This window comes from Streptomyces sp. NPDC101110 (assembly GCF_044759525.1).
Lineage (GTDB): Bacteria > Actinomycetota > Actinomycetes > Streptomycetales > Streptomycetaceae > Streptomyces.
Genome location: NZ_JBIVZM010000012.1, coordinates 1 through 115,343, shown reverse-complemented (window position 1 = coordinate 115,343; position 115,343 = coordinate 1). Strand labels below are relative to the sequence as shown.

Genomic DNA, 115,343 nt, shown 5'->3' with positions numbered 1-115,343 from the left:
CGGCCCTGTCGCTGCAGCGCTCGATCGGCATGCACATCCTGGTCAAGCCGGGCCCGGACGACGGCAACCTGGCCAGCCAGCGCATCGCCCTGTCCTCGTACGCCTACCTCGAGCGCATCGCCGTGCAGGAGTACATCGGCGGTGGCACCGAGCAGGACGCGGCCAAGCTGAAGACGGCCGAGGCCAAGATCAAGGCCGACGGTGCCGCGATGGCCCGGGAGGCCAAGGCCAAGAACCCCGACTACGTCCCGCCGCCGGCCAACCCGACGTCGATGATCTCGGCCGTGGCGACACTGCCGAGCACCGACGCGAGCGCCCGTGCCGCACTCGCGCAGAAGGGCATCACCGCCGAGAACTGGTGGGCGGTCAACACGCTCAAGTTCAACGCGTACGAGAAGATCGAGACGGACATGGCCGACAAGGCCGTGAGCGAAGCGTCGGACATCGCCGACGACGCCCAGCGCGACGCCTACATCACCGGTGCCGCCGTCGTGGTCGCCCTGCTCCTGGCCTTCATCCTGGCCGGTGCGGTCGCCCGCCAGATGAGCCGCTCGATGCGCCAGCTGCGCAACGCCGCCTTCGGCATCGCCGAGCAGCGTCTGCCGATGCTGGTCGACCAGCTCTCCCGCACCGACCCCGGTCGCGTCGACACCCGTGTCGCGCCCATCCCGATCTCCACCACGGACGAGATCGGCGAGGTCGCCCGCGCCTTCGACCAGGTCCACCGCGAAGCCGTCCGGCTCGCCGCCGAGCAGGCCCTGCTGCGGGGCAACATCAACGCGATCTTCACCAACCTGTCGCGCCGCAACCAGTCGCTGATCGAGGGCCAGCTGACCCTGATCACCGACCTGGAGAACAACGAGGCCGACCCGGACCAGCTGGAGAACCTCTTCCGCCTGGACCACCTCGCGACCCGTATGCGCCGCAACGGCGAGAACCTCCTGGTCCTCGCGGGCGAGGAGCCCGGCCGCCGCTGGGACCAGCCGGTGCCCCTGGTCGACGTGCTGCGCGCCGCCTCCTCCGAGGTGGAGCAGTACGAGCGCATCGAGCTCTCCGGCGTCCCGGAGGCCGAGATCCACGGCCGCGCCGTGACCGACCTCGTGCACCTGCTCGCCGAGCTGCTGGAGAACGCCACCACGTTCTCCTCCCCGCAGACCAAGGTCCGCGTCACCGCCACCCGTCTTCCCGACGGCCGTGTGATGATCGAGATCCACGACAAGGGCATCGGCCTGACCGCCGAGGACTTCGCGGACATCAACCACAAGCTGGCCAACCCGCCGACCGTGGACGCCGCGATCTCGCAGCGCATGGGTCTGTTCGTGGTCGGCCGGCTGTCCGACCGGCACGGCATCCGCGTCCAGCTGCGCCCCTCGGGCGAGCAGGCCGGCACCACCTCGCTGGTCATGCTGCCGGACGCGATCACCCATGGTGGTGGCGGCGAGCAGCACGTGGACCGCGACGAGTTCACCGTCTCGCAGATCATCCCGGAGCAGAACTTCGGCGGCGGCGAGAACTTCAACCAGCAGCCCATGCGTACGGCCGCGGAGCTCGGCTTCGACGACAGCCGCTACTCCGACGTCCCCGACGACATACGGGAGCTGGACCCCGTCGGCCGCTCCCTGATGCGCGAGGAGCGCCGGGCGGCCCTGGAGGCCCAGTCGCACGAGCAGCCCGCGCTGCCGCAGAGCAGCCAGGAGCCCTCCCAGGCGACCGGCTACCGCGACGAGTACAACGGGCAGCAGGGCTACGACGCCGGACAGGCCTACGACACCGGCCAGACCGGCTACCCGGAGCAGCAGCCGTCCGCGTACGACCGCCAGGCGCCGTACGAGCAGCAGCAGGGGTCGTACGAGGAGCAGCGGCACGCGGCGTACGAGGAGCCGCAGCAGCCTGCTTACGACGAGCAGTACTACGCGCCGAACGGCGGCCTGCCGCAGAACGACACCTTCTCGCCGAACGGCGGCTATCCGGAGCCCTCCTATGCGGAGCCGGTCCAGGAGGAGTCCTCGGAGCAGGGTGCGGGCACGGCGGGCGGTTTCGCCGCGTTCGAGCAGCGCCGTCACCAGGACGACTGGCCGCAGCAGGACGGTTACCGCAACGGCTACCCGAGCCAGTACCCTTCTCAGGCCCCGGAAACGGAATCTGCGCAGGCCGCTGACGTAAGTGAGCAGGACCGCGTAGGCTTCGACCGTCCGGAATCGGGCCCCGCAGCTCACACGATGACCAACGCCGGGCTTCCCCGCCGTGGATCCACCGCGAGCGGTGCGAACGGCACGGGTGGCGCACGGCAGGTGAGCCAGGAGTCGCCGGCCTCCAGTTCGGAGAACAACGGCGACGACTGGCGCTCGGCCAACGACGAGCGGTGGCAGCAGGCCTCGCAGCTCCGGAAGCCCAAGGCGGGCGGGGTCACCTCCTCCGGTCTGCCGAGGCGGGTACCCAAGGCGAACCTGATCGAGGGTGCCGCCGAAAGCACCCCCCAGGGAGGCCCACAGGTCTCCCGCGCCCCGGAGGACGTCCGGGGCAGGCTGAGCAACCTGCGTCGGGGCGTCCAGCGCGGACGCAGCGCAGGCAGTGAAACGAACGGCCAGGGCTTCGGTCCTGACAGCACCTACAACCAGGAGCGTTAGTGTGAGCCCGATGAGCCAGGCGGCACAGAACCTGAACTGGTTGATCACCAACTTCGTGGACAACACCCCGGGGGTGTCCCACACGGTGGTGGTCTCCGCCGACGGACTCCTTCTGGCGATGTCCGAAGGCTTCCCCCGCGACCGCGCCGACCAGCTCGCGGCCGTCGCCTCCGGTCTGACGTCTCTGACGGCAGGCGCCTCCCGGATCTTCGAGGGCGGCAGCGTGAATCAGACGGTTGTGGAGATGGAGCGGGGATTCCTGTTCATCATGTCCATCTCCGACGGATCGTCGCTCGCGGTCCTTGCACACCCGGAGGCGGACATCGGCCTCATCGGGTACGAGATGGCGCTGTTGGTCGACCGAGCCGGTACGGTCCTGACACCGGACCTTCGTGCAGAGCTCCAGGGGAGCCTGCTCAACTAGTAGACGGACGGTGCGTTTTGGCGTCCCGGGGCCGTAAGGTTTCGGGACGCGGCTCCACAGCGATGGGTGCCAGGCACAGTCGGAGGAGGAGAAAGTGGCAACACCCCCAGGCGGTTCGTCTTCGGGCAACTGGTCGTACGGCCCTGCCCAGGGCCAGGGCGACGGTGGTCAGAACCCGAACCGTTACAACTTCCCCTCCGCACCCAGCCACCGGCAGCCGTACGCGCCGCAGGGCCCCGGCCCGTCGCCGTACGACCAGCCACCGGCCCCGCGCATCCAGCCCGTGCAGCCGCAGCGCCGCACCCCGGAGCCGGCGCCCGCCGGGGCGTCGAACAACCCCCTGGTGCGTCCGTACGCCATGACCGGCGGCCGGACCCGCCCGCGCTACCAGCTCGCCATCGAGGCGCTGGTGCACACCACTGCGCAGCCGCACCAGATGCAGGGCCAGCTGCCCGAGCATCAGCGGATCTGCAACCTCTGCCGGGAAATCAAGTCGGTCGCCGAGATCTCGGCGCTCCTCACGATCCCTCTCGGCGTGGCCAGGATCCTCGTCGCCGACTTGGCGGAGGCGGGACTGGTCGCCATCCATCAGCCCGGCGGCGACGAGAACGCCGGCGGCCAGCCAGACGTGACACTGCTCGAAAGGGTGCTCAGTGGACTTCGCAAGCTCTAGCGGAGGGCCTTCCCGCTCCACCACGTCCGCGAAGATCGTGGTGGCTGGCGGCTTCGGCGTGGGCAAGACCACGTTCGTGGGTGCCGTCTCGGAGATCAACCCGCTGCGCACCGAGGCCGTCATGACGTCCGCTTCGGCCGGCATCGACGACCTCACCCACACCGGGGACAAGACCACCACCACGGTGGCCATGGACTTCGGCCGTATCACCCTGGACCAGGACCTGATCCTGTACCTGTTCGGTACACCCGGTCAGGACCGCTTCTGGTTCATGTGGGACGACCTGGTGCGCGGCGCCATCGGCGCGATCGTGCTGGTCGACACGAGGAGGCTCGCCGACTGCTTCCCGGCCGTCGACTACTTCGAGAACAGCGGCCTGCCGTTCGTCATCGCGCTCAACGGCTTCGACGGCCAGCAGCCGTACACACCGGACGAGGTGCGCGAGGCGCTCCAGATCGGCCCGGACACTCCCATCATCACGACGGACGCCCGGCACCGGGCCGACGCGAAGTCTGCGCTGATCACGCTGGTCGAGCACGCGCTGATGGCTCGGCTCCGTTAGCTCTCTCGCTGTGGGACAGCCCCTGGCGGCCTCTGGGCTGCCGGGGGCTGTTGCGTTGCCGGGTGCAGGTTTGTGGGGGGCTTGTCGCGCCGTTCCCCTCGCCCCAGAAAGACAAGAGGCCCCTCCACGTGGAGGGGCCTCTTGTCGAGCTGTTGGTCAGCGCCAGCTGTGCGGGGCCCGGAAGCCCGGCTCGCGCTCCAGGCGGCGCCAGCCTGCCTTGATGCGGCCTCGGTGGGCCGGGGTCGGGTCCGTGGGGCGGGCGGCGGCGCGGGCCAGGAGGAGGGCCGTGATGGCGGCGACTTCCTCGGGCTCGGCGTGGCCCTTCTCGACGCGGATGTCAGGCGATTCCATGGGTGTCAGTCTCCGTGAGGAAGATGTCCGCAGGGTTACTGCGGCGGGTTGCCGTGCTTGCGGGACGGCAGGTCCGCGTGCTTGGTCTGGAGCATCGCGAGGGACTTGATGAGCACCTCGCGGGTCTCGGCGGGGTCGATGACGTCGTCGACCAGGCCGCGCTCGGCCGCGTAGTAGGGGTGCATCAGCTCGGACTTGTACTCCTTGACCATGCGGGCCCGCATGGCCTCGGGGTCCTCGGCGTCGGCGATCTGGCGGCGGAAGATGACGTTGGCCGCACCCTCCGCTCCCATGACGGCGATCTCGTTCGTCGGCCAGGCGTAGGTGAGGTCGGCACCGATGGACTGGCTGTCCATGACGATGTACGCACCTCCGTAGGCCTTGCGCAGGATCAGGGAGATCCTCGGCACGGTCGCGTTGCAGTAGGCGTAGAGGAGCTTCGCGCCGTGGCGGATGATGCCACCGTGCTCCTGGTCGACGCCCGGGAGGAAGCCGGGGACGTCCAGAAGAGTGATGATCGGGATGTTGAACGCGTCGCACATCTGTACGAAGCGGGCCGCCTTCTCGGAGGCCTCGATGTCCAGCACACCCGCCAGGGACTGGGGCTGGTTCGCCACGATGCCGACGACCTGGCCGTCCATCCGGCCCAGTGCGCAGATGATGTTGCGCGCCCAGCGCTCGTGGACCTCCAGGTAGTCGCCGTCATCGACGATCTCCTCGATGACCTTGGCCATGTCGTACGGCCGGTTGCCGTCCGCCGGGACCAGGTCCAGCAGGACGTCCGAGCGGCGGTCGGCCGCGTCCGAGGACTCGGTGCGGGGCGGGTTCTCGCGGTTGTTCTGCGGGAGCAGCGAGAGCAGGTAGCGGACCTCGGCGATGCAGGTCTCTTCGTCGTCGTAGGCGAAGTGGCAGACGCCGGACGTCTCGGCGTGGACGTCGGCGCCGCCCAGGCCGTTCTGCGTGATCTCCTCGCCGGTGACGGCCTTGACGACGTCCGGGCCGGTGATGAACATCTGCGAGGTGTCGCGGACCATGAAGACGAAGTCGGTGAGAGCGGGGCTGTAGGCCGCGCCGCCGGCACACGGGCCGAGCATGACCGAGATCTGCGGGATCACACCCGAGGCCTTGGTGTTGCGCTGGAAGATGCCGCCGTAGCCGGCGAGGGCCGAGACACCCTCCTGGATGCGGGCGCCGGCGCCGTCGTTCAGCGACACCAGCGGGGCACCGGCCGCGATGGCCATGTCCATGATCTTGTGGATCTTCGTGGCGTGGGCCTCGCCCAGGGCGCCACCGAAGATGCGGAAGTCGTGCGCGTAGACGAAGACCGTGCGGCCCTCCACCGTGCCCCAGCCGGTGATCACACCGTCGGTGTACGGCTTCTTGGCCTCCAGGCCGAAGCCCGTGGCACGGTGCCGGCGCAGCTGCTCGACCTCCCGGAAGGACTCCGGGTCGAGGAGGAGTTCGATGCGCTCGCGCGCCGTCAGCTTGCCCTTGGCGTGCTGCGCCGCGGTCGCCTTCTCGCTCGGTCCGGCCACCGCCTGCGCACGGATCTCGTGCAGTTCGGCCACGCGTCCACGCGCGTCGGTCGGCTCACCCGGCGCCTCATCCAAAACGGTCATGTAGTGACCTTACGAAGCCGAGCGAGAAATGCGGGCCGTCGACTCCTCACAGTCTCCGGCGTGTTTTCCTGGTACCCCTGAACAGAACCGTGGCGGAGTGCAGCCTTTCCGACTGCTCAGGGGGCGTGTCGCTTGTATGGGTCGCACAAAACCGTCAGGCGAGAGTCACCTCACAGATATGTGTGGCGCATGCCTCCCCCGGAGTGACGCGCACGCGCAGCCGACGGCCAGTGGAGAGCACCTCGACCGTGTCGTCCAGGCGGTCCACCCGCCGGACCGGGCGGTCCCAGGTGATCTCCAGGGCTGCCCCGGTGCGGGGCGGTTCGCTCACGCAGAGGGTAGCGGTGCGGCCCCGGACGACGGTCAGCACGCTCGCGGCGGCGGACGCGGCGAGGGGGCCCGCGGTGCCCGCCGTCCAGAAGTTCGCGGCCGTGCAGCCCAGGGAGGGCACGGTGACCGCCTGGCGGTCCGGGTCGTTGGCGAGCACCGACAGCCAGTGACGGTCGGCGGCGCGCCGCGCGACCGCGGTACGGGACGCCCCGGGCATGAGGACGTAGGCGTACGTGGCGTCCTCGGGGTCGGTGCCGTGGTCGAGCCAGAGGGTCTGCCAGCGGCGGGTGCGCCGCTCCGGGGTGCCGCCGGTGTTGATGTCGGACCAGGCGCCGGTGCGGTCCTCGCGCAGCGCCTTCAGCTCGCCGTCGAGCACCAGCCAGCCGCCGTGGTCCTCCAGGTGGGCCCACCTCCGTCCCCGCACGAAACGCCGGGTGCCGTTCGCGCCCAGGTTGCGGTTGTCGACGACCGTCTCGACCGGGACGCCGTCGGCACAGGTGATCCCGGCGCCCAGGCAGATCACCGCGTCCGCGAGGCAGAACCAGGACTTGCGGGCCTCCAGGGTGGAGCCGAGGCCCTTGAGGTGCTGGCCGAGGGCCGCGCAGGTGCCGTCGGTGGTGCCGCCGACCCAGCGCGCGTCCGGGTGGGCGGTACCCCACTCGCCGCCCTCGCGGTCGGCGAGCCGTTTGGTGGAGACGGTGGTGCCGGGCAGCCGGTACCAGTCGACCGTCGGCCAGAACCAGTCCGTGTACTGGTCGCTCGCCCCGGCCCACCAGCTGACCATGCCCGCGCCGGTGTGCCAGCCGCGGGGGTTCTCCCCGTTGCCGCACTCGTAGTGGGCGATGCGGTCGCTGGCCATGGCGATGTTCACGGTGAAGCCGGGGCCGCGGTGGACGGCACGGTCCATGGCCGCGAACAGGTGGTGCCCGGCGGGTTCGGGCGCGGCCGGGGCGGGTGAGCCGGCGACGGCGTGCAGCCGGGCCAGGTCGGCGACATCGAACTGGCGGGACGTCAGCAGGGGGCTCACGGTGTCCCGTTCGATCCAGCCCTTGATGCGGGCGTGCCAGCGGTCGCGTTCGGCCGGGCTCGCGCCGGTGGCGAGGAGAGCGATGGCCGCGATGAGCCGGTGGCCGTGGTAGTGGTCGCTGCGCAGGATCTTGCGGTCGTCGGTGGTGAGGTAACCGCGGCTGATGGCCCGTCCGTTGACGCTGTCCATGACCAGTCCGTCGTGGAGGAGCGGCGCGTAGGCCCGCTCGACGCTGTCGAGGACGATCTGCCGGCCGGGGTCGGTGACCTCCCAGCCGGATCCGGCGAGCAGGGCGAAGAGGCGGCCGAGCCCGTCGAGCACGACTTGGCCGTAGGTGCCCGAGTAGGCGACCCGGGTGTGCTGGACGAAGGAGCCGTCGGCGTAGAGGCCGTCGCCCCGGGTGACGTACGGGAAGACCGGGGAGAGCGCGTCCCGGGCGAGGGCGATCTTGGCGGGGTCGCGGCCGAGGACGCCGCGCAGGACCACGGAACGGCACAGGTCGACGCGGTTCGCGCCGGTGGAGGTTCCGCTGTAGTCGCCGAGGGCGGCGTCGGGGACGAAGTGGTCGACGGCGGCGCAGGCGGCGTCGACACGGGTCCGGCCGAGTTCTTCGTACAGGGCGGCGGTGATGTCCATCAGCAGTCGGGGGCTGCCGATCTGCCACTCCCACCAGTTGCCGTAGGCGGTGGTGGCGGGGTTGTACACGGTGGCGGCGAGGTGGTCGAGGCCCCGCAGGACGCCGGCGAGGAGGCCGGGGTCGGCGGTCGAGCCGGTGCCCTGCTGGACGTAGGCCTGCGTCATGGTCCACAGGCGCGCGTAACCGAGGGTGATGCCGGCCGGTGGGTCGAAGGGGTGGCCCGGCCAGAGGGAGTTCGCCGTCGGGGCCATGCTCGCGTGCAGTTCGCGGGCGAGTGCGCCGGTCTCCGCCAGCCGGGCGGCATAGGGCTCGGCGGTCGGGTCGTAGCCGGTGCCGAGGCAGATGCGGAGCCAACGGCGGCGGAGGGTGTCGTACGGGTCGCCCGGCGGGTCGGCGGTCGGGCCCGCGGGCGCCGTACCTCCGGTCGCCGCGAGGGCCGCGGCCGCCAGCAGCAGGGCACGGCGGCCGGGCCGGAACAGGGCGGCGGCCCGGGCCGTACCCCGGGGGACGACACGGCGCTGGGGAGTCATGCCCATGCCCTACCACGGGGAGGCGGTCACCTGAACGGTGGAACCGGCCGGAGTAACCGGAACGGCGGAACGGCGACGCGGTGGCCCTACACGCGGGTGGCCCTGCACACCGGCACCGGAGTGGCGCATCGGCAGCACCGGTGGCCCTGCGCGTCCGCCCGGCCGGAACTGCGGAACGCTGGAGCGGGCAGCACCGGTGGCACTGCGCATCCGGCCGGAGCGGCGCAACGGCAGCACCCGTGGCGGTACGAATCCGGCGCGGGCGGTGTGCCCCCGGCACGGTTCAGCTCAGCCGAAGCGGTTGAGCAGGCGGCGGTACAGGCCCGGTGCGAGGCCTCGGACCCGGCCGGGGACGGTCAGCCAGGTGGGGACGTAGACCTCGTCGCGCTCCTGCCGGACGGCCTCCCAGATGGTGGCGGCGACGCAGCCCGGCGAGAGCAGACCGGTGCGGGTGCCGTCGTAGGGCCTGCCGCGGCGGGTGTGGAAGGCCGTGTCGACGGCCCCGGGGACGACGAGGGTGACGCCCACGCCCGTGCCGCGCAGCTCCTGGCGCAGCGCCTCGGCGAAGGCGGCCAGGCCGGCCTTGGCGGCGGAGTACACCGCCTCCTCCCGCAGACCCACGCAGCCCGCGACCGAGCCGAGCAGCACCACCCGCCCGCGCCCTGCCGCGATCATGCACGGCAGCACCTCCCGCACCAGGTGCAGCGTGGCGGTGAGGTCGAGGGTCAGCACCCGGTCGATGTCGGTGTGCGGCATGGCGGTGAAGGGGCCGGTCCAGCCCATGCCGGCCCCGGCGACCAGGACGTCGATGCGGCCGGTGGTGTGCAGCGCGGACTGGGCCAGCAGACGCGGGCCGTCGGGGGCGGCGAGGTCGGCGGGGAGCATGACGGCCGAGGTGCCGGACGCCGTCTGCTCCAGCCGGTTCCGGTCGCGTCCGCTGAGAAGCAGTTGCCAGCCGTCCAGCGCGAACCGCCGGGCCGTGGCCGCCCCGATGCCGGAGGAGGCGCCGGTGACCAGGGCCACGCGCCGGTCGAGACGTCGCGGCGGCCCGTACTGGTGCACCCGGGCGGGGAGGGGGGCCGTGGAGCGCCGCGGGGCGGGGTCCGCCGGTGGGTCGTAGGCCGAGCCGGAGCCGGTGAGTGTCACGAGTCGCTCTCCCCTGCGCTGTGCGTCCGCCGTGGGTCTCGTCTGTCTCCATGCGCTCCCTTGACACGGAACCCCCTCTCGCCGGACACCGCCACCGCACCGGACACCGGCCGCGGCCCGGCACTCCGGGTGCGGTGGGCCCTCGGCCCCTGGGCCGACCGGCGCGGGGTCGCCGTGCGCGGCGCCGGCGGGTGCACCCGCGCGGGCCGTGGGATTGCGCCATGCGGTGGAACGAGGACCGAGACACTCCACCCAAAGATGTTGAACATTGAACGGAATAGGTCTACGGTGGGTCGCGTTGGAGTAGTTAAAGATTCAACATCACGCACAGGAGGCGTACACCATGAGCATCTTCAGCCGCACCGAGACCCGGACCGCTGCCGCGAACACCGCCGTGAACCCCGAGCTGGCCGCCCTGACCGGCGACTACACGATCGATCCCGCGCACTCGACGATCGGCTTCACCGCCCGGCACGCCATGGTCACGAACGTCAAGGGCAGCTTCCAGGACTTCACCGGAACGCTGCACCTCGACGGCACCGATCCGTCCCGCTCGACGGCCTCCCTCGACGTCGTGATGGACAGCATCGAGACCGGCAACGCCGACCGCGACGGCCACCTCAAGAGCGCGGACTTCTTCAGGACGGACGAGTTCCCGGCCATGACCTTCCGCTCCACCAAGGCGGAGGCGCTCGGCGGTGACGACTACCGGATCACCGGCGACCTGACGATCCTCGGCACCACCCGCACGCTCGCCATCGACCTCGAGTTCAACGGTGCCGCGAAGGACCCCTTCGGCAACGAGCGCGTCGGCTTCGAGGGCAAGGCGGAGATCCTGCGCTCCGAGTGGGGTCTGACCTGGAACGCCGCGCTGGAGACCGGTGGCGTCCTGGTCTCGGACAAGATCAAGCTCAACTTCGACATCTCGGCCATCAGGAACGCGTGAGCCCTGTGAGACCGGCCCGGTGAAGCGCCACCGGGCCGGTCTGGCCGGTTCCGGCCCCTTGTGCAAAGAGTGTCGGCGTTCACATAATCCAGCAGCAGTATTTTGACCAGTCCATGCCAGCACATGGACGTTCTTTTTGCCCTTGCTGCTGTCATGCACTCGTCAATCTGATGCTTCGGTTGCACCTCCCCAGTCAACCCCCCACGGAAGGCATCACGTTGAAGAGACTCCTCACGGCCCTCAAGAGATGCGCGGTCCTCGGCGCCGCCGCACTCGCGATCGCCAGTCTCCAGCCCGTCTCCGCCGCCCAGGCCGCTCCGTCGCCCGTCGTCGGCGGGACCCGGGCAGCGCAGGGCGAGTTCCCGTTCATGGTCCGGCTCTCCATGGGCTGCGGCGGCGCCCTCTACACCCAGCAGATCGTGCTCACGGCCGCGCACTGCGTGGGCAGCTCCGGCAACAACACCGGCATCACCGCGACGGCCGGCGTCGTGGACCTCCAGTCCACCAGCGGCCGGGTCCAGGTCCGCTCCACCAAGGTGCTGCGCGCCCCCGGCTACAACGGCACCGGCAAGGACTGGGCGCTCATCAAGCTGGCGCAGCCCATCAATCTGCCGACGCTGAAGATAGCCACCACCGCGCAGTACAACACCGGTGACTTCACCGTCGCCGGCTGGGGCGCGAACCGGGAGGGCGGCTCCCAGCAGCGCTACCTCCTCAAGGCCACCGTGCCGTTCGTCAGCGACGCCGCGTGCAAGGCCTACGGCGGCCTCTACAGCGGCCTGGTCGCGAACGAGGAGATCTGCGCCGGCTTCGACGCGGGCGGTGTCGACACCTGCCAGGGCGACTCCGGCGGCCCGATGTTCCGCAAGGACAACGCGGGCAACTTCATCCAGGTGGGCATCGTGAGCTGGGGCGAGGGCTGTGCCCGGCCCCAGGCTCCCGGCGTCTACACGGAGGTCTCCACCTTCGCCTCCGCCATCGCCTCGGCGGCGTCGACCCTCTGACGCGCGGTTTCGGGGCCCGATGCCGAGGGGTGTCGGGCCCGTTCCACGTGCGGGCCTGCGCGGCCCGGGCTCATCGCCTCCGGGGCTCGTGCGACTCCAGCTTCCTCACCGCCTCCGCCACCTGGACCGCCCGGCTCCGCGCCGTCCTGGCCCGCAGCACGCCGAGCATCGCCAGATACCGGTCCGTCCGCCCGAGCGCCCCGAACGCCGCGGCGGCCCGGGGGTTCCGCTCCAGCGCCGCCGCCAGGTCCCCGGGGACCCCGGCCTCCTTCTGTGACGTGTACGCCGCCTCCCACCGGCCGTCCGCCCGCGCGGCCGCAACCTCCGCGAGCCCGCCGGGCCGCATCCGCCCGGCGGCGGTCAGCTCCCCGACCCGCCGGACGTTGACCACGGACCAGACGCTGCCCGGACGCCGGGGCGTGATCCGCTGGAGGTAGCACACCTCGTCACGTCCCTTGCGCCGGCCGGTGATCCACCCGTGGCACAGCGCCAGGTCGTTGACGTCGGCGGCGCCGACGGAGCGGATGCCCGAGCCCTTCTTCGCGATCCGGACCCAGAGGCCGGAGTGCGGCGCCGGGTGCGCGGCGAGCCAGGAGTCCAGGTCGGCCGGGGTCTCGAAGGTGAGGGGGCCCGCACTGTCGGAGATGGTCATGGCATCACCGTAGAAAGGAAGCAGGACAGAACCTGTCCGCTGGGCGAGCAGTGGACGGCCTGTTCGGGGGCCCCGGGCATTCGGTGGACCCGCTCCCCCGGGCGCCATCGGACTCACCCGCGGACCAGCCGGTCGGCGGTGGGTCAGAACCCGCCCCCGAAGTCCCCTCCGCCGCCGAAGTCCCCTCCGCCGAAACCGCCTCCGAAATCGCCGCCGAAATCGCCGGCGTTGAAGTCCGCGCCGGAGACGTCGCCGCCCTCGTAGCCGCCGAAGTCGCCGTAGCCGGAGCCGTAGTCGGCCGCGTAGGCGGGGCCGGCCATCATGCTGCCGAGCATGGTGCCGACGAGGAGACCGGGCAGGAGTCCGCCGCCGAAGTAGCCGCCGGCCCAGGGGCCGTACGCCGGTCCGGCGTCCCAGTAGGGGCGGCGGCCGTACTCGGTGTCGACCTCGCGGATCACCGGATCGCGGCCCTCGGCCAGACGCCGTTCGTCGGCCGCGCAGACGGGGACCTCGCGGGCGGTGCCGGCAGGGGGCGTCCAGGTGGCGTCGGCGACCGAGGGGCCGTGGCGCGGGTCGAAGAAGCAGGGCGGGCGGCGCTCCGGCAGGGCCCCGCCCGCACGGCGCGCCGCGAGCCGGGCGAGACTGAAGCGGCCGTCCTCCACGGCCTGGGTGACGGCCCGCACGTCCTCCGGTTTCGTCGCGGCCGCCATGAGCGACTTGGCCTGCTCGTAGGAGTCCAGGGCCCGCTCGTAGTCGGTGCGCATCGCGTCGTCGGCGCCGGGCTCCCCGGGATGGAAGTCGAGCCGGTCGAGCTCCTCGCCGAACGCGGTGATGTCCTCGTCGACGACCACCCGCAGCTTCTCCAGAGCGGCCCGCTGCTCCTCCTCGTGGCGGCGCCGGTTGCGGCGGACCATGGCGTAGGCGCCCGCTCCGCCGGCCGCCACCAGGGCGCCGATCGTGATCAGGCCGCCGACCGGCACGTCGGTGTCCGAGCCGCCGCTCCAGCTGCTCGGCGCCGTCCCGCCCACGTTGCGCAGGGCGTCGTCGACGAAGTCGTTCAGCTGGGCCTTGGCGTCGCCCGCACCCTGTACGGCCGTGACCAGGTTGGACACCGCCTGGCGGCTCATCACGGAGCTGTCGGCGCGGGCGTCGAAGCGGTCGCCGAGACGGATGCCGTACAGGCCGGTGATGCCGGTCTCGGTGCGGAGGTTCCGGAACAGGTCCTGCGTGGGGTAGCCGGCCGGGAGGACCGCCACGAGGACGGGCTTGTCAGCGTCCTTGATCTTGTCGGCGAGCGCCTCGGCGTCCGACGCCGCGAGCTGCCCGGAGGCGGCCGGGTCGACGTAGACGGGGTTCTGGCGCAGCTCCCGGGCGACCTCCGAGAGGTCGGTGGCCGCGTGCGCGCCCGGCGCACCGGCCAGCAGCACCGCCAATACGGCGGCGAACGGCACGATCAGCAGACGTACGACGGTACGCACCAGTGCGGCCCTCATATGTTCGAAGCTACCCGAAACACCCCAGAAAGGGTTATCCGTCGAGGAAGGGATCTGGAACGCTGCTGTGCCGGGTCGGGTCCGTCGCGGGGCGGGCGGGACGGTGCGGACACGGCCTAGGATGCCCCTGGCCATCCAGGAGGGGCGGGAGCGGGGGACATGTTCGGACGACGCAGGGCTGCGGACATGACGGTGTCCGAACTGGCCGAGCTGGACCGGTCGCGTACACGCGCCGACCTGCTGTGGGAGCTGTTCCGGCACGCCGAGGCGGAGGTGACCTCGGCCATCGGCTGGTACCTGGCGCGGCGCCGGGGCCCGTCGCTGTGGTCGCGTTCGCTGCGGGCGCTCGCCACACTGCTGGGCATCGTCGGCACGATCACGCCGCTGGTGCACGCCGCCTCGCCCACCACCGTGCAGCCCGAGTGGGGGTTCGTGTTCCTGGCCGGCGGGGCGGGCTGTGTGCTCTTCGACCGGATCTTCGGGTTCTCGGCGTCCTGGACCCGCTACATCCGCGCGGAGATGGCGCTGCAGCAGATCCTCAAGAAGGCGCAGTCCGACTGGGCGCAGGCGTTTCTGAGGACCACCGACTCCCCCAGCGACAAGGAGCAGGCCGCCCTGCTCGGGGTGATCGAGCGGCTGCGGACCGACGCGCAGCGGATCATCGAGGACGAGGGCGCGGCGTGGATCGGCTATCTGGCCGACGGCGTCGAGGAGCTGACCCGCTCCACCAGCACCGCCACCGGTCAGCGCTCCCACACCGCGGGCCTGTTCCGCCTCGACCGGGGCCCCGGGCGCGACCGGGGCGGCGAGGTTCCGGTGCCGCGGTCCCGGGACACCGCGATGTGACACCGGGCCGGGCCCGCGCCCCGGAACACGGCGATGTGACACCGGGCCGGGCCCGCGCCCCGGAACACGGCGATGCGACACGCCCCCAGGGACCGCGGTCCGGGACACGGAGACGTGACACCACGCCGGGGCCGCGGCCCGGGACACGACGGTGTGACACCCCCCAGGGACCGCGGCCCGGCCGGTTCGCGGCTACTCCGCCGGATCGACCCCCGCGCGCAGCAGCCCGTACGTGTACGCGTCCTCCAGGGCCTGCCAGCTCGCGGCGATGACGTTGTCGGCGACACCGACGGTCGACCACTCGCCCGTGCCGTCGGACGTGGAGATCAGCACCCGGGTCGTGGAGTTGGTGCCGTGCTTGCCCTCCAGGATGCGGACCTTGTAGTCCACCAGCTCCAGCTTGGCGAGCTGCGGGTAGATCTTCTCCAGGCCCACGCGCAGCGATCGGTCGAGGGCGTTGACCGGGCCGTTGCCCTCGGCGGTGGCGACGATGCGCTCGCCCTTGGCCCACAGCTTGACCGTGGCCTCGTTGGCGTGGGAGCCGTCGGGCCGGTCCTCGACGATGGCGCGCCAGGACTCGACTTCGAAGTAGCGCAGCGGCTCGCCCTGGACCTCGGCGCGCAGCAGGAGTTCGAAGCTCGCGTCGGCGGCCTCGTAGGTGTAGCCCTTGAGTTCGCGCTCCTTGACCCGCTCGACGACCCGGCCGACCAGCTCGCGGTCGCCGCCGAGGTCGATGCCGAGCTCCTTGCCCTTGAGCTCGATGGAGGCCCGGCCCGCCATGTCGGAGACCAGCATCCGCATGGTGTTGCCGACCAGCTCGGGGTCGATGTGCTGGTACAGGTCCGGGTCGACCTTGATCGCGGAGGCGTGGAGTCCGGCTTTGTGGGCGAAGGCGGAGAGGCCGACGTAGGGCTGGTGCGTGGAGGGGGTGAGGTTGACGACCTCGGCGATGGCGTGCGAGATGCGGGTCATCTCCCGCAGGCGCCCGTCGGGCAGGACCTTCTTGCCGTACTTGAGCTCCAGTGCCGCCACGACCGGGAAGAGGTTGGCGTTGCCGACGCGCTCGCCGTAGCCGTTGGCGGTGCACTGCACGTGGGTGGCGCCGGCGTCGACGGCGGCCAGGGTGTTGGCGACCGCGCAGCCCGTGTCGTCCTGGGCGTGGATGCCGAGCCGGGCACCGGTGTCGGCGAGGACCGTGGAGACGACGGCCTGGACCTGGGCCGGGAGCATGCCGCCATTGGTGTCGCAGAGGATGACGACGTCCGCGCCGGCCTCCGACGCCGTGCGGACGACCGCCTTGGCGTACTCGGGGTTGGCGCGGTAGCCGTCGAAGAAGTGCTCGCAGTCGATGAAGACCCGCCGGCCCTGCTCCTTGAGGAAGGACACGGTGTCGCGGACCATCGCCAGGTTCTCGTCCAGGGTGGTGCGCAGCGCGAGTTCGACATGGCGGTCGTGCGACTTGGCGACCAGCGTGATGACCGGCGCACCCGACTCCAGGAGCGCTCTGACCTGGGGGTCCTGGTCGGCGGTGGTGCCGGCGCGGCGGGTGGAGCCGAACGCGACGAGCTGGGCGTGCCGGAAGTCGATCTCCTGCCGGGCGCGGGCGAAGAACTCGGTGTCCCGGGGGTTGGCGCCCGGCCAGCCGCCCTCGATGAAGCCCACGCCGAAGTCGTCCAGGTGCCGCGCGATGGCCAGCTTGTCCGCGACGGTGAGGTTGATGCCCTCCCGCTGGGCGCCGTCGCGCAGGGTGGTGTCGAAGACGTGGAACGAATCGTCGAGCTCGCTGGTTTCGGTCATGGTCTCAAGGCTCCTGAGGATGGGATCTCGGTCGTACCGGAATGACCGGCTCCACCGCCCTCAATGGTCCCTCGCGCTCTCGCCTCCGGCTGCGGGTGGGCCAGAAATGCGAAAAACCTCTCGCGGGTGCGAGAGGTCTGCGCGCGGGTCGAGGACGACGGTGTCCGCCCGTACCTGGTCGTACGTGCGGTCACTGCGGACCGGCGCGCCTGCTGCCAATAATCATGGCGAACGAGAGCACGGGGGAAGTCTGGCACAACCCCCGTGCTCCGCTCACCGCTGTCTCAGGATGCGGTCGGTCACGTCGGGTGACGGACGCAGACGTGCGGTGCGTCGTACGCGCCGCCGGACACGAGGCCGGGTGTGAGAAGCCGGCCCGGCGCTCGGGGCGAGGACTCTTGCCGCGGCTGCCCTGAAGGCGAGGGGGTGGCCGTCGCGGTCGGCACCGGGCGGACCCGCTCTGCTCGCTCACCACCCGGCAAGCGTTCAGGTGTCCGCGAGGAGGCCGTCGGCGAGGAACTCGCGGACGTGCGCGAGCACCTGTGCCCGGTCGGTGCCGCGCAGGCCGATCGCCACATGGATGGAGAAGCCGTCGAGCAGCGCCCGCAGCCGGGCGGCGAAGCGGTCCGGGTCGACACGGCGGAACTCCCCGCGCGAGATGCCCTCGGCGAGCAGGGCGACCAGGTCGCGGTGCCAGGCGCCCTCGATGGCGGCCTGCCGGTCACGGGCCTCCGCGTCGGCGTTCTGCGAGCGGTTCCAGACCTCCAGCCACAGCGTCCAGTGGGGGTCGCGGTGCCCGTCGGGCACGTACAGGTCGACGTAGGCGTCGAGGCGTTCGCGGGCGTGCGCGGTCCGGGTGAGCAGGCGCCCCCGCTCGGCGCCGAGCCGGCCCTCGCTCCATTCCAGGGTGCGCAGCAGCAGCTCGTCCTTGGAGCCGAAGTAGTAGAGCAGGTGGCCGCTGCTCATCCCGACCTCGCGGCCGAGCGCCGCCATGGTGAGCTTCTCCAGGCCACGCTCGGCGATCATCTCCATGGCCGCGGCGAGGACGTCCTCACGGGGCGGGGCCTGCCGTCGCCCACCGGCCATGTGTGCTCCTAGGACCTGTCGTTCGGATCAGGTCGCAGGATAACGGCGGTTCTTGCCGGCGCCGGTGAGCGGGTCCTGGTGGCGTGCAGACGCAAGGCGGAGGAGGGCAGTGACGCGGAGCGTCGACAACCGCCGACAACGCGGCAGATGCGCGTGCCAGGACCCGTGTCTGCGGGCTGATGCAAACGGCGGGCCCTAGATCTTCGGCTGCTGCTGCGTGATGCAGTGGATGCCGCCACCGCCCGCGAAGATCGTACGGGCGTCGACCAGTGTCACGGTGCGCTCGGGGAACAGGCGGCGGAAGATGCCGGCTGCGATCTCGTCGCGCGGGTCGTCGAAGCCGCACAGGACCACGCCGCCGTTGCAGAGGTAGTGGTTGATGTAGGAGTAGTCGGCCCAGTGGCCGTCGGCCTCCAGGACGGTCGGGGCGGGGACCTCGACGACCTCCAGCCGTCGTCCGCGCGCGTCGGTCCGGGACCTGAGCAGGCCGATGACCTCCCGGGTCACCTCGTGGTCGGGGTGGGCGGGGTCGGGCTGGGAGTGGGCCACGACGACGCCCGGGCGGGCGAAGGCCGCGACGATGTCGACGTGGCCGAGGGTGCCGAAGCCGTGCGGTGGGTAGTCGCCGGTCAGGCCGCGCGGCAGCCAGATCGCCTTGCGGGTGCCGAGCTGTGCGTGGATCTCGGCCTCGACCTGCTCGCGGGACCAGCCCGGGTTGCGCTCCGGACCGAGCTGGACGGTCTCGGTCAGCAGGACCGTGCCCTCGCCGTCGACGTGGATCGCCCCGCCCTCGTTGACGAGCTCCGAGGCGTACGTCCGGGCCCCGGTCAGGTCGGCGACGTGCGCGGCGACCTTCGCGTCGTGCTCCCAGCGGGCCCACTCCTGGGCGCCCCAGCCGTTGAACGTCCAGTCGACGGCGGCCAGTTCGCCCTTCCCGTCGGTCAGGAAGGTGGGGCCGATGTCACGCATCCAGGCGTCGTCGAGGTCCCGCTCGACGGTGTCGACGCCGTCCCCCAGCAGGGCACGCGCCTCGCCGGACTGCCCCGGCCCGCACACCACCGTCACCGGCTCGAAGCGGCGCACGGCCCGGGCGACCGTGGCCCAGGCGACCCGGGCGGCGGCCAGCTCCCCGGGGTCGTCGAAGGTCTGGTTCGGGCCCGGCCAGGCCATCCAGGTGCGCTCGTGCGGAGCCCATTCTGCGGGCATGCGGAAGCCGTCGGCGGCTGCGGACATCGTTGATCCTCAGAGGAAGTAGAGACGGTTGAGGGAGACGGAATCGGCGGGTTCGGAGCGCAGCGGCTCGCCGTCGAGGGTGACGAGGCCGGTGCGCTGGTCCACGTCGACCGCTCCGGTGCGGGAGTTGAGGCGCAGGTCGGCCGGGCCGATGCCGCGCGTGCCGCGCACGGCGACCCTGCGGCGCCGGGTCGGCATGGTGTCGTGCCCCTGGTCGAGCGCGGCCTGTGCGACGAACGCCACCGAGATGTCGGCCGGTGTCGCCCCGTGCGCGCCGAACTGCGGCCCGAGGACGAGGGGTTCGCAGGTGTCGGTCGCCGCGTTGGGGTCGCCGACCACGCCGTACGCGGGGAAGCCGGCCTTCAGCACCAGCTGCGGCTTGGCGCCGAAGTACTCGGGCCGCCACAGCACGATGTCGGCGAGCTTGCCGGTCTCGATGGACCCGACCTCGTGCGAAAGCCCGTGCGCGAGGGCGGGGTTGACGGTCAGCTTGGCCATGTAGCGCAGGACGCGCTCGTTGTCGTGGCCGTCGTCGGGTGCGCCGGACTCGGCCTTCATCTTCCCGGCCATGGCGAAGGTACGACGGACGGTCTCGCCCGCACGTCCCATGCCCTGCGCGTCCGAGGAGGTGATGCCGATCGCCCCCAGGTCGTGCAGGACGTCCTCGGCGCCCATGGTTCCGGCCCGGATGCGGTCCCGGGCCATGGCGGCGTCGCCGGGCAGGTCGGTCTTGAGGTCGTGGACCGAGACGATCATTCCGTAGTGCTCGGCGACGGCGTCCCGGCCGAAGGGCAGGGTCGGGTTGGTGGAGGAGCCGATGACGTTCGGTACCCCGGCCATCTTCAGGACGTTGGGGACGTGCCCGCCACCGCAGCCCTCGATGTGGAAGGCGTGGATGGTGCGCCCCTCCAGCACGCGCAGGGTGTCCTCCACGGACAGGCACTCGTTCAGCCCGTCGCTGTGCAGGGCGACTTGCACGTCGTGTTCCTCGGCAACCCGCAGGGCGGTGTCCAGGGCGCGGGTGTGGGCGCCCATGTCCTCGTGCACCTTGAAGCCGCTCGCCCCGCCCTCGGCGAGTGCCTCGACCAGGGGCTCTTCGTGCGAGGACGAACCCCGGCCCAGGAAGCCGATATTGACGGGCCAGGCGTCGAACGCGTTGAACGCGTGCCGCAGCGCCCAGGGCGAGTTGACGCCGACGCCCCACACCGGGCCGAACTCCTGCCCGATGATCGTGGTCACGCCCGAGGCGAGCGAGGCCTCCATGATCCGCGGCGACAGCAGGTGGACGTGGGTGTCGACGGCCCCGGCGGTGGCGATGAGACCCTCGCCGGAGACGATCGAGGTGCCCGTGCCGACGACGACGTCGACCCCGTCGAGGGTGTCGGGGTTGCCGGCCCGTCCGATCGAGCAGATCCGGCCCTCGCGGATACCGATGGACACCTTCCGGATGCCCTGCACGGCATCGATCACGACGACGTTGCTGACCACGACGTCACAGGTCTCCCGCACCGCGGCGGCCTTCAGGTGCAGCCCGTCCCGGGCGGTCTTGCCGAACCCGGCGAGGAACTCGTCGCCGTGCCGCTGGGAGTCCGACTCGACCCGCACGATGAGCCCCGAATCACCGAGGCGGATGCGGTCACCGGCGCGGGGTCCGTGGGTGGCGGCGTACTCGTACGGGGTGAGGCGGCGCGCCTCGGCGGGGTGGCCTCCTGGGCGGCTCATCGCTCGACCTCCTGATCAGCTGCTGTTTCCGGTACGCCGAGGTAGCCGCAGGCGGCGGCCCGCTTCAGGGCCTCCTCCTCGGCGCCCGGCGCGTCCAGCGGCCCGTCGACGAGCCCGGCGAAACCGATGGCGATCCGCTCGCCCCCGATCGGCACCAGCCCGACCTCGGCGCGCTCCCCCGGCCCGAACCGCACGGAGGACCCGGCGGGCACGGCGAGCCGCATGCCGTAGGCCCGGCCGCGGTCGAAGTCGAGCCGCGGGTTGGCCTCGAAGAAGTGGAAGTGGGAGGTCACCGAGACGGGCACGGTCGCGGTGTTGGTGACCGTGAGCCGCTCGGCCGGCTGGGGCTCGGGATGCTCCGGCCCGGGCAGCAGCGCCCCCGGCGCGTCCGGCCCCGAGCCGCCGCCGATCGGGTCGGAGACGACCGCGAGCCGTGAGCCGTCGTCGAAGACGGCCTCCACGTGCACCTCGGTGACGACGTCGGCGACGCCGGGCAGCACGTCGCCGGGACCGAGGACGGACCGGGCGGCCTCGACGGCCTCCGCGAGCCGCTTCCCGTCCCGGGCGGCCTCGCACACCGTGTCGGCGATGAGCGCGGTCGCCTCGGGGACGTTGAGCCTCAGCCCCCTGGCCCGGCGGGCGCGGGCGAGCTCGGCGGCACCGAAGAGCAGCAGCCGGTCGCGTTCGGTCGGGGTCAGCCGCATGTCACTCCCTCCATTTAGAGCATCACTCTAAACATGAAATTCCCTCGACCGAAAGGTTGACGGTAGAGCAATGCACACATCACATTGAACGTCGCTCTAACCGAGGGAGACCAGCATGCCGATCGAACAGCGCGGAGTCGACACCATCCCCGAGGGGGAACGCACGAGCGGGCCACGAGACCTCGTCTCGATCCTGCTCGGCTCCAACCTCTGCCTGGGCGTGATCGTCTTCGGCTGGCTGCCGCCGTCCTTCGGCCTCGACTGGTGGTCGTCGGTCAGCGCGGTGCTCGCGGGCACGGTGGTGGGCGTGCTGTTCACGGCCCCGCTGGCCCTGGTCTCGCTGCGCACCGGCACCAACCTGTCCACCTCCTCCGGCGCCCAGTTCGGCGTGCGCGGGCGGCTGGTCGGTTCCGTGGTCGGACTGCTCCTGGCCCTCGGCTACACCGCGCTGACCGTGTGGATCGGCGGGGACGTGATGGTGAGCGTCCTGGGCCGGCTGGCCGGACTGCCACAGGGCGGGGTGTCGTACGGCGTCGTCTACGGGCTGCTCGCCGCCGCCACGGTCGCGGGCGCGGTCTACGGCTACCGGGTGTTGCTGGCGATGTCCCGGGTCCTGGCGTTCGGCATGACGGCCCTGCTGGCCGTGGGTGTGATCGCGTACGCCCCCGCCTTCACCACCGCCGCACTGCCGGAGGCCGGCGGCTATCTCCTGGGCGGCTTCTGGCCCACCTGGCTGCTCGCGGCGGTGGCCGCGGGGCTGTCCGGGCCGGTCGCGTTCATCACGCTGCTCGGCGACTACACCCGCTACATCTCACCGGCCCGCCACTCCTCCCGCCGGGTCCTGCACGCGACCTGGCTGGGGCTGATGCTGGGCCTGCTGGTGCCGCAACTGTTCGGCACGTTCACGGCGTACGCGGCCGGGGCTGCCCTCGACTACGCGGGCCCGCTGGTCGACGCGGCCCCCGGCTGGTACCTGGTCCCGCTGCTCCTCGCGGCCTCGGCCGGATCGGTCGGCAACGCGGGGCTGATGCTGTACTCGATGGGCCTCGACCTGGACGCGATCCTGCCACGCGCCTCACGGGCCCGGGCGACGTACGTGGTCGCGGCCGTCGCCACGGCCTGTGTCTTCGCCGGGCACTACTACTCGACCGCGCAGGACGCGATGACGTCCTTCGTGCTGCTCCTGACCGCCATCGGCACGCCCTGGGCGGTCATCACCCTCATCGGCTTCGCCCGCTGCGGCGGCGTCTACGACCCGGACGCCCTCCAGGTCTTCAACCGCCGCTCCCGGGGCGGCATCTACTGGTACCGGGCGGGCTGGAACGTCCCGGCGACCCTCTCCTGGGCCGCCGGGGCGACGGTGGGCGTCCTGGCGGTGTCCCTGCCGTCGTACGAGGGCCCGCTGCTGTCCCTGACGGGCGGGGTGGACTGCAGTTTCCTGCTGTCGGGGGTGGTGGGAGGGGCGGCGTATCTGGTGTCGTCCCCGGGCTCCGTTTCGACGGAACCCGGGGTCGAGGCCCCTGCACCGGCATCTGTGTCCGACTGATGCGGGCGGTGGGTGGGCAGGGCCTGGGGGCGGGTCAGCCCAGGCGGTGCATCCAACCGTGGGCGTCCGAGGCCGTACCCCGCTGGATGTCCAGCAGCGCCTGACGCAGCCGCAGCGTGACCTCGCCCGGCTCTCCCCCGCTCTGCTTCCACTCCGCCCCGGGCCGCTTCACCGTACCGACCGGGGTGATCACCGCCGCCGTACCGCAGGCGAACACCTCGGTCAGCGACCCGTTCTCCGAGTCCCGCTGCCACTGGTCGACCGAAACCCGGCCTTCCTCCGCCTCGTACCCGAGGTCACGGGCCACGGCGAGCAGGGAGTCGCGTGTGACGCCCTCCAGGATCGACCCGGTCAGGGACGGCGTGACGATCTTGTTCCCGTACACGAAGTACAGGTTCATACCGCCCAGCTCCTCGACCCACGTGTGCTCCACGGCGTCGAGGTAGCAGACCTGGTCGCAGCCCTTCGTCGCCGCCTCGGCCTGCGCAAGCAGGGACGCCGCGTAGTTGCCGCCCGTCTTCGCGTCGCCCATGCCGCCGGGGACGGCACGGACGCGGTCCTCGGAGACCCAGATGGACACCGGCTTCACACCGCCGGGGAAGTACGCCCCGGCCGGGGATGCGATCACCAGGAAGAGGTACTCGTTGGCCGGCTTCACGCCCAGCCCGACCTCCGTGGCGATCATGAACGGGCGCAGGTAGAGGGACTCCTCGCCGCCGTGCGCCGGCACCCACGCCTTGTCCTGCTGCACCAGGGCGTCGCACGCCTCGATGAACGTCTCGACCGGCAGTTCGGGCATGGCGAGCCGGCGGGCGGAGCGCTGGAACCGCTCGGCGTTCTTCTCCGGGCGGAAGGTGGCGACGGACCCGTCGGGCTGGCGGTAGGCCTTCAGCCCCTCGAAGATCTCCTGCGCGTAGTGCAGCACCGTGGTGGCGGGGTCGAGGGAGATCGGCGCGTACGGCACGAGCTGGCCGTCGTGCCAGCCTCGGCCCTCCGTCCACTTGATCGTCACCATGTGGTCGGTGAAGTGGCGGCCGAACCCGGGGTTGGCCAGGATCTGCTCGCGCTCGGCGGCGGAGAGCGGGTTGGCGGAGGGCTTGAGCTCGATCGTGGGCGTCGTCATGGGTTGATGTCCTTCACCGGTTGTAGTGACGGGCCGCGCTCGGTACTGCTCTGATGGTGACCAGTGCTAGGACGTCCGAGCATTCCCTCATTGCGAGGCCTCGCGTTCGATTATCGCCCGGAGGTGGCTGCGGAAGGAACGGGGACTGCGGCCCGGTGGTCGATGGTGGCACCCGGCGGGGAACATACGGAAGCCGCCGGGCGCGGATGCGACCCGGCGGCTTGCGGAGAGCAGCGGCGGGTCAGCCGGCTACGCGTACGGCGAGCGCGTCGCCGATCTCGGAGGTGGAGCGGGCGGGCTTGCCGGTGCGCTCGGCGAGATCGGCGGAGACCGCCTCGTCGATGCGGGCGGCCTCGGCCTCGTAGCCGAGGTGGCGCAGCAGCAGGGCGACGGACAGCACGGTGGCGGTCGGGTCGGCCTTGCCCTGTCCGGCGATGTCGGGGGCCGAGCCGTGCACGGGCTCGAACATCGACGGGAACTCGCCGGAGGGGTTGATGTTGCCGCTGGCGGCGACGCCGATGCCGCCGGAGACGGCCGCGGCAAGGTCGGTGATGATGTCGCCGAAGAGGTTGTCGGTGACGATCACGTCGAACCGCTCGGGCTGCGTGACCAGGTAGATCGTCGCCGCGTCCACGTGCATGTACTCAGTGGTGACCTCGGGGAACTCCTCGGCCACCTTGTTGAAGATGTTCGTCCACAGGTGACCGGCGAAGGTCAGCACGTTGTTCTTGTGGATCAACGCGAGCTTCTTGCGGGGGCGGGCCTGGGCCCGGGCGAAGGCGTCACGCACCACGCGCTCGACACCGAAGGCCGTGTTCACCGACACCTCGGTGGCGACCTCGTGGGGGGTGCCCTTGCGGATCGTGCCGCCGTTGCCGGTGTAGGGACCCTCGGTGCCCTCGCGGACCACGACGAAGTCGATCTGCGGCTCACCGGCCAGCGGGGTGGCCACACCCGGCAGCAGCTTGGAGGGGCGCAGGTTGACGTGGTGGTCGAAGGCGAAGCGCAGCTTGAGCAGGAAGCCCCGCTCCAGGACGCCGGACGGCACCGACGGGTCGCCGATCGCGCCGAGCAGGATGGCGTCGTGCCGCTTCAGGGCGTCGAGGTCGGCGTCGGAGAGGGTCTCACCGGTGGCGTGGTAGCGCCGGGCGCCGAAGTCGTACTCCTCGGTCTCCAGCTTCACATCCTGCGGAAGGACGGCGGAGAGGACCTTCAGGCCTTCGGCCACGACCTCCTGGCCGATGCCGTCACCGGGGATCACTGCGAGATTGATGCTGCGAGACATGCGGGCACCCTACTCCTCGTCCCATGGGATGACACACGCTGTCCGTGATGCGGACAGGTGGGACGGACCCGACCGGGGGACGGCACGCGTCCGCCGGATGCCGTTCACCCATATGTGGTGCGGCCGTTGGCCTCTGCTGGGAGATTCTCTGGACATGGAGATCCCCCACTTCGGTATCCCGCCGGAGCTCGCGCGCCGGATGAGCATGGCGGAGCAGCACGAGTTCCTGCGGACGCGGCTGTCGCGGCGCCGCACCCTGGTGACCGCGGCCGCGGTGGCGAGCGGGCTGCTGACCGGCTGCTCCGGCTCCGGTTCCCGTTCCGGGCAGGGCGGCGCCTCGGCGGCCGGCGGCCCGTCGCCGAGCGCGTCGGCGGTGCCCGGCTCCCTCATCACCCCCTTCGGCCGCCATCTCGCCTTCGGTGCCGACCCGAAGACGCAGATGCGGATCTCCTGGCAGGTGCCGCTCGCGGTGCGGAAGCCGTACGTGCGGGTGGGCCTGCGTCCCGACGACCTCGGCCGCAGGATCGAAGCGGAGGTGCGTCACCTGCGCACCCCGGAGCTGAAGGGCGTACGGGCGGCGGTCGAGCAGTACTACCTGCACGCCGCCCTGGACGGCCTGCGCCCGGACACGACGTACCACTACGGCGTCGGCCACGAGGATTTCGACCCGGCCACCCCACGGCACCGGTCGACCGTCACCACCTTCCGCACGGCACCGGCACGTCCGCCCGGTCGTTTCGTGTTCACCGCGTTCGGCGACCAGGGCGTCGGCGCGGAAGCGGCCCTCAACGACCGTGCGCTGCTGCGTCTGAAGCCCGCCTTCCACCTCCACGCGGGCGACATCTGTTACGCCGACCCGACCGGCAAGGGCAAGGAGTCGGACGTCTTCGACGCGACCCGGTGGGACCTGTTCCTCAAGCAGACCGAGCCGGTGGCCAGGTCGGTGCCGTGGATGGTGACGACCGGCAACCACGACATGGAGGCCTGGTACTCGCCGGACGGCTACGGGGGCCAACTCGCCCGGTTCTCCCTGCCCGACAGCGGCTTCGACGCGGGCACGGCACCGGGCGTGTACGCCTTCACGTACGGCAACGTCGGTGTGGTCGCGCTGGACGCGAACGACGTGTCGTACGAGATCCCCGCCAACTTCGGTTACTCGGAGGGGGGGCAGACGAGGTGGCTGGATGCGAAACTCGGTCAGCTGCGGGCCTCGGAGGACGTCGACTTCATCGTCGTCTTCTTCCACCACTGCGCGTACTCGACGTCCACGCACGCCTCCGACGGCGGGGTGCGCGCCGAGTGGCTGCCGCTGTTCGCCCGGCACGAGGTGGACCTGGTGATCAACGGGCACAACCACGTCTATGAGCGGACCGACGCCGTCAAGGGCGGCGAGGTGGGCCGGCCGGTGCCGGTCGGCGGCACGACGGACCCGCTGAGGGACGGGATCGTCTACGTCACCGCGGGCGGCGGCGGCAAGGATCTGTACGGCTTTCCCGACGGCGTGAAGGAGAGCTACGAGGGCAACACCGCCGACCACGAAGCGGTCACCTCGTTCCGGTGGACCAAGTCGCAGGACACCCAGGAGGAGTCGGCGCAGTGGTCACGGGTGCGCTACCGCGGTTTCTCGTTCCTCTCGGTGGAGGCGGTCAGCGGCGCCAGGCCGAGGCTGAAGGTGTCGGCGCTGGCGTCGAGCGGTGAGCGGATCGACCACTTCGAGGTGCGGCGCGGGGCGTGAGGCCCCGCACCGCACCTCGTCGGGCGGCTCCCGGTCCTGTCGCGGGTCTACGGCTCAGTGGCCGCTGGACCCGCCGTTGTCCCTGCGGTCGAGGGCGCGCTGGAGCGCGGCGGCGGCGTTCTTCCGGTCGGACTCGGTCGTACGGGAAACGTGACGGACTCGGCGGCGGACGGTCGTCTCGGCCATGGGAAATCGACTCCTTCGACAGCACGGAGTGCACAGGGAGGGTTACGAGACGCCGGAAGGGGCGGGGAGCACGGTGCCGCAGGGGTTGCCTGCATCGGGGCCCGGCTCACGACCGCCATTCGCTTGGTCGAGCGAGACGTTCGGCTCCTACAAAGCTAAGGGAGGCCGGAGCGTCTGTCTCCACAATTACTCGGACTTCCTACTATCTGAGACGGTGGAGTGGGTCACACCGCCCTGACCTGCGGTGATCTCTAGAGCACATCGCCGTCGCGCCAGTCGAAGACGAGTTCGTGCGCGGTGTCGAGCGGACCGGCGAGGGCGGGCCGCACGAACGTGCTGTCCTCTTCCTCGGGCAGCCGGACGATGCCGTCGAGCGGGCTGAGGGCGTGCACCCGGCCGCCCCAGAGCCGCCAGCCCCGGGAGGTGTAGAGGCGGGCGCCCTCGTCGCTCGCGGAGAGGGCGCCGAGGTCGTAGGCCCGGTCGACGACGCGTTCCAGCTCCGCCATGACCCCTCCGCCGAGGCCGGTGCGCCGGGCGTCGGCGCGGACGGCGACGTTCTCGACGTATCCGGCACGCAGCCACCGCGTGCGGTGACGCACCCGCCGCATCACGACCGCCCCGTGCGCGACGAGCCCCGCGCGGTCGTGGACGAGGGCGTGCATACCGCCGAGTCCGTGGTCCCAGTCCTCGTCACCGAAGTCACCTTCGAACGCGGCGTGCAGCAGGCCGCGTACGGCGCCGAGCTCGTCGGGACTCAGATCGGCGGTGTGGACGGTGCGCACTCGGATGCTCATCGGCCCAGTCTTTCCGCCGGACATGCCGACGGGCCAGGTCTTTTCGACCTGACCCGTCGGTTCACCCCGGGGCGTGTCAGCCCATGTGCGGGTAGGTGTAGTCCGTCGGCGGGACCAGCGTCTCCTTGATGGCGCGGGTCAGGGTCCAGCGCATCAGGTTCTGCGGGGCGCCGGCCTTGTCGTTGGTGCCGGAGGCGCGGCCGCCGCCGAAGGGCTGCTGGCCGACGACGGCGCCGGTGGACTTGTCGTTGATGTAAAAGTTGCCGGCCGCGTAGCGGAGCTTGTCGGCCGTGTAGGCCGCCGCCGCACGGTCGTTCGCGATGACCGAGCCGGTCAGGGCGTAGTCGGAGACCGACTCCATCTGGGTCAGCATCTCGTCGTACCTGTCGTCCTCGTAGACGTACACGGCGATGATCGGGCCGAAGTACTCGGTGCGGAAGACCTCGTTCTCCGGGTCGGTGCACTCGATGACGGTCGGGCGCACGAAGTAGCCCACGGAGTCGTCGTAGGTGCCGCCCGCGACGATCGTGCAGGTGGCGTCCTCCTTGGCGCGGTCGATGGCGGCCTTGTTCTTGGCGAAGGCACGCTCGTCGATGACCGCGCCGATGAAGTTCGACAGGTCGGTGACGTCACCCATCTTGATGCCGTCGACCTCTGCGGCCAGCTCCTCCTTGAAACCGGAGTTCCAGATCGAGGCGGGGATGTACGCCCGGGAAGTGGCGCTGCACTTCTGGCCCTGGAACTCGAAGGCGCCGCGGGTGAACGCCGTCTTCAGGATCGCCGGGTCGGCCGACGGGTGGGCGACGAGGAAGTCCTTGCCGCCGGTCTCGCCCACGAGGCGCGGGTAGGTGCGGTACTTCTCGATGTTGTTGCCGACCGTCTTCCACAGGTACTGGAAGGTGGGGGTCGAGCCGGTGAAGTGGATGCCGGCGAGGTCGCGGTGCTCCAGGGCGACCTTGGAGACCTCGATGCCGTCACCGGTGACGAGGTTGATGACGCCCTTGGGCAGACCGGCCTCCTCCAGCAGCTGCATCAGCAGCACGGCGGCGTGCGTCTGCGTCGGGGACGGCTTCCACACGACGACGTTGCCCATCAGGGCCGGGGCCGTCGGCAGGTTGCCCGCGATGGCGGTGAAGTTGAAGGGCGTGATCGCGTAGACGAAGCCCTCCAGCGGGCGGTGGTCCAGACGGTTCCACACGCCCGGGGAGTTGGCCGGCGGCTGCTCGGCCAGGAGCTTGCGGGCGTAGGAGACGTTGAAGCGCCAGAAGTCGATCAGCTCGCAGGGCGTGTCGATCTCGGCCTGCTGGGCGGTCTTGGACTGGCCGAGCATGGTGGAGGCGGCGAGCGTCTCGCGCCAGGGGCCGGACAGCAGCTCGGCGGCGCGCAGGATGATCGCCGCGCGGTCGTCGAACGCCATGGCACGCCAGGCGGGCGCGGCGGCCAGGGCCGCGTCGATGGCGTCCTGGGCGTCCGCCTGCGTGGCGTTGCGGTACGTGCCGAGCACGGCCTTGTGGTTGTGCGGCTGGACGACCTGGAAGGCCTCGCCGCCGCCCATCCGCTTCTCGCCGCCGATGGTGCAGGGCAGCTCGACCGGGTTGTCGGCGAGCTCCTTCAGCTTGGCCTCCAGCCGGGCCCGCTCGGGCGAGCCGGGGGCGTAGCCGTGCACCGGCTCGTTGACGGGGGTGGGGACCTGGGTCACAGCGTCCATGTTTTCCGTAACTCCTTACTGAGCGGTGTGTCGGTCTCAGCCCTTCAGGGCTGTCAGCCCTTGGTGAGCATGCTGCGTGCGAAGAAGCGCAGGTTGGCCGGCTTCTCCGCGAGACGGCGCATGCTGTGCCTTCCCGGGGGACAACCCCCGGACCCCCGGCAGACGCTCCAGCACAGCCGCGTTCCCTCAGCCACGGGTGATCACGCTCCGGGCGAAGAAGCGCAGGTTGGCCGGCTTCTCCGCGAGACGGCGCATGAAGTAGCCGTACCAGTCGGTGCCGTACGCGGTGTAGACGCGCATCCGGTGGCCTTCGGCGGCCAGCCGCAGGTGCTCGTCGGTGCGGATGCCGTAGAGCATCTGGAACTCGTACTCGTCGGGCTTTCGCCCGGCCTGGTGGGCGAGTTCCTGGCCGATCGCGATCAGGCGCGGGTCGTGGGACCCGATCATCGGGTACCCCTCCCCCTGCATCAACGTCCGCAGAATGCGCACGTATGCCCGATCGATCTCGTGTTTGTCCTGGTACGCGACGGAGGCGGGCTCCTTGTACGCGCCCTTGACCAGGCGGACCCGGCTGCCGCTCTCCGCGAGCCGGCGGGCGTCCGCCTCGGTGCGGAACAGGTAGGCCTGGATGACGCAGCCGGTCTGCGGGAAGTCCTTCCGGAGCTCCTCGTGGATGGCGAACATCGAGTCGAGGGTGGTGTGGTCCTCGGCGTCGAGCGTGACCGTGGTGCCGATCTCGGCGGCGGCCTCGACGACCGGGCGGACGTTCGCCAGGGCCAGCTCGTGGCCGCCCTCCAGCGCCTGCCCGAACATCGACAGCTTGACCGACATCTCGGCGCGGGTGCCGAGTTCCAGCGGCTTGAGGCGGTCGATGAGCTCCAGGTAGGCGTCCCGGGCGGCGGCGGCCTGGGCGGGACTGGTGATGTCCTCGCCGACGACGTCCATCGTCAGCTCCAGCCCCTGCCCGGTCAGGTCGCGGACGACGGGGACGATGTCGTCGACGTTCTCGCCCGGGATGAAGCGGTCGACGACCTGCTTGGTCACCGGGGCCGCCGAGATCAGGCGTCGCATCCGGTCGCTGCGTGACGCGGCGAGAATCACGGGACCCAGCACGGGGCACCTCCAGAGCACAAGCAACGTGAGGCCGGACCCCTCGCGGACGACGCGTCGGGTACGGCACGGAGAACCACCGTGAAACCTAAGGATCCCTCCGATCGTCGGCCATCGACAGCTGTCACGCATCCGTGCCGCAGATCTCAGACAGATGTATGAAGGGGTCCGGGAAGTGCGCGACAATGCCCGGGTGACGTCGGAACACAGGGGCGACTACGAGGAGCTGGTCGACGAGATCTCGGAGCTGCTCGGCGCGCCCGCGACCCTGGAGAACCGGGACTTCGAACTGATCGCCTTCGGGGCCTACGACAGTGAGGGCGACCTCGATCCCTCGGCCCTGGACCCGGTGCGCACCCGCTCGATCCTCACCCGCCGTTCGACGGCCGCGGTCCGGGCCTGGTTCGAGGGCTTCGGCATCACCCGCGCGACGGAACCCGTCCGCATCCCGCCGACACCGGAGGCCGGGGTTCTGCGGGGCCGGATCTGCCTCCCCGTCCGCCACCGGGGTGTGGTGCACGGCTACGTCTGGCTGCTGGACGACGACCCGGGCCCGAGCGAGCGGCAGCTGGCCGCCGCCATGCGGGTCACGGCCCGCATCGGCGCCCTGCTCGCGGACGAGGCGCAGCACGGCGCCGACCTCAGCCGCGAACTCCGGGCCGTCCTGACCGCCGGGCCCGGCTGGCAGGGCGACATGGCCGTCGCCGAGCTCCGCACGGCCCTCGGCCCCCGGGCCGACGGCCTCCACGCCCTGGTGTGCGTCGCCCCGTGGCCCTCGGCCGACCCGGACGACGCTCCGTCGGTCCGCGCCGTCCCGGGTGCGACGGCGCTGTGCACCCTGCCGTGGGGAGCGACGGCCCAGTGTCTTGCCGTGCTGGTCCGCCTGCGTTCCTCGGACGTGCTGACGCCGGCGACCACGGCGGCGGGACGCCTGCTGGAGAAGGCGCGCAGGGGAAGCGGCCCGGACGGCGGCGGGGCGGGGGGCAGCAGCCCTGGCCCGGCACCGGCACCGGCACCGGCACCGGCCGTCGGTATCGCCACCCCGCGCGCCGGGCTCGCCGAAACGGCCACCGCCTGGCGGGAGGCGTCGGCGGCGGCACGGGCGGCACGGGCCGAGGCTCGGTTCGGACCGGTCGCACAGTGGGCGTCGATCGGGCCGTTCCGGTTGCTCACGGCCCTGCCGCCCGAGGTCGCCCACGACCCCGTCGCCCGCGCGCTGCTCGCTCCGGCCCACCATGAACTCGCCCGGACCGCCGAGGTCTTCCTCGACTGCGCCGGTCAGGCCGCCCGCGCCGCCGCCGAACTCGGCATCCACCGCCAGACCCTCTACTACCGCCTGTCCCGGATCGAGAAGCTCACCGGCCTCGACCTGGACGACGGGGAGGACCGTCTGCTGCTGCACATGACCCTCAAGGCACACCGGCTGTGAGGACCGGCCCGCCCATGCCCCTGCTGCCCGGCCTCGGCAACACCCCGGCCGGCCGGGAGGCCGTGTCCGCCGTCGACTCGGTCGTCGGCGCATCCGGCTGAGGCGTCACTTCCCCCCGGCCGCCTCGATCACCCTGCGGAGCCCCGCTGCGAGCTGCTCGGCCTCCGGGGCGTTCTCCGGGTCGAACGTCCACTGCGCCATCAGGCCCATCATCAGAGTCAGATAGAAGTACCCGGCGGTGTCGACCTGCTCGTCCGTCACGTCGGCCTCGTGCCCGCCGAGGAAGAGGGGCAGGATGCCGCGCGCACCCTCGCGCTGGGCCCGTGCGAGATGGGCCCGCACCTCCGGCAGCTGCTCCCCCATGGCCACGATCTCCATGCTGAGCCGCCACATCGAACCGGGCTCCCGCATGGTCCCGATGATGTTCGCCCAGACGTCGGTGAAGCGCTCCAGCGACCCGGGTTCCCCGCGCAGCTCGCCGCCGCCCTCGAAGGCGTCGGACATGCCCTCCACCATCTCCACGTACGCCTGCGCCAGCAGTGCGTCCTTGGAGCCGTAGTGGTAGCCGATCGACGCCAGGTTGGTTCCCGACTCCTTGACGATGTCGCGCGCCGTCGTGCGCAGGAAGCCCTTCGCCAGCAGGCAGCGCTTGGCGCCCTCCAGCAGATCCTCACGGTGTCCCATGGCACGCCACCCTAACCCGGAATCCAGACGCACGTATTAAACAGTCGTACTAGACAATCGTTTAATACGCTCGTACAGTCCTGCCCATGACGACGAACCCGCCTCCCCCCGCCCTCGCCGGCCGCCGTGAATGGACGGCCCTCGGCGTGCTGATGCTCCCGCTACTGCTGGTCTCGATGGACGTGTCGGTCCTCTACTTCGCGATCCCCGCCATCAGCGCCGACCTGGAACCGAGCGCCACCCAGCAGTTGTGGATCTTCGACATCTACGGCTTCGTGCTGGCCGGCCTGCTGATGACGATGGGGTCGCTCGGCGACCGCATAGGCCGCCGCAGGCTCCTGCTGATCGGCGCCGCCGCATTCGGCACGGCCTCGCTGATCGCCGCCTACGCCGGCAGCGCCGAGACCCTCATCGCCGCCCGCGCGGTCCTCGGCATCGGCGGCGCGACGCTGATGCCGTCCACCATGGCCCTGGTGCGCACGATGTTCACCGACCCCGCACAGCGCACCAAGGCGATCGGCGTCTGGTCGGGGGTGATGACGGCCGGCATCGCACTCGGCTCGGTGATGAGCGGTGTGCTGGTCGAACACTTCTGGTGGGGCTCGGTCTTCCTGGTCAATCTGCCCGCGATGCTGCTGCTCCTGGTGCTGGGCCCCGTCCTGCTGCCCGAGTCGCGCACCCTTGCCCCGGGCCGCTTCGACGTGCTGAGCGTGCCCCTGTCGATGGCGGCGGTGCTGCCCGTGATCTACGGCCTGAAGGAACTCGCGGCAGAAGGGTGGAACGTGCGGTACGTGATGTCGGTGACCGTCGGTCTGCTCTTCGCCGCCCTGTTCGTCCACCGCCAGCGCACGACGGCCTCCCCGCTCATCTCGCCGGACCTGTTCCGGACCCGCGGCTTCAGCCCGGCCGTCGTCCTCAACCTGGCCGCCGCCTTCGGCATGATGGGCTCGGCCTACTTCACGACCCAGTACGTCCAGTCGGTCCTGGACAAGGACCCCCTCGAAGCGGCGCTGTGGAGCCTGCTGCCGTCGGTGCCCATCGGACTTGCTGCGCCCGTCTGCGCACAGCTGGTTCAGCGGGGCGTCGCGCGCGCCCACGTCATCGGCGGAGGCTTCGCGGTCGCCGCGTGCGGCTACGTGATGCTGGCCCTGGCCGGAACGGACTCCCTCTGGCTGCTGCTCGCCGCCTGCGCCGTCCTGGCCTGCGGCATCGTCGCGGTCATGTCACAGGTGGCGGACCTCGCCCTGAGCGCCGCCCCGGTCGAGAAGGCGGGCGCGGCGTCGTCCCTGCTGGAGACGGGCACGGAGTTCGGCGGCGCGCTGAGCATGGCGTTCCTCGGCTCCATCGGCACGGCCGTCTTCCGGCACGACATGCCGGACTCCGCACCCGCGGCGGCGCGCGAGACCCTGGGCGGCGCCCTGGCCGTGGCCGACCGGCTCCCGGGGCGCGCGGGGGACGCCCTGGCGACGGTGGCACGGGAGGCCTTCACGGCCGGCATGCACGCGGCGGCGGTCACGGGCGCGGTGCTGCTGACCGGTGCGGCAGCAGCGGCGGTGCTGACCCTGCGGCGGGTCCGGGAAACGAAAGACGCCGGACGGGCTGATCGGCTCAGCCCGTCCGGCGTCTGAGGACGGACCCGTTCAGGACGAACGGGAGTCGGGGGGAGGCCCCCCGGGCAGGTCAGGCCAGGTTCACCGACCGGGCCGAGGTCGCCCCGATCTCCGCGGCCAGCTCGGCCAGCACGGGAGCGGTCACCGTGTCGTCCACGGTGAGCACCGCCAGCGCCTCGCCACCGGCCACCGAACGCGACACCTGCATGCCGGCGATGTTGAGCCCCGCCTCGCCGAGGATGCGGCCCACCGTGCCGACGACGCCGGGACGGTCCTCGTACTTCAGGACCACCATGTGGTCGGCGAGCGCGAGGTCCACGTCGTAGTCGCCGACCGCGACGATCTTCTGGAGGTGCTTGGGGCCGGCCAGCGTGCCGGACACCGAGACCTCCTCACCGTCGGAGAGCGTGCCGCGCACCGTGACGACGTTGCGGTGCTCGGTCGCCTCGGAGCTGGTGGTGAGGCGCACCTCGACACCGCGCTCCTGCGCGAACAGTGGCGCGTTGACGTAGGAGACCGTCTCGTCGACGACGTCCTCGAAGACACCCTTCAGCGCGGACAGCTCCAGCACCTTCACGTCGTGCTGGGTGATCTCGCCGTACACCTCGACGTCGAGACGGACCGCGACCTCGCCGGCGAGCGCCGTGAAGATCCGGCCCAGGCGCTCGGCGAGCGGCAGACCCGGCTTGACGTCCTCGGCGATGACGCCGCCCTGCACGTTCACCGCGTCCGGCACGAGCTCACCGGCGAGGGCGAGACGCACCGAGCGGGCCACGGCGATACCGGCCTTCTCCTGCGCCTCGTCGGTGGAGGCACCGAGGTGCGGGGTGCATACGACCTGGTCGAACTCGAACAGCGGGGAGTCCGTGCACGGCTCCTTCGCGTACACGTCGAGACCGGCACCGGCGACCCGGCCCTCCTTGAGGGCGGAGTACAGCGCCTCCTCGTCGACGATCCCGCCGCGCGCGGCGTTGACGATGCGCACGCTCGGCTTGACCTTGCGCAGCGCCTCGTCGCCGATCAGGCCGAGGGTCTCGGGGGTCTTGGGGAGGTGGACGGTGATGAAGTCGGAGACCTCCAGCAGCTCGTCCAGCGACAGCACCTTGACGCCCATCTGCGCGGCGCGCGCGGGCTGCACGTAGGGGTCGTAGGCGACGACCTTCATACCGAAGGCCGACATGCGCTGCGCGACGAGCGCGCCGATGCGGCCGAGGCCGACGACACCGAGGGTCTTCTCGGCCAGCTCGACGCCGGTGTACTTGCTGCGCTTCCACTCGCCGTTCTTCAGCGCGGCGTTGGCCTGCGGGATGTTGCGGGCGGTGGCGACCAGCAGGCCACAGGCGAGCTCGGCCGCGGTCACGATGTTCGAGGTGGGGGCGTTGACGACCATCACGCCGGCCTTGGTGGCGGCGGCGACGTCCACGTTGTCCAGGCCGACGCCGGCTCGTGCGACGACCTTCAGCTTGTTCGCGGCGGCGATGGCCTCGGCGTCGACCTTGGTGGCCGAGCGGACCAGAATCGCATCGACGTCGGCGATCGCCGGGAGCAGCTCGGCCCGGTCGGCGCCGTTGCAGTGCCGGATCTCGAAGTCCGGGCCCAGCGCGTCGACGGTGGCGGGCGACAGCTCTTCAGCGATGAGTACGACGGGTTTCGAGCTCACGTGAGTCCTCACAAGTCCAGTGCTGCGGACGGCCGTCCCGACGGCCGCAGGCGGTGGAGGGGTGCTTGCCGCGTTGGAGACGCACGACGCTGTGGGCCTGACGCGTATGTATCTGTGCAGCAGTCTAGTGGCGCCCGGGGAGTCGTCCTGTGCCGCTGCGTAAGGATCACCCGGACGAGAAGTGCCGAAGTGGAGGGGGTACGGGGCGAAGCCCCGTGGCGGCGTCCCCCTGCCGGGGGGGCACCGCCACGGGGCCCGGAGGTCACGCGTCCTCGTTCACCCAGGACATCAGCTTGCGCAGCTCCTTGCCGGTGGTCTCCAGCAGGTGCTCGGAGTCCTGCTTCTTGTACTCGTTGTACTTCTTCAGACCGCCGTGGTACTCGTCCATCCACTGCGTCGCGAAGGTGCCGTCCTGGATCTCGGCGAGGACCTTCTTCATCTCGGCCTTGGTGGCGTCGGTGATGATGCGCGGGCCGGTGACGTAGTCGCCCCACTCGGCGGTCTCGGAGATCGACCAGCGCATCTTCTCCAGGCCGCCCTCGTACATGAGGTCCACGATCAGCTTCAGCTCGTGCAGGCACTCGAAGTAGGCGATCTCCGGCTGGTAGCCCGCCTCGGTCAGCGTCTCGAAGCCGGCCTTGACCAGCGCCGCGGTGCCACCGCAGAGGACGGCCTGCTCACCGAACAGGTCGGTCTCGGTCTCCTCGGTGAAGGTCGTCTTGATGACGCCGGCGCGGGTGCCGCCGATGCCCTTGGCGTAGGACAGCGCCAGCGCGAAGCCGTTGCCCGTGGCGTCCTGCTCGACGGCGGCGATGCAGGGAACGCCGCGGCCCTCCTCGTACTGGCGGCGGACCAGGTGGCCCGGGCCCTTCGGGGCGACCATGCAGACGTCCACGCCGGCCGGGGGCTTGATGAAGCCGAAGCGGATGTTCAGGCCGTGGCCGAAGAACAGGGCGTCGCCGTCGTTCAGGTTGGGGGCGATGTGCTCCTCGTAGACCTGGGCCTGGATCGGGTCCGGGACGAGGATCATGATGACGTCGGCCTCGGCGGCGGCCTCCGAGGGGCTCACCACGCGCAGGCCCTGCTCCTCGGCCTTGGCCTTGGACTTGGAGCCCTCGTGCAGACCGACGCGGACGTCGACACCCGAGTCACGGAGCGACAGCGCGTGGGCGTGGCCCTGGCTGCCGTACCCGATGACCGCGACCTTGCGGCCCTGGATGATGGACAGGTCGGCGTCGGCGTCGTAGAACAGCTCGGCCACTTTGGGTTCTCTCCTCGGGAGTGCAGGTGTTGCGTCCCACCGTATGACGGGGGGCGGAAGGGAAGTCTGAGGGTCTCGGAATACGGGCGGCCGTTAGGCGCTCCGGCCGCCCGTTCCGGGGGTCAGGCCGACCGGTCCAGGGCGCGCAGCGACCGGTCCGTGATGGAACGGGCGCCCCGTCCGATCGCGATCGTGCCGGACTGGACGAGCTCCTTGATGCCGTACGGCTCCAGCATCTTGAGCATCGCGGTCAGCTTCTCGCCTGATCCGGTGGCCTCGATGGTGACGGCCTCCGGGGAGACGTCGACCGTCTTGGCGCGGAACAGCTGGACGATCTCGACGATCTGGGAGCGCGTCTCGTTGTCGGCGCGCACCTTCACCAGAACGAGTTCGCGCTGCACGGCCTGTGACGGCTCCAGCTCGACGATCTTCAGCACGTTGACGAGCTTGTTGAGCTGCTTGGTGACCTGCTCCAGCGGCAGGTCCTCCACGCCGACGACGATGGTGATGCGGGAGATGTCGGGGTGCTCGGTGACGCCGACCGCGAGCGAGTCGATGTTGAAGCCACGGCGGGAGAACAGGGCGGCGATCCGGGCGAGGATGCCGGGGGTGTTCTCCACCAGGACGGAGAGCGTGTGCTTGGACATGGTCTTTTACGTCTCTCTCGCTCAGTCGTCTTCGTTGTCGCCGAAGTCGGGGCGGACGTCCCGGGCGGCCATGATCTCGTCGTTGGAGGTGCCGGCGGCGACCATCGGCCAGACCATCGCGTCCTCGTGGACGATGAAGTCGACGACGACGGGGCGGTCGTTGATGGAGTTCGCCTCTTCGATGACCTTGTCGAGGTCGTCCGGGGACTCGCAGCGGATGGCGTAGCAGCCCATGGCCTCCGACAGCTTCACGAAGTCGGGGACGCGGGTGCCGCGGGCCTCGGGGTTGACGTCGTCCGGGCCGGAGTGCAGCACGGTGTTGGAGTACCGCTGGTTGTAGAAGAGGGTCTGCCACTGGCGGACCATCCCGAGGGCGCCGTTGTTGATGACGGCGACCTTGATCGGGATGTTGTTCAGGGCGCAGGTGGTGAGCTCCTGGTTGGTCATCTGGAAGCAGCCGTCGCCGTCGATCGCCCAGACGGCCCGCTCGGGAGCTCCGGCCTTGGCGCCCATGGCGGCCGGGACGGCGTAGCCCATGGTTCCGGCGCCGCCGGAGTTCAGCCAGGTGCCGGGCTTGTCGTACTCGATGAAGTGGGCGGACCACATCTGGTGCTGGCCGACGCCCGCCGCGAAGATCGTTCCCTCGGGGGCGAGCTGCCCGATGCGCTCGATGACCTGCTGCGGGGAGAGCGAGCCGTCGGCGGGCTGGTCGTAGCCGAGCGGGTAGGTGTCGCGCCAGCGGTTCAGGTCGTTCCACCAGGCGCTGTAATCGCCCTGGTGGCCCTCGCCGTGCTCCTTCTGGACGGCCTGGATCAGGTCGGCGATGACCTCGCGGGCGTCACCGACGATCGGCACGTCGGCGGCGCGGTTCTTGCCGATCTCGGCCGGGTCGATGTCCGCGTGCACGATCTTGGCGAGCGGGGCGAAGCTGTCCAGCTTGCCGGTGACGCGGTCGTCGAAGCGGGCGCCGAGGGCGACGATCAGGTCGGCCTTCTGCAGCCCGGTGACGGCGGCGACGGAGCCGTGCATGCCGGGCATGCCCAGGTGCTGCGGGTGCTTGTCGGGGAACGACCCGAGCGCCATCAGGGTGGTGGTGACGGGGGCGCCGGTGAGCTCGGCGAGGACCTTCAGCTCGGCCGTGGCCCTGGCCTTGATGACGCCACCGCCGACGTACAGCACGGGCCGCTTGGCCTGGGTGATCAGCTTGGCGGCCTCGCGGATCTGCTTGGCGTGCGGCTTGGTCACCGGGCGGTAGCCGGGCAGGTCCATGGTGGGCGGCCAGGCGAAGCTGGTCTTCGCCTGGAGGGCGTCCTTGGCGATGTCGACCAGGACCGGGCCGGGGCGGCCGGTGGAGGCGATGTGGAACGCCTGGGCGATGATCCGCGGGATGTCCTCGGCCTTGGTGACGAGGAAGTTGTGCTTGGTGATCGGCATGGTGATGCCGACGATGTCCGCCTCCTGGAAGGCGTCCGTGCCGATCGCCTTGGACGCCACCTGGCCGGTGATCGCGACCAGCGGCACGGAGTCCATGTGGGCGTCGGCGATCGGGGTGACCAGGTTGGTGGCGCCGGGGCCGGAGGTGGCCATGCAGACGCCGACCTTGCCGGTGGCCTGCGCGTAGCCGGTGGCGGCGTGTCCGGCGCCCTGCTCGTGGCGGACCAGGACGTGGCGCACCCTGGTGGAGTCCATCAGCGGGTCGTAGGCCGGGAGGATCGCACCGCCGGGAATGCCGAATACCGTGTCGGCGCCGACCTCCTCGAGAGAGCGGATGAGGGACTGCGCGCCCGTCACCTGCTCGGGGGCGGAGTGTCCTCCGGATCGGGGCCGGGGCTGCGGGTGGTGGGCCCCGGTGGCCTGCTCGGTCATCGGCATTCTCTTCTCAGATGCTGAGGGTTTTTGCGAGATTCGTGCGGTTTTCGGCTGCTGCACGGAAGGTGCCTGTGCAACAAAAAACCCCTCGTGCCATAAGGCAAGCGAGGGGAGCGCGCCGGGTGGGGTCGCTGAGCGGTCGAGGCTCAGCGTCAGCCGACGCGCTTTCCAAGTACGAGAATTCGGGTGCGCATGGCACTGACCCTCCCCCCGGCACGCACTCACTGTCAAGTGGGTGGGACGGGAGTCTCATTATGTGAACGAAGGGTCGTGCCGCCTCCGATGACGGCGGACATGCCCGAGCTGTACACCCGCGGAGCGCCGCCCGCGAATGCCGGTTCGGCCGGTCCGTCCGGCACCGGGTAGTGGCCCGCGGCGAGCGCCCGGCGCAGCCGGTACTCGTCGAGCGGCCCGGAGAAGGCCATGCCCTGCCCGTGCGTGCACCCCATCGCGCGCAGGGCGACGACCTGTTCGGGCAGGTCCACTCCTTCGGCCACTGACTTCAGCCCGAGGTCGCCCGCGATGCGCAGCAGCCCGCTGGTGATCTTGTACAGGCGGGCGGACTCGACGACGCCCTCGACCAGACCGCGGTCGAGCTTCAGCACGTCGACGGGGAGCCGCCTGAGGGCCGTGATCGCCGCGTAGCCGCTGCCGAACCCGTCGAGCGCGATCCGTACGCCGACGCGCCGCAGCGCGCCCAGGCGCCGCTCCAGCTCGTCCATCGAGACCCTCGGGTCGGCGTCCGACAGCTCGATGATCAGCGAGCCGGACGGCAGTCCGTGCCGCGTGAGCAGCGCCTCGATCGAGCCGAGCGGCATCGACCGGTCCAGCAGCCGGCGGGCGCTCATCCGGACGACGACGGGCGCGGCCAGCCCGGCCGCGTGCCGCTCGGCGGCCTGCTCGACGGCCTCCTCGATCATCCATCGGTCCAGCTCGGCGGTCCTGTCGCCGTCCTCGGCGACGCGCAGGAACTCCGCCGGGGTGAAGAGCACCCCCTGGGAGGAGCGCCAGCGCGCCTGTGCGGACACCGACGTGATCCGGCCGTTCTCCAGGGACACCACCGGCTGGTGCAGCAGGGCGAACTCCCCGTCGTGCAGAGCGGCCCGCAGCCGGGTGGCGAGCTCGGCCTTGCGGACGACGTCCTGCTGCATCTGCGGCCGGTACAGCTCGACGCGGCCCTTGCCGCCGGCCTTGGCCCGGTACATGGCCAGGTCGGCGTTGCGCAGCAGTTCACCGGCGCCGAGGCCGGATTCCGCGAAGGCCACGCCGATGGAGGCGTTGACACGGACATCGTTGCCGTCGATGAGGTAGGGCTGGGACAGGGTCGTCCTGAGGCGGTCGGCGAGCTCCAGGATGTGCCGCTCCCGGGCGTCCCGGTCGCGGGTGTTGTCCCCGGCGATCAGGGCCGCGAACTCGTCTCCGCCGAGCCGGGACGCGGTGTCGCCGTGCCGTACGGAGTCCTGGAGTCTGCGGGCGGCCTGGACCAGCAGCTCGTCCCCGGCCTGGTGCCCGATCGTGTCGTTGACGGCCTTGAAGCCGTCGAGGTCGATGAACAGCACGGCCGTGTTCCGCAGGGCCACGCCCCGGTCGGAGGCGCGGCGGCCCGACAGGGCGTGCTGGACGCGCCTGGTGAACAGGGCGCGGTTGGGCAGGTCCGTGAGCGGGTCGTGTTCGGCGTTGTGCTGTAGCTGGGCCTGCAGGCGCACCCTTTCGGTCACGTCACGGCTGTTGAAGATGAGGCCGCCGTGATGACGGTTGATGGTCGACTCGACGTTCAGCCAGCCTCCGCCGCCCGAGCAGAAGCGGCACTCGATGCGCGTGGTGGGTTCCTCGACCGGGTCGGCGGCGAGGAACCGGCGCACCTCGTGCACGACGCAGCCCAGGTCCTCGGGGTGGATGAGGTTGGCCAGTTCCGTACCCACCAGCTCCTCCGCGGGGCGGCCGTACACACCGGCGGCGGCCGGGGAGACGTACCGCAGGACACCGCTGGGCGCCGCGATCATGATGACGTCGCTGGAGCCCTGGACCAGGGAGCGGAAGTGGTTCTCCTTCTGCGCGAGTTCCTGGGTGAGGGTGATGTTGTCGAGCAGCATGATGCCCTGGCGCACGACGAGCGCGAGGACCACCGTGCCCCCGGTGAGCAGGACGACGCGGTCGACGCTGCGGCCGTTGAGGACGTTGTAGAGGATGCCCAGGGTGCATACGGCGGCCGCGAGATACGGCGTGAGCGCGGCGAGGGAGCCGGCGATGGGCCGGGCGGCCGGATACCGGCTGTGCTCGGCGCCGGGCAGGGGCGCCTCATGGTGGGTGCCGGCGCGCTGCCCCGGCACGTGCTCGTGCACCACGCGGGTGTGCCGGGCGGCGCCGTACCGGTCGGTGCCGTACCGGTCGAACTCCGCGCGCGCCCCCGCCCACGGGGCGTAGGCCAGGAGCAGTGAGCCGGCGAACCAGCCCGCGTCGAGGAGCTGCCCGGAGCGGTAGTCGTGGTGCATGAGCGGTGAGGTGAACAGGGCGTCGCACATGACGGTGAGGGCGAGGGCGCCGATGGCGGTGTTCACCGCGGAGCGGTTCACCGCGGACCGCCTGAAGTGCAGCGCGAGCACCATGCTCACCAGCGCGATGTCGAGCAGCGGGTACGCCAGCGACAGCGCGATGTGCGCCACGCCGGGCCCTTCCGACTTCGCGGCCTGGGCGAGGGCGAGGCTCCACGCCAGCGTCAGCAGCGAGCCGCCGATGAGCCAGGCGTCCAGCCCGAGGCACACCCAGCCGGCCTTGGTCACGGGCCGCTTGGCGAGCACGAGGAGCCCGACGATCGCGGGCGGCGCGAAGCAGAGGAAGAACAGGTCGGCGTAGCTGGGACTTGGCACGGGCAGCCCCAGGACCACCTCGTACCACCCCCAGACCAGGTTGCCCAGCGACGCCATGACCGAGGAGAGGCCGAACAGCAGCCAGGCGGGTCGAAAGCGGGTGCGGCGGCCGCGGGCGTAGAGGAAGCACGAGACGGCGGCGGTCCCGGCGGCGGCGCTCAGCCCGAAGTCGCCCATGAACAGTGCCACTTCGTACGATCCCCAGCCGAACGCGGCGCCGATGGCGTACCCCGTGCAGGCCAGGGTGAGGACGACTCGGAGAGCCAGGCCGGGCCGGTGTCCGGTGACCGGCGTACGGGGCAGGAGCGCGCCCGGGGATGGAGGCTGTGCCCGCAGCGCTCCGTCCAGCGTGGGGGTGGGGGGCGCGCTCACCGGGCCCTCCCGGTCCGCGCCCCGCCCGGGTCCCGCGAGCCCCGGTGGACCGGCTGGGCATGCCTTCTGCTCCTGCCGGTCCTGCGGTGGTGATGGCTGTGATCGGTGTGGTGATCGGAGTGGTGTTCGCTGTGGTGGGTGTGGTGGCCGACGTGATCGGCGTGCTCACCGCGTCTGCTCGCGGCTGTCCGCCCGGGTCGCCGCCGGCAGCCTCGCCCCGTCGGATCGATCGTCCATAGGCCGTGCATCGCCTGTCGCCCCCCTCACAGTCTGATGTGTCCCGTCCCCGGCGCCGTTTGGTCCCCGGCGCAGCCCCTGTCGGGACGATACACCAGTCTCGTCACTCAGGGACATAGGTTCTCTACGCTCCGTGACGATCAACAGATATATGAGTACCCGCCGCACCCGGAGGATTGCGGACGGTACTCGCAGTTGTCTCAGACGGTTGAGGCACCCGTCGTAAGGATCACGTTGTGGAGCGGCTCCCGGTTCACATAACGGTGCAACTGGTCCACCAGGAGCCGCTTGGCGCGCGGAAGGAAAGCGGAGGTGGGTCCGCCGGCGTGGGGGCTGATGAGTACCCCCGGCGCACGCCACAGGGGGTGTTCGCGCGCCAGCGGCTCCGGGTCGGTGACGTCGAGGGCGGCGGTGATGCGGCCGGTCTCCAGCTCGGCGAGCAGGGCCTTGGTGTCGACGACCGGGCCGCGGGCGACGTTGACCAGGAGCGCGCCGTCCTTCATCCGGGACAGGAAGTCGGCTCCGGCCAGGCCACGGGTCGTTTCGGTGAGCGGGGTGGACAGGATGACGACGTCCGCCTCCGGCAGCAGCGCCGGGAGTTCGGTGAGCGGATGCACCGGACCGCGCGCTGTGGTGCGCTCAGAGCGCGCGACGCGCGCCACCCGCGCCACCTCGAACGGAACGAGCCGGTCCTCGATGGCCTCGCCGATCGAGCCGTACCCCACGATGAGGACGTTCTTGTCCGCGAGCGCGGGGCGGAATCCGCCGAGCCACTCCCCCCGGTCCTGCGCGCGCACGAAGTCGGGGATCCCGCGCAGCGAGGCGAGGATCAGCGCTAGGGTCAGCTCGCCGGTGCTGGCCTCGTGCACCCCGCGCGCGTTGCACAGCCGGACACCGGCGGCCAGTTGCGCGAGCCCCGGCTCCACGTGGTCGATCCCGGCCGAGAGCGTCTGCACGACACGGACGTTGCTCATCCGCCCCAGGGGACGTACGCACAGCGGGCTGGGCTTCATGTAGGGGACGACGTAGAAGGCACAGTCGGCCGGGTCCGCGGGGAAGTCCTCCTCGCCGTTCCAGAAACGGTAGTCCAGGCCCTCGGGGAGTCCGTCGATCTCGTCCGGCGGGATGGGCAGCCACACGTCAGCAGTCATGCTCTGGAGGCTATGTCAGGTGCGTGTGACGGCAGAGGTTAGGTTGGGGTGGCTCGAACAGGGAGGGTCACGACCAGGTGGAGCGCAGGACGATCGGCGCGGCGGCGCTCGCGGTGGGGGCCGTCGGACTCGGGTGCATGCCGATGAGCTGGGCCTACAGTGCGTCGCGGCGACGCGGCGACGAGTCGCTCAGGGCGGTGCACCGGGCGCTCGACCTGGGCGCGTCCCTGCTGGACACCGCCGACATGTACGGCCCCTTCACCAACGAGCTGCTGGTGGGGCGGGCGTTGAAGGAGCGGCGGTCCGACGCGTTCGTGTCGACGAAGGTCGGCCTGCTCGTGGGCGACCAGCACATCGTCGCCAACGGCCGTCCCGGGTACGTGAAGCGGGCCTGCGACGCCTCGCTGCGGCGGCTGCAGACGGACGTCATCGACCTCTACCAGCTGCACCGGGCCGACCCCGAGGTGCCCGTGGAGGAGACCTGGGGCGCGATGGCGGAGCTCGTGCAGGCCGGGAAGGTGCGGGCATTGGGCCTGTGCGCGGTCGGAGCGCGGGCCGGCCGCCGCCCCGGGGCCCGGCTGCACGACGGAACGATCCGGCAGCTGGAACGGGTGCAACAGGTCTTCCCGGTGAGCGCGGTGCAGGCCGAGCTGTCGGTGTGGTCGCCGGAGGCGCTGGAGACCCTGCTGCCGTGGTGCCGGACGCGGGGTGTGGGTTTCCTCGCCGCGATGCCGCTGGGCAACGGCTTCCTGACCGGCAGGCTGCGCCCCGGCGCGGGCTTCGAGGCGGACGACCCGCGGGCCCGGCACCCCCGCTTCACGGGCGAGATGATGGCCGCGAACCAGCCGGTCGTCGCGGGTCTGCGCCGTGTGGCCCGCCGGCACGGCACGGACGTCACGCCCGCCCAGGTCGCCCTCGCGTGGGTGCTGGCCCAGGGCCCGCACGTGGTCCCCGTCCCCGGCACGAAGCAGGAGCGCTGGGTCACGGAGAACACAGCCGCCGCGGACGTGCGCCTGACGCTCGACGATCTCAGGGAGATAGCCGCGCTGCCGCCGGCCCGGGGGTCGTGGGACTGAGCCCCGGTTTCCGCCGGCCCGGGGGGCGTCGGCACTGAGCCCCGGTTTCCGCCGGCGCGTTCCGGGCAAACCCCCCGTTCCCGGTGCGGCATTCCGTGATCGGGAACCTCGGAGCCACGAGCGGTGTATGACAGGGAGAGGACCCGCCCCGTCGAAGGGACCATGATCGTGCGACGTCGAGCCGTCCCGGCCGTGCTGGCCGCCGCCGCGCTCCTGCTGACGGCCGGTTGCTCCTCCGACGGCACAGGCCCCTCCGGCAAGGACCGGAGCACCTCCCCGAGCCGTACCGCCACGGGATCTTCCGCGCCGCCACGGCAGGCCGGGGAGACACCACCCGCCAAGGGCTCCGTGAAGGTGGTGCGCACGGTCGCCGAAGGCCTGGACTCCCCCTGGGGGCTCGCTCCGCTGCCGGGGGGCGGGCTGCTCGTCTCCTCCCGGGACGACGGGACGATCGTCCGGGTCGACGACAAGACCGGCAAGAAGACCGAGCTGGGCGAGGTGCCGGGCGTCTCGGCGGCCGGCGAGGGCGGCCTCCTCGGACTCGCCCTCTCCCCCGACTACGCCTCGGACCGCATGGTCTACGCCTACTTCACCTCGGCCTCCGACAACCGCATCGTCCGCATGATCTACGACGAGCAGAAGCCGGCCGGCGAGCAGCTCGGCGCTCCCGACACGGTCTTCAAGGGCATCCCCAAGGGCTTCATCCACAACGGCGGCCGCATCGCGTTCGGCCCGGACAAGATGCTGTACGTCGGCACCGGCGAGAGCGGCGACACGGGCCTGTCCCAGGACAAGGAGTCGTTGGGCGGCAAGATCCTGCGGCTGACCCCGGAGGGCGAGCCGGCGCCGGGCAATCCGTTCCCGGACTCGCCGGTGTACTCCTACGGGCACCGCAACGTGCAGGGCCTCGCCTGGGACGGCAGGCAGCGGCTGTTCGCCTCGGAGTTCGGGCAGGACACCTGGGACGAGCTCAACGCGATCAAGCCGGGAGACAACTACGGCTGGCCGGAGGCCGAGGGCCGGTCCGACGACAAAGAGTTCCACAACCCGATCGACCAGTGGACCACGGCCGAGGCCTCGCCCAGCGGCATCGCCCATGCCCAGGGTTCGGTGTGGATGGCGGGCCTGCGCGGCAAGCGGCTGTGGCGCATCCCGCTGGACGGCACGGCGGCCTCGGCGAAACCGCAGGCGTTCCTGGAGGGCGAGTACGGGCGGCTGCGCACGGTCGTATCGGCGGGCGGCGACAGGCTCTGGCTGGTCACCAGCAACACGGACGGCCGGGGCAGCCCGAAGGCCGGCGACGACCGGATCCTGGAACTGCGGGTGACGTAGCGGGGCCAGGCTTGTCGTTCGGATCAGGTCGGCCCAGAGCGAACGCGCCTCTCGGTCGCCCCGCGACTCCGGGGTCGGTCCGGAGTGGATGCGCGCTCGGGCGCCTCCCCCGGCGCCGTCATGATCCAGACGACAGGCCCTAACGGCCGGGGCTGTCCGCCTCCTCGTCGGGCGGCCGTACGACGACCTTCCCGGAGGCGAGATCTATCGGCCCGCGTCCGGGGTCGCCGTCCCCCACGTCCTCACGGGTCAGTTCCAGGCGGTTCTGCTCGTCGCTGGTGTGCTTGCGCCCCGGCGAGAACAGTTCCTCGAACGCGTTGAACAACGGTGCCTCCTGGAGCCGCGGTCTGTGCGACTTCTTATACAGCGTATGCCTCAGCGGGCCGAACCGGGCAGCAGCGTTTCGGCCGGGAACAGCCCCAGCCGGTGCGCCACTGCCGCCGCCTCGCCCCGCCCGGAGACGCCGAGCTTGCCGAGGATGTTGGAGACGTGCACGCTCGCGGTCTTGGGGGAGATGAACAGCTCCTCCGCGATGCGGCGGTTGGTGTGGCCCGCGGCGACCAGGCGCAGGACGTCCCGTTCCCGGGTGGTGAGGCGGAGCGCGTCCGCGGGGTCGGCCGACGCGGGGCCGGGTCCCGTGACGGGGGCGAGCGGGAGGCGGGCGCGCCGGGCGAGCGCGGTGGCGGCGTCGGCGAGCGGCGCGGCACCGAGGTGGCGGGCGACGGAGTGGGCGAGCCGGAGGAGTTCCGTGGCGCGGTCGCGCTCGTCGTCGCCGGAGCCCGTCAGCAGCGACTCGGCCAGGCGGTACCGGACACGGGCGAGGTCGTAGGGCCGGCCCAGGGTCTCGAAGGCGGTGACCACGTCCGACCAGGTGTCCGGGGTGCTCCGGCCCTCGGCGCGGTGGAGTTCGGCGCGGACCCACTGCTCGTGCGCGAGCCAGACGGGGACGTGGGTGGTGAGGCGCTTGACGGCACAAAGGATGCCGCCGAGGACCTGCTCGCGGCCCTCGCGGGCGGCGGGCAGGGCCCGGGCGTCGGCCTCGGCGGTGGCCGCCCGGAGCAGCAGCGGCCAGGCGTAGCGCTGGGTGCCGAGCGGGAAGCCGGATTCCAGGGTACGGGCCAGTTCGGCGCGGGCGTCGGCCAGACGGTCCTCGGCGGCCGCGACGGCGATGGTGAGGCAGGAGATCGGCAGATCGTGCTGCGGCATGGGGTCGTGCGGACCGTAGGAGGCGCGGGCCTCGGCGAGGTGGCGGGCGGCCTCGGACACCTGCCCGCGGGCGAGGGCGAGGAAGGCCAGGCTGCCGGCGCCCGACCCGTACGGTGCGGCGGTCTGCCCCTGCCGCTGTGCGCTGACGGCCGCCTCGGCGGCCTCGTCCCAGCGGCCGAGGGAGATGAGCGACTCGGCGAGGTTGCCCCGGACCCAGCCCTCGGCCTCCGTCAGACCCATCCTGGAGGTGAGCCGCAGGCCCTCGCGCAGGATGGTCACGGCCTCCTCGGAGCGTCCGATGCCCTCCAGCGTGGAGGGCAGGTTCACATGGCTGCGGCCGACGACGGCGGCGAGGCCCCGGGCGACCACCTCGTCCCGGACCTCGTACATGTGGGCCAGCCCGGCTTCGGTCTGCCCGGCCTCGACCATGAGGCCGCCGAGGGTGAGCCGCGCGTTGGACTCGATCTCGTCGGCGCCCACCATGCGCGCGTACTCGACGGCCCGCTCGGCGGCCGTCAGGGCCTCGGCGCCGGGCTCGCGCAGCATGGACCAGTGCGCGACCGTGGCCAGTACCTCGGCGTGCACCTCGGACGGCGGCAGACCGCGGACCAGTTCCTGCGCGGTGGCTATCTCCTGCCAGCCGTCGCCCCGGGCGAGCCGCTGCACCAGCCGGGAGCGCTGGATCCAGAACCAGGCGGTGCGCAGCGGGTCGTCCTCGTCCTCCAGCAGGCGCAGCGCCCGCTTGGTGATCTTCAGCGCGCGTTCGCGTTCCCCGCAGAGCCGTCCCGCCACGGCCGCCTCGGCCAGCAGGTCGAGGTGGCGCAGCGCGGTGGTGGCGGGGTCGCAGCCGCAGGGCGGATAGACCTCGGTGTAGTCCACGGGGCGCAGCGTGCCGCGCACGGCCTCGGGAGCGGAGTCCCACAGTTCCATCGCCCGCTCCAGGAGCCGGAGTTGCTCGGAGTAGGCGTGCCGGCGGCGGGCCTCCACGGAGGCTTCGAGGACGGCGGGCAGTGCCTTGGCGGCGTCGTGGGCGTGGTACCAGTAGCTGGCCAGGCGGGTCGCCCGCTGGTCGGCGGGGACCAGGGCCGGGTCGGTCTCCAGGGCTTCGGCGTAGCGGCGGTTGAGGCGGGAGCGTTCGCCGGGGAGCAGGTCGTCGCTGACGGCCTCGCGGACCAGGGAGTGGCGGAAGCGGTAGCCGTCGCCGCCGGGTGCGGGAGCGAGGATGCCGGCGTTCACGGCGGCCCGCAGCGCCTCGATGAGATCGTCCTCGGTGAGCCGGGCGACGGCGGCCAGCAGCCGGTACTCGACGGTGGAGCCGCCCTCGGCGACGAACCGGGCGACCTGCTGGGCGGGCTCCGGGAGCCCCTCGACGCGCACCAGCAGCAGGTCGCGCAGGGAGTCGGTCAGACCGGTCCGGCAGCCCTCGTGGACGGCCACGGCGAGTTCCTCGACGAAGAAGGCGTTGCCGTCGGAGCGCTGGAAGATCGCGTCGACCCGGTCCGGGTCGGGTTCGTGGGCGAGGATCCCGGCCACCTGGCGGCCGACCTCGTCGCGGTTGAAGCGGGCGAGTTCGAGACGGCGGATCGTGCGGAGCCGGTCGAGTTCGGCGAGGAGGGGCCGGAGCGGGTGGCGGCGGTGGATGTCGTCGGAGCGGTAGGTGGCGAGCACGACGAGGCGGCCGGTGCGCAGGGTGCGGACGAGGTAGGTGAGCAGGTGGCGGGTGGAGGCGTCGGCCCAGTGCAGGTCCTCCAGGGCGAGGACGACGGTGTGCTCGGCGGCGACGCGTTCCAGGAGGCGCGCGGTGAGTTCGAAGAGGCGGGCCATGCCGTCCTCGTCGTGCCGTCCGGCCCGTGACTCGCCCAGCTCGGGCAGCAGCCGGGCCAGTTCCTCCTCCTGCCCGGCGGCCGCGGCGGCCAGTTCACCGGGCAGTTCGCGGCGCAGGGCGCGCAGGGCGGTGGAGAAGGGGGCGAAGGGCAGCCCGTCGGCGCCGATCTCCACGCAGCCGCCGAGGGCGACGACCGCCCCTCGGTGGCGGGCGGCGGTGGCGAACTCCTCGACGAGGCGGGTCTTGCCGACCCCGGCCTCACCGCCGATGAGCAGCGCCTGCGGCTCGCCCGCGCAGGCGCGCGCGAGCGCGTCGTGCAGTGTGCCCAACTCCTCGGCACGGCCGACGAAGACGGGACTGACGGACCTGGTCTCCACAGGCCCGAGCATCGCATGCTGCTCCGGCGGCGCGGCACCGGTTTTCCCTCCAACCGCACGGGCAGCGGCCGCCGTTCCCTTACGAACGACGACCGCTGCTCCCCGGACGACCACGGCGGCGGCCGGAGCCGCCTGGGTGTTCACGCCGTCCGGGCGGACCGGAGCTTGCGGAAGCGGCGGCTATGGCTCTCGTGCTCGGCGGAGTCCTGGTCCGCTTCGTGACGGGCCGCGCGGCGGGCCCGGGCGGCCTCGCGGACCAGACGCTCGTGGTCGGCCCGGCGGATGAGGTCGGAGGTGCGCAGCTGCTGGAGCTCGTACTCGTACATGGTGTGTCCTTCGAGGAGAGGCCGGTCGCGGAGTGTTTCTCCGCGATGACCTCACTCTCGTCTCCCAGGCGGGGCCGCCACATCGGGAGAGTTCCGCATCTTCGGCGATGGGAGGGGCCTTAGATGCGGCTGAGGGGCCTCAGGGGCTCCGTAAGGTGCTCACGGAACCGCCTAAGACCCCTCGGGACCTGCGGGCTCTCAGCTCGCGGACGGCAGTCCGAGCAGGATGCCGGTGTACTTGAGGACGGCCAGGAACAGGCCGATGACGCCGAGCGCGACTCCCGCCCAGGCGACGGACTTGATCCAGGGGGCCTGGATCCTGCCCGGCGTGCCGAACGCGGGCCGGGCGAGCGTCACGACGCCCACGACGAGCGCGATCAGCGCGAACAGGCCGCCCCACAGGGCGGTGGTCTGCCAGGCGTCGCCGTAGACCGCCTGGATCTGCTGGGCCACACCCGCGTTCTGCGCGGTCTCCAGCTGGCCGACCAGGTTCTGGCGCGCGGCGGCGACGGTGCCGATCCAGCTGCCGGTGAGCGAGACGACGCCCAGCGCCGCGGAGACCACGGCCGCGGCGCCCTGGCCCACGCCGGAGGGGCTCTGCTCCTTGGCCGGCACGTCTGCGTCGTCCGCAGCGGCCGGGACGTCGGGCCGGGGCGCCTCGTCGGACTCGGTGGTGTCCACCGCCTTCTCGTCGGTCGTGGCCTTGGTGGCCTCGGTCTCGTCCACTGCGTTCGTTGCCATGTCTCGCACCGTAGGGTCGCTGTCTGAGAAGTCTCTTAATGATCGTTGTGAGCCGCACGCGCGCGTGCGGCCCGCCACTCGGGCGCCAGCACCGACCAGACTTCGAGATCGTGCCGTACGCCACCATAGGGGTGGGCCTCGCGGCGCACACCGTCGCGGGTCATCCCGAGCCGCCGGGCCACGTTCAGGCTCGGCTGGTTGCCCGAGGCTGCGACCCACTCCACACGGTGGATGCCGCGCTCCTCGACAGCCCAGTCGATCAGCAGCCGCATCGCGCGGGTGACCAGCCCCCGGCCCGTTCCCGCGGGCTCCAGCCAGCAGCCGACCTCGCAGTTCCCGCTCGCCGCGTCGAAGTTCAGCAAGAGCACCCCGCCCACCAGGGTCCCCTCCAGCCACAGGCCGTGCAGGGACCCCGTGTCGGCGGCGCGCATGTCGGCGTAGCGCTGGAGCTTCGCCCGGGCCGAGAGCAGGTCCGTCTCGGTCGTCCCGAACGGGATGTAGCGCCCGATGAACTCCCGCCCCCGCTCCAGGTGCGCCAGGAACTCGTCGGCGTGCCAGGGCTCCAGGGGCTTCAGCTCGGCGTCGTCACCCAGGGATATCGCGTACATCCCGCTGCCGCTCCTCCTCCGCCAGGACGTCCGCCACCTCGGCGTCCGTCGCGGCGGCCAGCCTCTCATGGGCGGCGCGGCTCTCGGGCGGCTCGATGCTGATGCGCGGCATGCTCTTGTCCAGCCAGCGGGGCAGCCACCAGTTGGCGCCGCCCAGCAGGTGCATCAGGGCCGGGACGAGGAGCGTGCGCAGGACGAAGGCGTCCAGGGCGACCGCGGCGGCCAGGGCGATGCCGAACATGGCGATCACCCGGTCGCCGCTGAGCACGAAGGCCAGGAAGACGGAGATCATGATGACGGCCGCCGAGTTGATCACCCGGCTGGTCTCGGCGAGGCCGACCCGCACCGCCCGCCGGTTGTCGCCGGTCTCCAGCCACTCCTCGTACATCCGGCTGACCAGGAAGACCTGGTAGTCCATGGAGAGGCCGAAGAGCACGGACACCATGATCACGGGCAGGAAGGGTTCTATGGGCCCCGCGCTGCCGAGGCCGAGCAGTTCGCTGCCCCAGCCCCACTGGAAGATCGCGACCACGACTCCGAAGGCGGAGGCCACGGCGGCGACGTTCATCGCGGCGGCCTTGAGCGGTATGCCGAGGGACCGGAAGGCGAGCAGGAGCAGCAGACAGCCCAGACCGATGACGGCCCCGACGAAGACCGGCAGCTTGGAGACGATGACGTCGGCGAAGTCGTCGTAGCCGGCCGTCATGCCGCCCACCTGCACATCGAGCGCGGTGCCCGACTCGGCGCGCGGCAGCACCTCCTCGCGCAGCCGGTCGACGAGGTCACTGGTCTGCTTCGACTGCGGGGAGGACTCCGGTACGACGGTCAGGTACGCGGTGTGGCCGCCGGAGTCGAACGTCACCGGGGTCACCGAGGCCACGCCGTCGGTGGCGCGGAGGGTGCCGTCGAGATTGTCCAGGGCGAGCTTGTCGTCGGCGCCGTCGACCTTCGTGACGAGGGTGAGCGGGCCGTTCACGCCGGGGCCGAAGCCGTCGGCGAGCAGGTCGTAGGCCTGGCGGGTGGTGGCCGTCTTCGGGCCGTTGCCCTGGTCGGAGGTGCCCAGGTGCAGCGAGAGGGTGGGCAGCGCGAGGACGGCCATGACGACCAGGGCGACCGCGCCGAGCACCTTGGGGTGGCGCTCCACGAAGGCCGACCAGCGCGCCGCGAAGCCGGTGGGGACCTCGGGTTCGGGGCCGTGCTCCGCGAGGCGGCGGCGCTCGCGGCGGCTGAGCGCGTGCATGCCGATGAACGACAGCAGCGCGGGCAGCAGCGTCACGGAGGCGGCGACGGTGAGGATCACGGTGAGGCTGGCCGCGACGGCGACGCCGTTGAGGAAGCTCAACCGCAGGATCAGCATGCCCAGCAGGGCGATGCAAACGGTGGCACCTGCGAAGACGACCGCCCGTCCGGTGGTCGCGACGGCGTTCGTTGCGGCCTCGGCGACGGACAGCCCGCGTTTCAGCCCGCGCCGGTGTCTGGTGACGATGAACAGCGCGTAGTCGATGCCGACACCGAGTCCGACGAGCATGCCCAGCATGGGGGCGAAGTCGGCGACGGTCATGGCGTGCCCGAGCAGCACGATCCCCGCGTAGGCGGTGCCGACGCCGACCAGGGCGGTGGCGATGGGCAGCAGGGACGCGGCGAGCGAGCCGAAGGCGAGGAACAGCACCACCGCGGCGACGATCACGCCGACGATCTCGGCGACATGCCCTCCGGAGGACTCGGTGAGCGCGACGGCGCTGCCGCCCAGCTCCACCTGGAGCCCGCCGGTCTCGGCGCTCTTCGCGGTGTCGACGACGGCCTGAGCCTCGCCCTCGGCGATGTCCTCGGCCTGGTGGTGGAAGGTGACCGAGGCGTACGCGGTCCGGCCGTCCGCGCTGATGCGGCCGGTGCCGGGCCCGTCGTAGGGGCTGGTCACCGAGGCCACACCGGGGAGGTTCTCGATGCGGTCCAGGGTGCGGGTCATCGTCTGCTCGACGTCGGCGGCCCGGACGCTGCCGGACGTGGTGTGCCAGACGACGGTGTCGCTGTCCCCGCCGAGCCGCGGGAAGCCCTCGTGCAGCAGTTCCGTGGCGCGGCCCGACTCGGTGCCGGGGACCTGGTAGTCGTTCGAGTACGTGGTGCCGGCGACGGCGGCGCCGGCGGCGACCCCCGCGAAAGCGAGGAGCCACAGCAGGACGCTGAGCAGACGGCGCTGGACACACCAGCGTGCGAGGGCTGCCACGGAACGTGCTCCCGGAGTTGCCTTGTGTGGATCTTTGGCCGGGAACAGTCGTGCATGAACTGAACTTCCAGCAAAGAACGCATGAGCAATGCGCTGCCACTCTTACAAACGAAAGAGATCAATTGTCGGTTTCGTGGGCTTATTCACAGCGGCCGGGCTCAGTCGAACTGGTCCCCCAGCGCCATCACCATCACGCCCGCGACCAGCAGCCACAGCGCCCGCCGGGTGCGGCCGCGGGCGCCCAGCACGGCGGCGGCAGCGCACACGGCGGCCCCGCCGGCGTAGGCGGCCGGGACGAGCGCCGGCGCGGGGCGGGCGAGGCGGAGCACGGCCGCGGCGAGTCCCGCGAGGGTCAGTGCGGCACCGGTGGCGGCCGCCGTCCAGCGGGCGCGGCGCGCGGCTCCCTCGTCCTGCGCCGGGTCACCGGCCTCGTCCTCCCCGGCGGCCGCCTCCGAGTGCGCTATCTCGGGCTCGCTGTCGGAATCAGGGCGTCCACTCATGGCCGTGACGGTAGCGCGCCCGGCGGGGAAAACCGGGTGCGGGGCCGGGCGGCCTGCTGTTAGCGTCCGCTGGTCCGAGGAATGCCCGCGGCATCCCGCCGCCCGGCCGAAGCAGGTGCATTGTTTGACGGTCCGACCGAGCTCCTACGCATCCCCTTTCTTCCTCAAGGACTCAAGGAGCCCGTCCACCGATGTCGGACATCACTTCCCGGACCTCGAACGCCCCCCTCACTGACCGTGTGAGCCACCCCGGCTGCCCCCGCAGCAACGGCTACGACGCCCGCTGGACCGTCGACAACCAGATGGGCCCGCACGCGCTGTGGCTGCTGGAGTGGCTGGCCCCCGCCCTGGGGCTCGACACCCTGCGCCCCGGCTCCCGCGTGCTCGACCTCGGCTGCGGCCGCGCCATGACGTCGGTCTTCCTCGCCAGGGAGTACGACGCCCAGGTCACGGCCGCCGACCTGTGGATCAAGCCCGACGAGAACGCCGGGCGCATCGCCGATGCGGGCGTCGCCGACCGCGTCCTGCCCGTGCTGGCCGAGGCGCACGACCTGCCGTTCGGCGAGAACAGCTTCGACACGATCGTCTCGATCGACGCCTACCAGTACTTCGGCACGAACGACCTGTACCTGCCCTCTCTGACCCGGCTGCTGAAGCCCGGCGGGCGGATCGGCGTCGTCGTGCCGGCGCTGCGCGAGGAGATCGACGGCGTCGAGCCGCCGGAGCACCTCAAGCCCTACTGGGAGCCCGACTTCTGGTGCTTCCACTCGGCCGCCTGGTGGCGGCGCCACTGGACCCGCAGCGGGGCCGTGGAGGTCGAGACCGCGGACTGGCTGGAGGACGGCTGGCGGGACTGGCTGCGCTGGTGCGAGGTCGTGGCCGACGAGAGCACGGACGAGTGGCACGTCCGGATGGCCGGACAGTGCGCCGAGATGCTGCGCCTCGACCGGGGCCGGACGCTGGGCTTCGTCCGGGTCGTGGGCCGTCGCCTCTGAGTGCATGACGAGGGGGGACGCACCGGGTGCGGTGCGTCCCCCCTCGCCGGGTTCGCGGGAGGTCAGCCCTCGCTGACGCCCAGCTTCTGAAGGATCAGTTCCTTCACACGGGCCGCGTCGGCCTGGCCTCGCGTGGCCTTCATGACCGCGCCGACCAGCGCACCGGCCGCGGCCACCTTGCCGCCGCGGATCTTGTCCGCGACGCCCGGGTTGCCGGCGATGGCCTCCTCGACGGCGGTGGTGAGGGCGCCCTCGTCGGAGACGACCTTCAGACCGCGCTTGTCGACGACCTCGTCCGGGGTGCCCTCGCCCGCGAGGACGCCCTCGATGACCTGCCGGGCCAGCTTGTCGTTCAGGTCGCCCTTCGCGACGAGCTCGGTGACCCGGGCGACCTGCGCCGGAGTGATCGCCAGCTCGTCGAGCGCCTTGCCCGACTCGTTGGCGCTGCGCGCCAGCTCGCCCATCCACCACTTGCGGGCGGACGCGGCGTCGGCCCCGGCGTCGATCGTGGCGACGATCGGCTCCAGCGCACCGGCGTTGAGGATCGCCTGCATGTCGGTGGCCGAGACGCCCCACTCCTCGCGGAGCCGGTTGCGGCGGACCAGCGGCAGCTCGGGCAGCGCGGCCCGGATCTCCTCGACCCACGCACGGGAGGGGGCCACCGGGACGAGGTCGGGCTCCGGGAAGTACCGGTAGTCCTCGGCCTCCTCCTTCACCCGGCCCGAGGTCGTCGACCCCGTGTCCTCGTGGAAGTGCCGGGTCTCCTGGATGATCGTGCCGCCCGAGGAGAGCACCGCCGCGTGCCGCTGGATCTCGAAGCGGGCCGCGCGCTCCACGGACCGCAGCGAGTTGACGTTCTTCGTCTCCGAACGGGTGCCGAACTTCTCGGTGCCGTTGGGGCGCAGCGACAGGTTCACGTCGCAGCGCATCTGGCCCATCTCCATCCGGGCCTCGGAGACGCCGAGCGCCTTGATGACCTCGCGCAGCTCACGGACATAGGCCCGCGCGACCTCGGGGGCACGCTCGCCCGCGCCCTCGATCGGCTTGGTGACGATCTCGATGAGCGGGATGCCGGCGCGGTTGTAGTCCAGCAGCGAGTGGGACGCGCCGTGGATACGGCCGGTGGCGCCGCCGACGTGTGTCGACTTGCCGGTGTCCTCCTCCATGTGGGCGCGCTCGATCTCCACGCGGAAGGTCTCGCCGTCCTCCAGCTGCACGTCGAGGTAGCCGTTGAAGGCGATCGGCTCGTCGTACTGGGAGGTCTGGAAGTTCTTCGGCATGTCCGGATAGAAGTAGTTCTTCCGGGCGAAGCGGCACCACTCGGCGATCTCGCAGTTCAGCGCGAGGCCGATCTTGATGGCGGACTCGACGCCGGTCGCGTTGACGACCGGGAGCGCGCCGGGCATGCCGAGGCAGACCGGGCAGGTCTGTGTGTTGGCGTCCTGACCGAGGGCGGTCGAACAGCCGCAGAACATCTTGGTCTTGGTGCCGAGTTCGACATGGACCTCGAGGCCCATGACGGGGTCGTACGACGCGAGTGCTTCCTCGTACGACACCAGGTCGGTCGTGGTGGTCACGGTGAGTACTTCCCTCTCAGCCCAGCAGGACGTCGTCGTCGCCCAGCCGCTTCAGCTCGCGGTAGAGAATGGCCAGGTTGGTGACGACGGCGGCGCCGGTCACGACGGCGTCGAGCAGCCGCAGCGTGTCGTTGTCTCCGCGGGCCTTCTTGATCTGCTTGTAGACACCGACGGCGCCGAACGCCGACGTGGCCATCGAGACGTACAGACCGGACTTGGACTTCTTGAAGCCCTTGGCCTTGGACAGTGCGCTCACAGCGACGGAGCCTCCTCGATCAGCGGGTGGCCCCACTTTTCCACGAAGGCGGCCTCGACGGCTGCTCCCACCTTGTACAGGCGGTCGTCCTTCATGACGGGGGCGATGATCTGCAGGCCGACCGGGAGGTTGTCCTCCGGGGCGAGACCGCACGGCAGCGACATGGCCGCGTTGCCCGCCAGGTTGGTCGGGATGGTGCACAGGTCGGCGAGGTACATCGCCATCGGGTCGTCGGCGCGCTCGCCGATCGCGAAGGCGGTGGTGGGGGTCGTCGGGGAGACGATCACGTCGACCTGCTCGAACGCCTTGTCGAAGTCCCGCTTGATGAGCGTGCGGACCTTCTGGGCGCTGCCGTAGTAGGCGTCGTAGTAGCCGCTCGACAGGGCGTAGGTGCCGAGCATGATGCGCCGCTTGACCTCGGGTCCGAAGCCCGCCTCACGGGTGAGGGAGGTGACCTCCTCGGCGGAGTGCGTGCCGTCGTCGCCGGTCCGCATGCCGTAGCGCAGGCCGTCGAAGCGGGCGAGGTTGGAGGAGCATTCGGAGGGCGCGATCAGGTAGTACGCCGACAGCGCCAGGTCGAAGGACGGGCAGTCCAGCTCGACGATCTCGGCGCCCAGTTCCTTGAGCAGCGCGACGGACTCGTCGAACCGCTGGATGACGCCGGCCTGGTAGCCCTCGCCGCGGAACTGCTTGACGACGCCGACACGCATGCCCTCGACGCTGCCGTTGCGGGCGGCCTCGACGACCGCCGGGACGGGCTCGTCGATGGAGGTGGAGTCCATCGGGTCGTGCCCGGCGATCACCTCGTGCAGCAGGGCCGCGTCCAGGACCGTGCGGGCGCAGGGGCCGCCCTGGTCGAGGGAGGAGGAGAAGGCGACCATGCCGTACCGGGAGACCGCGCCGTAGGTCGGCTTCACGCCGACCGTGCCGGTGACGGCGGCCGGCTGGCGGATGGAACCGCCGGTGTCGGTGCCGATGGCGAGCGGCGCCTGGAAGGAGGCCAGCGCGGCGGAGGAACCGCCGCCGGAGCCGCCGGGGATCTTGGTGAGGTCCCAGGGGTTGCCGGTCGGGCCGTAGGCGCTGTTCTCGGTGGAGGACCCCATGGCGAACTCGTCCATGTTGGTCTTGCCGAGGATCACGACGTCGGCGGCCTTCAGGCGCTGGGTGACGGTCGCGTCGTACGGCGGGATCCAGCCCTCGAGGATCTTCGAACCGACGGTCGTGGGCACGCCCTCGGTGGTGAAGATGTCCTTCAGCGCCAGGGGCACGCCGGCCAGCGGGCCGAGCTTCTCGCCGCGCTCGCGCTTGGCGTCCACGGCACGGGCCTGGGCGAGGGCGCCCTCGCGGTCGACGTGCAGGAAGGCGTGCACCTTCTCGTCGACGGCCTCGATGCGGGCCAGGTGGGCCTCGGTGACCTGCACGGCCGTGAGTTCCCCGGAGGCGATCTTCGCGGCCGTCTCGGCGGCCGTGAGCTTGATGATGTCCGTCATGGCTGTTAGTCCTCCCCCAGGATCTGCGGCACCTTGAAACGCTGCTGCTCCTGGGCCGGGGCGCCGGAGAGCGCCTGCTCGGGGGTGAGCGACGGACGGACCTCGTCCACGCGCATGACGTTCGTCAGCGGGAGCGGGTGCGAGGTCGGCGGTACGTCTTGGTCGGCGACCTCGCTGACGCGGGCGACCGCGCCGATGATGTCGTCCAGCTGTCCCGCGAAGTGTTCGAGCTCTTCGGGCTTCAGCTCCAGACGCGCCAGCCGGGCGAGGTGGGCGACCTCCTCGCGCGTGATGCCAGGCATGCAGCGATCCTCTGGGGTGAGTGAATGTGGTTTGGCCCAATCCTATGGGGCGCGGGGCCGTGCCCGTGAAACGGTTTCGCCCCGGAGGCGCCCGGGAGGCGCTCAGACCGCGAAGAGCAGGCCGGCGCTGATCAGGACGACGACCGCGGTGGCGAAGTGGATACCGAAGGCCACCGCCTTCGCACCGCCGTGACGCAGCACGATCAGGGTGTCGCCGAGCGGTACGAGTGCCACGGCGAGCATGAACCAGGCCTCCGCCCCGGCTCCCGCGAAGGCGAGCAGAACCAGACCCACCAGCCCGAGGGTGCCGTCCCGCAGACCCTTGATCGTCAGGTAGGCACCGGCGTCGCCGCCGGGGTCGGCCGGCACGCCGTAGCCGGCGGCCGCGGGGGCGGGCTGGAAGAGGAACCGGTAGCCGAGGAACAGGCAGAACAGGTTGAGCACGACGGCCAGGGTGTGTGCGGCGACGGTCATGACCTTCTCCGGTTGCTGATTTTCTAGCGCTGCTAGGGACAGGAGCGAAGCTAGCAGAGCACCGGCAGGAACGCTAGCGGTGCTAGCATTCACCGCATGACGATTCAGACGCGCCGGGAGCGTGAACGAGCGGAACGCGAGCGGCTGATCGTGACGGCCGCGCGGGAGCTGGCGGAGGCGGAAGGCTGGGACGCGGTGACCACGCGCCGGCTCGCCGACGAGATCGAGTACAGCCAGCCGGTGCTCTACAGCCATTTCAAGGGCAAGGGCGCGATCATGGCGGCGGTGGCGGTGCAGGGCTGCGCCGACCTGGCCGAGGAGATGCGGGCGGCGCGCACGGCCGCCGGGAGTGCCCGCGAGGCGCTGGCCGCGGTGGGCCGCGCGTACACCGCCTTCGCCCGGCGGCGGCCCGCGCTCTACGACGTGATCTTCACGCTCGACGTGGACCTGCCCTTCGCCACCCCCGAGGCGCCCGCGGCCCTCCAGGACGCTTTCGGCGAACTGCTGCGGGCCGTCCAGCCGATCGCGGCCGAGGGCGAGGACACGGGAGCACTGACGGAGACGTACTGGGCCGGGCTGCACGGACTGGTGACCCTGATGCGCAGCGGCCGGTTGCCCGAGGAGGCGCACGAGCGACGGCTGGCGCTGTTCATCGACCACTTCGCGCCGCAGGGCGCGGACTGAGCGCTCGCCGCGCGGAATTCGTCCCGGACGAGCGCGACAGCGGGGCGCCTACTCGTCGGCGGTCGCCGCGGGCAGCGCGGCGCGCGGGCGCTGCCATCCCCGGGGGCCCCGGGCCCGCAGCCACGCCGTGGTCTCCTCCGGGGGCATCGCGGCGGCGACCAGCCAGCCCTGGACGGCGTCGCAGCCGAGGTCACGCAGGCGCTCCCAGGTCTCGTCGTCCTCGACGCCCTCGGCGACGACGAGCAGACCGAGGGAGTGGGCGAGGTCGACCGTGCAGCGCACGATCTCCGCGTCCTCGGCGTCGACCGCGAGCCGCGCCACGAACGAACGGTCGATCTTCAGCTCGCTCACCGGCAGCCGGCGCAGGTGCACGAGCGAGGAGTAGCCCGTGCCGAAGTCGTCGAGGGACATCTTCACACCGTGCGCGGTCAGCTGGTTGAGGGTGTCGGCGGCGCGCTGCGGGTCCTCCAGGAGCACATGCTCCGTGATCTCCAGTTGGAGCGCTCCCGCCGGGACGCCGTGCCGGGCCAGCCGGGCGGCGACGGAACCGGCGAAGCCGGGGGTGTGCACATCGCGCGGGGAGACGTTCACGGCGACCGGGACGAACAGGCCCTGCTCCCGCCAGTGCGCGACCTGGCCGAGCGCCGTCTCCAGCACGTACTCGGTGAGATGGGGCATCAGCCCCGAGGACTCCGCGATCGCTATGAACTCGTCCGGCGGCACCTTGCCCCGCTCGGGGTGCACCCAGCGGACCAGCGCCTCCAGGCCCGCGACCTGCCCGTCGAAACGGACCTTGGGCTGGTAGTGCAGCTGCACCTCGCGCGCGTCGAGCGCGCGGCGCAGATCGCCCAGCAGACCGAGCCGGTCCGGGGTGTTGGAGTCGCGCTTGGACTCGTAGACCTCGACGCCGGTGCGGTCCCTTTTCGCCTGGTACATCGCCACGTCCGCGCGCCGCAGCAGCCCTTCGGCGTCCAGCGCGTGGTCGGGAAAGACGGCGACCCCGGCGCTGGCCTCCAGCACGAGGGTGAGGCCGTCGAGGTCGAGGGGAGAGCTGAGGGCGGCCACGAGGTTGCGGGCGACCCGGGTCGCGGAGGTCGTGGAGTCGGCGACCGGGAGTAAGACGGCGAACTCGTCCCCGCCGAGCCGGGCGGCCTCCGCCCCGCGCGGCAGCGCCACCCGCAGCCGGTCGGCGATCTGCAGCAGCAGCCGGTCACCGGCGAGATGACCCAGCGTGTCGTTGACCGACCGGAACCGGTCGAGGTCGATCAGCATCAGGGCCGCGCGGGCATCGATCCGCTCCGCGTCGTCCAGCGCGGTCCAGATGCGCTCCAGCAGCCACTGGCGGTTGGGCAGGCCGGTCAGCGGGTCGCGCAGCTGCTCCTCAGCCCGGGCCCGGGCGATCCACAGGGTGGAGTCCAGGGCGATCAGAGGGATGGAGAACAGCGGCAGCAGGATGGGCTTGGCCACGGCGACCACGCAGACCAGCGGCGCGATCCCCAGCAGCGCGACGGCCACCAGGCCCTGTCGGACCAGGGCGGTGCGGGCGACGGTGGGCAGCCCGGGGCGCGGGGCGTGCAGGTACCAGAGCAGGACGCGGGTGACCATCAGGTACGCGACGGCGACCAGGGCGACCTGGGGCGCCGTGGCGAGGGTCCAGGCGGCGGGATCCGCCGGGGACTCGACGGACGGCACGGTGCCGAAGACGCCCAGCACGAGCGCGCCCGCGCCGATGCCGAGGAGGTCGACCGCGCCGTGCAGCACGCCCTGGCGCCAGCGGTTGCGGCGGGCTATGCCGACCAGTACGACCACCGTGAGGCTGACCATGCCGGCCGGAACCCAGCCGTAGAGCAGCAGCACGGCGAGGGTGAGGGCGGCGCCCGACCCGGTGCCGCCCCACCAGCGGGAGCGGCCCAGCATGACGAGGTGGCCGACGATGATGCCGGTGAGCACCGCCAGCGACCAGCCGCCCGTGCCGGCCGGGAAGAGCGCGTGTCCGCCGGTGAAGGCGCGGTAGAAGCCGCCGCCCAGGACGAACCCGGCGGCCGCGACGACCGCGGCGGGCAGCGCGGGCCAGGACTGGTGCCGATCGCCGTCCGTGTCCGGATCCGCGCCGGACCGTCCGGAGGCGTGGTCGATGACCGGCTGTGTCCCGGCCCCGTCCGCGGCGCGCCCACCGGCGCCGCGCCCGTCCGGGGTGTACTGTCCGACGGCGCGCCCCTCCGCACCCGGACGCCCCGCCGGCCGTACGGCCTCACGGACCGCACGCCAGGCGACCGCCATGCGGCGCAGGTGCAGCCGTGAGCCCGGCACGGCGCTCTCGGTCGGTTCCATTCCCGTCCCTCTCACAGCCGGCGGTGCCCACGCCCCGCGGCCCGGTGCCCGACAACCCTTAGGCGGCCCGCGCCCGAAAACCCTTCCCCGCGCTCCGTGCGAGCACGAAGATGCCCCGACCGCGACTGGGCACGGCAGGCGCACATCTCAACAGTAGGCCGCAGAAGGCTTCCACGGGCAGCGGTCGCCGACGGTTGCCCGAATGCGCCCCGGCCACCCGTATGCATCTGGTATGCGCCGAACGGGTGGCCTTCAACCGCTACTCCTCGGCCGAAAGGGCGACTTCGGCCGCGGCTTCCGGTCCCTGCTCCAGCAGGACGCCGAAACCCTCCTCGTTCAGGACCGGAACCTTCAGCTGCATCGCCTTGTCGTACTTCGACCCGGGACTGTCACCGACCACGACGAACGAGGTCTTCTTCGAGACCGAGCCGGTCACCTTGGCCCCGCGGCTCTGCAACGCCTCCTTGGCACCGTCCCGCGTGAAGTGTTCGAGGGTGCCGGTGACGACGACGGTGAGGCCCTCGAGAGGGCGCGGCCCCTCGTCCTCGCCGGTGCTCTCGGCCTCCATGCGGACGCCCGCGGCCTTCCACTTGCGGATGATGTCGCGGTGCCAGTCCTCGGCGAACCACTGCTTGAGGGAGGCGGCGATGGTCGGTCCGACGCCCTCGGTGACCGCCAGCTCCTCTTCCGTTGCCTGGTCGATCCGCTCGATCGAGCGGAACTCGCGGGCCAGCGCCTCGGCGGCGACGGGCCCGACGTGACGGATCGACAGGCTGGTGAGGATGCGGGCCAGGGGGCGCTCCTTGGCCGCCGCGATGTTCTCCAGCATGGCGAGGGCGTTCTTGCGGGGCTCACCCTGCTGGTTGGCGAAGATCGTCGCGACCTTCTCCTCGCCGGTCTTCGGGTCGCGCTTGGGCAGGCCGCTGTCCGGGTCGAGGACGTACGCCTTGATGGGCAGCAGCTGCTCGACGGTGAGGTCGAAGAGGTCGCCCTCGTCGACCAGCGGCGGGGTCTTCGGCTCCAGCGGGGCGGTGAGGGCGGCCGCAGCGACATAGCCGAAGTGCTCGATGTCCAGGGCCTTGCGGCCGGCGAGGTAGAACAGGCGCTCGCGCAACTGGGCCGGGCAGGTGCGGGCGTTCGGGCAGCGCAGGTCGACGTCGCCCTCCTTCATGGGCCGCAGGGCCGTGCCGCACTCGGGGCATTCGCTCGGCATGACGAACTCGCGCTCGCTCCCGTCGCGCAGGTCGGCGACCGGGCCGAGGATCTCCGGGATGACGTCACCGGCTTTGCGCAGCACCACCGTGTCCCCGATGAGGACGCCCTTGGCCTTGACCACGTCCTGGTTGTGGAGGGTGGCGAACTCGACCTCGGAGCCTGCAACCGTGACGGGTTCGACCTGGGCGTACGGGGTGACGCGGCCGGTGCGGCCCACGCCCACGCGGATGTTGACGAGCTTGGTGTTGACCTCCTCCGGCGCGTACTTGTACGCGATCGCCCAGCGCGGGGCGCGCGAGGTGGAGCCGAGGCGGCCCTGGAGGGGGATCTGGTCGAGCTTGACGACCACGCCGTCGATCTCGTGCTCCACGGAGTGACGGTTCTCGCCGTAGTGGGCGATGAACTCCCGCACGCCCTCCAGGCCGTCGACCACCCGGTTGTGCCGGGAGGTGGGCAGGCCCCAGGTCTTGAGCAGGTCGTAGGCCTGGGACAGGCGGGTCAGGCCGGTGAAGCCCTCCAAAGCGCCGATGCCGTGGACCACCATGTGCAGAGGGCGGGTGGCGGTGACGCGCGGGTCCTTCTGGCGCAGGGAACCGGCCGCCGCGTTGCGCGGGTTGGCGAAGGGCTTGTCGCCGGCCTCCACCAGGCGGGCGTTGAGCTCCTGGAACTTCTCCATCGGGAAGTAGACCTCGCCGCGGATCTCCACGAGGTCGGGGACGGAGTCGCCCTTGAGACGGTCGGGGATCTCGGCGATCGTCCGCACGTTGGGCGTGATGTCCTCGCCGGTGCGGCCGTCGCCGCGGGTGGCCGCCCGGGTGAGGCGGCCGCGCTCGTAGGTGAGGTTCACGGCGAGGCCGTCGACCTTCAGCTCGCACAGGAAGTGGTACTCCTGCTCGCCCAGTTCCCTGGCGATGCGCTCCGTCCAGGCGGCCATCTCCTCGTCGTTGAACGTGTTGTCGAGGGAGAGCATGCGCTCGCGGTGCTGGACCGCGGTGAACTCCGTCGCGTAGGACCCGGAGACCTTCTGGGTCGGCGAATCCGGCGTGCGCAGCTCGGCGTACTCCTCCTCCAGCGCCTCCAGGGAACGCAGCAGCTGGTCGAACTCCGCGTCGCTGACGACGGGAGCGTCCTTCACGTAGTAACGGAAGCGGTGCTCCTCGATCTGCTCCGCGAGGCGCGCGTGCTTCTCCCGTGCCTCGGCGGGCACCGTCGTCGTCTCCGCCTGCTTGTCGCCGGCCACCGTGTCGTCCTCCCGTTACTCTGGGTTGTCCGCGAGGGATCTCGCCGCCCGGGCGCACTGCGCGAGAGCCCTGCGCGCGTACCCCGGGGAGGCCCCCGCGAGTCCGCACGCCGGGGTGACCGTGACCGCCTCCGCGAGAAGCCCCGGAGACAGCCCCAGCCTGCGCCACAGCGTCCTGACACCCATGACGCTACCGGCAGGGTCTGACAATGGGCCCTCCGCGGACGGCACCACACCGGTGAAGAGCCGGGTGCCGGCTTCCACGGCCTCCCCGAGCGCCTCGTCGTCACGCTCGGTGAGCAGGGAGAAGTCGAACGAGACGGCGGCCGCCCCGGCCCGGCGCAGCAGGGCGAACGGCACGTCGGGAGCGCAGGAGTGGACCACGACCGGGCCCCCCTCGTGCACCCCGACGAGGTCGCGCAGCGTCTGCTCGACGACCTGCCGGTCGACGGCCCGGTGGGTGCGGTAGCCGCTGGCGGTCTTCACCCGGCCGCGCAGGACGGCGGTCAGGGACGGCTCGTCGAGCTGGAGGACGAGCTGCGCGCCGGGGATGCGCCGCCGCACTTCGGCGAGGTGCAGTCGCAGCCCCTCGGCGAGGGAGGCGGCGAGGTCGCGGCAGGCTCCGGGGTCGGAGAGAGCGGCCTCCCCGTTGCGCAGCTCCAGGTTGGCCGCGAGGGTCCAGGGACCGACGGCCTGGACCTTCAGCGGGCCCTCGTACTCCTGCGTGAACTCCTCCAGCGCGTCGAGGTCCTCCCCGAGCCAGGAGCGGGCCCGCTTGGTGTCCCGGCCCGGCCGGTCCCCGAGCCGCCAGCCGCTGGGCTCCACGCGCGTGTACAGCTCGACGAGCAGTCCGGCGGTCCGGCCGATCATGTCCGCGCCGGGCCCCCGGGCGGGCAGTTCGGGCAGGAAGGGAAAGTCCTCGAAGGTGCCGGTGACGGTCTTGGCGGCCTCTCGGGCGTCGCCGCCGGGCATGGACCCCACGCCGGTGGCCGCGCCGAACCTGAACTGGCTGTTTTCACTCACCGGAGAAGCCTACGCAGGGGGCTTGCCGGGGTCAGCTTCCCGGGCGCACCGTCAGGTCGTTGACCTCGGCGTCGCGCGGCAGGTCGAGGGCCATGACGATCGTCGTGGCGACCGACTCCGGGTCGATCCACCGCGCGGCGTCGTAGTCCTTGCCCTCCTGCTGGTGGACCTTGGCCTGCATGGGGCTGGCCGTGCGGCCGGGGTAGACCGAGGTGACGCGGACCCCGTTGCCGTGCTCCTCGTGACGCAGGGAGTCGGCGAGGGCCTTCAGACCGTGCTTGGAGGCGGCGTACGCGGACCAGTCGGCGTGGGCGTTGAGGCCGGCGCCTGAGTTGACGAAGAGCACGTGCCCGCGAGCGGCGCGCAGTTGGGGCAGGAAGTGGCGGGTCAGCTCGGCGGGGGCGATCAGATTGACGTTGAGCTGGTGGCGCCAGGTCTTCGGGGTGAGTTCACCGACCGGGCCGAGGTCGACGACGCCGGCGATGTGCAGCAGCGAGTCCACGCGGTCGGGCAGCGACTGGTGGGAGAAGGCCCAGGACAGCCTGTCGGGGTCCGCGAGGTCGCCGACGAGGGTCTGCGACCCGGGGAACTCGGCCGCCAGTTCCTTGGCGCGGCCGGCGTCACGGGCGTGCAGCACGAGTTCGTCCCCGCGCGCGTGCAGGCGGCGGGCCACGGCGGCGCCGATGCCGGAGCCGGCTCCGGTGATCACATGAGTAGCCATGCCCGCCATGCTCGCATCAGGACCGGCTCCCTCGGCCCCCGGCACCCCCGCCGCACAGGCACCACGGCCGGTCGCGCGATGCCGTGGCACTCCCGCCGCACAGGCACCACCGGCCAGTGACTCGATGCCGTGGCACTCCCGCCGCACAGGCACCACCGGCCAGTCACTCGATGCCCTGGCACTCCCACGACGCTCGCGTCACCGCCGGTCACTCGATGCCCAGCCGGCCCCTACCTGCTCGCACCGGCACCACGCCGGTCACTCGATGCCCTGGCTCTCCTCCAGGTACGCCAGTGCCCCCACCGGCTCCTCGGCGAAGAACACCAGGTCGGTGAGAGGCCGGGGCAGGAAGCCCTCGGCGTCCATGCGGCGGAACTGCTCCTTCAGGCCGTCGTAGAACCCCGCGGTGTTGAGCAGGACCACCGGCTTGTCGGTGTGCCCGTGCTTCTTCAACTCCAGGATCTCGGTCGCCTCGTCGAGCGTGCCGGTGCCGCCGACCATGACGACCACGGCGTCGGCCTTCTCCAGGAGCAGCTTCTTGCGCTCGGCGAGGTCCTTGGCGACGACCATCTCGTCGACGCCCGGGCGGGCCTTGGCCGCGAGGAACTGCACGGAGACGCCGGCCAGCCGGCCGCCGGCCTCCTGCACCCCGTCGGCGACCACCTTCATGAGGCCGACGTCGGAGCCGCCCCAGACGAGCGTGTGGCCGCCCTTGCCCAGCAGTTCGGCGAACTCGCGCGCGGGGCGGGTGTAGCGCTCGTCGAGGTCGGCGGCGGACAGGAAGACACAGATGTTCATGCGCCCACCGTACGGGCCCGGTCGCCCGTGACGGTGACCCGCATCTTGGACTGCCGGTGCGGCAGGCGCTCCCAGTCGTCCATGAACCGGGCCGCCAGGCCGTGCTTCGCGGCGAGGTCGCTGAGGGTCCGCGTCCGGTAGTAGAAGTCCTCGTGCAGGACCTGGTGCTCCTCCCCCTCGGTCCGGTCGAAGGTGAAATCGAAGAAGCCGCCCGGCGCGAGGATCCTGCCGACGTGGGCGAAGCACTCCTCGATGACGTGCAGCGGCGAGTGCGAGAAGACGCTGTGCGCGTGCACGACGTCGAAGTGGGCGTCCGGCAGGAAGGCGAAGGTGAGGTCGTCGGCGAGCGCCAGGTAGGGCAGTTTGGGCTGGAGCTTCTCGGCCACGAGGGTGTCCTGCGCGGCGAGCAGGATGTGCGGCGAGATGTCGATGCCGTAGTAGTGCCCGGTGTCGAGGTGGTCGATGAACAGCCGTCCGGCGCGCAGGTTGCCGCAGCCGATCTCCAGCATTCGGTGGTGCGTCCGCAGGCCGTGGCCCACCAGGTAGTCGAACTGCATGCGGCCGATGCGTTCCCACTGTTCACGCGAGGGGTTGTGCCCGACCGCAGCCTCGGTGCTGCGGGCCGCGTCCGAGGCCATCACGGCCCGGTAGTAGGCGATGTGGTCGGGGTGGCGCAGCCGCAGCCAGGCGTCCCGCAGTGTGCGCCGGGCGTGCGCGGGCACCCGGTCCGGGTGCCGCAGGGCGTACCGGACCTGGTGGAGCAGGCGGGAGCGGTTTCCGGCCGGCTTCGTGGCGCGCATGGGGGCCTCCTGCCGCGGGGGAAGAACTCCGCTTCAGCCTGCGCTGTAGCGGAGGAGTCGGCTACCCGAGGAGGGGCGATCGTGACGACAGGGCATCGCATCACCGTCGAGCGGAGCGACAGGCGCGTGCGCGTGGTGCACGGCGGTCAGGTGCTGGCGGACAGCGAGCGGACGCTGGTCCTGCGCGAGACGGGGTGTCCCGAGCGCTTCTACATCCCGCCCGAGGACGTGCGCACGGACCTGCTGACGCCGTCCGGCACGCGGACGTACTGCCCGTTCAAGGGCACCGCCTCCTACTGGTCGCGGCCGGACGCGGCGGACCTCGTCTGGGCGTATCCGGACCCCAAGCCGGACGTCGCCGAGATCAGGGACCACCTGTGCTTCTACGAGGTGGAAGTGATCTGATCGGCGGACGCGCCGCCCGCCTCATCGATGAACACCGCGGTGTGCGGCAGTCTGCATGAGCATGGACAAGAAGACCCTTTCGCGTGACGGCACCCGCATCGCCTACGAGAGCACCGGACGCGGCCCCGCGGTCGTCCTGGTGAGCGGCGCGATGTCGACGGGCGGCACCCTGGCGCCGCTGGCCGTGTCGCTCTCGGAGCGTTTCCAGGCCGTGGTGTACGACCGCCGTGGCCGCGGCGCCAGCGGTGACACCGCGCCGTACGCCGTGGAGCGTGAGGTCGAGGACCTGGCCGCGGTGATCGAGGCGGTGGGCGGCGAGGCGCTGCTGTACGGCATCTCCTCGGGCGGGGCCCTGGCGCTCGAGGCGGCGGCGAGCGGGCTGCCGGTGCGGCGCGTGGCCGTCTACGAGACGCCGTTCGCGATGTCGGAGGAGGGCGCCGAGGAGCGTGCGGAGTACACGGAGCGGCTGACGGAGGCGCTCGGCGAAGGGCGGCGCGGGGACGCGGTGGAGCTGTTCCTGCGGCTGACGGGTCTGGCCGAGGGAGTGATCCAGGGCGCCCGCCAGTCCCCCATGTGGGCCGGCATGGAGGCGATGGCCGCGAGCCTCGCCTACGACGACGCCGTCATGCGCGACGGCCGGGTCCCGCGTGAGCGGCTGGGCTCGGTCGGCGTCCCCGTCCTGGCGGTCGCGGGCGACGCGAGCCCCGCGTGGCTGCGCGAGGCGGCCCGGGCGATCGCGGACTCGGTCCCCGAGGGCGCGTACCGCACGCTCCAGGGACAGACGCACATGGTCGAGCCGAACGTGCTGGCCCCGGTGCTGACGGAGTTCTTCGGCCGGGACTGAGCGGAACGCCGACCCCACCGCCAAGGGAAGCCGTGGGCGTGCCCCGCGCGCGTGCCCCCGTGCGCTCACGGCTCCCGACGGCGAGGCCGCGTGGAGCCGGTTGCCGCTTCCCGCGGTGGGATCAGGCCACGCCCGCCGTCGCCCGGACCGTCGACGCGATCGTCGCCGAGCCCACCACGCGCGTGCCGTCGTACAGCACGATCGCCTGGCCGGGGGCGACGCCACGGACGGGCTCGGTGAAGGTGACCTCCAGGGAGCCGTCGACAACCTCGGCGCTCACCTCGGTCTCGCCGCCGTGGGCGCGCAGCTGGGCCGTGTAGGTGCCGGGGCCCACGGGGGCGGCGCCGCACCAGCGGGGCTTGATCGCGGTGAGGGCGCTGACGTCCAGGGCGGCCGCCGGGCCGACGGTCACCGTGTTGTCCACCGGCGAGATGTCGAGGACGTAGCGCGGCTTGCCGTCGGGGGCCGGGGTGCCGATGCGCAGGCCCTTGCGCTGGCCGATCGTGAAGCCGTACGCCCCCTCGTGCGTGCCGACCTTGGCGCCGGACTCGTCGACGATGTCGCCCTCGGAACGGCCGAGCCGGTTCGCGAGGAAGCCCTGGGTGTCGCCGTCGGCGATGAAGCAGATGTCGTGCGAGTCGGGCTTCTTGGCCACGGCCAGGCCCCTGCGCTCGGCCTCCGCGCGGATCTCGTCCTTGGTGGTGAGGGTGTCGCCGAGCGGGAACATCGCGTGGGCGAGCTGCCGGTCGTCGAGCACACCGAGGACATACGACTGGTCCTTGGCCATGTCGGAGGCGCGGTGCAGCTCGCGGGTGCCGTCCTCGCGCACGATCACCTGGGCGTAGTGGCCCGTGCAGACGGCGTCGAAGCCGAGCGCGAGCGCCTTGTCGAGGAGCGCGGCGAACTTGATCTTCTCGTTGCAGCGCAGGCAGGGGTTGGGAGTGCGGCCGGCCTCGTACTCGGCGACGAAGTCCTCGACGACGTCCTCGCGGAAACGATCGGCGAGGTCCCACACGTAGAACGGGATGCCGATGACGTCCGCGGCGCGGCGGGCGTCACGCGAGTCCTCGATGGTGCAGCAGCCCCGCGCGCCGGTCCGGAAGGACTGGGGGTTGGCGGAGAGCGCGAGGTGGACGCCGGTCACGTCGTGGCCCGCTTCGGCCGCGCGGGCGGCGGCGACGGCGGAGTCGACTCCGCCGGACATGGCGGCCAGGACGCGGAGGGGACGGGGGCGCTGCGGGGTCTCAGTCATAACCCTTCCAGGGTACGGGGCGCGGGAACCGGGGCCGCCGGGTATCCGTTGTCGATCACATGGGACAGCGGAAGGCTTCGAGGGACGGTGACCGCAAGGTCGGCCGGCGTGCGCTGCTGATCGGCGGTACGGCGGCCGCGGCGAGCTCCGCCCTGCTCGCCCGGGACGAGCTGGCTCGGCTGTGGTGGCGCACTCCGGGCGTGGAGAAGCCGCGCAAGGAGGGCGAGGTCGACTACGCGGGTGCGCGCTGGGTTGCGGCGTCGGAGGCGAACTGGCGCCGTGCGGACCGCCCCGACGACTACGGCATCGACATGGTCGTCGTCCATGTCACCCAGGGCAGCTTCGACAGTGCGGTGAAGGCCTTCCAGGACCCGGGCCACCGTGCGGCGGCGCACTACATCGTCGGGCAGGACGGGCATGTGGCCCAGATGATCCGCGAGCTGGACGTGGCGTACCACGCGGGCAACCGCGACTACAACGAACGCAGTGTCGGCATCGAGCACGAGGGCTTCGTGGACCGCCCGCAGGACTTCACGGACGAGATGTACGAGGCGTCGGCCCGGCTCACGGCGCGGATCTGCGCCCGCTACGACATACCCGTCGACCGCGAGCACATCATCGGCCACGTGGAGGTCCCGGGCACGGACCACACGGACCCGGGGCGGCACTGGGACTGGGAGAAGTACCTGCGCCTGATACGCCGGGCGCGCACGGCACCGGCCTGAGCACCGCGGTCGGCCGGGCCGGGGCGGTCGGTGAGACCCGCCGCCACGGCTTGCCCGCCCCGGGGTCCGCGTGCCACGCACCGCGACGCCGGCATGATCCAAACGACACGCCCTAGGTCAAGCCCGCCGCCCTGGCCCGTTCCACCGCCGGGCCGATGGCCTTGGCCAGGGCCTCGACGTCGGCCTCGGTGGAGGTGTGCCCGAGGGAGAAGCGCAGGGTGCCGCGGGCCAGGTCGGGGTCGGTGCCGGTGGCGAGGAGGACGTGGCTGGGCTGGGCGACGCCGGCGGTGCAGGCGGAGCCGGTCGAGCACTCGATGCCCTGCGCGTCGAGCAGGAGCAGCAGGGAGTCGCCCTCGCAGCCGGGGAAGGTGAAGTGTGCGTTGGCCGGGAGACGTCCGGCCGGGTCCGGGTCGCCGCCGAGGATCGCGTCCGGCACGGCCGAGCGGACCGCGGTGACGAGGGCGTCGCGCAGGGCGCCGATCTCCGCGGCGAACCACTCGCGTTGCTGAGCGGCGAGCCGTCCGGCGACGGCGAAGGAGGCGACGGCCGGCACGTCGAGGGTGCCGGAGCGCACGTGCCGCTCCTGGCCGCCGCCGTGCAGAACGGGGACGGGGGCGTACTCGCGGCCCAGGATCAGCGCGCCGATGCCGTAGGGGCCGCCGATCTTGTGGCCCGACACCGTCATCGCGGCGAGGCCGGAGGCGGCGAAGTCGACGGGGATCTGGCCGAAGGCCTGGACGGCGTCCGCGTGCAGCGGAACCCCGAACTCGGCTGCCGCGTCGGCGAGTTCACGGACGGGCAGGATGGTCCCGATCTCGTTGTTCGCCCACATGACGGTGGCGAGGGCCACGTCGCCGGGGTTGCGGGCGATCGCTTCGCGCAGGGCGTCCGGGTGGACGCGGCCGTGGGGGTCGACCGGCAGGTACTCGACGGTGGCGCCCTCGTGCTCACCGAGCCAGTGCACGGCGTCGAGGACCGCGTGGTGCTCGACGGGGCTGGCGAGGACGCGGGTGCGGGCCGGGTCGGCGTCGCGGCGGGACCAGTACAGGCCTTTGACGGCGAGGTTGTCGGCCTCCGTGCCGCCCGAGGTGAAGACGACCTCGCTGGGGCGGGCGCCGAGGGCCTCGGCGAGGGTCTCGCGGGCCTCCTCGACGGTGCGGCGGGCCTGCCTGCCGGATGCGTGGAGGGAGGACGCGTTGCCGGTGGCACCCAGCTGGGCGGTGAGCGCCTCAACCGCCTCCGGGAGCATCGGGGTGGTCGCGGCGTGGTCGAGGTAAGCCATGGTGAGCCCGATTCTACGGCTCCTTTTCGACCGGCCTCAGAGCAAGGCTGGCCGAATGCGGACCGCCTTCCGGCGCGGCGACGGCCCGTCGTCCCCGGGCCCGGCCGCGGCGTACCGGCGGACGGCTGTCCGACGGCGGCTCAGAAGCTCCACGAGATGGTGCTGTCGAACTCCATGAAGGCCGCGAGGACCAGCAGGTCGGCGACGCCCAGTCCGAGACCCAGCAGCGCACGGCCGCGGCGCTCGGTGCCGCGCCACAGGGCGACGCTCGCCAGCGCGATGGCGATCGGGCCGAGGAAGAGGTTGAGCACGAGCAGGCCGAGGAGGCCGAGGATGAAGGACGCGACGGCCATGCCGTCGGTGTCACGGATACCGGTGCGGCGCGAGGCCGGAGCGGTGAGCTGCATGATGATCGACTCCTGAGGTCGGGTCGAGGGAGGGGTGGTCGGGGTCAGTGGGCCTGGGTGTGGCGACGGCGGCCGCGCTCGCGGAGCGCGAAGATGCCGAGCCAGACGGCGATGACGGCGCCGACGGCGACGGAGAAGGTGAGCGGCGCGTGGGCCACGGTGCCCAGGACGACGCCCAGCAGCAGGAGTGCGGCGACGATGAACAGCACGGGAACAACCCCCAGGGTTTCGGTGGACGGTTGTAGTTACAGTTGTTCACTGACTTCCCAGTCTAACGCCTCTCATGGCTTCCCAATTCCAGAGAACAGTTGTTAACTGCATGGTATGAGTCACACCCTCGGCATCCGGCAGGCCCAGAAGCAGAAGACCCGGCAGGCACTCCTCGACGCGGCCCTCGGGCTGCTGGAGGAGCAGAGCCTGAGCAGTCTGGGACTGCGCGAGGTCACCCGCGCCGTCGGTGTCGCCCCGACCGCCTTCTACCGCCACTTCCGCTCCACGGCGGACCTGGGCGTGGCCCTGGTCGAGGAGGCGCTGGGCAGCCTGCACCCGATGATCCGGACGACGGTGTCCACAACGGGCGACCACGAGGAACGCATCACGCGCACCATCGAGTTGATCGCCCGTCACGTCGACGGGTACCCCGCCCATGTCCGTTTCATCGCTCGTGAGCGACATGGCGGAGTTCAGCCGGTTCGGGAGGCGATACGGGAGCAACTGGCCCGGTTCGCACAGGAGGTCAAGGACGAGCTGGCCAAGGACCCGGTGTCCGAAGGCTGGAGCGAGGACGACCTGCTGATGCTCGCCCACCTCTACGTCGACCAGATGCTGAGCACGGCGTCGCTGTTCCTGGAAACCCTGGAGGGGCCGGAGGAGGAGCGCCCGGCCCGGACCCGGCACGTCGCACAGCAGGCGACCCGCCAGATGCGGCTGATCGGGCTCGGGCGCCGTCACTGGCTGGATTGACACCCCGGGCAACGCACAGGGGCGGCAAGCCCGTTCGCCGGACGCGCCGCCCTCGCGGGGTCCCGGCTGAGCCCGGACCGGCCTGCCTGTGCCGCCCTGGAGCGCCTACTGCTCCTTCTGCGCTTCCTGCGCCTTCTGCGAGTGCTGAGGCTGTGCGCCCTGGCCCTGCCCTCCCGCGGCTTGGCCACCGCCCGGCCCGCCGCAGCCGCCACCCTGACGCCCACCGGGACCGCCCTGGCCGCCCTGCCCGCCTCCCGGCGCACCGCTGGGCATCCCCGAAGGAGCACCCGACGGCGCACCAGTGGGCTTCGCACCCGCGGATGCCGCACCCGACGGCGCACCCGAAGGAGCCCCGGAAGGCGCAGCCGAGGGCGCCCCCGACGGGGCCCCGCAGGCCTGCTGCCGCCCCGCCCCGCCCCCGCCGTCCGAGGTCGACGAGGAGTCAGCCGACCCGCAGGCCGCGAGAGCCAGTGGGGACAGCACGAGGAGGACCACGGCGGGAACGAGACGCGCACGCTTCATGAGAGACAGCTCCAGGAAGGAGGAGGGAGTTCCGAGGCGACGAACTCAACCAGCGCCGCCTGGGCCCCCTTTGGGGCTGCCCTGTGATCCGCCTGTCAACGGAACGGAGTTCAGCCCAGCCGGACCCGCGCCAGCTGCCGGGACTGCGCGACCAGCCGGTCCGCGCTGTCCCACACCTCGGCGTCCTCCTCCAGGAAGCCGCCGGCGAGATTGCGCGTGGTGATCGACACCCGCAGCGGGCCCGGGGCCGGGCGGCAGCGGACGTGCACGGTCAGCTCGACGGTCGGCACCCAGCCCTTCAGGCCGAGCTCGAACGCGGTGGGCGGCAGGGCGTCGACCGCGAGCAGCAGGGAGAGCGGGTCGGCGTCACGCCCGTCCTTGAGTCCGAACCAGGCCCGCATCTCGCCCTTGCCGGAGGGCTGCCCGAGGGCCCAGCCGAGGGTGGACGGGTCGAGCTTGAGCATCAGGCGCTCGGTGATCGCCGAGCTGCCGTCGACGGGGGTGGGGCCGTCCTCCGGGCCGAAGCAGTGCTCCATCGGCGGGATCGCGGGCGGCCGGGCCGTCGTGCGGACGTCGTCGGGCAGGGCGTCCAGGTCGCCGTAGGAGGCGAGGACGCGGATGCGTTCCACCTCACGGCCCTCGTCGTCGTACTGGAAGAGGGAGGCCTGGCCCGTGGAGAGGGTGCGGCCGGTGCGCACGACGTCCGTGCGGACGACCGCGGGGCCGGGCTGGGAGGCGGTCAGGTAGTGCGCCGAGACGGTGAAGGGGTCGGCGTGCGGCAGGGCGTCCGCGAGGGCTCGGCCGAGGACGGCCAGCAGATAGCCGCCGTTGACGGCGCTGATGATCGTCCAGCCGGCGGAGAGGTCGATGTCGTAGACGCCGGGCGCGCGGCGGGTGAGCGCGGTGTCGCGGTCGAACTCGCTGTCGCCGATCGTGGCCCGGACGGCCGGGGCGGTGGCTGCTTCTGGCATGGCTGAACAGTACAAGAACTAGCTACTAAGCGGTAGCTTTGCGCTTCCGGTTCCGGCCGCCTTGGTGAGACATGGGCAATTTCTCATTGAGTGCCCGACTGGTCCGTAAACCCTCGCTCTCCCGCATTCCTCTGCAAGGGCATGAGCCTCACCGGAAAACCGTTCCCCTGCACGCTGACCGCCCTGTCCGTCGCCGCCCTCGTCCACACCCGGCTGAGCGTCGACGTGCCGAAGACGGTCACCGACGACTTCCGCGCCCGGTCCGCCCCGCGGGGCTGGGCCGTCGCCGGGTACTCGGCCGGGGCACACTGCGCCGCCCGGCTCGCAGTCGCCCATCCCGACCATTGCCGGGCAGCCGTCAGCCTGTCCGGCTACAACGACCCGATCGGGAGCACGACTCGCTACGAGGACGCCATGGCCCTGGAACAGGCCGCCGAGGCACCGACGACCGTGCACGTCGTCCACATCCCGAAGAGCGCGGGCGGCCACAACATGGCGCTGTGGCGGCCGCAGGTGGTCCCGGTGTTCCGGTGCTGACCCAGGAGATGGGCACCCCGCCCCGTCACGGCAGGACGGGCTGCTCCTCCTCGCTCACCGTCGACCGCCGGTGCCAGGCCCGCGGAGCTCGCCAGTGGTACCGCATCGCGAGCAGGCGCAGAACGAAGGCGGTGATCACGGCGAGGGAGCTGGTGAACGGGTTCAGGACGTCGTAGCGGATGCACAGGGCGACCAGCGCGGAGCCGACGATCGCCGGGACCGCGTACAGGTCGCGGTCCCAGCGCAGCAGCGAGGGCACCTCGTTGGCGAGTACGTCCCGCAGCACACCGCCGCCCACGGCGGTGGTCAGCCCGAGCCCCGCCGAGGCGGTCAGGCCGAGCCCGTACTCGTAGGCCTTGATCGTGCCGGCGACGCAGAACAGGCCGAGGCCGGCCGCGTCGAAGACGTTCACCGCGACCTGGATGCGCTCCACCTGTGGGTGCAGGAAGAAGACGAGCAGGGTGGCGAGCAGCGGGGTGAGGAAGTACCCCAGGTCCGTGAAGGCCGCGGGCGGCACGGCCCCGATGACCAGGTCCCGGAAGAGCCCCCCGCCCAGCGCGGTCACCTCGGCGAGCACCGCCATGCCGAACACGTCGAAGTTCTTGCGCACGGCCAGCAGGGCGCCGGAGATCGCGAAGACGAAGATGCCGATCAGGTCGAGCGTGTGCTGGACGGACGGGCTGAAGAGTTGCTGGAGCACCCGCACATTTTCACCCACGGGTGAGCCCCCGCCCCGATGTACGAGGGCGGGGGCTCGGGGGGAATCACTTCTCGACGGTCGCGGTGTCGCTCCCCGCGGACTTCCCCACACCGTTCTCCGCGGCCACCTCGTGCGCCGAGGACAGCAGCTTGGTGTCCTGGGGCTGCTGGTCCTCGAAGTTCTCCGGGTGGTGGCAGGCGACCTGCTGCCCGGCCCGCAGCTCCTTGAGCGGCGGCTCGGTCGTCTTGCAGATCTCCGTCGCCTTCCAGCACCGGGTGTGGAAGCGGCAGCCGCTCGGCGGGGCGATCGGCGAGGGCACGTCGCCCTTGAGCAGGATGCGCTCGCTCTTGACGCCCCGGCGCTTGGGGTCCGGGATCGGCACGGCCGACAGCAGGGCCTTGGAGTACGGGTGCATCGGCGACTTGTACAGCTGGTCGCGTTCGGCCAGCTCCACGATCTTGCCGAGGTACATCACCGCGATCCGGTCGGAGACGTGCCGGACGACCGACAGGTCGTGCGCGATGATCACATACGTCAGGCCCAGCTCCTTCTGGAGGTCGTCCAGCAGGTTCACCACCTGAGCCTGGATCGACACGTCCAGCGCGGAGACCGGCTCGTCCGCCACGACCAGCTTGGGGTTGAGCGCGAGCGCGCGGGCGATGCCGATGCGCTGGCGCTGGCCGCCGGAGAACTCGTGCGGATAGCGGTTGTAGTGCTCGGGGTTGAGGCCGACCACCGACAGCAGCCGCTGGACCTCCTTCTTCACCCCGCCCTCGGGCTCGACGCCCTGGAGCCGGAAGGGGGCGCTGACGATCGTGCCGATCGTGTGGCGGGGGTTCAGCGAGGAGTACGGGTCCTGGAAGATCATCTGCACGTCGCGGCGCATGGGGCGCAGCGCGCCGGTCTTCAGGTGCGTGATGTCCTTGCCCTCGAACTCGACCGTACCGCCGGTCGGTTCGAGCAGCCGGGTGATCAGCCGGCCCATGGTGGACTTGCCGCAGCCCGACTCGCCGACGACACCGAGCGTCTCGCCCTTGCGCACCTCGAAGTCGATGCCGTCGACGGCACGCACCGCGCCGGTCTGCCGCTGGAGCAGGCCCTTGCGGATCGGGAAGTGCTTCTGAAGGCCGGTGACCTTCAGCAGGATGTCACCGTCGGCGGTGGTGCCCTTGGTGAGGGTGCTCCCGCTGGTGTCCGGTGTGCTCACCGTTTTGTCGTCGCTCACAGCTTCGGCGCAATCTCTTCGGTCCAGATACGCTCCCGCTGCTCCTGCGTCATGTGGCAGGCGGCCCAGTGCGAGCCGCCGACCTCGGTCAGCTCGGGGCGGACCGTGCGGGTGACGTTGTCCTTCGGGATGTCCGCGTACGGGCAGCGCGGGTGGAAGGCGCAGCCGGACGGGAGGTTGATGAGGGAGGGCGGCGCGCCCTTGATCGGGATGAGCCGGTCGGTCTCCTCCCGGTCCAGACGCGGCATCGAGCCGAGCAGGCCCCAGGTGTAGGGGTGCCGGGGCTCGGAGAACACGTCCTCGGCGCGGCCGCGTTCCACGCACCGGCCGCCGTACATGACCAGCAGGTCGTCGGCCATCTCGGCGACCACGCCCAGGTCGTGGGTGATCATGATGACCGCGGAGCCGAACTCCTTCTGCAGGTCCCGGATCAGATCGAGGATCTGCGCCTGCACGGTGACGTCCAGGGCCGTGGTCGGCTCGTCGGCGATGAGCAGCTCCGGGTTGTTCACCAGCGACATGGCGATCATGGCTCGCTGGCGCATACCGCCGGAGAACTCGTGCGGGTAGCCGTCGACGCGCTTGCCGGGCTCGGGGATGCCGACCCGGTCGAGCATCTCGATCGCCCGCTGCCGGGCGGCCTTCTTGCTGACGTCGTGGTGGACCCGGTACGCCTCGACGATCTGGTGCCCCACCGAGTAGTAGGGGTGCATCGCCGACAGCGGGTCCTGGAAGATCATGGCCATCTTCCGGCCCCGCAGCCGCCGTACGTCGTCGGGGTCGGCCGCGATGAGCTCCTGGCCGTCCAGCCAGACCTCGCCGGAGACCTTGGCGCGCGCCGAGCGGTGCAGGCCCATCACGCCGAGCGAGGTGACCGACTTGCCGGAACCGGACTCGCCCACGATGCCCAGGGTCTGGCCCTTGCGCACGTCGAAGCTGACGCCGTCGACGGACTTGACCAGGCCGTCGTCGGTGTCGAAGTGGATGCGCAGATCACGGACGGACAGGAACACGTCGTCCGGTACGGACGCGGCGGTGGTGTCCGGTTCGCCGAGCGCGGCTTTGTCGAGCTTGCTCACGAGTACCTCACCCGGGGGTCGATGGCGGCGTACACCAGGTCGACGATCAGATTGCAGAAGACGATGAAGAACGCGGCGACCAGGGTCACGCCCATCACGATGGGCAGGTCGTTGTCCTTGATGGCCTGGACCGAGTAGGCGCCGATGCCCTGGAGGGAGAACACGGTCTCGGTGAGCACCGCGGTGCCGACCAGGGTGCCGAAGTCCATGCCGAAGATGGTGACGATCGGGGTGAGCGCGGAGCGCAGGCCGTGCTTGGCCACGACCGTGGTCTCCTTGAGACCCTTGGCCCTGGCGGTTCTGATGTAGTCCTCGCTCATCGTCTCCAGCATGCCCGCCCGGGTGAGCCGGGCGTAGAGCGCGGAGAAGAGGAACGCGAGGCTGATCCAGGGCAGCATCAGGTGCCAGGCCCATTCGGCCGGGTTGTCCGTGAACGGGACGTAGTCGATGCTCTCCCAGATCGGGATCTCGTAGACGAAGAGCGCGAGCAGGATCTGGCCGGTGAAGAAGATCGGCAGCGAGACGCCGGCGAGCGCGATGAACATGGAGAAGCGGTCGATCGGCTTGCCCTTGCGCAGCGCCGAGATCACGCCGGTGGTCACGCCGGTGACCAGCCAGATCACCGCCGCACCGATGGCCAGCGAGAAGGAGACGGGGATCCGCTGCTCCAACTGCGGCCACACCTCGATGTGGCTCTTGAAGGAGTACCCGAAGCAGGGTGCGCTGCAGTGCGTCGCGTCGGGACCGAACTTGTAGTCGGCGCCCACCACGAGGCCCTTGATGAACTCCCAGTACTGAACGTAGACCGGCTGGTCCAGCCCAAGGTTTTCCTTGATCGCGGCGACGGAAGCGGGGTTCGCGTCCTTGCCCACGTACTGGGTGGCCAACTGGTCGGCCGTCTGCCCGCCGATGCGGGGGACCAGGAAGAAGATGGCGAAGGTGACTGCGCTGACCACCAGCAGCAACAGCACTGCGCCCATGACGCGTCGGATGATGTACGCAGCCACAGCTGTACGGCCCCGGGTGGCCGCGGCGGGATCGTCCGCCGCGGCCACCCGGTGCCTTCACCTGCCTTTCGAAAGGATCCGGCCTGCTGAATTACTTCGCGGAGCTCATCAGCAGGTAGTCGTACATGCCGAGGTAGGCCTGCGTGACCGTCACGTTCTGGGCGGACGTCGGCCGGAGCAGCAGGTTCTTGCGGTAGACCAGCGGGACGACCGAGGCGTTGTCGAGGACCATCTTGTCGATGTCACCCCAGGCCTTGGTACGGGCGGCGTCGTCGGTGTTGGCGATCGCGTCCGTCAGGGCCTTGTTGATCTTCGGGTCGTCCAGCTCCATCAGGTTGTTGCCGCCCGAGGGCTTGATGGCGGCACCGTTGATGATCTGGTCGAGGAAGCCGTAGCCGGTCGGCCAGTCGGCACCCCACGCCATCGAGAGCATGCCGAGCTTGTTGTCGTGGACGTAGCTCGGGACACCGGCGAAGTTCGAGAAGTACTTGCCGGAGGGGAACTGCTTGATCTCGATGTTGATGCCGATCTTCTTCAGCGACGCCTGGATGGCGGTCGCCGCGGCAACCTCGGCGGGGCGGTCGGAACGGGCCGTCAGGATCGTGTTGAAGCCGTTCGGCTTGCCGCACGCCTTCAGGGCCGCCTTGGCCTTGGCCACGTCACCCTTGTGACCGTCGGTCGCGTAGGTGTCGAACTTGGTGTAGCCGTTCACCGACGGCGGCAGCAGCGTGGTCGCCACGTCGCCCTTCGGGGAGCCGCCCATGGCGTCGAGCACCGACTGCTTGTCGAGGCCCCACTGCACGGCCTTGCGGCAGTCGGCGTTGTCGAACGGCTTCACGTTCACGTTGAGCGCGATGTACTGCGTGGCGCCCGCGTAGGAACTGTCCGTCTGGTTGGCGTACTTGCCGCGCAGCACCTTCGGCTGGGTCTGCGGCTGCACACCGGTGCCGGCCGCGTCAGCCGTGATCTTGTCGGAGAGCAGGTTGTTGTCGACCGTGACCGGGTTGACCTTAAACTTGATCGTGATCTTGTCCGGCAGGGCCTTGCGGATCGGGTCCGTCTTGGCGTCCCACTGCTTGTTGCGCACGAGGGTGGCGCCGCGGCCCTCCTCGTAGGACTGGAACTGGTACGGGCCGGTGGACTGGATGGCCTGCACGTACTTCGCGCCGGTGTCCTTCGCCTGCGGCACGGGGGCCGTCTGCGAGAAGGTCGCCAGGTAGTCGAAGTCGGCGAACGGCTGCTTCAGCTTGAAGACGATCGTCCGGTCGTCCGGCGTCTCGATGGACTTGATGCCCTCGGCGGACTTGTCCTTGTAGGGGCCCTTGTACTTGTCGCCGCCCTCCAGGTACGCCTTGAAGTAGGTCGGGCCGTTGGACAGCGCCTCGGGCGCGAAGTTGGAGCGCTCGATGGCGTACTTCACGTCCTTGGACGTCACCGGGGTGCCGTCCTGGAACTTCACACCGGCACGCAGCTTGTACGTCCAGGTCTTCGCGTCCGGGCTGGACTTGCCGAGCCCCTCGGCGAGGTCCGGCACGACCTCCAGGCCCGCCTTGCCCGCCGCCGGCTTGAACGTGGTGAGCGTCCGGCCGTAGAGGCGGGAGAAGTTCTGGACCCAGCCGTAGTACGTGTTGCCCGGGTCGAGGGAGTCCGGCACGTCCGAGTGCTCGTACGTGACCGTCCCTCCCTTCTTGTCGGACGCGTTGACGATCGAGTTCAGCGCGGCGTCCTTCTTGCCACTGCCTCCCCCGTCGTTGTCGTCGCCTCCGCCGCACGCGGCAGCGCCCAGCGACAGTGCCAGGACCGACGCAACGCCGGCGGTCACCCTTCTCGTCTTCACCTGAGGAAGCCCCCTCATTCGATGGATCACTTGCTGCGAGGGTCGAGGGCGTCACGCAGCCCGTCACCCAGCAGGTTGAAGGCCAGGACGGTGATGAAGATCGCCAGTCCGGGCACGAACATGTACTGCGGATCAGCCGTGTAGAGATCCACAGCGTTGCTGAGCATGCCGCCCCAGGAGGCCTGCGGCGGAGCGATACCGACGCCGAGGAAGCTCAGCGCGGCCTCGAACAGGATGTTCGTCGGGATGATCAGCGTCGCGTAGACGAGGATCGGTGCGACGAGGTTCGGGAGGAGCTCCCGGAACAGGACGTACGGGCCGCGTGCCCCGAGGCTCGTGGAGGCCTCGATGAACTCCCGCTTGCGCAGGGTCATCGTCTGGGCGCGCACGATGCGGCCGATGTACGGCCAGCTGAAGAAGCCGATCACGAAGATCAGCACGCTGATGCGCAGGGACAGGCCTTCGAGGCCGAAGAACCCGTCCTGGACGGAGGCGGAGATCGAGATGGCGAACAGCAGCAGGGGGAAGGCCAGGAACGTGTCCATCAGCCTGCTGATCACACTGTCGATCCAGCCGCCGTAGTACCCGGCGACGACACCGAGCACGGTGCCGATGCACACGGACAGCAGCGTGGCGCCGCCCGCGACCAGGAGGGAGACCCAGGAGCCGTCGATGATGCGGGCGAGCATGTCACGGCCGTACTGGGGGTCCACGCCCAGCGGGTGGTCCCAACTCATACCTCCCCAGCCGCCCTTGGGGGCGAGCAGTGCGGGGTCGATGAGGTCCTGGTTGAACTTGTTGGGATCGAGCCCGAAGATCCACTGGATCGGCTTGGAGAACACCGCCAGCAGCGTGAGCAGGATGACGACGACGCCTCCCGCCATCGCCACCTTGTCCCGCTTGAAGCGCATCCAGGCGATCTGGGTGAGCGAGCGCCCTTCGATCTGGCTCTTCTTGACCCCGGAGAGCACGGCCTCGGGCTGTGCTCCGGCTTCCGCCCCGGTGGTCTCGATCGGTGCGGTCACGGTGCGATTGACCCCTCTCGGGCCGGCGGTCGCCGAGCCCCTGGTGCCGCTGTAGCGGTTTTGTTTGTCTCGTACACGAGACCGACCCGGCCCGTGTCTTGCGGGGAGTCTTCAACGCTTTGGCGATCTGTTGCCAGACTTGGCGATGAAAGGATGCGTAAACGTGATGCTGTCTGCGGGGTTCCGTTATCCGGACAACGGGTAGCAGGGGTCGGACACCCCAGGACAAGGGCATCTTAGGACAGACCCGAACTTTCCACCCCTATCTACGCGCGAAGAGCTGAGCAATCGTCGCGTTCCGGGGAGGGTGCGGAGGAGGCCGCCGGGGACGACTTCCAGCCGGTCAGTACCGGCCTTGGGCCGGAGGGTAGCCGTAGCCGGAGGCCGGTGCCTGGACCGGGGCGGTGGCGTGGGCCTCGCGGTCGTAGAACGGACGTGCCTTCGCGCGCAGCCACATCGCGACCGGGTCGTGCTCGTCGGACATGGCGACGGTCGACACCGGCAGCCCGTCCGGTACGGCGCCCAGCGACTGCTGCATCATCGCGCGCACCGAGTCCACGGCCGGCGGCGAGGTGTCGTACACATCCAGTCCGATGGCGAGGTAGGGCGCTCCCAGCGCGGGCTGCACCCAGGCGCGGCGCAACGAGCGGACGGCCGGGGTGCGGTGGGCGTTCTGCGCGAGCAGGGCGTAGAACTGCGGGATCTCGATGGCCGGTTCGGACAGGCGCAGAGGCCCGGCGGGCTGGCGGTCCAGGCCCGTGGCGATCCGGCGCAGATCGAGCCAGGGGATGCCGACCCCGCCGCCCGGGGCGTGCGGGTTGAGCCAGAGGCCGTAGTGGTCGGGGTAGAGGGCGCGGGCGACGTCGAGCCCGTCGATCACCTCGTACGAGCGGTTCCAGCCGCTGGCGGAGAGCTCCTGGGCTGAGGTCACGCAGGGCGCGTAGCCATGGCCGTCGACGTCCATGTTCCCGTACTGGGCGTCGGGCGAGCCGGCCTGACCGTGCCACAGGAGCATCCAGATCTGGCCGGTGTGCGGGGTCGCGAGCGCGCGCAGGAGTGCCTCGTAGGCGTCGTAACGCCCGGGCGTGACCTGGCGCAGCATGTGCTCGACCTGTCCGGCCGCGGCCGTGCCGCTCGCGCTCACCTTTACCGCCCCTTCGTACAACGCCTCGACGGTGTCCTAGCTTAAGCCCGCAGGGGAGCCCGGAGATTATGCCCGTCGGGCGGGTGCGGGTCGGGTGTGACCGCTCGCGCCCACGCGGTGGAGCCGCACGACGGCAGAGCCCCGAGCCCCTGAGGCGCGGCCCTGCCCCTGGCGGATGGAGCCCCGCGCCCCTGCGGCGCAGCCCTAACGCTGGTAGAAGGGCCGGACCCGGTCCCTCATCCAGGCGCCCACCGGGTCCTCCGTCACGTCCAGCAGCACCAGGTTGACCGGCCAGGGGGCCGGGGCGGCGGTGACGGCACGGGTGAGGGCGTCCAGCGGCAGGACGCGCAGGTCGCCCTCCCACTGGGAGAGTTCGACGCCGACGAACATCACCGGATCGGCGGTCTCGATCGCGGCGAGGCAGCGGCGGGCGGTGACGACGACGCCGGTCGCCTCGAACTCCGCGGAGGCGGCGGCCAGGAAGTCCAGCGGGTCGTCCTGCCAGTCGGGCTCGAAGAGGCGGACCCGGCCGCCGCTCGCGGGCCCGTCCAGCGGGGTCCGGCCGGCCCGGCACAGCTCGGCCACGGCGGGCGGCGGGAGCGGGATGCCGACCACACCGCCCGGGTTGACGGCTATCCCCGCGTGCGGGGGCAGACCGCGGGCGAACTCCACCGCGGGGGCGATGGTGTACGACATGTGCGAGCCGGCGACCTGGCGGAACTGCTCCTCGGAGCTGAACACCGGTACGAACGCCTGGCCGTCGATCTCGATGCCGGGCAGGTCGAGGGGACCGCTCTGCGGGCCGCCGCCGTTGGGCAGCGGGATCCAGACGAAGCTCCGGCCCAGCACCTCGACGATCCGCCCGCCGGCCGCCGGTCCGGCGCCGAGGGAGGCCGAGAGCACCTCCTCCAGCTCGTTGCCGGGCCAACCGCCGTGCGGGTGGGTCTGCGTGTGCGCCGGGAAGTCCGCGGAGAAGTCCGCCGGGATGTCCATCTGCCTACCGCCTGCCTGGAACCACTGCTGTGGGTCAAAAGGCTAACGGCTGCCGGACTCGGGGCGGCATGGGTGATGCCGGACTGCGGACGCGTGTGCGGTCCGGCCCGTGAAACGGGGCGGCATGGGTGATGCCGGACTGCGGACGCGTGTGCCGTTCAGCCCATGAAGCCGATTCTGCGGAGGCCGTCCACCGCGTCCCGGTCGGCCAGGACGGCAGAACCGCAGCCGGCGGGGAGGTCGCCGCGCTCCACCGCGCGCAGCAGGCGGGTGCTCGCCGCGCGGTGGCGCAGGAACGCGTAGCGCGAGACGCCGCGGCCGCGGTCGCGCTGGCCGGCCAGGGCCTGTTCGGGCGTGACGTCGAGGAGGAGCAGGTGCAGGGTGCCGCCGCGGCGGCGGGCCTCGCGGGCGAGCCAGCGGCGGACCCAGGCCTGCGTACCGCAGTCGTGCACGACGATGCCCTCGCCCGTGCGCAGAGCGCGGCGCAGTCCGGCGTAGTGGGCGAGGCGGACGAACGGGCGGTAGAGCGCGTACGGCACGGCTCGCGGCATGCGGCGGGCCCAGCGGTCGCGGGTGTCCTGGGAGTCGACGCGCCGGCCCGGCACGGTGCGCCGCATCAGGGTGGACTTTCCGCTGCCCGGCAGGCCGGTCACCACGACGAGGTCGCGGGGGCCGAACAGCAGCGCGCGCGGACCGCGGCCGGCGCGGTCGCGCAGATCGCGGACGACCGGCGCCGGTGCCGGTGCCGGAGCGGCGGCCGCCCGGGCCCGGGCGGCCGGCTGCTCGGGCAGCGCGATGCCCGTCGTCGCGTACGCGGTGGTCCTGTTCACCGTGATCGTCCTCCCCTGGGGCCAGGTACGGAGTCCCATCCCCGCCGAGTGTAAAGAGAAGGTAATGCGGCAGGCCTCTCATTTACGTTCTCGTCCTGCAACAGGGCTGCTACAGGTCGCCGTGCCCGGCGCGCGGGACTCGTGCACTCCCTGTGAAAGGTCCCCCTGCCGCGCCGGAAGGATGCGTGCAATGATGTGCGCGCCAACTGCATACCGGCCGTTTGAATCCGCGCGGGAGAGTTCCCAGCACCGCAAGAGCTGGGGCGCCGAAGGAGCAAGTCCCTCCCTTGAATCTCTCAGGCCCCGTTACCGCGCGGGCGAGGCACATCTGAAAAGCGGGCCACCTCCTCCGCACGCGAGGCGTGGCCCCACCCAAGGTGCAAGCCGTGTCCCGAGTGGTCATGGCGAACCTCTCAGGTTCCGATGACAGATGGGGAGGAACGTCCTCGCCCTCCCCCACGCTCGGCTTCGCTCGCGTGGGAGGTGCCCCATCGCCCCTTGGAGACGACCGACCGTGAGCAGTACAGGAGAACTCCGTCACACCGCGCTCGATGCCCTGCATCGCTCGCTCGGCGCGACGATGACCGACTTCGCCGGCTGGGACATGCCCCTGCGCTACGGCTCCGAGCGCGACGAGCACCTCGCCGTGCGCACGAAGGCCGGCCTCTTCGACCTCTCCCACATGGGCGAGATCACCGTCACCGGCCCCCAGGCCGCAGCCCTGCTGGACTTCGCCCTGGTGGGCAACATCGGCGGTGTGAAGCCGGGCCGGGCCCGCTACACCATGATCTGCCGGGCCGACGGCGGCATCCTCGACGACCTGATCGTCTACCGGCTGGGCGAGACCGAGTACATGGTGGTCGCCAACGCCTCCAACGCCCAGGTGGTCCTGGACGCGCTGACCGAGCGCGCCGCCGGTTTCGACGCCGAGGTGCGCGACGACCGGGACGCCTACGCGCTGATCGCCGTGCAGGGCCCGCAGTCGCCCGGGATCCTGGCGTCCCTCACCGACGCCGACCTCGACGGCCTGAAGTACTACGCCGGGCTGCCCGGCACGGTCGCGGGTGTCCCGGCCCTGATCGCCCGGACCGGCTACACCGGCGAGGACGGCTTCGAGCTGTTCGTGAAGCCCGAGCACGCCGTCGAACTGTGGCAGGCCCTGACCAAGGCCGGCGAGGGCGTCGGCCTGGTCCCGTGCGGGCTGTCCTGCCGCGACACGCTGCGCCTGGAGGCGGGCATGCCGCTGTACGGGCACGAACTGACCACCTCCCTCACCCCCTTCGACGCCGGGCTCGGCCGGGTGGTGAAGTTCGAGAAGGAGGGCGACTTCGTGGGCCGCGAGGCCCTGCGCGAGGCCGCCGCCCGCGCCGAGCAGAACCCGCCGCGCGTCCTGGTCGGACTCGTCGCCGAGGGCCGCCGGGTCCCGCGCGCCGGGTACGCGGTCGTCGCCGGCGGCGAGGTGATCGGCGAGGTCACCTCCGGCGCTCCCTCCCCCACCCTCGGCGAGCCGATCGCGATGGCGTACGTCGACGCCACGCACGCCGCGCCCGGCACGGCCGGCGTGGGCGTGGACATCCGGGGCAGTCACGAGCCGTACGAGGTCGTGGCGCTGCCGTTCTACAAGCGCCAGAAGTAGACACTGGCCGGAGGGCCGCGGCTGCGGCCCCGTGCCCGTCGTCCCAGCTCACCAGCAGTCCCCCCTTCCACAGCACTCCCGCGCGTACAGGAGAATCCAGGCCATGAGCAACCCCAACGAGCTGCGCTACAGCAAGGAGCACGAGTGGCTGTCGGCCGCCGAGGACGGCGTGTCGACGGTCGGCATCACGGAGCACGCGGCCAACGCGCTCGGCGATGTCGTGTTCGTCCAGCTTCCCGAGGTCGGTGACTCGGTGTCCGCCGGCGAGACCTGCGGCGAGCTGGAGTCGACCAAGTCGGTGTCCGACCTGTACTCCCCCGTGTCCGGTGAGGTCACCGAGGTCAACGAGGACGTCGTGAACGACCCGTCGCTGGTGAACTCGGCCCCCTTCGAGGGCGGCTGGCTGTTCAAGGTGCGGATCACGGACGAGCCGGGCGACCTGCTCTCCGCCGACGAGTACACCGCGTTCTCCGCGGGCTGAGGGAGTCGTATGTCCGTCCTGAACACACCCCTGCACGAGCTCGACCCGGCCGTCGCCGCGGCGGTCGACGCCGAGCTGCACCGCCAGCAGTCCACCCTCGAGATGATCGCCTCGGAGAACTTCGCTCCGGTCGCGGTCATGGAGGCGCAGGGCTCGGTCCTCACCAACAAGTACGCCGAGGGCTACCCGGGCCGCCGCTACTACGGCGGCTGCGAGCACGTCGACGTGGTCGAGCAGATCGCGATCGACCGCATCAAGGAGCTGTTCGGCGCCGAGCACGCCAACGTGCAGCCGCACTCCGGTGCCCAGGCCAACGCGGCCGCGATGTTCGCGCTGCTCAAGCCGGGCGACACCATCATGGGCCTGAACCTCGCCCACGGCGGTCACCTGACCCACGGCATGAAGATCAACTTCTCCGGCAAGCTCTACGACGTCGTCGCCTACCACGTGGGCGACGACGGCCGGGTCGACATGGCCGAGGTGGAGCGGCTGGCGAAGGAGTCCAAGCCGAAGCTGATCGTCGCCGGCTGGTCGGCCTACCCGCGGCAGCTGGACTTCGCCGCGTTCCGCCGGATCGCGGACGAGGTCGGCGCTTACCTGATGGTCGACATGGCGCACTTCGCCGGGCTCGTGGCGGCGGGGCTGCACCCCAACCCGGTGCCGCACGCACACGTGGTCACCACCACGACCCACAAGACCCTCGGCGGCCCGCGCGGCGGTGTGATCCTCTCCACGGCCGAGCTCGCCAAGAAGATCAACTCCGCTGTCTTCCCCGGTCAGCAGGGCGGTCCGCTGGAGCACGTGATCGCCGCCAAGGCGGTCGCCTTCAAGGTCGCCGCCTCGGAGGACTTCAAGGAGCGCCAGCGCCGTACGCTGGAGGGTGCCCGCATCCTGGCCGAGCGTCTGGTCAAGGACGACGTCCGGGCCGTGGGCGTGGACGTCCTGTCCGGCGGCACGGACGTGCACCTGGTCCTGGTCGACCTGCGCCACTCCGAGCTGGACGGCCAGCAGGCCGAGGACCGCCTCCACGAGGTGGGCATCACCGTCAACCGGAACGCGATCCCGAACGACCCGCGTCCGCCGATGGTGACGTCCGGTCTGCGGATCGGCACCCCGGCCCTGGCCACCCGCGGGTTCAAGGCCGAGGACTTCGCGGAGGTCGCGGACGTCATCGCCGAGGCGCTGAAGCCGTCCTACGACGCCGAGGCCCTCAAGGCACGGGTGAAGGCCCTGGCCGACAAGCACCCGCTGTACTCCGGTCTGAACAAGTAAAGAAGAAACCTTTCGGGTGCCGCCGCCCGTCACACGGGCGGCGGCACCCACCCCCTCTGCACCACCCCGTAGTCAGGAGTTCCCCGTGGCCATCTCGGTCTTCGACCTGTTCTCGATCGGCATCGGCCCGTCCAGCTCCCACACCGTGGGCCCGATGCGGGCGGCCCGGATGTTCGCCCGGCGGCTGCGCAACGAGGAGCTGCTGGGGTCCGTCGCCTCGGTCCGCGCGGAGCTGTACGGATCGCTCGGCGCGACCGGCCACGGCCACGGCACGCCCAAGGCGGTGCTGCTCGGCCTGGAGGGCGACTCGCCTCGCACGGTCGACGTGGCGAGCGCCGACGAGCGGGTGGAGGCGATCAAGTCCGGCGGCCGGCTGAACCTGCTCGGCGAGCACGAGATCGCGTTCTCCTTCGACGACGACATGGTCCTGCACCGCCGCAAGGCCCTGCCGTACCACGCGAACGGCATGACGCTGTGGGCGTACGACGCCTCGGGCGCGGAACTGCTGACGAAGACGTACTACTCGGTCGGCGGCGGGTTCGTCGTGGACGAGGAGGCGGTCGGCGCGGACCGCATCAAGCTCGACGACACCGTGCTGAAGTACCCCTTCCGCACGGGTGACGAGCTGCTGCGCCTGACCGAGGAGACCGGTCTGTCCATCTCGGCGCTGATGCTGGAGAACGAGCGGGCCTGGCGCACCGAGGACGAGATCCGCGAGGGCCTGCTGGAGATCTGGCAGGTGATGCGGGACTGCGTGGCGCGCGGACTCTCCCAGGAGGGCATCCTGCCGGGCGGACTCAAGGTGCGCCGCCGGGCCGCGAACACCGCGCGCAAGTTGCGCTCCGAGGGCGACCCGCTGGCCCTGGCCATGGAGTGGATCACCCTCTACGCCATGGCGGTCAACGAGGAGAACGCCGCCGGGGGCCGGGTCGTCACGGCCCCCACGAACGGCGCCGCCGGCATCATCCCGGCGGTCCTGCACTACTACGTCAACTTCGTGCCCGGCGCCGACGAGGAGGGCGTGGTCCGCTTCCTGCTCGCCGCGGGCGCGATCGGCATGCTCTTCAAGGAGAACGCCTCCATCTCCGGCGCCGAGGTCGGCTGCCAGGGCGAGGTCGGCTCCGCCTGCTCCATGGCCGCGGGCGCCCTGGCCGAGGTGCTCGGCGGCTCGCCCGAGCAGGTCGAGAACGCCGCGGAGATCGGCATGGAGCACAACCTCGGCCTGACCTGCGACCCGGTCGGCGGGCTGGTCCAGATCCCGTGCATCGAGCGCAACGGCATGGCCGCGGTCAAGGCCGTCACGGCCGCCCGTATGGCGATGCGCGGCGACGGCTCCCACAAGGTGTCGCTGGACAAGGTCATCAAGACGATGAAGGACACCGGCGCGGACATGTCGGTGAAGTACAAGGAGACGGCCCGGGGCGGGCTGGCGGTGAACATCATCGAGTGCTGAGCCCGTCCCGCCGGGCGCTGTGGCCGGTGCTCGGCTTCACGCTGATGGGCATGCCCCTCGGCCCCATGGGTGCGCTGCTGCCGGAACTCTTCCCGACCAGCGTGCGCTGTACCGGCTCCGGCATCTCGTACAACGTCAGCTCGATCCTGGGGCGGCCGTCGCGCCGTTCATCGCCGTGGCCCTGTGGCAGGCCGGGGACGGCTCGCCCTGGCTGGTGGGCGTCCACCTCTCGGCGATGGCGGTGCTCACGCTGGTCGCGCTCCTGATCGGCAAGGAGACCGAACACCTCTCCCTCGACTCGGGCGAGACCGCATCCGTCACCGACGCGCCCGCTCCCTCCGTCACCTCCCCCGCCTCCTGAATCCGCCCTCTGTGCACGGGCGCCGGGTGCGAGCCGCCTCGCGCCCGGCGTAGGGCCGCCTCAGCGGGGCATCACATCAGCCCAGACCCCGGGGACCTCCGCCCCGCTCGCGACCGAGGCCGGCCTTTCCGTCCCAGCCGGCGCCGGCCCGTGCCACGGTGGTGGAACTCCCCCTCCCCCACGTGCACTTCAGGGAGACCCCCATGCTGCGCGGAATCGACGTGAGCGCCTACCAGAGCTCCTCCTACGACACCGACGGCCTCTCCTTCGTCTTCGTCAAGGCGACCGAGGGCCGCTCCTACGTCAATCCCAAGCTGGCCGCCCAGACCGAGCGCGCCAGAGACGCCGGACTGGTCGTCGGCTTCTACCACTTCCTGTGGCCCGGCAACCTCACCGCCCAGGCCGAGTACTTCGTCGGCAGGGCCCCGGACCGGCCCGGCGACATCCTCGCCGTCGACTGGGAGACGACCGGCGAGGGGACGCACGCGAGCAACGCCGAGAAGGACCGGTTCATCCGGAAGCTGAAGGACCTCCGGCCGGAGAACCGCGTGGTGCTCTACTGCAACCGCCATTTCTGGCTGAACGTCGACACGTCGTCCTATGCGGGCGACGGTCTGTGGATCGCCGACTACGTCTCCGCGGGCAAGCCCCGCATCAAGGCGACATGGCGCTTCCACCAGTACACCGAGGACCCGCTGGACAAGAACGTGGCCGACTTCGAGAGCAGGGCGGCGCTGCGCACGTGGGCAGGCCGGCGCGGCCTGAGCTAGGGCCTGTCGGTGAACCGCGTCCCGTGGAGTCCCGTGACCCGGGTCAACCGGCGCGGCGGGTGGACTGTTCCGGCCTCCGGGTGCGGCCCCTCGCCGTCCCCGGGCACGACGAGGGGCCCGGTCCGCAGCGTGGACCGGGCCCCTTCGCTCGGCAGGGCGAGCCGGGCGCCTACTTGTTCAGGTAGGCCCAGAACTCGTCGAAGCTCAGCCGCTTGTCGCCGTCGAGGTCACGGGTCTTGATGACGACCTCGGCGACCGACTCGGTGACGTTCCAGTCACCCGACTTGGCCAGGGCGGTCTTGAACTCGGCAGCGGTGATGAATCCGTCACCGTCCGTATCGATCCGCTCGAACTGCTTGCGTGCTTCCTCGATGTCCGCCACCGGTCCGCCCCTCATCTCGTGCTGTACGTCCTGCTGGCGCAGGTCTGACGCAGGTCAGATTAACCGGCCGGGTGCGCCTCCAGCGCGGCGACCACCCGGGCGTGCTCCTCGTGCTGCGCCGCCTCGGGCGCGGCACCCTGCACCACGGTGAGCAACTCGCGGCCGCGGCCGGCCCGGTCTCACCGGAACACGCCGGTGTGGCCCAGCGAGTAGCGGCCGGGCTGCGGGTACACGGCGAGGCCGTGCGGGCCGCGGCCGACCGGGATGCGGGCGAGCTGGGTGCCGGTGCGGGTGTCGACGGCGTACACCTCGGCGTCGTAGCGGCCGGACAGCCACAGCACCTTGCCGTCGGCGGAGACGCCGCCCATGTCGGGGCTGCCGCCGTCGGGCAACCGCCACTTCTTGGTCAGCCTGTCCTGGGTGAAGTCGAAGACGGAGATCGTGCCCTCGCCGCGGTTGGTCACGTACATCTCCCGCGAGTCGCGGCTGACGTAGAGGCCGTGGCAGCCCTTGCCGGTGGGCATCAGGGTGGGCTTGCCGAACCGGTCGCCGTCGAGGACCCACATGCCGTGGGCCGTCATGTCGGCGATGTAGAACCTCTCACCGTCGGGCGAGACCTTCACGTCCTGCGGCATGGCGCCCTGGAACGGCAGCCGCTGCTGTCCGACCACCTCCATCTTCTCGGTGTCGACCTTGAGCAGCTCGCCGCTGAACTCGCAGGAGACGATGAAGTAGCGGCCGTCGAGGGAGAAGTCGGCGTGGTTGACGCCGTAGCAGGTGACCGGGACGGTCTTCTTCACCTTCATGGTGTGCGGGTCGCGGAAGACCAGCTCGCGGTCGAGGGAGGCCATGACGACGGCGTATCTGCCGTTGGGTGTGAAGTAGAGGTTGTAGGGGTCGTGGACCTCGACCTCCTTGCCCGCCTTGCCGGTCCTCGGGTCGATCGGGGTGAGGGTGTGGCCGCGGTTGTTGTTGACCCACAGCGTCCTCAGGTCCCAGGACGGGACGACGTGCTGCGGCTGCCGGCCCACCCGGATCGTCTCGGTGACCTCGTACGTCGTGGGGTCGATGACGGTGACCGTGTCGGACTCGGTGTTGGGGACGTAGACCCGGGAGGGGAAGTCCTCGACCACCGGGGACAGCTTGTTCGGGCGGTCGGCCGCGTACACGTCCTCGGGGTCCAGGACGGGTGGCATGCCGGGCAGGCCCTCCACGGGCTTCTTCTCGGACGGGGCGGGCACGGCGGCCTCGGTGCCCCGCGCCTCGGAGGCCCGGTCCCCGCTCCCGGTGCCGCAGGCGGCGAGGGCGGCGAGGGCTGCACCCGCGACCAGGGTGCTCTTGAGGAGATGGAGGCGCATTGCACCATTTAAGGGGCGCCGGGCCGGGAAACCCGTGATTCGTCCGTCCGGCGACCGGGTGAGGCACGGGACGCGCTCAGCGGTCGGCGACCCGCATCTCGAACCAGGTGGTCTTGCCCCTGGGCAGGAGGTCGACCCCCCAGCGGTCGGCCAGTTTGTCGACGAGGAACAGGCCCCGGCCGCTGATGTCCATCTCCTGGACGGGCATCAGGCAGGGCAGGCCGCGGGAGGGGTCGCGGACCTCGACGCGGATCCAGCCGCGGCGCCGGTGCAGACGCAGTCCGAAGATCCGGGCGCCGGTGTGGCGCACGGCGTTGCCGACCAGTTCCGAGACGAGCAGGACCGCGTCCTCGGTGGTCTTCGGGGTGAGGCCCCACTGGCGCAGGACCACGACCTGGGTGAGCCGTCTCGCGGTGGCGGCGGACTCGGGACGGGACGGCAGGGGAACCTCTGCCTCCGTCGGGTTGCCGTACAACTCCAGTGCCTTGAGCGCGTGTTCGTCCTCGACGGTCGGCGACCAGCGCGCCGCGGCCGCATGTGCGTGTCCCCGCGGCTGTTCCATACCCTCCAGCCCCGCCATGCCCCCATCATGGCCGCCCGGGGCGCCCGAAGGGGCCGTTCCCGGGGATTACACCCCCGGGAACGAGGGGTGGACGGACGATCATCTGTCATATGCCAAAGGCATCTTGGAGTCCCTGGCGCCCGCCATGACCTGCCGGAACGTCCTATTCCGGCGTATCCGCCGGACTCTTCCACTCCGGCACGCTTAAGGTTGCCTTAAGGCTGTCATAAACCGCCCCATCGAGGGACCCGGGTCAGACACCGCGTCAATTGCAAGCCCCTGACCGGATGTTCAGAGGAACTTCGCCTTGCCCGGCCCCTCCTCCACGAAACTGCGCATCCCGCGCTCGCGGTCCTCGGTGGCGAACAGACCCGCGAACCAGTTCCGTTCGACCGCGAGGCCCGTGTCGATCTCCGTCTCCAGGCCGGTGTCGATCGACTCCTTCGCGGCGCGCAGCGCGAGCGCCGGGCCCTGGGCCAGCTTCGCGGCCCAGGCGTGCGCCTGGGTGTACACCTCGTCGGCGGGGACGACCCGGTCCACCAGGCCGATCTCACGGGCCTCCGCGGCCTTCACCATGCGGCCCGTGAAGATGAGGTCCTTCGCCTTGGAAGGGCCGACCAGGCGGGCCAGGCGCTGGGTGCCACCGGCGCCGGGGATCAGCCCGAGCAGGATCTCCGGCTGGCCGAGCTTGGCGTTCTCGCCGGCGATGCGGAAGTCCGCGCACAGGGCGAGTTCGCAGCCGCCGCCCAGCGCGTAGCCCGTCACGGCCGCGACGACCGGCTTGGGGATCCTGGCCACCGCTGTGAACGAATCCTGGAGGGCACGGGCGCGCAGGACCATCGCGGTGTGGTCCATCGCCTGCATCTCCTTGATGTCCGCGCCTGCCGCGAACACCTTCTCGCCGCCGTAGATCACCACGGCCCGCACGTCCTCGCGGCGCGTGGCCTCCTCGGCGAGTTCCTTCAGCCGGTCCTGCGTGGCGATGTCCAGCGCGTTCATGGGCGGGCGGTCGAGACGGATCGTGCCGACGCCTTCAGCGACTTCGAGAGAGACGGTCATGGGCAGCAGGTTAACCGGGACTAACAGAAGAGGCCCCGGTGCGGTCGGTCACACCGGGGCCCTCTTATCAGCGGCGGAGAACTACTTCTTCCACTTCTCCCACGACATGTTCCAGCCGTTCAGCCCGTTGTCCGGGTCGACGGTCCGGTCCTTCGAGTTCTTGACGACCACCACGTCGCCGATCATCGAGTGGTTGAAGAACCACGCGGCCGGCACCTTCTTGTCCCAGCCGCCGCGCACGTCGCGCAGGCCGATGCAGCCGTGGCTGGCGTTGTAGTTGCCGAAGGCGCCGCTCGCCCAGTAGTTGCCGTGCAGGAAGGTGCCGGAGGTGGTCAGGCGGACGGCGTGCGGGACGTCCTTGATGTCGTACTCGCCGCCGTAGCCGACCGTCTCGCCGTTCATCCGGGTGACGGTGAGCATCTCGCTGATGACCATCTGGCCGTTCCAGGTCTCCATGCCGGGCTGGCCGGTGGTGACCGGGATGGTCTTGATGGTCTTGCCGTCACGCATGACCTTCATGGTCAGCTTCTTGGCGTCGACCACGGAGACCTGGCTGCGGCCGATGGTGAACTTCACCGTCTTGTCCTGCTCGCCGTAGACGCCGGAGCGCCCCTCGACGCCGTCGAGGTTCAGGTCGACGGTCACCTTGGTGCCGGGCTTCCAGTACTTCTCGGGGCGGAAGTCGAGACGGTCGTTGCCGAACCAGTGGCCCTCGACGTCGACGGCCGGCTCCGTCCTGATGCGGATGGCCTTCCGGACGTCGTCGGGGTTGGTGATGCCCCGGGAGAAGCGGATGGAGAACGGCATTCCGACGCCGACCTTGGAGCCGTCCTCGGGGGTGAAGGTGCCGGTGAAGGTGTTCTCCGGGGTCAGTGTGGTGAAGCCCGCGTCCTCCGCGGCGGTGCGGCCCTCGGAGTCCTTGGCGACCGCGTGGACCGTGTACTTGGTGGCCCCGGCCAGATGGGTGGACGGCGTCCAGCTGGCGCCGTCCCCGGATATCTCGCCGTCGATCTTCCCGCCCTCGGCGTCCTTGACCTCGACCTCGGTCAGCTTGCCCTTCGACGCGGTGACCTTCAGCGCACCGCTCGTGTCGACGGACTTGGCCCCGTCCTTCGGAGTGATGCCGACGACCGCCTCGGACTGCTTGCTCTGCGCGCTGCCCGCGTCCTTGCCGTCGTTGCCGCCCTCGCCGGAACCGGAGCCGCTCCCGCCGCCGCACGCCGTGACGGCGAGCAGCAGCACGCCGATCGCCGACGCGAGCACTCCGTTCCTGCGCCCAACCGACGCCCCCGATATCGGTCGCCCGTTCACGTGGTTCTCCCCTCCCAGGGCCTGGTCAGGCCCGCACCCCGCGCGTCCCCCGCGCGTCGGCGCATATTAACCACAAGGCACCGGCCACGGGCGGCCCGCGATTGTCACCGTTCGGTCCCAACGGATCCCGGGCCAACCCGCCCCTGTGTCCGGCTACTTCACCGCACTGCCCGCCTTCCATGCATTCCAGCCCATATTCCATCCTCCGAGCCCGTTGTCGGGAGCGACCTTTTTGTCATTGCTGTTGACGACCTCCACGACGTCCCCGACGAGGCTGCGGTCGAAGAACCAGCCGGCCGGGGTGTCCGACCCGCCGCCCTTCACGTCACGCAGCCCGATGCAGCCGTGACTGACGTTGGTGCGGCCGAACACGGTGTGGTGCGCCCAGTAGTTGCCGTGCAGGAAGGTGCCGGAGTCGGTCAGGCGCATGGCGTGCGGAACGTCCGGGATGTCGTACTCGCCCTTGCCGTCGCGCTTCTTGAAGCCGACCGTGGCGCCGTTCATCCGGGTGACGTCGAGCATCTCCGTCACCACCATCTTGCCGTTGTACGTGGTGTACCTGGGCGCCCCCGCCGTGACGGGCACGGTGGCGAGGGACTCGCCGTCGCGCCGGACCTCCATGGAGTGCGCGGCGGCGTCGACCACGGAGACCTGGCTGCGGCCGACGGTGAAGGAGAACGTCTTGTGCTGCAAGCCGTAGACGCCGGGTGCGCCCTCGACGTCGCGCAGCCGCAGGGCCACGGTGACCTCGGTGCCGGGCTTCCAGTAGTCCCGGGGGCGGAAATCGAGACGGGCCGCGCCGAACCAGTGCGGGCGGATCTCCACGGGCGGGCGGGCGGTGACCCGGATCGCGCGTTCGACGGCGGCGCGGTCGGTGATCTCGCGGTTGAACTCCAGGGAGACGATCATGCCGGTGCCGACCGTGGCGCGGTTCTCCGGGGCGACGTAGCCGATGAAGCGTTCGTCGGGGACGTGCGTGGTGAAGGTCGTGTGCCGGGCCGAGCGGTGTCCGTCGCCGTCCACCGCCACCGCGTCGACGGTGTACTCGGCGGCCAGCGCGAGCCGCTCCTCGTCGGGTTCCCAGGTCAGGCCGTCCGCGGAGAGGTGCCCGGGCACCCGGGTCTCCTGCGCGTCCTGGGACCTGACGACCTTCACCTTCTCCAGTCGGCCGTCGGGCACGCGCACCCGCAGCTTCCTGCCGGGGCGCACACCCCTGCTGCCGTCGTCGGGTGAGACCTCGATGACGTCCTCGGGCGCCGGGGGCGCGCCGAACACCCCGGCGATCCCGCCCGCGTCGTCCGAGGTACACCCCGTGGCCCCGGCGAGGAGCCCTGCCCATGTCACTACGGCGGCCAGCGCGGCCCTCGCGCGCCGCGCGCGCCCTTGTACGTGCCTCACGCGGTGCCCAACGACCGGCCGTGTCCCCGGGAAACGACCATGCCCGCCCCCGGGGAAACGTGAGTGCGACGCATGCTCTGGGCAGAACAGTGGGGAGGACGACGCGCAGGGGAGCCGCGACCCGGGCCGCAGCACAGGGCCGCACCCCTCTGTCCCCCGTCGTCCCACGAGCCGGTGGGAGGCTGACAGGTGTCCAGCGCAGCCGAGCAGGAGGCGGTGGCCGGTCATCGGGCCACCGGGAACGGGCGCCAGGCCGCCGCCGTGAACGGAGCGCGGCGGACCGCGCCGCCGCCCACCGTGCCCGCGTGGCCGGGCGCTCCGACCCCGCTCGGTGCCCGGTTCCGGGTCGGCCCGGACGGGGTGGCGGGCACCAACTTCGCATTGTGGGCGGGCGGAGCCGAGGGCGTCGAGCTGTGCCTGTTCGACGAGACGGGCAAGGAGTCGCGGGTCCGGCTCGCCGAGCTGACCCACGAGATCTGGCACGGCTTCGTCCCGGGCGTGCTGCCCGGCCAGCGCTACGGCTACCGGGTGCACGGCCGCTGGGACCCGTGGACCGGAGCCCGCTGGAACCCGGCGAAGCTGCTGCTCGACCCGTACGCCCGGGCGGTGGACGGCGACTTCGGCCTGCCGCCGGAGGTCTACGGCCACGTCCGTGACTGGCCGCAGCAGCACGTCGCCGACACCGTGCGCGACGACCGGGACTCGGCACCGCACGTGCCGAAGGGCGTCGTCGTCCACGATGACGACGACTGGGCCGACGACCGCCGGCCGAAGACGCCGTGGGCCGACTCGGTGATCTACGAGCTGCACGTCAAGGGCTTCACGCAGCTCCACCCGGGCATCCCCGAGGAGCTGCGCGGCACCTACGCCGGTCTCGCGCACCCGGCGGCGGTCGCGCACCTGGTGAAGCTGGGGGTGACAGCGGTGGAGCTGCTGCCGGTGCACCAGTTCGCCCACGAGGACCACCTGCTGCGCAGGAGCCTCAGGAACTACTGGGGCTACAACTCCATCGGATACTTCGCGCCGCACGCCGCCTACGCGGCCTCCGGGACGAGAGGGCAGCAGGTCGGCGAGTTCAAGCGGATGGTGCGCGCCCTGCACGCGGCCGGGATCGAGGTCATCCTGGACGTGGTCTACAACCACACCGCGGAGGCGGGCGAGCTGGGTCCGACGCTGTCCCTGAAGGGCGTCGACAACCGCGGCTACTACCGCCTCCAGGACGACGCCCGCCGCTACGCCGACTACACCGGCTGCGGCAACACCCTGCACGTGGTACAGCCGCACGTGCTGCGCCTGATCACGGACTCACTGCGGTACTGGGTGACCGAGATGGGCGTGGACGGATTCCGCTTCGACCTGGCGGCGGCGCTGGCCCGCTCCATGCACGACGTCGACATGCTGTCCCCGTTCCTCGCGGTCATCGCCCAGGACCCTGTGCTGCGCCGGGTAAAACTGATCGCGGAGCCGTGGGACGTGGGGTCGGGCGGCTATCAGGTGGGGGCGTTCCCGCCTCTGTGGACGGAGTGGAACGACCGGTACCGCAACGCCGTACGGGACTTCTGGCGGCACGCGCTGCCGGACGTCCGGGAGATGGGCTACCGGCTGTCGGGCTCCAGCGACCTGTACGCGTGGGGCGGACGCAGGCCGTACGCGTCGGTCAACTTCATCACCGCGCACGACGGTTTCACCCTGCGCGACCTCGTGTCCTACGAGCGCAAGCACAACGAGGCCAACGGCGAGGGCAACCGGGACGGCACGGACGACAACCGGGCCTGGAACTGCGGCGCCGAGGGCGAGACGGACGACGAGGGCGTACGGGCGCTCAGGCGCCGGCAGATCAGGAACCTGCTGACCACGCTGCTGCTGTCGACGGGCGTGCCCATGCTGGTCGCGGGCGACGAACTGGGCCGCACCCAGCGCGGCAACAACAACGCGTACTGCCAGGACAACGAGATCGGCTGGCTGGACTGGGAGCTGCTGGAGGACCCCGCCTGGCAGGCCCTGTTCGCACTGACCTCCCGGCTGATCGCGCTGCGCCACCGGCACCCGGTGCTCAGGCGCCGGGCGTTCTTCTCCGGCCGGGCGCAGACCGCGGACGGACTGCGCGACCTGGCGTGGTTCACCTGCCGGGGCACGGAGATGACCGAGCAGGACTGGTACGCGCCCGCCGCCACACTGGGCATGTACCTGTCCGGCCGGGACATCCCGGGCCGTGACGAGCGCGGAGAGCAGGTCCTCGACGACAGCTTCCTGGCCGTGCTGCACGCGGGTGAGGGGCCGGTGGACTTCGTGCTGCCGGGGCCGCCCTGGGCCGAGCGGTACGAGGTGATCGTGGACACCAGCCTGGAGGAGCAGGGGGAGGCACCGGGCGTGGAGCACCGGGCGGGTTCGGAGATCACGATGCCCGCTCGGGCGGTGCTGCTGCTGCGGGTGACGGGCTGAGGCATCGCGGCGCCGACCGGGCGGGAGGGCGGCGCCTCCCCGGCCGCGGGGCACACCGGCTGCCGGTGCGACCCGGCCGGCGAACGGCGCGTGCGGGCCGATCTCGCGCCGGGGCGGCCGGAGTTGTGGCCCGGGGGCGCCGCCGGGCGAGAGGGGTGCCGAAGACCCGGACGGGCCGGCCGTCCACCGTGCCGAGGGCGGAGACCGCGCTCCGGCGGGCATCGGCCGGTCGGCTGCCGCGGACGTACGACCCGTCGAACGTTCCCGCAGGTCGTAGGAGCGAGGACCGACCCGGGTCCGGCCAAAAGTCGGTGGGCAGTGTCAGTGGCGATCCGTAGGCTCGCTGCTGATGGCCACCACACCCACCCCCGCCCAGGACCGTTCCGCCGTGCGTTCGCTGCTGCGCCTGTGGCCGTACGTACGGCCCGTGCGGACGCGGCTGTTCAGTGCCGCGTTCGTCGCGATACTCGCCTCCTGTGTGGGTTTGGTGATCCCGCTCGTCCTGAAGTGGATGGTCGACGGGCCGATCGCCCGGCGGGACCCGGCCGGAGTGTGGCTCGGCGCGCTGTACCTGCTGCTGCTCGGCTTCACGGAGGCCCTGCTGTTCGGGCTGCGGCGGTGGCTGGTGGCCCGCCCGCTCACCCGCGTCGAGGCGTCCATGCGGGCGGGGCTGTACCGGCACCTGCAGCGGCTGCCGGTGGCCTTCCACGACCGGTGGGCCTCGGGGCAGTTGCTCTCCCGGGCCACCACCGACCTGATGCTGCTGCGCCAGTTCCTCGCCTTCCCCTTGACGTTCCTGCTGGTCAACGGGGTGACGATCGTCGTCGGCGTGGTCATCATGCTGCTCCAGGACTGGACGCTCGGGCTGGTCGTCCTCGGGCCCGCCGTGCCCGTCGTGGTCACCTGCGCGATCTTCGAGAAGCGGTACGCGCAGGTGGCCCGGCGGGCCCAGGACCAGGTCGGCGACCTGACGACGGTCGTCGAGGAGAGCGTGCTCGGCATCCGCATCATCAAGGGTTTCGGCCGCCACCGCAGTCAGGCCCGGGCGTTCCGGGACCTGTCGAGGACGCTGCGCGGCACGGAGCTGCGCAAGGCGCGGCTGCTGGCGACGATCTGGGGCGTCATCGTGACGCTGCCGGAGGTCGCGATCGGGGCGGCACTGGTGGTGGGGGCCGTCCAGGTGGCGGACGGCGCCCTGTCCGCCGGGACGCTGGTGGCGTTCCTGTCGACGGCGCTGGCGCTGCGGTGGCCGGTGGAGTCGATCGGGTTCCTGCTGGCGATGAGCCAGGAGGCGGCGACGGCGACGGAGCGGTTCTTCGAGGTGATGGACGAGGAGGCGGAGCACGCGCCCTCCAGCGACCACGCCACCTCGAGCCCGCACGCCCCCTCCAGCGCGCTCCCCGGCGCGAGGCAGCCGGCAGACAGGGGGCTGCGCTTCCACCACGTCCAGTTCCGCTACCCGGACGCCGAGCCCGCTTCCGCGCCCGTGCTGCGGGACGTCGACCTGCACATCCGCTCCGGCGAGTCCATGGCCCTGGTCGGTGCCACCGGCAGCGGCAAGACCACCCTCACCGCACTCGTCCCCCGCCTCCACGAGGTGACCTCGGGCCGCATCACCCTCGACGGCGTCGACATCACGGAGCTGTCCAGGGAAGCGCTGCGCACCAAGGTCGCCATGGCCTTCGAGGAGCCGACGCTGTTCTCGGCCACGGTCGGCGACAACGTTCTCATGGGCGGCGGGGACACCGCCGGACCGGCCGATCTGGAGCGTGCCCTCGCCGTCGCCCAGGCCGGCTTCGCGCATGCCCTGCCCCAGGGCATCGACACCCAGGTGGGCGAGCAGGGCCTCAGCCTCTCCGGTGGGCAGCGCCAGCGTCTCGCGCTGGCGCGGGCCGTCGTCGGGCAGCCGGAGTTCCTCGTCCTGGACGACCCGCTGTCGGCGCTGGACGTACACACCGAGGCCGCCGTGGAGGCCGCTCTGCGGCAGGTCCTCGCGGACACCACCGCCCTGATCGTCGCGCACCGCCCGTCCACCGTGCTGCTCGCCGACCGTGTCGCCCTGCTGTCGGGCGGCCGGATCGCCGCGGTCGGCACCCACCACGAACTGCTGCGTGAGAACGCCGAGTACGCGCATCTGATGTCAGGGGAAGAGGAGGGCGCACGATGACGACGGCCACCGGCGCACCGCCCGGCAGCAAGCCCGGCGAGCGGCCCGACGACCGGTCCCTGGCCCCTGGCGACCCGTTCGACCGGGACGTCCTGCCCACCCCGCCGGGCGCCACCGGGGCCCTGCTGCGCTCCCTGCTCGCGCCCATGAAGGCCCGGGTCGCGGTCACGACGCTCCTGCTGCTGCTCCAGCAGGCGGTCGTGCAGGCGGGTCCGCTGCTCGTGGCGTACGCCATCGACCGCGGTGTGCCGGCGTTCCGGGCGCAGGACCACGGGCCGCTGATCGCGGTGGGCGTCGCGTATCTGGCGTGCGCGCTGGCCGCCGGCGGGCTGCAGTTCGCCTTCGTCGCCGCCGCGGCCCGGGTCAGCCAGGACGTGCTGCTGGATCTGCGCGGCCGGATCTTCCGCCACGCGTCGGCGCTGAGCGTCGACTTCCACGAGCGCTACACCTCGGGCCGGCTCATCTCCCGTTCCACGACCGACGTGGAGTCGCTGCGCGAACTGCTGGACGAGGGCCTCCAGGAGCTCGTGACGGTGATCCTGTCCTTCGTCTACATCTCGGCGATGCTGCTCTGGCTCGACCTGGGGCTCGGGGGCGTGGCGGTGGCGTCCCTGGTGCCGCTCTACGCGCTCGTGCGGTGGTACCGGCGGCGGGCCGGGCGGGTGTACCGGGCGCGGTCGACCGCCATCGCGGCCGTGATCGTCAAGTTCGTCGAGACGATGAACGGCATCCGGCCGGTACGCGCCTTCCGTCGCGAGTCCGCCAACGACGCGGACTTCGGCGAGCTCAACCGGCGGCACGAGCGGGTCAACGGCGACGCGCTGCTGGAGATGGCCCGCTACGTCACCGGTTCGCGGCTGGTCGCCAACACGGCGGTCGCGGCGATCGTCCTGTGGGGCGCCCACCGGGTCGCGGACGGCACACTGGCCCTCGGTGTGCTGGCGGCTGCCGTGCTGTACCTGCGGCGGCTCTACGACCCCATCGACCGGCTCGGGATGTTCCTGAACTCCTACCAGTCGGCGGCGGCCTCGCTGGAGAAGATCGCCGGCCTGCTCGCCCAGACCCCCTCGGTCCCCGAGCCGGCCGCCCCACGGCGGCTTCCGCCGCTGGAGGGCGAACACCCCGGCCGGGAAGTGGTCTTCGACGGTGTCCGCTTCGGCTACCGCACCGGCGGGGAGGTGCTGCCCGCGTTCGACCTCACCCTGCCGGCGGGGCAGACGGTCGCGGTCGTGGGCTCCACGGGTGCCGGGAAGTCGACGCTGGCCAAACTGCTGGCCCGGTTCTACGACCCGTCCGGCGGCCGGGTGCTGCTGGACGGCGTCGATCTGCGCGACCTCGCCGTACCCGAACTGCGACGCGGGGTGGTCATGGTGACGCAGGAGACGTTCCTGTTCTCCGGCACGGTCGCCGACAACATCGCGATCGGCCGGCCCGACGCCACCCGCGAGGAGATGGAGCAGGCGGCGAAGGCGATCGGCGCGCACGACTTCATCAGCGCCCTGCCCGACGGCTACGACACCGACGTGCGCAAGCGCGGCGGCCGGATCTCGGCCGGGCAGCGGCAACTGGTCGCGTTCGCCCGGGCGTTGCTGGCCGACCCGGCGGTGCTGATCCTCGACGAGGCGACCAGCTCGCTGGACGTCCCCGGGGAGCGTGCGGTGCAGCGGGCCATGACGACGGTGCTGAAGGGCCGTACGGCCGTGGTCATCGCGCACCGGCTGTCGACCGTGGAGATCGCGGACCGGGTCCTGGTGATGGAACGCGGCCGGATCGTGGAGGACGGCGAACCGGCCGAACTCATCGCGGGCACCGGGCGGTTCGCGGATCTGCACCGGGCCTGGCGGGACAGCCTGGCGTAGGGCGCGCGGCGGCGGCGTCCGGGGCCCGCACCCGTCGGGCCCCGTGGTCGTCGCCGTACCGACTGCCCGCGGGCGCAGCGCTCCTCGACCCCGGGACAGCGAAGCGTCCACCCGGGGAAGCGTCCGCATACCGAACATGAACTTCCGGACAACGAACCGTTTCCGGCCATACTTTTGACGCGGTCCTGACAGAAAGCGCCCTCCCCTGCCACGCTTCCCACGACTGCTCCACAGGAACCCCACAGCAACACCTCCACCTCCCCAGGCCGGGCGACCCCCGGTCCCGCAGAAGGAGTCAGTGTTGAGAAGCAGTTCCTCGCGAAGAGGCACCTCCCACAGACGCACTCCCCACACCACCGCGGCCGTGGCCCTCGCCGGCGTCGCCGCGTTGATCGCCGCCGCCGTCCAGAGCGGCACCGCCGTCGCGGCCCCGGAACAGGCACCGACGGCCGCGAGCAAGGCGATCCCCGGCGCGGAGTCGGTCAAGCTCAGCCCCGCCCAGCGGGCCGCGCTGATCCGCAAGGCCGAGGCCCGCAAGGCGCAGACCGCCCGGGACCTGGGTCTCGGCGCCAAGGAGAAGCTGGTCGTCCGTGACGTCGTGAAGGACGCCGACGGCACGGTCCACACCCGCTACGAGCGCACCTACGACGGCCTGCCCGTCCTCGGCGGCGACCTGGTCGTCAAGACCGCCGGGTCCGGTGCGACCAAGGCGGTCGTCAAGGCGACCCGCGCCGCCATCAAGCCGGCCACCACCACCGCCGCCGTCCCCGCCGCCAAGGCGCAGAAGCAGGCGCTGGCCCTCGCCAAGGCGGACGACACCAGGAGCGCCGACGTCGACAAGGCGCCGCGCAAGGTGATCTGGGCGGCGAACGGCAAGCCCACCCTGGCCTACGAGACCGTCGTGGGCGGCCTCCAGAAGGACGGCACGCCGAACGAGCTGCACGTCGTCACCGACGCCGCCACGGGTGCCAAGCTCTACGAGTACCAGGGCATCGAGAACGGCACCGGCAACACCATGTACAGCGGCACGGTGACGCTCGGCACCACGCAGTCCGGGTCGACGTACAACCTCACGGACGGCGCGCGCGGCGGCCACAAGACGTACAACCTCAACCGCGGCACCTCCGGCACCGGCACCCTGTTCTCCGGTCCCGACGACGCGTGGGGCAACGGCAGCCCCTCCAACGCGGAGACCGCGGGCGCGGACGCGCACTACGGCGCCGCGCTGACGTGGGACTACTACAAGAACGTGCACGGGCGTTCGGGCATCAAGGGCGACGGCGTGGGCGCCTACTCCCGCGTCCACTACGGCAACAACTACGTCAACGCCTTCTGGTCCGACAGCTGCTTCTGCATGACCTACGGCGACGGGTCGGGCAACACCCACCCGCTGACGTCGATCGACGTGGCCGGTCACGAGATGACCCACGGCGTCACGTCCAACACCGCGGGTCTCGTCTACAGCGGCGAGTCCGGCGGTCTGAACGAGGCCACCTCCGACATCTTCGGATCGACGGTCGAGTTCTACGCGAACAACTCCTCCGATGTCGGTGACTACCTCATCGGCGAGGAGATCGACATCAACGGCGACGGCAGCCCGCTGCGCTACATGGACAAGCCGAGCAAGGACGGCGCGTCCAAGGACAGCTGGTACTCGGGCATCGGCTCGGTCGACGTGCACTACTCGTCGGGCCCCGCCAACCACTTCTTCTATCTGCTCTCCGAGGGCAGCGGCACCAAGACCATCAACGGTGTCACGTACAACTCGGCCACCTCGGACGGTCTTCCGGTCACCGGCATCGGCCGTGACAAGGCGGAGAAGATCTGGTTCCGCGCGCTCACCACGAAGTTCACCTCGAACACCAACTACGCGGGCGCCCGCACCGGCACCCTCGCGGCCACGGGTGAGCTGTACGGCACGGACAGCGCCGAGTACAAGGCGGTCCAGGACGCGTGGGCGGGCGTCAACGTCGGCACCCGCTCCGGCGGCGGAGGCGGCGGCGGCACGTCCTTCGAGAACACCGCCGACGTGGCGATCCCGGACCGCGGCGCGGCGGTCACCTCGCCGGTCACCGTCTCCGGCCGGACGGGCAACGCGCCGTCCAACCTCCAGGTCGCGGTGGACATCGTCCACACCTACATCGGTGACCTCAAGGTGGATCTGGTCGCCCCCGACGGCACGGTGTACACGCTGAAGGGCTACGGCACCGGCGGAAGCGCGGACAACATCAACACCACCTACACGGTGAACGCCTCCTCCGAGGTGGCCAACGGCGTCTGGAACCTCCGGGTCCAGGACAACGCGGCCATCGACACCGGCTACATCAACAGCTGGAAGCTGACCTTCCCGTAGACCGGTAGCTCCACAGGCCATCCGGCCCTCGAGTCAGGGCGCCGCCCCGGTGGGTTCGAATCCCCCGGGGCGGCGTCCGTTTCACGTGTCCTCGCGTACATCTGGCCGTCGAGTTCCGGCCAACATCACGCCTCTCTCCTGACATGTACGCGTCCCCAGTGCCACTCTTCCCCCACGCCGCACAGCACCACAGCACTTCCCCCACATCGAGGAGCTTGTGTGTCCACCTCTCTCTACGCGCGTCAAAAGCGCGCCACGCTGGCCATCGCCACCGCTGTCGCCGCCGGCGCCCTGCTCACCACCGGCCTGACCTCCGGCAGCAGCGCGGCTGCCGACTCCGCGAGCAAGCCGGCCCTCGCCGCGGCCCCCGTGCTGCTCTCCGCGCCCGCCCGCACCGCGCTCATCCAGGAGCAGCAGGCGGACGCCAGGAAGACCGCCGACGCGATAGGCCTCGGCGCCCAGGAGAAGCTGGTCGTCAAGGACGTCGTGAAGGACGCCGACGGCTCGGTCCACACCCGCTACGAGCGCACCTACGGGGGCCTGCCGGTCCTCGGCGGCGACCTCGTGGTGCACGAGTCGAAGTCAGGCGCGACCAAGGGCGTCACCAGAGCCACCAAGGCGGCCCTGAAGGTCGCCTCGCTCAAGCCCGAGGTCCCCGCCGCCAAGGCCGAGAAGCAGGCCCTGACCCTCGCCAAGGCGGCCGGCTCGGCCAAGACCGAGGCGAACTCCGCTCCCCGCAAGGTGATCTGGGCCGCGAGCGGCAAGCCGGTCCTCGCCTACGAGACCGTCGTCGGCGGCCTCCAGGAGGACGGCACCCCGAACGAACTGCATGTCATCACCGACGCCGCCACCGGCAAGAAGCTCTACGAGTACCAGGGCGTCGAGACCGGCACCGGCAACACCACGTACAGCGGCCAGGTCACCCTCAGCACCACCAAGTCCGGGTCGACGTACAACCTCACGGACGGCACCCGCGGCGGCCACAAGACCTACAACCTCAACCGCGGCACCTCCGGCACCGGCACCCTCTTCTCCGGCGCCGACGACGTCTGGGGCACCGGCAACCCGTCCAACGCCGAGACGGCCGCCGCCGACGCGCACTACGGCGCCCAGATCACCTGGGACTTCTACAAGAGCACCTTCGGCCGCAACGGCATCCGCAACGACGGCAAGGCCGCCTACTCGCGGGTCCACTACGGCAACAGCTACGTCAACGCCTTCTGGTCCGACAGCTGCTTCTGCATGACCTACGGCGACGGCTCGGGCAACACCAACCCCCTGACCTCGCTGGACGTGGCGGCGCACGAGATGAGCCACGGTCTGACGTCGGCCACGGCGGGCCTGAACTACAGCGGTGAGTCCGGCGGTCTGAACGAGGCCACTTCCGACATCTTCGGCGCGGGCGCCGAGTTCTTCGCGGGCAACTCCTCCGACGTCGGTGACTACCTCATCGGCGAGGAGATCGACATCAACGGCGACGGCACCCCGCTGCGCTACATGGACAAGCCCAGCAAGGACGGCGCGTCCAAGGACAGCTGGTCCTCCGGCCTGGGCGGCGTGGACGTCCACTACTCCTCCGGCCCCGCCAACCACTTCTTCTACCTGCTGTCCGAGGGCAGCGGCTCGAAGACGATCAACGGCGTGACCTACAACTCGCCCACGTCCAACGGCTCCACGGTCACCGGCATCGGCCGCACCAAGGCGCTCCAGATCTGGTACAAGGCGCTGACGACGTACATGACGTCGACGACCAAGTACGCGCAGGCCCGCACCGCGACCCTGAACGCGGCCTCGGCCCTGTACGGCGCGTCCAGCACCGAGTACAAGGCGGTCGCCGCCGCCTGGTCGGCCGTGAACGTCGGCTGACCGAAGCACGACCACGGGCGGTACCCGGACCCCGGGCGGGTCCGGGTACCGCCTTAGTCTTGGGGACCGTGTCTTCTACGGATTCGCAGGACTTCACCTACGCCGATGTCGGCGCCACCCGTGACCAGGGTTTCTGCCCGCCGGGCTTCCGTCCCATGAACGTACGCACCCGCCTGGGCGAGGGCGAGGAGGTCTTCCGCCGGGCCTCGGAGGCCGTCCTGACCTGGGAGATGCACCGCGCCATGGGCGTGGGCATGGACACGACCGCGGAGCGTGCCGCCCCCGGCGTGGACGTCACGGTCACCCTCGCCGGCATGATCAAGGCCCCCTGCCGCGTGGTCTGGACGATCGAGGAACCCCGCCGGGCGGGCTGGGCCTACGGCACGTTGCCCGGCCACCCGGAGACCGGCGAGGAGTCGTTCGTCGTCGACCGCACGGGAGACGGCACGGTCTGGCTCACGGTGAACGCGTTCAGCCGGCCGGCCAAGTGGTACGCCAAGGCGGGCGGCCCGGCGACGAGGGGTTTCCAGCACGCGTACGCCCGCCGGTGCGGCAGCGTCCTGCGGCACCTCGCGACGCAGGGTGGCGAGCCGGCTTAGGAGCGCGGGGCCGTATCGCTCTGCGGCTCCGCCGCGGGGGCGCGAGCCCCCCACGCCCCGCAGCCGACACTCAACGCATCAAGAGCCCCGCAGCCGCCACCAGCTCCTCGGAAGGCCCGGCGACCAAGCCCAACTCGGCGCTGGACGCCAACAGCCGATGCGCGGGAAGGATCCGCACCGTGTACCCGAAAGGCCCGGTGCGATCCAGCGACAAGGGCCCCTCGTAGACCCAGCGCCCGTCCTGGTCGGGAGATCCCACCGGCTTCAGCGGCACGACCGTCGCGTCCCCGATCCGGTCCTCCTCGTCCACTCGCCCGGAGACGACCTGCACCTCCACGTCCTCCGGCCCGAGCGCACCGAGCCCGACCCGCACCCGCAGTCCCAGCGTCGTCCCCAGCTCGGCCAGCGTTTCCGACGCCGACGTCTCCACGTGGTCGACGGTCACATCCGGCCACGCCGCCCGCACCTTCCCCTTCCACGCGGCGAGGTCGCGTGCCGCGTCCGGGCCCGTGGACCGGTGGGAGAGAGCAGCGGGCGCGTAGAGGCGCTCCACGTACTCGCGAACCATCCGCCCCGCCAGCACCTTCGGCCCGAGCAGGCTCAGCGTGTGCCGGACCATCTCGATCCACCGGTCCGGCAGCCCGCTGCGCCCGCGCTCGTAGAAGCGGGGCGTCACCCGCTGCTCCAGCAGGTCGTACAGCGCAGCGGCCTCCATGTCGTCACGGTGGTCCGGGTCGGTCCCGACGCCGTCCGCCGTGGGGATGGCCCAGCCGAAGTCGGGCTGGAACCACTCGTCCCACCAACCGTCCAGGACGGACAGATTGAGACAGCCGTTCAGTGCGGCCTTCATGCCGGAGGTGCCGCAGGCCTCCAGCGGCCTCAGCGGGTTGTTCAGCCAGATGTCGCAGCCCGGGTACAGCTTCTGGGCCATGGCCATGCCGTAGTCGGGCAGGAACACGATCCGATGGCGCACCCGCGGGTCGTCCGTGAACCGCACCAGCTCCTGCACGAGCCGCTTGCCGCCGTCGTCGGCGGGGTGCGCCTTGCCCGCGACGACGATCTGGACCGGCCGCTCGGAGTGCAGCAGCAGGTCCATCAGCCGGTCCCGGTCGCGCAGCATCAGCGTCAGGCGCTTGTACGACGGGACGCGCCGGGCGAAGCCGATGGTCAGCACGTCCGGGTCGAGCACGCCGTCGATCCAGCCCAGTTCGGCCGTACCGGCGCCGCGCTGCCGCCAGGACGCCCGCAGCCGCTCCCGGACCTCCTCGACGAGCTGCTCGCGCAGCACCCGCCGCAGGTCCCAGATGTCCTGGTCGGGGATGTCGGCCACGGAGTCCCAGCGCTCCGAGCCGCCGACCGTCATCGCCTCCTCTGCACGCCGGACGCCGATCTGCCGGGCACCGAGCCGGAACACCTCGGGGGCGACCCAGGTGGGTGCGTGCACCCCGTTGGTGACGGAGGTGATGGGCACCTCGTCGGCGTCGAAGCCGGGCCACAGGCCGGAGAACATCTCGCGGCTGACGTTGCCGTGCAGCAGTGACACGCCATTGGCGCGCTGGGCCAGGCGCAGGCCCATCACGGCCATGTTGAACAGGTTGGGCTCGCCCCCCGGGTAGCTCTCCATGCCGAGCCGCAGAACGCGGTCGACGTCGATGCGGGGCAGTTCGGCGTCGGGGCCGAAGTGCCGGGCGACCAGCTCGCGGTCGAAGCGGTCGATGCCGGCCGGGACGGGCGTGTGCGTGGTGAAGACGGTCCCGGCCCGGACCGACTCCAGCGCCGCGTCGAAGTCCAGCCCCTGGGCGCAGAGTTCGGCGATGCGTTCCAGGCCGAGGAAACCGGCGTGTCCCTCGTTGGTGTGGAAGACCTCCGGCTCGGGATGGCCGGTCAGCCGGCAGTACGTCCGTACCGCCCGGACCCCTCCTATACCGAGGAGCATCTCCTGGAGCAGCCGGTGCTCGCTGCCGCCGCCGTAGAGCCGGTCGGTCACGCCGCGCTCGCCGAGGTCGTTCTCCTCGACGTCGGAGTCCAGCATCAGCAGCGGGACGCGGCCGACCTGCGCCAGCCAGATCCGGGCGTGCAGCTGCCTGCCGCCGGGCAGGGCGAGGGCGACGTGGGCGGGGGTGCCGTCGGGCTCCTCGAGCTGGGCGACGGGCAGCTCGTTCGGGTCGAGGACGGGGTAGTGCTCCTGCTGCCAGCCGTCGCGGGAGAGGGTCTGGCGGAAGTAGCCGTGCCGGTAGAGCAGGCCGACGCCGATCAGCGGGACGCCGAGGTCGCTGGCCGCCTTCAGGTGGTCGCCGGCCAGGATGCCGAGGCCGCCGGAGTACTGGGGCAGGGCGGCCGTGATGCCGAACTCGGGTGAGAAGTAGGCGATCGCGGCGGGCAGTTCCTCGGGCTGGGTCTGGTACCAGCGCTCGCCGGCCGTGTAGCCGCGCAGATCGTCCGCGACCGCGGCGAGGCGGCTCAGGAACGAGTCGTCCCCGGCGAGCTCCGCCAGTCGCGCGGGCGGCACGCTGCCGAGCAGCCGGACGGGGTCGCCGCCCGAGGCGGCCCACCGCTCGGGGTCCACGGACCGGAACAGGTCCCGGGTCTCCGCGTGCCACGACCAGCGCAGGTTGCGGGCCAGCTCGCTGAGCGGCCGGAGGGGGTCGGGGAGAACGGGTCGGACGGTGAATCGACGGATCGCCTTCACGGGTTCCACCTCGGCGCGTTCGCTGGATTTCGCAGGGCTTCGACGACGTCTCCCTACGACAGTACCGGCGTCGGCGCCCGCGCCGCTGAGGCTCCGCCACCCGACCCCCGATCGGCCTGAACAGCACCATCCGCGGATATGGCCGATTCCGCACCCATAGGCGTCCTTGTGGTGCTTCACACGCCACGAGAGGCTGCCTGTGGCGTACCGGCCCGCGCCCGCCGCACGCGGCTCCGCGCGACAGCCGTACGCCGAGTCGAGGAGGGGAACTCGGACCATGGCTCGGACGCGCGAGCGGCGTCTGCGCCGGACGGGGGGCCTGGCGGCGGCGGTCTGCGCCGTGGCGTTTTCGGCCACCACCCTGCCCGCGCACGCCGTACCGGAGGGGCGGATAACCGGTGCCGGATCACCCGGCTCCGTGCACGGCAGCTACCTGGTGACACTGAAGGAGGACACACAGGCCCGGTCGGCGGCCGGAAAGGGACTCGCCGGAAAGTACGGGGTGCGGATCAGTCACGTCTACGGCACGGTCCTGAACGGCTACGCGGTCCGGGCGGACGGGAGACAGGCCGGGCGGCTGGCCGCCGACCCACGGGTCGCCTCGGTCGTCCAGGACACCCGCGTACGGCTCGACGGCACCCAGAAGAACCCTCCGTCCTGGGGGCTGGACCGCCTCGACCAGCCGAAGGCGCCGCTGGACCGGAGCTACACCTGGCCCGGGTCGGCCGGAGCGGGGGTGACGGTGTACGTGATCGACACCGGCGTCCGGACCACCCACCGGGACTTCGCGGGCCGGGCGGGCCACGGCTGGGACTTCGTCGGCAACGACCGGGACGCCTCGGACGCCAACGGCCACGGCACACACGTCGCCGGCACGGTCGCCGGGACGGTCCACGGCGTCGCCAAGAAGGCCCGGATCGTCTCCGTGCGCGTCCTCGACGCCGCCGGGGCGGGCACCACGGCCCGGGTGATCGCCGGGATCGACTGGGTGACCCGGCACGCGAGGAAGCCCGCGGTCGCCAACCTCAGCCTGGGCGGGCCGCGCAACGAGCGGCTGGACGCGGCCGTCCGCGCCTCGATCGCCTCCGGGGTCACCTACACGGTCGCCGCGGGCAACGACGGCAGGCCGGCCGGCCTCTCCTCGCCGGGAGGCGTCGAGCAGGCCGTCACGGTGGGGGCGACCGGCCGGGAGGATGCAAAACCGGCCTTCTCCAATCACGGTCCGGCCCTCGATCTGTTCGCCCCGGGCGTCGACATCACCTCCGCGTCCGCGGTGAGCGACACCGCGCGGGCAACCCGATCGGGTACCTCGATGGCGTCTCCGCACGCCGCGGGAGCCGCCGCGCTCTACTTGTCCGATCACCGGAAAGCGACTCCGGCGCAGGTCGGGAGGGCTTTGACGGCCGCAGCGGCGACCGGGAAGGTCTCCGGCCGGGGTGTCGGTTCGCCGGACAAATTACTGAGGGTGCCGCGCGAGTAGGGCGAAGCATCAGCCGCGCCGGGGGCCGGCCTCGTCCGTCGCGGACGAGGCCGGTCTTGTGTGTCGACATACGCGTGAGTAGTTAACAAAGTGCCGGATTGCCCACCCGAATAGGGTGGGAAGGCTCCTGCGGGTACCCCTCTCAGGAGCACCATGCAGGACCCACCTCCCCACAGACATCCGCCTACCCACGTTGACGCGGACAGGAGCGGTCATGCCCGCCAAGCACCATTCGCCAGCACCCCCCAACCGCCGCACCACCGGGGCGCGCGCGCCCGGCGGCGAACCACGCCCCGCGCGCCCGGCCGAGGCGGGCCCACCGGCCTCGCCGCCACCTCCCGACAATGACGCGACCGCCGTGGGACGCATACCGGTCCTGGACGTCCGCCCGGTGGTGCAGCAGGGACGCCGGCCGGCCAAGGCCGTCACCGGGGAGACCTTCGAGATCTCGGCGACCGTGTTCCGGGAGGGGCACGACGCGGTGGCCGCCAACGTCGTGCTGAAGGACCCCGAGGGCCGCCCCGGCCCCTGGACGCCGATGCGCGAGCTGGCCCCCGGGACGGACCGGTGGGGAGCCACGGTCACCGCCGGGGAGCCGGGCCTGTGGACGTTCACCGTCGAGGCATGGGGGGACCCGGTCAGCACCTGGCGCCATCACGCCGAGATCAAGATCCCGGCGGGCATGGACACGGACGTGGTCCTGGAGGAGGGCGCGCGTCTGTACGAGCGGGCGGCCGCCGGTGTGCCCGAGGAGGAGGGTCTGCGCGACGTGATCCGCACCGCCGTCGACGCCCTGCGGGACGAGGGCCGTCCTGCGGCTTCCCGTCTGGCGGGGGCGCTGACGCCGGAGGTGGAGGCGGTGCTGGCCCGGTATCCGCTGCGGGACCTGGTCACCGGCAGTGAGCCGCTGCCCCTGCTCGTGGAGCGCGAGCGGGCCCTGTACGGCTCCTGGTACGAGTTCTTCCCGCGCTCGGAGGGCACCCGCGAGCAGCCCCACGGCACGTTCCGCACCGCGGCGCGCAGACTGCCGGCGATCGCCGCGATGGGCTTCGACGTGGTCTACCTGCCGCCGATCCATCCCATCGGCACCACCTTCCGCAAGGGCAGGAACAACACCCTCTCCCCCGGCCCCGACGACGTGGGCGTGCCCTGGGCGATCGGTTCGCCGGAGGGCGGGCACGACGCGGTGCACCCGGACCTGGGCACGCTGGAGGACTTCATCTGGTTCGTGGGGCGGGCGCGGGAGCTGGGCATGGAGGTGGCGCTGGACTTCGCGCTGCAGTGCTCGCCGGA

At 71.3% G+C, this 115,343-nt stretch carries 95 protein-coding genes, 2 pseudogenes and 1 riboswitch (1 of these 98 running past the window's edge); of the genes and pseudogenes, 34 read left to right on the top strand and 63 right to left on the bottom strand.

All coding sequences use genetic code 11. The annotated features are described in order from the left end of the window. The 4 genes from ACIQU3_RS26345 to ACIQU3_RS26330 all read left to right on the top strand — a co-directional run. Window positions 1-2,627, top strand: the 3' portion of a protein-coding gene (locus ACIQU3_RS26345; RefSeq protein WP_403928049.1) for a nitrate- and nitrite sensing domain-containing protein. Its footprint begins 670 nt before the window's first position; only the last 2,627 of its 3,297 coding nucleotides appear in the window; its start codon lies off the left edge, out of view; its stop codon occupies window positions 2,625-2,627. A 10-nt stretch (window positions 2,628-2,637) separates the two neighbouring features. Then, a complete protein-coding gene (locus ACIQU3_RS26340; RefSeq protein ID WP_004983065.1) occupies window positions 2,638-3,051 on the top strand; it encodes a roadblock/LC7 domain-containing protein in 414 nt (137 codons plus the stop codon). A gap of 94 nt (window positions 3,052-3,145) precedes the next feature. Then, window positions 3,146-3,724: a DUF742 domain-containing protein gene (locus ACIQU3_RS26335; protein ID WP_029181511.1), complete on the top strand. Its 579-nt coding sequence runs from the start codon at window positions 3,146-3,148 to the stop codon at window positions 3,722-3,724. Further along, complete coding sequence (locus ACIQU3_RS26330) at window positions 3,705-4,286, top strand: ATP/GTP-binding protein (RefSeq protein ID WP_014675207.1); 582 nt, start codon at window positions 3,705-3,707, stop codon at window positions 4,284-4,286. The genes ACIQU3_RS26335 and ACIQU3_RS26330 overlap by 20 nt, the downstream gene beginning before the upstream one ends. A 156-nt stretch (window positions 4,287-4,442) precedes the next feature. On the opposite strand, the gene ACIQU3_RS26325 is transcribed toward ACIQU3_RS26330, so the two are convergent. The 4 genes from ACIQU3_RS26325 to ACIQU3_RS26310 all read right to left on the bottom strand — a co-directional run bounded on the left by ACIQU3_RS26325 (window position 4,443) and on the right by ACIQU3_RS26310 (window position 9,926). Next, the gene (locus ACIQU3_RS26325) at window positions 4,443-4,637 is read right to left on the bottom strand and encodes an acyl-CoA carboxylase epsilon subunit (protein ID WP_403736802.1); all 195 of its coding nucleotides are present in this window, start codon (window positions 4,635-4,637) and stop codon (window positions 4,443-4,445) included. 35 nt (window positions 4,638-4,672) lie between these two features. Continuing rightward, on the bottom strand, window positions 4,673-6,256 hold the full coding sequence (locus ACIQU3_RS26320; RefSeq protein ID WP_403736807.1) for an acyl-CoA carboxylase subunit beta: 1,584 nt from the start codon (window positions 6,254-6,256) through the stop codon (window positions 4,673-4,675). Between the two features lie 154 nt (window positions 6,257-6,410). Further along, window positions 6,411-8,780 carry a polysaccharide lyase 8 family protein gene (locus ACIQU3_RS26315; protein WP_403736812.1) on the bottom strand — a complete coding sequence of 790 codons (2,370 nt, stop codon included), beginning with the start codon at window positions 8,778-8,780 and terminating at the stop codon, window positions 6,411-6,413. Window positions 8,781-9,068: 288 nt separating this feature from the next. After that, window positions 9,069-9,926: an SDR family NAD(P)-dependent oxidoreductase gene (locus ACIQU3_RS26310; RefSeq protein ID WP_403736815.1), complete on the bottom strand. Its 858-nt coding sequence runs from the start codon at window positions 9,924-9,926 to the stop codon at window positions 9,069-9,071. 343 nt (window positions 9,927-10,269) lie between these two features. Between ACIQU3_RS26310 and ACIQU3_RS26305 the strand changes: the two genes are divergently transcribed. Further along, complete coding sequence (locus ACIQU3_RS26305; RefSeq protein ID WP_403736818.1) at window positions 10,270-10,872, top strand: YceI family protein; 603 nt, start codon at window positions 10,270-10,272, stop codon at window positions 10,870-10,872. Between the two features lie 218 nt (window positions 10,873-11,090). Continuing rightward, on the top strand, window positions 11,091-11,876 hold the full coding sequence (locus ACIQU3_RS26300) for a S1 family peptidase (RefSeq protein WP_403736824.1): 786 nt from the start codon (window positions 11,091-11,093) through the stop codon (window positions 11,874-11,876). Window positions 11,877-11,946: 70 nt separating this feature from the next. Here ACIQU3_RS26300 and ACIQU3_RS26295 read toward each other — a convergent pair whose 3' ends face one another. Both ACIQU3_RS26295 and ACIQU3_RS26290 read right to left on the bottom strand, forming a co-directional pair. Then, complete coding sequence (locus ACIQU3_RS26295) at window positions 11,947-12,528, bottom strand: YdeI family protein (protein WP_403928047.1); 582 nt, start codon at window positions 12,526-12,528, stop codon at window positions 11,947-11,949. A 143-nt stretch (window positions 12,529-12,671) separates the two neighbouring features. Further along, on the bottom strand, window positions 12,672-14,021 hold the full coding sequence (locus tag ACIQU3_RS26290) for a hypothetical protein (protein ID WP_403928044.1): 1,350 nt from the start codon (window positions 14,019-14,021) through the stop codon (window positions 12,672-12,674). A 159-nt stretch (window positions 14,022-14,180) separates the two neighbouring features. Between ACIQU3_RS26290 and ACIQU3_RS26285 the strand changes: the two genes are divergently transcribed. Then, on the top strand, window positions 14,181-14,867 hold the full coding sequence (locus ACIQU3_RS26285) for an SLATT domain-containing protein (protein ID WP_403928042.1): 687 nt from the start codon (window positions 14,181-14,183) through the stop codon (window positions 14,865-14,867). A gap of 192 nt (window positions 14,868-15,059) precedes the next feature. On the opposite strand, the gene cimA is transcribed toward ACIQU3_RS26285, so the two are convergent. From cimA to ureA, 5 genes are all read right to left on the bottom strand, one after another. Further along, on the bottom strand, window positions 15,060-16,664 hold the full coding sequence (gene cimA / locus ACIQU3_RS26280; protein ID WP_403736838.1) for a citramalate synthase: 1,605 nt from the start codon (window positions 16,662-16,664) through the stop codon (window positions 15,060-15,062). A 486-nt stretch (window positions 16,665-17,150) separates the two neighbouring features. After that, window positions 17,151-17,750 carry a TetR/AcrR family transcriptional regulator gene (locus tag ACIQU3_RS26275; RefSeq protein ID WP_403736843.1) on the bottom strand — a complete coding sequence of 200 codons (600 nt, stop codon included), beginning with the start codon at window positions 17,748-17,750 and terminating at the stop codon, window positions 17,151-17,153. Window positions 17,751-17,945: 195 nt separating this feature from the next. Continuing rightward, the gene (locus ACIQU3_RS26270) at window positions 17,946-18,983 is read right to left on the bottom strand and encodes an agmatine/peptidylarginine deiminase (RefSeq protein ID WP_403736845.1); all 1,038 of its coding nucleotides are present in this window, start codon (window positions 18,981-18,983) and stop codon (window positions 17,946-17,948) included. Between the two features lie 9 nt (window positions 18,984-18,992). Beyond that, entirely contained in the window at window positions 18,993-20,705 is a 1,713-nt protein-coding gene (locus ACIQU3_RS26265) for an urease subunit alpha (protein ID WP_403736850.1), read from the bottom strand. Further along, window positions 20,702-21,409, bottom strand: coding sequence for an urease subunit gamma (gene ureA, locus ACIQU3_RS26260; protein ID WP_403736853.1), 708 nt, complete (start codon window positions 21,407-21,409; stop codon window positions 20,702-20,704). Before ureA ends, ACIQU3_RS26265 begins: the two co-directional genes overlap by 4 nt. A gap of 115 nt (window positions 21,410-21,524) precedes the next feature. Here ureA and ACIQU3_RS26255 point away from each other — a divergent pair, with 115 nt between their 5' ends. Further along, window positions 21,525-22,955, top strand: coding sequence for a cytosine permease (locus tag ACIQU3_RS26255; RefSeq protein ID WP_403736858.1), 1,431 nt, complete (start codon window positions 21,525-21,527; stop codon window positions 22,953-22,955). Window positions 22,956-22,989: 34 nt separating this feature from the next. On the opposite strand, the gene ACIQU3_RS26250 is transcribed toward ACIQU3_RS26255, so the two are convergent. Both ACIQU3_RS26250 and ACIQU3_RS26245 read right to left on the bottom strand, forming a co-directional pair. Next, window positions 22,990-24,078, bottom strand: coding sequence for a branched-chain amino acid aminotransferase (locus ACIQU3_RS26250; protein WP_403928040.1), 1,089 nt, complete (start codon window positions 24,076-24,078; stop codon window positions 22,990-22,992). Window positions 24,079-24,319: 241 nt separating this feature from the next. Then, window positions 24,320-25,363: a 3-isopropylmalate dehydrogenase gene (locus tag ACIQU3_RS26245; RefSeq protein WP_403736864.1), complete on the bottom strand. Its 1,044-nt coding sequence runs from the start codon at window positions 25,361-25,363 to the stop codon at window positions 24,320-24,322. A 154-nt stretch (window positions 25,364-25,517) separates the two neighbouring features. On the opposite strand from ACIQU3_RS26245, the gene ACIQU3_RS26240 reads away from it, so the two are divergent. Next, entirely contained in the window at window positions 25,518-27,098 is a 1,581-nt protein-coding gene (locus ACIQU3_RS26240) for a purple acid phosphatase family protein (protein ID WP_403928037.1), read from the top strand. A 54-nt stretch (window positions 27,099-27,152) separates the two neighbouring features. Here the strand turns inward: ACIQU3_RS26240 and ACIQU3_RS26235 are convergent, their stop codons facing one another. The 4 genes from ACIQU3_RS26235 to ACIQU3_RS26220 all read right to left on the bottom strand — a co-directional run bounded on the left by ACIQU3_RS26235 (window position 27,153) and on the right by ACIQU3_RS26220 (window position 30,899). Then, on the bottom strand, window positions 27,153-27,284 hold the full coding sequence (locus ACIQU3_RS26235) for a hypothetical protein (protein WP_104781486.1): 132 nt from the start codon (window positions 27,282-27,284) through the stop codon (window positions 27,153-27,155). Between the two features lie 251 nt (window positions 27,285-27,535). After that, window positions 27,536-28,078 (bottom strand): GNAT family N-acetyltransferase, encoded by a 543-nt coding sequence (locus ACIQU3_RS26230; protein WP_403928034.1) that lies wholly within the window; start codon window positions 28,076-28,078, stop codon window positions 27,536-27,538. Window positions 28,079-28,154: 76 nt separating this feature from the next. Further along, the gene (gene pruA / locus ACIQU3_RS26225; RefSeq protein ID WP_403736873.1) at window positions 28,155-29,786 is read right to left on the bottom strand and encodes an L-glutamate gamma-semialdehyde dehydrogenase; all 1,632 of its coding nucleotides are present in this window, start codon (window positions 29,784-29,786) and stop codon (window positions 28,155-28,157) included. 186 nt (window positions 29,787-29,972) lie between these two features. Further along, the gene (locus ACIQU3_RS26220) at window positions 29,973-30,899 is read right to left on the bottom strand and encodes a proline dehydrogenase family protein (RefSeq protein ID WP_403736876.1); all 927 of its coding nucleotides are present in this window, start codon (window positions 30,897-30,899) and stop codon (window positions 29,973-29,975) included. Window positions 30,900-31,050: 151 nt separating this feature from the next. Between ACIQU3_RS26220 and ACIQU3_RS26215 the strand changes: the two genes are divergently transcribed. Further along, window positions 31,051-32,325, top strand: coding sequence for a PucR family transcriptional regulator (locus ACIQU3_RS26215; protein ID WP_403928031.1), 1,275 nt, complete (start codon window positions 31,051-31,053; stop codon window positions 32,323-32,325). 105 nt (window positions 32,326-32,430) lie between these two features. Here ACIQU3_RS26215 and ACIQU3_RS26210 read toward each other — a convergent pair whose 3' ends face one another. After that, window positions 32,431-33,009, bottom strand: a complete 579-nt coding sequence (locus tag ACIQU3_RS26210; RefSeq protein ID WP_403736884.1) for a TetR/AcrR family transcriptional regulator — start codon at window positions 33,007-33,009, stop codon at window positions 32,431-32,433. 86 nt (window positions 33,010-33,095) lie between these two features. On the opposite strand from ACIQU3_RS26210, the gene ACIQU3_RS26205 reads away from it, so the two are divergent. After that, window positions 33,096-34,637 carry an MFS transporter gene (locus tag ACIQU3_RS26205; protein ID WP_403736887.1) on the top strand — a complete coding sequence of 514 codons (1,542 nt, stop codon included), beginning with the start codon at window positions 33,096-33,098 and terminating at the stop codon, window positions 34,635-34,637. Window positions 34,638-34,689: 52 nt separating this feature from the next. Here the strand turns inward: ACIQU3_RS26205 and serA are convergent, their stop codons facing one another. The 6 genes from serA to ACIQU3_RS26175 all read right to left on the bottom strand — a co-directional run bounded on the left by serA (window position 34,690) and on the right by ACIQU3_RS26175 (window position 44,683). Beyond that, complete coding sequence (gene serA, locus ACIQU3_RS26200; protein WP_403736891.1) at window positions 34,690-36,279, bottom strand: phosphoglycerate dehydrogenase; 1,590 nt, start codon at window positions 36,277-36,279, stop codon at window positions 34,690-34,692. Between the two features lie 262 nt (window positions 36,280-36,541). After that, a complete protein-coding gene (ilvC, locus tag ACIQU3_RS26195) occupies window positions 36,542-37,540 on the bottom strand; it encodes a ketol-acid reductoisomerase (protein ID WP_234845322.1) in 999 nt (332 codons plus the stop codon). A 122-nt stretch (window positions 37,541-37,662) separates the two neighbouring features. Continuing rightward, window positions 37,663-38,187, bottom strand: coding sequence for an acetolactate synthase small subunit (gene ilvN, locus ACIQU3_RS26190; protein ID WP_003993148.1), 525 nt, complete (start codon window positions 38,185-38,187; stop codon window positions 37,663-37,665). Between the two features lie 21 nt (window positions 38,188-38,208). Next, window positions 38,209-40,053, bottom strand: coding sequence for an acetolactate synthase large subunit (locus ACIQU3_RS26185; RefSeq protein WP_403928029.1), 1,845 nt, complete (start codon window positions 40,051-40,053; stop codon window positions 38,209-38,211). 230 nt (window positions 40,054-40,283) lie between these two features. Further along, complete coding sequence (locus ACIQU3_RS26180) at window positions 40,284-43,295, bottom strand: putative bifunctional diguanylate cyclase/phosphodiesterase (RefSeq protein WP_403928026.1); 3,012 nt, start codon at window positions 43,293-43,295, stop codon at window positions 40,284-40,286. A 437-nt stretch (window positions 43,296-43,732) separates the two neighbouring features. Then, complete coding sequence (locus ACIQU3_RS26175) at window positions 43,733-44,683, bottom strand: 2-hydroxyacid dehydrogenase (RefSeq protein ID WP_403928024.1); 951 nt, start codon at window positions 44,681-44,683, stop codon at window positions 43,733-43,735. A 77-nt stretch (window positions 44,684-44,760) separates the two neighbouring features. Between ACIQU3_RS26175 and ACIQU3_RS26170 the strand changes: the two genes are divergently transcribed. Both ACIQU3_RS26170 and ACIQU3_RS26165 read left to right on the top strand, forming a co-directional pair. Further along, window positions 44,761-45,759, top strand: a complete 999-nt coding sequence (locus ACIQU3_RS26170) for an aldo/keto reductase (protein ID WP_403736904.1) — start codon at window positions 44,761-44,763, stop codon at window positions 45,757-45,759. 162 nt (window positions 45,760-45,921) lie between these two features. Then, window positions 45,922-47,091, top strand: coding sequence for a PQQ-dependent sugar dehydrogenase (locus tag ACIQU3_RS26165; protein ID WP_403736907.1), 1,170 nt, complete (start codon window positions 45,922-45,924; stop codon window positions 47,089-47,091). A 139-nt stretch (window positions 47,092-47,230) separates the two neighbouring features. Here the strand turns inward: ACIQU3_RS26165 and ACIQU3_RS26160 are convergent, their stop codons facing one another. The 7 genes from ACIQU3_RS26160 to ACIQU3_RS26130 form a co-directional block, all read right to left on the bottom strand. Further along, window positions 47,231-47,416 carry a DUF6191 domain-containing protein gene (locus tag ACIQU3_RS26160; protein ID WP_403928022.1) on the bottom strand — a complete coding sequence of 62 codons (186 nt, stop codon included), beginning with the start codon at window positions 47,414-47,416 and terminating at the stop codon, window positions 47,231-47,233. Between the two features lie 50 nt (window positions 47,417-47,466). Next, complete coding sequence (locus ACIQU3_RS26155; RefSeq protein WP_403928021.1) at window positions 47,467-50,511, bottom strand: ATP-binding protein; 3,045 nt, start codon at window positions 50,509-50,511, stop codon at window positions 47,467-47,469. Between the two features lie 128 nt (window positions 50,512-50,639). Next, the gene (locus ACIQU3_RS26150) at window positions 50,640-50,825 is read right to left on the bottom strand and encodes a hypothetical protein (protein ID WP_403928018.1); all 186 of its coding nucleotides are present in this window, start codon (window positions 50,823-50,825) and stop codon (window positions 50,640-50,642) included. Between the two features lie 198 nt (window positions 50,826-51,023). Next, window positions 51,024-51,566: a hypothetical protein gene (locus ACIQU3_RS26145; protein WP_403928016.1), complete on the bottom strand. Its 543-nt coding sequence runs from the start codon at window positions 51,564-51,566 to the stop codon at window positions 51,024-51,026. 35 nt (window positions 51,567-51,601) lie between these two features. Continuing rightward, complete coding sequence (locus tag ACIQU3_RS26140) at window positions 51,602-52,174, bottom strand: GNAT family N-acetyltransferase (protein WP_403928015.1); 573 nt, start codon at window positions 52,172-52,174, stop codon at window positions 51,602-51,604. After that, window positions 52,152-54,398: an MMPL family transporter gene (locus ACIQU3_RS26135; protein WP_403928013.1), complete on the bottom strand. Its 2,247-nt coding sequence runs from the start codon at window positions 54,396-54,398 to the stop codon at window positions 52,152-52,154. The genes ACIQU3_RS26140 and ACIQU3_RS26135 overlap by 23 nt, the downstream gene beginning before the upstream one ends. A gap of 158 nt (window positions 54,399-54,556) precedes the next feature. After that, a complete protein-coding gene (locus ACIQU3_RS26130; protein WP_403736928.1) occupies window positions 54,557-54,898 on the bottom strand; it encodes a hypothetical protein in 342 nt (113 codons plus the stop codon). A 191-nt stretch (window positions 54,899-55,089) separates the two neighbouring features. On the opposite strand from ACIQU3_RS26130, the gene ACIQU3_RS26125 reads away from it, so the two are divergent. Next, the gene (locus ACIQU3_RS26125) at window positions 55,090-55,893 is read left to right on the top strand and encodes an SAM-dependent methyltransferase (RefSeq protein WP_403736931.1); all 804 of its coding nucleotides are present in this window, start codon (window positions 55,090-55,092) and stop codon (window positions 55,891-55,893) included. Window positions 55,894-55,955: 62 nt separating this feature from the next. Here the strand turns inward: ACIQU3_RS26125 and gatB are convergent, their stop codons facing one another. The 5 genes from gatB to ACIQU3_RS26100 form a co-directional block, all read right to left on the bottom strand. Further along, complete coding sequence (gene gatB / locus ACIQU3_RS26120; protein ID WP_403736934.1) at window positions 55,956-57,470, bottom strand: Asp-tRNA(Asn)/Glu-tRNA(Gln) amidotransferase subunit GatB; 1,515 nt, start codon at window positions 57,468-57,470, stop codon at window positions 55,956-55,958. Between the two features lie 16 nt (window positions 57,471-57,486). Next, window positions 57,487-57,726: a hypothetical protein gene (locus tag ACIQU3_RS26115; RefSeq protein ID WP_019329755.1), complete on the bottom strand. Its 240-nt coding sequence runs from the start codon at window positions 57,724-57,726 to the stop codon at window positions 57,487-57,489. Then, on the bottom strand, window positions 57,723-59,216 hold the full coding sequence (gene gatA, locus ACIQU3_RS26110) for an Asp-tRNA(Asn)/Glu-tRNA(Gln) amidotransferase subunit GatA (RefSeq protein WP_403736937.1): 1,494 nt from the start codon (window positions 59,214-59,216) through the stop codon (window positions 57,723-57,725). The genes ACIQU3_RS26115 and gatA overlap by 4 nt, the downstream gene beginning before the upstream one ends. Window positions 59,217-59,221: 5 nt before the next feature. Further along, window positions 59,222-59,518 (bottom strand): Asp-tRNA(Asn)/Glu-tRNA(Gln) amidotransferase subunit GatC, encoded by a 297-nt coding sequence (gatC, locus tag ACIQU3_RS26105; protein ID WP_031485327.1) that lies wholly within the window; start codon window positions 59,516-59,518, stop codon window positions 59,222-59,224. 102 nt (window positions 59,519-59,620) lie between these two features. Continuing rightward, entirely contained in the window at window positions 59,621-59,992 is a 372-nt protein-coding gene (locus tag ACIQU3_RS26100; protein ID WP_403736941.1) for a DUF4267 domain-containing protein, read from the bottom strand. 96 nt (window positions 59,993-60,088) lie between these two features. Here ACIQU3_RS26100 and ACIQU3_RS26095 point away from each other — a divergent pair, with 96 nt between their 5' ends. After that, the gene (locus ACIQU3_RS26095; protein ID WP_403736944.1) at window positions 60,089-60,676 is read left to right on the top strand and encodes a TetR/AcrR family transcriptional regulator; all 588 of its coding nucleotides are present in this window, start codon (window positions 60,089-60,091) and stop codon (window positions 60,674-60,676) included. 48 nt (window positions 60,677-60,724) lie between these two features. Here ACIQU3_RS26095 and ACIQU3_RS26090 read toward each other — a convergent pair whose 3' ends face one another. The 6 genes from ACIQU3_RS26090 to ACIQU3_RS26065 all read right to left on the bottom strand — a co-directional run bounded on the left by ACIQU3_RS26090 (window position 60,725) and on the right by ACIQU3_RS26065 (window position 68,804). Further along, window positions 60,725-63,007 carry a putative bifunctional diguanylate cyclase/phosphodiesterase gene (locus ACIQU3_RS26090; protein WP_403928010.1) on the bottom strand — a complete coding sequence of 761 codons (2,283 nt, stop codon included), beginning with the start codon at window positions 63,005-63,007 and terminating at the stop codon, window positions 60,725-60,727. A gap of 259 nt (window positions 63,008-63,266) precedes the next feature. Then, window positions 63,267-65,462 carry an NAD-dependent DNA ligase LigA gene (ligA, locus tag ACIQU3_RS26085; RefSeq protein ID WP_403928007.1) on the bottom strand — a complete coding sequence of 732 codons (2,196 nt, stop codon included), beginning with the start codon at window positions 65,460-65,462 and terminating at the stop codon, window positions 63,267-63,269. Between the two features lie 15 nt (window positions 65,463-65,477). Then, complete coding sequence (locus ACIQU3_RS26080) at window positions 65,478-66,485, bottom strand: methionine synthase (RefSeq protein WP_403928004.1); 1,008 nt, start codon at window positions 66,483-66,485, stop codon at window positions 65,478-65,480. Between the two features lie 31 nt (window positions 66,486-66,516). Next, the gene (locus ACIQU3_RS26075) at window positions 66,517-67,206 is read right to left on the bottom strand and encodes an SDR family oxidoreductase (protein ID WP_403928001.1); all 690 of its coding nucleotides are present in this window, start codon (window positions 67,204-67,206) and stop codon (window positions 66,517-66,519) included. Window positions 67,207-67,464: 258 nt separating this feature from the next. Then, window positions 67,465-68,004, bottom strand: coding sequence for a TIGR00730 family Rossman fold protein (locus tag ACIQU3_RS26070; protein WP_366711380.1), 540 nt, complete (start codon window positions 68,002-68,004; stop codon window positions 67,465-67,467). Next, window positions 68,001-68,804, bottom strand: a complete 804-nt coding sequence (locus tag ACIQU3_RS26065) for a class I SAM-dependent methyltransferase (RefSeq protein ID WP_403927998.1) — start codon at window positions 68,802-68,804, stop codon at window positions 68,001-68,003. Before ACIQU3_RS26065 ends, ACIQU3_RS26070 begins: the two co-directional genes overlap by 4 nt. 81 nt (window positions 68,805-68,885) lie before the next feature. On the opposite strand from ACIQU3_RS26065, the gene ACIQU3_RS26060 reads away from it, so the two are divergent. Together ACIQU3_RS26060 and ACIQU3_RS26055 are read left to right on the top strand one after the other, a co-directional pair. Further along, entirely contained in the window at window positions 68,886-69,209 is a 324-nt protein-coding gene (locus tag ACIQU3_RS26060; RefSeq protein WP_403736969.1) for a DUF427 domain-containing protein, read from the top strand. 61 nt (window positions 69,210-69,270) lie between these two features. Beyond that, complete coding sequence (locus ACIQU3_RS26055; protein ID WP_403736971.1) at window positions 69,271-70,053, top strand: alpha/beta fold hydrolase; 783 nt, start codon at window positions 69,271-69,273, stop codon at window positions 70,051-70,053. Window positions 70,054-70,174: 121 nt separating this feature from the next. Here the strand turns inward: ACIQU3_RS26055 and mnmA are convergent, their stop codons facing one another. Further along, complete coding sequence (gene mnmA, locus ACIQU3_RS26050) at window positions 70,175-71,305, bottom strand: tRNA 2-thiouridine(34) synthase MnmA (protein WP_403736974.1); 1,131 nt, start codon at window positions 71,303-71,305, stop codon at window positions 70,175-70,177. A 59-nt stretch (window positions 71,306-71,364) separates the two neighbouring features. On the opposite strand from mnmA, the gene ACIQU3_RS26045 reads away from it, so the two are divergent. Next, window positions 71,365-72,030, top strand: a complete 666-nt coding sequence (locus ACIQU3_RS26045; protein WP_403927996.1) for an N-acetylmuramoyl-L-alanine amidase — start codon at window positions 71,365-71,367, stop codon at window positions 72,028-72,030. Window positions 72,031-72,142: 112 nt separating this feature from the next. Here ACIQU3_RS26045 and ACIQU3_RS26040 read toward each other — a convergent pair whose 3' ends face one another. From ACIQU3_RS26040 to ACIQU3_RS26030, 3 genes are all read right to left on the bottom strand, one after another. Then, on the bottom strand, window positions 72,143-73,312 hold the full coding sequence (locus ACIQU3_RS26040; protein ID WP_403927993.1) for a cysteine desulfurase family protein: 1,170 nt from the start codon (window positions 73,310-73,312) through the stop codon (window positions 72,143-72,145). Window positions 73,313-73,452: 140 nt separating this feature from the next. Further along, window positions 73,453-73,719 carry a DUF4190 domain-containing protein gene (locus ACIQU3_RS26035; RefSeq protein ID WP_366711390.1) on the bottom strand — a complete coding sequence of 89 codons (267 nt, stop codon included), beginning with the start codon at window positions 73,717-73,719 and terminating at the stop codon, window positions 73,453-73,455. A 44-nt stretch (window positions 73,720-73,763) separates the two neighbouring features. After that, window positions 73,764-73,928: a hypothetical protein gene (locus ACIQU3_RS26030; RefSeq protein ID WP_031103608.1), complete on the bottom strand. Its 165-nt coding sequence runs from the start codon at window positions 73,926-73,928 to the stop codon at window positions 73,764-73,766. A gap of 115 nt (window positions 73,929-74,043) precedes the next feature. On the opposite strand from ACIQU3_RS26030, the gene ACIQU3_RS26025 reads away from it, so the two are divergent. Next, window positions 74,044-74,682 (top strand): TetR family transcriptional regulator, encoded by a 639-nt coding sequence (locus ACIQU3_RS26025; protein WP_403736983.1) that lies wholly within the window; start codon window positions 74,044-74,046, stop codon window positions 74,680-74,682. 632 nt (window positions 74,683-75,314) lie between these two features. On the opposite strand, the gene ACIQU3_RS26020 is transcribed toward ACIQU3_RS26025, so the two are convergent. Then, window positions 75,315-76,175, bottom strand: a complete 861-nt coding sequence (locus ACIQU3_RS26020; protein ID WP_403736986.1) for a thioesterase family protein — start codon at window positions 76,173-76,175, stop codon at window positions 75,315-75,317. A 207-nt stretch (window positions 76,176-76,382) separates the two neighbouring features. Here ACIQU3_RS26020 and ACIQU3_RS26015 point away from each other — a divergent pair. Next, window positions 76,383-76,712, top strand: a pseudogene (locus ACIQU3_RS26015) (alpha/beta hydrolase-fold protein); the annotation flags it as partial. A gap of 25 nt (window positions 76,713-76,737) precedes the next feature. Here ACIQU3_RS26015 and ACIQU3_RS26010 read toward each other — a convergent pair. The 9 genes from ACIQU3_RS26010 to ACIQU3_RS25970 all read right to left on the bottom strand — a co-directional run bounded on the left by ACIQU3_RS26010 (window position 76,738) and on the right by ACIQU3_RS25970 (window position 86,552). Next, a complete protein-coding gene (locus ACIQU3_RS26010) occupies window positions 76,738-77,412 on the bottom strand; it encodes a trimeric intracellular cation channel family protein (RefSeq protein WP_403736993.1) in 675 nt (224 codons plus the stop codon). A gap of 64 nt (window positions 77,413-77,476) precedes the next feature. Continuing rightward, on the bottom strand, window positions 77,477-78,637 hold the full coding sequence (locus tag ACIQU3_RS26005; RefSeq protein WP_403736997.1) for an ABC transporter ATP-binding protein: 1,161 nt from the start codon (window positions 78,635-78,637) through the stop codon (window positions 77,477-77,479). After that, window positions 78,634-79,716 carry an ABC transporter ATP-binding protein gene (locus tag ACIQU3_RS26000; protein ID WP_403927990.1) on the bottom strand — a complete coding sequence of 361 codons (1,083 nt, stop codon included), beginning with the start codon at window positions 79,714-79,716 and terminating at the stop codon, window positions 78,634-78,636. Before ACIQU3_RS26000 ends, ACIQU3_RS26005 begins: the two co-directional genes overlap by 4 nt. Further along, window positions 79,713-80,723 (bottom strand): ABC transporter permease, encoded by a 1,011-nt coding sequence (locus ACIQU3_RS25995; RefSeq protein ID WP_403737005.1) that lies wholly within the window; start codon window positions 80,721-80,723, stop codon window positions 79,713-79,715. The genes ACIQU3_RS26000 and ACIQU3_RS25995 overlap by 4 nt, the downstream gene beginning before the upstream one ends. A gap of 91 nt (window positions 80,724-80,814) precedes the next feature. After that, window positions 80,815-82,578, bottom strand: a complete 1,764-nt coding sequence (locus ACIQU3_RS25990; protein WP_403737008.1) for an ABC transporter substrate-binding protein — start codon at window positions 82,576-82,578, stop codon at window positions 80,815-80,817. Window positions 82,579-82,586: 8 nt separating this feature from the next. Continuing rightward, the gene (locus ACIQU3_RS25985; RefSeq protein ID WP_403737013.1) at window positions 82,587-83,585 is read right to left on the bottom strand and encodes an ABC transporter permease; all 999 of its coding nucleotides are present in this window, start codon (window positions 83,583-83,585) and stop codon (window positions 82,587-82,589) included. 343 nt (window positions 83,586-83,928) lie between these two features. Further along, a complete protein-coding gene (locus ACIQU3_RS25980; protein WP_403737016.1) occupies window positions 83,929-84,729 on the bottom strand; it encodes an enhanced serine sensitivity protein SseB C-terminal domain-containing protein in 801 nt (266 codons plus the stop codon). 204 nt (window positions 84,730-84,933) lie between these two features. Then, window positions 84,934-85,722, bottom strand: a complete 789-nt coding sequence (locus ACIQU3_RS25975; RefSeq protein ID WP_403737020.1) for an enhanced serine sensitivity protein SseB — start codon at window positions 85,720-85,722, stop codon at window positions 84,934-84,936. 158 nt (window positions 85,723-85,880) lie between these two features. Next, on the bottom strand, window positions 85,881-86,552 hold the full coding sequence (locus ACIQU3_RS25970) for an AAA family ATPase (protein WP_403927988.1): 672 nt from the start codon (window positions 86,550-86,552) through the stop codon (window positions 85,881-85,883). A gap of 222 nt (window positions 86,553-86,774) precedes the next feature. After that, window positions 86,775-86,874, top strand: a riboswitch (glycine riboswitch). Between the two features lie 192 nt (window positions 86,875-87,066). Here ACIQU3_RS25970 and gcvT point away from each other — a divergent pair. The 6 genes and pseudogenes from gcvT (at window position 87,067) to ACIQU3_RS25940 (ending at window position 92,525) form a co-directional block, all read left to right on the top strand. After that, a complete protein-coding gene (gcvT, locus tag ACIQU3_RS25965) occupies window positions 87,067-88,188 on the top strand; it encodes a glycine cleavage system aminomethyltransferase GcvT (RefSeq protein WP_403927986.1) in 1,122 nt (373 codons plus the stop codon). 103 nt (window positions 88,189-88,291) lie between these two features. Further along, window positions 88,292-88,669 (top strand): glycine cleavage system protein GcvH, encoded by a 378-nt coding sequence (gcvH, locus tag ACIQU3_RS25960; protein WP_184564542.1) that lies wholly within the window; start codon window positions 88,292-88,294, stop codon window positions 88,667-88,669. Window positions 88,670-88,678: 9 nt separating this feature from the next. Beyond that, window positions 88,679-89,941 (top strand): serine hydroxymethyltransferase, encoded by a 1,263-nt coding sequence (glyA, locus tag ACIQU3_RS25955; protein WP_403737029.1) that lies wholly within the window; start codon window positions 88,679-88,681, stop codon window positions 89,939-89,941. Window positions 89,942-90,026: 85 nt separating this feature from the next. After that, on the top strand, window positions 90,027-91,394 hold the full coding sequence (locus ACIQU3_RS25950; RefSeq protein ID WP_403737032.1) for an L-serine ammonia-lyase: 1,368 nt from the start codon (window positions 90,027-90,029) through the stop codon (window positions 91,392-91,394). A 17-nt stretch (window positions 91,395-91,411) separates the two neighbouring features. Continuing rightward, window positions 91,412-91,755 (top strand): annotated as a pseudogene (locus ACIQU3_RS25945) (MFS transporter); the annotation flags it as partial. 203 nt (window positions 91,756-91,958) lie between these two features. Next, window positions 91,959-92,525, top strand: a complete 567-nt coding sequence (locus ACIQU3_RS25940; RefSeq protein WP_403927983.1) for a glycoside hydrolase family 25 protein — start codon at window positions 91,959-91,961, stop codon at window positions 92,523-92,525. Window positions 92,526-92,694: 169 nt separating this feature from the next. Here ACIQU3_RS25940 and ACIQU3_RS25935 read toward each other — a convergent pair whose 3' ends face one another. The 6 genes from ACIQU3_RS25935 to ACIQU3_RS25910 all read right to left on the bottom strand — a co-directional run bounded on the left by ACIQU3_RS25935 (window position 92,695) and on the right by ACIQU3_RS25910 (window position 98,595). Beyond that, complete coding sequence (locus ACIQU3_RS25935; protein WP_403737038.1) at window positions 92,695-92,907, bottom strand: EF-hand domain-containing protein; 213 nt, start codon at window positions 92,905-92,907, stop codon at window positions 92,695-92,697. 179 nt (window positions 92,908-93,086) lie between these two features. Beyond that, entirely contained in the window at window positions 93,087-94,265 is a 1,179-nt protein-coding gene (locus tag ACIQU3_RS25930) for a YncE family protein (RefSeq protein ID WP_403737041.1), read from the bottom strand. A 76-nt stretch (window positions 94,266-94,341) separates the two neighbouring features. Continuing rightward, entirely contained in the window at window positions 94,342-94,845 is a 504-nt protein-coding gene (locus ACIQU3_RS25925; protein WP_403737044.1) for an ATP-binding protein, read from the bottom strand. A gap of 273 nt (window positions 94,846-95,118) precedes the next feature. Beyond that, window positions 95,119-95,886, bottom strand: coding sequence for an enoyl-CoA hydratase/isomerase family protein (locus ACIQU3_RS25920; protein WP_403737047.1), 768 nt, complete (start codon window positions 95,884-95,886; stop codon window positions 95,119-95,121). A gap of 81 nt (window positions 95,887-95,967) precedes the next feature. Continuing rightward, a complete protein-coding gene (locus ACIQU3_RS25915; RefSeq protein WP_403737049.1) occupies window positions 95,968-97,197 on the bottom strand; it encodes an Ig-like domain-containing protein in 1,230 nt (409 codons plus the stop codon). Window positions 97,198-97,350: 153 nt separating this feature from the next. After that, window positions 97,351-98,595: an Ig-like domain-containing protein gene (locus ACIQU3_RS25910; RefSeq protein WP_403737052.1), complete on the bottom strand. Its 1,245-nt coding sequence runs from the start codon at window positions 98,593-98,595 to the stop codon at window positions 97,351-97,353. A 189-nt stretch (window positions 98,596-98,784) separates the two neighbouring features. On the opposite strand from ACIQU3_RS25910, the gene glgX reads away from it, so the two are divergent. The 6 genes from glgX to ACIQU3_RS25880 all read left to right on the top strand — a co-directional run bounded on the left by glgX (window position 98,785) and on the right by ACIQU3_RS25880 (window position 109,881). After that, the gene (gene glgX, locus ACIQU3_RS25905; RefSeq protein ID WP_403737055.1) at window positions 98,785-101,037 is read left to right on the top strand and encodes a glycogen debranching protein GlgX; all 2,253 of its coding nucleotides are present in this window, start codon (window positions 98,785-98,787) and stop codon (window positions 101,035-101,037) included. Window positions 101,038-101,386: 349 nt separating this feature from the next. Further along, window positions 101,387-103,204 (top strand): ABC transporter ATP-binding protein, encoded by a 1,818-nt coding sequence (locus ACIQU3_RS25900; protein WP_403737058.1) that lies wholly within the window; start codon window positions 101,387-101,389, stop codon window positions 103,202-103,204. Then, the gene (locus ACIQU3_RS25895; protein WP_403737061.1) at window positions 103,201-105,063 is read left to right on the top strand and encodes an ABC transporter ATP-binding protein; all 1,863 of its coding nucleotides are present in this window, start codon (window positions 103,201-103,203) and stop codon (window positions 105,061-105,063) included. The genes ACIQU3_RS25900 and ACIQU3_RS25895 overlap by 4 nt, the downstream gene beginning before the upstream one ends. 301 nt (window positions 105,064-105,364) lie before the next feature. Beyond that, window positions 105,365-107,416, top strand: a complete 2,052-nt coding sequence (locus tag ACIQU3_RS25890; RefSeq protein ID WP_403927981.1) for a M4 family metallopeptidase — start codon at window positions 105,365-105,367, stop codon at window positions 107,414-107,416. A 219-nt stretch (window positions 107,417-107,635) separates the two neighbouring features. Continuing rightward, window positions 107,636-109,282 (top strand): M4 family metallopeptidase, encoded by a 1,647-nt coding sequence (locus tag ACIQU3_RS25885; protein WP_403737067.1) that lies wholly within the window; start codon window positions 107,636-107,638, stop codon window positions 109,280-109,282. Between the two features lie 68 nt (window positions 109,283-109,350). Next, window positions 109,351-109,881 (top strand): DUF1990 family protein, encoded by a 531-nt coding sequence (locus tag ACIQU3_RS25880; protein WP_403737070.1) that lies wholly within the window; start codon window positions 109,351-109,353, stop codon window positions 109,879-109,881. 70 nt (window positions 109,882-109,951) lie between these two features. On the opposite strand, the gene ACIQU3_RS25875 is transcribed toward ACIQU3_RS25880, so the two are convergent. Next, window positions 109,952-112,570, bottom strand: a complete 2,619-nt coding sequence (locus ACIQU3_RS25875) for a glycosyltransferase family 1 protein (RefSeq protein WP_403737075.1) — start codon at window positions 112,568-112,570, stop codon at window positions 109,952-109,954. 277 nt (window positions 112,571-112,847) lie between these two features. Between ACIQU3_RS25875 and ACIQU3_RS25870 the strand changes: the two genes are divergently transcribed. Continuing rightward, window positions 112,848-114,050, top strand: coding sequence for a S8 family peptidase (locus ACIQU3_RS25870; protein WP_403737078.1), 1,203 nt, complete (start codon window positions 112,848-112,850; stop codon window positions 114,048-114,050). 214 nt (window positions 114,051-114,264) lie between these two features. Continuing rightward, the coding region (locus ACIQU3_RS25865) for a maltotransferase domain-containing protein (RefSeq protein ID WP_403927978.1) at window positions 114,265-115,343 on the top strand (1,079 nt) is incomplete at its 3' end.

What these genes read in the sequence shown, in the direction of transcription:
- ACIQU3_RS26075 (WP_403928001.1), bottom strand. Translation starts at nt 67,206, where the DNA reads ATGGCTACTCATGTGATCACCGGAGCCGGCTCCGGCATCGGCGCCGCC.
- ACIQU3_RS26185 (WP_403928029.1), bottom strand. Translation starts at nt 40,053, where the DNA reads ATGACCGAGCAGGCCACCGGGGCCCACCACCCGCAGCCCCGGCCCCGA.
- ACIQU3_RS25925 (WP_403737044.1), bottom strand. Translation starts at nt 94,845, where the DNA reads ATGGCGGGGCTGGAGGGTATGGAACAGCCGCGGGGACACGCACATGCG.
- ACIQU3_RS26340 (WP_004983065.1), top strand. Translation starts at nt 2,638, where the DNA reads ATGAGCCAGGCGGCACAGAACCTGAACTGGTTGATCACCAACTTCGTG.
- ACIQU3_RS26320 (WP_403736807.1), bottom strand. Translation starts at nt 6,256, where the DNA reads ATGACCGTTTTGGATGAGGCGCCGGGTGAGCCGACCGACGCGCGTGGA.
- ACIQU3_RS25895 (WP_403737061.1), top strand. Translation starts at nt 103,201, where the DNA reads ATGACGACGGCCACCGGCGCACCGCCCGGCAGCAAGCCCGGCGAGCGG.
- ACIQU3_RS26020 (WP_403736986.1), bottom strand. Translation starts at nt 76,175, where the DNA reads ATGCCAGAAGCAGCCACCGCCCCGGCCGTCCGGGCCACGATCGGCGAC.
- ACIQU3_RS25900 (WP_403737058.1), top strand. Translation starts at nt 101,387, where the DNA reads ATGGCCACCACACCCACCCCCGCCCAGGACCGTTCCGCCGTGCGTTCG.
- ACIQU3_RS26065 (WP_403927998.1), bottom strand. Translation starts at nt 68,804, where the DNA reads ATGCGCGCCACGAAGCCGGCCGGAAACCGCTCCCGCCTGCTCCACCAG.
- ACIQU3_RS26025 (WP_403736983.1), top strand. Translation starts at nt 74,044, where the DNA reads ATGAGTCACACCCTCGGCATCCGGCAGGCCCAGAAGCAGAAGACCCGG.
- ACIQU3_RS26315 (WP_403736812.1), bottom strand. Translation starts at nt 8,780, where the DNA reads ATGACTCCCCAGCGCCGTGTCGTCCCCCGGGGTACGGCCCGGGCCGCC.
- ACIQU3_RS26070 (WP_366711380.1), bottom strand. Translation starts at nt 68,004, where the DNA reads ATGAACATCTGTGTCTTCCTGTCCGCCGCCGACCTCGACGAGCGCTAC.
- ACIQU3_RS26155 (WP_403928021.1), bottom strand. Translation starts at nt 50,511, where the DNA reads ATGCTCGGGCCTGTGGAGACCAGGTCCGTCAGTCCCGTCTTCGTCGGC.
- ACIQU3_RS26040 (WP_403927993.1), bottom strand. Translation starts at nt 73,312, where the DNA reads ATGGCTTACCTCGACCACGCCGCGACCACCCCGATGCTCCCGGAGGCG.
- ACIQU3_RS26165 (WP_403736907.1), top strand. Translation starts at nt 45,922, where the DNA reads ATGATCGTGCGACGTCGAGCCGTCCCGGCCGTGCTGGCCGCCGCCGCG.
- ACIQU3_RS26210 (WP_403736884.1), bottom strand. Translation starts at nt 33,009, where the DNA reads ATGGGACACCGTGAGGATCTGCTGGAGGGCGCCAAGCGCTGCCTGCTG.
- ACIQU3_RS26130 (WP_403736928.1), bottom strand. Translation starts at nt 54,898, where the DNA reads ATGAGTGGACGCCCTGATTCCGACAGCGAGCCCGAGATAGCGCACTCG.
- ACIQU3_RS25975 (WP_403737020.1), bottom strand. Translation starts at nt 85,722, where the DNA reads ATGGACATCCCGGCGGACTTCTCCGCGGACTTCCCGGCGCACACGCAG.
- ACIQU3_RS25930 (WP_403737041.1), bottom strand. Translation starts at nt 94,265, where the DNA reads ATGCGCCTCCATCTCCTCAAGAGCACCCTGGTCGCGGGTGCAGCCCTC.
- ACIQU3_RS26215 (WP_403928031.1), top strand. Translation starts at nt 31,051, where the DNA reads ATGTATGAAGGGGTCCGGGAAGTGCGCGACAATGCCCGGGTGACGTCG.
- ACIQU3_RS26140 (WP_403928015.1), bottom strand. Translation starts at nt 52,174, where the DNA reads ATGTACGCGATATCCCTGGGTGACGACGCCGAGCTGAAGCCCCTGGAG.
- ACIQU3_RS26295 (WP_403928047.1), bottom strand. Translation starts at nt 12,528, where the DNA reads ATGACCATCTCCGACAGTGCGGGCCCCCTCACCTTCGAGACCCCGGCC.
- ACIQU3_RS26285 (WP_403928042.1), top strand. Translation starts at nt 14,181, where the DNA reads ATGTTCGGACGACGCAGGGCTGCGGACATGACGGTGTCCGAACTGGCC.
- ureA (WP_403736853.1), bottom strand. Translation starts at nt 21,409, where the DNA reads ATGCGGCTGACCCCGACCGAACGCGACCGGCTGCTGCTCTTCGGTGCC.
- ACIQU3_RS26275 (WP_403736843.1), bottom strand. Translation starts at nt 17,750, where the DNA reads ATGGCCGGTGGGCGACGGCAGGCCCCGCCCCGTGAGGACGTCCTCGCC.
- ilvN (WP_003993148.1), bottom strand. Translation starts at nt 38,187, where the DNA reads ATGTCCAAGCACACGCTCTCCGTCCTGGTGGAGAACACCCCCGGCATC.
- ACIQU3_RS26150 (WP_403928018.1), bottom strand. Translation starts at nt 50,825, where the DNA reads ATGTACGAGTACGAGCTCCAGCAGCTGCGCACCTCCGACCTCATCCGC.
- glyA (WP_403737029.1), top strand. Translation starts at nt 88,679, where the DNA reads ATGTCCGTCCTGAACACACCCCTGCACGAGCTCGACCCGGCCGTCGCC.
- mnmA (WP_403736974.1), bottom strand. Translation starts at nt 71,305, where the DNA reads ATGACTGAGACCCCGCAGCGCCCCCGTCCCCTCCGCGTCCTGGCCGCC.
- ACIQU3_RS26270 (WP_403736845.1), bottom strand. Translation starts at nt 18,983, where the DNA reads ATGTCCGCAGCCGCCGACGGCTTCCGCATGCCCGCAGAATGGGCTCCG.
- gcvH (WP_184564542.1), top strand. Translation starts at nt 88,292, where the DNA reads ATGAGCAACCCCAACGAGCTGCGCTACAGCAAGGAGCACGAGTGGCTG.
- ACIQU3_RS26035 (WP_366711390.1), bottom strand. Translation starts at nt 73,719, where the DNA reads ATGCAGCTCACCGCTCCGGCCTCGCGCCGCACCGGTATCCGTGACACC.
- pruA (WP_403736873.1), bottom strand. Translation starts at nt 29,786, where the DNA reads ATGGACGCTGTGACCCAGGTCCCCACCCCCGTCAACGAGCCGGTGCAC.
- ACIQU3_RS26250 (WP_403928040.1), bottom strand. Translation starts at nt 24,078, where the DNA reads ATGACGACGCCCACGATCGAGCTCAAGCCCTCCGCCAACCCGCTCTCC.
- ACIQU3_RS26255 (WP_403736858.1), top strand. Translation starts at nt 21,525, where the DNA reads ATGCCGATCGAACAGCGCGGAGTCGACACCATCCCCGAGGGGGAACGC.
- ACIQU3_RS26290 (WP_403928044.1), bottom strand. Translation starts at nt 14,021, where the DNA reads ATGAGGGCCGCACTGGTGCGTACCGTCGTACGTCTGCTGATCGTGCCG.
- ACIQU3_RS26055 (WP_403736971.1), top strand. Translation starts at nt 69,271, where the DNA reads ATGGACAAGAAGACCCTTTCGCGTGACGGCACCCGCATCGCCTACGAG.
- ACIQU3_RS26145 (WP_403928016.1), bottom strand. Translation starts at nt 51,566, where the DNA reads ATGGCAACGAACGCAGTGGACGAGACCGAGGCCACCAAGGCCACGACC.
- ACIQU3_RS25920 (WP_403737047.1), bottom strand. Translation starts at nt 95,886, where the DNA reads ATGACCGTCTCTCTCGAAGTCGCTGAAGGCGTCGGCACGATCCGTCTC.
- ACIQU3_RS26235 (WP_104781486.1), bottom strand. Translation starts at nt 27,284, where the DNA reads ATGGCCGAGACGACCGTCCGCCGCCGAGTCCGTCACGTTTCCCGTACG.
- gatC (WP_031485327.1), bottom strand. Translation starts at nt 59,518, where the DNA reads ATGCCTGGCATCACGCGCGAGGAGGTCGCCCACCTCGCCCGGCTGGCG.
- ACIQU3_RS26240 (WP_403928037.1), top strand. Translation starts at nt 25,518, where the DNA reads ATGGAGATCCCCCACTTCGGTATCCCGCCGGAGCTCGCGCGCCGGATG.
- gatA (WP_403736937.1), bottom strand. Translation starts at nt 59,216, where the DNA reads ATGACGGACATCATCAAGCTCACGGCCGCCGAGACGGCCGCGAAGATC.
- ACIQU3_RS26095 (WP_403736944.1), top strand. Translation starts at nt 60,089, where the DNA reads ATGACGATTCAGACGCGCCGGGAGCGTGAACGAGCGGAACGCGAGCGG.
- ACIQU3_RS26100 (WP_403736941.1), bottom strand. Translation starts at nt 59,992, where the DNA reads ATGACCGTCGCCGCACACACCCTGGCCGTCGTGCTCAACCTGTTCTGC.
- ACIQU3_RS26305 (WP_403736818.1), top strand. Translation starts at nt 10,270, where the DNA reads ATGAGCATCTTCAGCCGCACCGAGACCCGGACCGCTGCCGCGAACACC.
- ACIQU3_RS26125 (WP_403736931.1), top strand. Translation starts at nt 55,090, where the DNA reads ATGTCGGACATCACTTCCCGGACCTCGAACGCCCCCCTCACTGACCGT.
- ACIQU3_RS25940 (WP_403927983.1), top strand. Translation starts at nt 91,959, where the DNA reads ATGCTGCGCGGAATCGACGTGAGCGCCTACCAGAGCTCCTCCTACGAC.
- ACIQU3_RS26175 (WP_403928024.1), bottom strand. Translation starts at nt 44,683, where the DNA reads ATGACTGCTGACGTGTGGCTGCCCATCCCGCCGGACGAGATCGACGGA.
- ACIQU3_RS26325 (WP_403736802.1), bottom strand. Translation starts at nt 4,637, where the DNA reads ATGGAATCGCCTGACATCCGCGTCGAGAAGGGCCACGCCGAGCCCGAG.
- ACIQU3_RS25870 (WP_403737078.1), top strand. Translation starts at nt 112,848, where the DNA reads ATGGCTCGGACGCGCGAGCGGCGTCTGCGCCGGACGGGGGGCCTGGCG.
- ACIQU3_RS26090 (WP_403928010.1), bottom strand. Translation starts at nt 63,007, where the DNA reads ATGGAACCGACCGAGAGCGCCGTGCCGGGCTCACGGCTGCACCTGCGC.
- ACIQU3_RS26245 (WP_403736864.1), bottom strand. Translation starts at nt 25,363, where the DNA reads ATGTCTCGCAGCATCAATCTCGCAGTGATCCCCGGTGACGGCATCGGC.
- ACIQU3_RS26205 (WP_403736887.1), top strand. Translation starts at nt 33,096, where the DNA reads ATGACGACGAACCCGCCTCCCCCCGCCCTCGCCGGCCGCCGTGAATGG.
- ACIQU3_RS26045 (WP_403927996.1), top strand. Translation starts at nt 71,365, where the DNA reads ATGGGACAGCGGAAGGCTTCGAGGGACGGTGACCGCAAGGTCGGCCGG.
- cimA (WP_403736838.1), bottom strand. Translation starts at nt 16,664, where the DNA reads ATGACCGAAACCAGCGAGCTCGACGATTCGTTCCACGTCTTCGACACC.
- ACIQU3_RS25990 (WP_403737008.1), bottom strand. Translation starts at nt 82,578, where the DNA reads ATGAGGGGGCTTCCTCAGGTGAAGACGAGAAGGGTGACCGCCGGCGTT.
- ACIQU3_RS26265 (WP_403736850.1), bottom strand. Translation starts at nt 20,705, where the DNA reads ATGAGCCGCCCAGGAGGCCACCCCGCCGAGGCGCGCCGCCTCACCCCG.
- ACIQU3_RS26230 (WP_403928034.1), bottom strand. Translation starts at nt 28,078, where the DNA reads ATGAGCATCCGAGTGCGCACCGTCCACACCGCCGATCTGAGTCCCGAC.